We start from the raw sequence: 82,554 nt of genomic DNA, 5'->3' as shown, positions 1-82,554 counted from the left end.
GGGCGGGGGGGCGGCCCCCCCCCCCCCCCGGGGGGGGGGGGGGGCCGGCCGGGGGGGGGGGGGGGGGCCCCCCCCCCCCCCCCCGGCCGCTCCCGATCAGTCCAGGGCGGCGCGCAGCGCGCTCACCAGATCGGGATGCTCGTAGTGGAAGCCGGCCCGGCCCAGCACCCCGGGCAGCACCCGCAGACTGCGCATCGCCTCGATCGACATCTCGCCGAGCAGGATCCGCAGCGCGATCCCGGGGACCGGCATGACGGTCGGCCGGTGCAACTCCCGCCCCAGCGCCCGGGTGAACTCGGCGTTGGTCGCCGGTGCCGGACCGACGACGTTGACCGGCCCGGCGATCTCGTCGTTGGCCAGCAGGAAACTCAGCGCGGACAGGCAGTCGGCCATCGAGATCCAGGGGATCCACTGCCGGCCGTCACCGAACTTCCCGGCGATACCGAGCCGGTACGGCAGCAACTGCGGCTTGAGGAAACCTCCGGTCCGGTCCAGCGGCAGGCCGATGCGCAGTCGTACCACCCGGATCCCGGCCTGCTCGGCGGGGGCGGTCGCCGCCTCCCAGACCCGGCACAGGTCCGCCATGAAGCCGTCCCCGGCCGGCGCGTCCTCCTCGACCGGCCGGTCACCGGTGTCGCCGTACCAGCCGATCGCCGAGCCGTTCAGGAGCACCCGCGGTCGTTGGTCTGCCGGCAGCGCGGCGATCGACCGGGCCAGCGTCGCGGTGGTGTCCACCCGACTGGCCCGCAGCAGGTCCTTGAACTCGCCGTTCCACCGTCGGTCGCTGATGTTCGTACCGGCGAGGTTGATCACGGCGTCGACGTCGGAGAGTGTCGCCGGGTCCAGCTGCCCGGCGGCCGGGTCCCATCGGATCTCGTCCGGGGCACGGACCGGGCGCCGGACCAGCCGGACGATCTCGTGGCCCTCTGTCCGGAGCCGATCGGTCAACCGGGTGCCGAGGAAGCCGGACGAGCCGGCGACAGCGATACGCATGCTGGTATTTTCGCCCACCCGGGCCCGACCCGCCGTAGGCCGGGCCCGTACCCCCGGTTGTCGTCGACGGGCGCGGCCCGGGTGGGTCGAGGGGGACTGGGCCGGCGCCCCCGCGTCCGGAGCACGCCCGACCGCGCCGCAGCGGGACGCCCGGCCCCACCCGCTTCCGTACGGCGCGCGACCCCGGTCGCGCGTGGGCCGGGGAAACGCCGAGGGGCGCCCGGCCGACGGCCGGACGCCCCTCGCGGGATTGTCAGATCAGGAGAGACCGAGTTCCGCCTCGAACTGGCCCGCCTCGAGCCGCTCCTTGACCGCCGACAGGAACCGGGCGGCGTCCGCGCCGTCGATCAGCCGGTGGTCGTAGGAGAGCGCGAGGTAGACCATCGAGCGGGGCACGATCACCTCACCGAGCTGGGGGTCGGTGACCACGACCGGACGCTTCACCACCGCGCCGGTGCCGAGCATCGCCGACTGCGGCGACGGCACGATCGGGGTGTCGAAGAGCGCCCCCCGGCTGCCGGTGTTGGTCAGCGTGAAGGTGGCCCCGGCGATCTCGTCCGGGCTGATCTTGTTGGTCCGGGTCCGGTCGGCCAGGTCGGCGATCCGCCGGGCCAGGCCGGCCAGGTTCAGGTCGCCGGCGTTGTGGATGACCGGCACCATCAGGCCCCGCTCGGTGTCGACCGCGACGCCCAGGTGCTCCGCGTCCGGGTAGGTGATCGTCCCGCCGTCCAGGTCCATCCGGGCGTTGACCACCGGGTACGTCTGCAGCGCCTCGACCGCGGCCAGCGCGAAGAACGGCAGGAACGACAGCTTCACGCCGTGCCGCTGCAGGAAGCCGTCCTTGGCCCGGGCCCGCAGCTTGGCCACCTTCGTGACGTCGACCTCGACGACGGTGGTGAGCTGTGCCATCTCGTGCAGCGACTCCTGCATCCGCTTGGCGATGACCGCGCGGATCCGGGGCAGCTTCTGGGTGCTGCCGCGCAGCGGGCTCGGCTCCGCCTTCGGGGCCGCCTCGGCCGGTGCGGCCGGTGCCGCGGGCTTGGCGGCCTTGGCCGCCCGGGCCCGTTCCGCCGCCTCGAGCACGTCCTGCTTGCGGATCCGGCCACCGACACCGGTGCCGGTCAGCGTGCCGAGCTCGACACCCTGCTCGGCGGCGAGCTTGCGGACCAGTGGGGTGACGTACCCGGCACCGTTCTCGCCGCCGGCCGGGGCAGCCGCGGCCGGGGTCGGCTTGGCGGCCGGCTGAGCCGCCTGCTCGGCGCGGGCCGGCTCCGCGGCGCGCTCCGTCTCCGGCGCCGGGCTCTGGTACGACGCACCGGCCGGGGCCGGCTGGGCGGCGGCCGGCTTCGGCTGCTCCGCGGCGGGCTTCGGTTGCTCGGCGGCGGGCTTCGGCTGCTCCGGCGCCGGGGCGGGCTTCGGCTGCTCGGCCGGCTTGCCACCGGCGGCACCGATCACCGCCAGATCGCCACCGACCGGAGCGGTCTCGTCCTGCGGAACCCGGATCTCCAGCAGCGTCCCGGCGACCGGGGAGGGAATCTCGGTGTCGACCTTGTCGGTGGAGACCTCGACCAGCGGCTCGTCGACCTCGACGGTGTCGCCGACCTCCTTCAGCCAGCGGGTGACCGTGCCCTCGGTGACGCTCTCGCCGAGCGCCGGCATCTTCACGACCGTGCCCTCGCCGCCGGCCGGCGCGGTCTGCGCCTCGACGGTCTCCGGCTCGGCCGGCTGCTCCGGCTCGGGCTGTGCCGCCGGCTCGGGCTCCTCGGCGGCCTCCGGCGCGGCGGCCTCGGCCTGCGCCGGGGCGGCCTGCTCGGCCTGCCCGGCCGACTCACCGTCCCCGTCGATCACCGCGAGTTCGCTACCGACCTCGGCGGTCTCGTCCTCGCCCACCACGATCCGGGCCAGCACCCCGGCGGCCGGCGAGGGGATCTCGGTGTCGACCTTGTCGGTGGAAACCTCAAGCAGGGGCTCGTCGACCTCGACCCGCTCACCCTCCTGCTTCAACCAGCGGGTGACGGTGCCCTCGGTGACGCTCTCGCCGAGCCGGGGCATGGTGACCGATACCGGCATCTTTCAAGACTCCTTCGTGGCCTGTCGATCCTGGCCCGGTTGCCGCCGGGCGCCGCGGGAAAACTGTGGTCAGGCGTGTGCGTGCAGCGGCTTGCCGGCCAGGGCCAGGTGAGCCTCGCCGAGCGCCTCGCTCTGGGTGGGGTGGGCGTGGATGAGCTGCGCCACCTCGGCCGGGTACGCCTCCCAGTTGAAGATCAGCTGCGCCTCGCCGACCAGCTCGCCGACCCGGGCACCGACCATGTGCACGCCGACGACCGGACCGTCCTCGACCCGAACCAGTTTGACAAATCCGGCGGTCTTGAGGATCTGGCTCTTGCCGTTGCCACCGAGGTTGTAGTTGTACGTCTTGATCTTGTCCGCGCCGTACTGCTCCTTGGCCCGGGCCTCGGTGAGCCCGACGGAGGCCAGCTCCGGGTCGGAGTAGGTGACCCGGGGGATGCCGTTCTCGTCGATCACGGCCGGGTTGCGGCCGGCGATCTCCTCCACCACGAAGATGCCCTGCTGGAAGCCGCGGTGGGCGAGCTGCAGGCCGGGCACGATGTCACCGACGGCGTAGATGTTCCCCACCCCGGTGTGCAGCCGCTCGTTGGTCAGCACAAAACCGCGGTCGATCTTGACGCCCTGCTCCTCGTACCCGAGGTTGGCGGTGGTCGGGCCGCGACCGACGGCGACCAGCAGCAGCTCGGCCTCGAAGGTCTCGCCGCCCTCGATGCTCACCTTGACCCCGGAGTCGGTGTGCTCCACCTTCTCAAAACGCTTGCCGGTCTTGAACTTGATGCCGCGCTTGCGGAACGCCCGCTCCAGCGCCTTGGACGACTCCTCGTCCTCGGCGGCCACCAGCCGGGGCAGCGCCTCGATGATCGTCACGTCGACACCGAACGACTTCCAGACGCTGGCGAACTCGACGCCGATGACGCCGCCGCCGAGCACGATCGCCGACGTCGGCACCCGGTCCAGGGTGAGCGCGTGGTCGCTGCTGATCACCCGCTCGCCGTCGATCTCCAGCCCGGGCAGCGTACGCGCGTACGAGCCGGTGGCCAGGATGACGTTGCGGCCGGTGTAGCGCTGGCCGTTGACCTCGACGGTGTCCTGGGAGACCAGCTTGCCGGTGCCCTCGACGGTGGTGATCTTCGGGTTCTTGAGCAGACCCTGCAGGCCCTTGTAGAGCCGGGAGATCACGCCGTCCTTGTAGCTGTTGACCCCGGACATGTCGATGCCGACGAGTTCGGCCTTGACGCCGAACTGCTCGGACTCCCGGGTCTGGTCGGCGATCTCCGCCGCGTGCAGCAGCGCCTTCGTGGGGATGCAGCCGTTGTGCAGGCAGGTCCCGCCGAGCTTGCCCTTCTCGATCAGCGCGACCGACAGGTCCAGTTGCGCGGCGCGCAGCGCGGCAGCGTACCCGCCGCTGCCACCCCCGAGGATGACGACATCGAAGGTTCCGCCGTTCGGCTCGGTCACAGTTAACTCCCAGGTCGCGTCGCTGCTACGAGGGGGATGCCGGGCAACCGGACATACCGCCGCCTCCGGCCGAGGTCCTCGGGCCGGAGGGGCGTGGACTTTCGCCGGTCTGTCCGTGCGTACCGGTGAGCGCCCACCTCGGTCATCTTGTCACTTGTGTACGCGGGCCGCGTACCGAGGTGCCCAAGGACACGTCGTCGGGACGTACGCTTGCTCGAGTCGCCAGTTACACCACGGGGCCGACGTGGTGGGGAGGAGAGATCGGGTGGCCTGGTTTCGCCGGCGCAAGAAGGCGGTTGTCACGGCGGGGGATCGCCCGGCCAACCGCGCCGATCTTGAACATCTCGAACAGTTCGTCCGATCGAGACGGGGCGTCGAGGCGTTCATCGAGCCTCGGACGACAGTGACCGAAACCACCGTGATGCTGATCGCGCACGACGGCGAGTGGACCCGGCGCCGCATCGACGGCCCGGAGGGTGCCCGTCGGTTCGCCCACAAGATGGCGATCCCGGTCTATGACGTCCGGCTGGTCGGCTATCCGCAGCGGATGCGGGACTACAACGAACGCCGCAAGCGCATGACCAGTTGACCCCTGACGACCCACGGACGTCGCCAGCTCACCCTCGCCTCCCGGCCCGGGTGAGCCCCGGCTGTTGGTCCGACCGACCCACGACTCCCGGGCCCGGGTGAACCACAGTTGCGGCCCCGGTACCCACGGCTGGTTGCCCCCGGCGACCCACGCCGGTCGGCCCTGGAACCCACGCCAGGCGGCCCGGGTGAGCCACGGGTGGGGCCGGGTGACCCACGACGGGATCAAGCCTGACCGCCCAGAGTGGGTCACCCGGCCCCACCCCCACCGACGAGCCCGCTCCACCCACACCGACGAGCCCGCCCGCCCCCACGAACGAGCCCCGGGCCGGCGCGCCGCGAACAGCGCCGCACCGGCCCGGGTCACGCGTGGATCAGCCGTTCGCGGCGATGTCGTCGACCAGCTCCAGCAGGGTCCGCACCGGCACACCGGTGCCGCCCTTGCTCCAGTACCCGGTCGGCTCACCCGAGTGGTAGCTCGGACCCGCGATGTCGATGTGCGCCCACGGCACGTCCTCGGTGACGAACTCGCGCAGGAAGACGCCGCCCTGCAGCATGTGCCCGGCACGGTCCATCCCCGCGTTGACCTGGGAGATGTCCGCAACCTCCGACTCCATGCCCTTGCGTACGTCGTCCGGCAGCGGCATCGGCCAGGTCGGCTCCCCGGTGGCGTCGCCGGCCACCTGGACCCGCTGGCAGAACTCGGAGGTGCCCATCACGCCCGCCACCCGCTTGCCCAGCGCCACCACCTGGCCACCGGTCAGCGTCGAGGTCTCGATCAGGTAGTCGCAGCCGTCCTCGCAGGCCCGGGCCATCGCGTCACCGAGGACCATCCGGCCCTCGGCGTCGGTGTTCAGCACCTCGACCCGCTTGCCGTTGTACATGGTGACCACGTCGCCGGGCCGGTACGCGCTGCCCGACGGCATGTTCTCCGCCATCGGCAGGTACCCGGTCACCGCGACCGTCGGCTTCAGCTCGGCGATCGCGAGCAGGCTGGCGGCGACGGCCGCCGCGCCGGCCATGTCGGACTTCATCTCCCACATGCCCTGGGCCGGCTTGATCGAGACGCCGCCGGTGTCGAAGGTGATGCCCTTTCCGACCAGCGCGACCCGCTTCGTCGCCGCCCCGGCGCCGGCGGTGGCCGGGTCGTAGGTCAGCTTCACCAGCCGGGGCGGGGCCTCCGAGCCCTGGCCGACGGCGAGGATGCCGCCGTAGCCGCCGGCGGCGAGGGCCTGCTCGTCGAGGACCTCCACGCCGAGACCGGCCTCCCGGGCGGCGGCCGCGACCGAGTCGGCGAACGACGGCGGGCGCAGCTCGTTCGGCGGGGTGTTGACCCAGTCCCGGGTCCGGCTGACCGCGCGGGCCACCACCGTGGCCCGGGTGATCTCCGCCTGGGCCCGCTCGTCGGCGGCGTCCGGCACGTGCACGGCGATCGAGGAGACGACCGGGCGGCGGTTCGGCTGCGGCCGGGTCTTGTAGCCGGCGAACCGGTAGGCGCCCAGCAGCGCACCCTCGGCGGTGGCCCGGAGCGCGGCCGGGGCGTCCTCGTCGTCCGGCACCGGCAGGGTCAGCGCGACGCGCTCGGCGCCGGCGAGCGCCCGGACCGCCGACGCGGCGGCGCGACGCAGCGTCTCCGGGGCCGGCGCCGCGCCCGACGGCTCGGCCCCGAGACCGACCGCGACCACCAGCGGCGCGGTGATCGTGCCGAGGGTGGCAAGCTTGATCACCTCGCCGGGACCGCCGGTGGCACCCAGCAGTGCCAGGGTCTCGGTCAGTCGACCGTCGAACGCCGCGGCAATGCTCTCCGCGCCGCTGGCCAGCAGCAGAGTGTCGGCGAAGCCGGTCGTCCGCCCGGTCGTCGTCGCGTCCGTGGTCTGGCTGTGCAGGCCGATCACGATGGCGTCGACGGCGAGTTCGGCGGGGTCGGTGTCGACCAGGCTGAGGGTGGTGCTGGGCGATGTCACTCGGCGGCTCCGGTACGGGCACGGCCGGCCGCCTGGTGTGCGGTCGGCGAAGATGGTCTCCGGCGAAACCTACCCGCCGGAAGAATGGGCTGTCCCGCCGACGGTCCGCCGGAGGGGTCCCGCCGATGCTAACCAGGCGTCCCTGCGCAGGTAGGTTGCGACCCATGACCGACGCAACCCAGGTGTCCGGCCCGACCCCGGAACCTTCCCCCGACCAGCTCCGCCGCTCGCCGCTGCACGAGCGGCACGTCGCGCTGGGCGCCAAGTTCGCCGCCTTCGGCGGCTGGTCCATGCCCCTGGAGTACGCCGGTGGCGGGGTCCTCGCCGAGCACACCGCGGTACGTGCCGGGGTGGGTGTGTTCGACGTCTCGCATCTGGGCAAGGCCCGGGTCACCGGACCGGGGGCGACCGACTTCGTCAACGCCTGCCTCAGCAACGACCTGGGTCGGATCGGGCCCGGCCGGGCGCAGTACACGCTCTGCTGCGACGACACCACCGGCGGGGTGGTGGACGACATCATCGCCTACCTGCACGGCGACGACCACGTCTTCCTGATCCCGAACGCGGCCAACACCGCGGAGGTGGTCCGCCGGCTGCGGGCCGCCGCCCCGGCCGGGATCACTGTCACCGACGAGCACGAGGCGTACGCCGTACTGGCGGTGCAGGGGCCGCGTTCGGCGGAGGTGCTCGGCGCGCTGGGGTTGCCGACCGGGCACGGCTACATGAGCTTCGCCGCCGCCGACCTCGACGCTGCTCCGCTCGTCGTCTGCCGTACCGGGTACACCGGGGAGCACGGTTACGAACTGGTCGTTCCGGCGGAGGCGGCGGTCGGGGTCTGGGACGCGCTGCTCTCCGCGGGTGGCCCGGACGGCATCCGCGCCTGCGGGCTCGGCGCCCGGGACACCCTGCGGACCGAGATGGGCTACCCGCTGCACGGCCAGGACCTGTCACCGGAGATCACCCCGGTGCAGGCCCGGCTGGGCTGGGCGGTCGGCTGGGACAAGCCGACGTTCTGGGGGCGGGAGGCGCTGCTGGCGGAGAAGGCGGCCGGCGCCCGACGTGCCCTCTGGGGGTTGGAGGCGGAGGGCCGGGGCATCCCCCGCGCCGGGATGACGGCCCACGTCGGCGACACCGTGGTGGGCACGATCACCAGTGGGACGTTCTCGCCGACCCGCAAACTCGGCATCGCCCTGGCACTGCTCGACACGGCCGCCGGGCTGACCCAGGGCGACCAGGTGGAGGTCGACATCCGGGGCCGTCGTACGCCGATGCGGGTGGTCCGGCCGCCGTTCGTCCAGCCGTCCGTGAAGTAGCCGACCCGGCCGGGCCCGCTCAGCGCTGCGAGCGGTCGCCGGCGTCGAGTACGGCCTGGGTCCAGCCGCCCTCCACCACGCCGCTGCCGTCGAGTACCGCCCAGTCGACCACGTCGACGACGTCCACCACGACGGGCCGGCCGACCCGGACCGCCGGGTCGGCGGCCGCGTCGCTGGCGCTGGCGCCCAGGATCCGCTCCGGAGCGGCCCAGGAGGTCACCCCGGCCCAGACGTACTCCGGCCCCTCGTCGGTCGGCAGCGCGTACTTGACCAGCAGTTGCACGCCCTCGGGCAGCTTGCCGGCCAGGAACCGTTCCCGGATTCCCGGCAGGCCGTCGCGGGCGGTCGTGATCGCCTTCGCCATCGCGTCGTCCGGGCGGGCGTACCGGACGTCGGACTGCGCGGCACCGAACAGGGCGGCACAGACCGCGGCGAAGTACCGCCCGGCCGGGCCGGGGTGGCCGGCCGGGGGGAGCAGGGTCAGGAACGAGTCCGCGTCGGGGTCGGTCGCCGGGTCCAGTTCCAGGCGCAGCGCCGCCGGCCGGGTGCTGTCGTGCTGTTGCGGGTTGCCGTACGCAACCGCGATGTCGTGACCGGTGACCGAGGTGATCACCGGAAGCGGGACGAAGGCCGGCACCTCGTTGTCGGTGAGCCCGTCGGTCCAGGCCCGCAGCAGTCGGCGGGCCACCCCGGTCATCACCGCGCCCCAGGCCCGGGTGAGGTGCGTCGGCACCCCCTGTGCCTGCAGTTCCAGCAGTCCGAAGCGGCGCAGCCCCTTCGTGGTGAACCAGAGCCCGCTGTCGTCCGACGAGTACGGCACCAGCACCCAGTCGATCAGGCGTACCCGTCCCTCGCCGTCCGGCAGGGAGCGCAGCGCGGTCGCCGGATCGAGGAACTGCAGGGCGAAGACGTCCACCACGTCGGCGTCGAGCCGCTCGGCGAGCGCGGCGGCGACGGTACGGGCCGCCCACTCGTGTGCCGGCGGCCAGCCGGGTCGGTAACTCGCCTGTACGACCACCAGGTCGGTGGCGGCGGCCAGCCGGGCGAGTTGGGCATCGGTGGCACCGAAGGCGCTGAGCAGGTCCGGCGGCAGGTGCGGGAACTCGCTGATCGGCCGGGTGTCGACGCTCATCAGCGGGCTGGACAGCATCTGCCGGGCGAGGTCGTGCACCGGCCCGGAGATGCGTCCGCCGAGCCCCGCCACCACCTCGGCGGGCAGCGGGCCGGACTGACCGGAGGTCGGCACCAGGTAGGTGGCGGTCAGCGTCTCCGGAACCGGAACGGGCAGGAAATCATCCGTGATCAACATTCGTCCCCCCGCTCGACCGACCGGTGTTCGTTTTTGCGAACGCTACCCGTGTTTCGCCACCCGTGGACGCGGATCCGGTCAGCCGTTCAGCGGGTCAGCACCAGACCCAGGTAGCAGACCGTGGTGCCGACCTCGACGGCGGCGCCGAGCACGTCACCGGTGACGCCGCCGAACCGGCGTACCGCGTGGCGCACGGCCAGCAGGGCGACGGTGAGCGCGCCGACGACGGCGAGCGGCCCCTGCCACGGCCGGCCCGGCACGGCGGTGACCGCGGCCAGTGCGACGGCGGCCGTGCCGACGGCGAGTGCTCCCGGGCCGACCGTGCCGGCGACCAGCGCGCCGAGTCCGTCCGGCCGGGCCGCCGGCAGGCCACGCCGACAGGCCCAGCTCACCGCGAGTCGACCGGTCGCCGTCCCGGCCACCAGCGTCGCGACCAGCGCCGGCCACGGCCGGCCCGCCAGCGCCGCGAGGCACGCCGCCTGGATCAGGAGTACGAGGACCAGCGCGGCGACGCCGAACGGGCCGACGTCCGGCTGACGCATGATCTGCAGGGCGGCCGGCCCGGACCGGTAGGAGCCGAGCGCGTCGATCGTGTCGGCCAGCCCGTCCAGGTGCAGCCCCCGGGTGAGCAGCGCCGCCACGGCGACGGTGACCCCAGCGGCGACCAGGGGCGGGGCGAGCGCGGCGAGCCCGCCGAGCACGGCGGCGAGCAGCAGACCGAGCACGGCGCCGACCAGCGGGGCCAGCGCCATCGCGGTACCGGCGGCGGCCCGGTCCACCCGGGCGACCCGTAGCGGGGCGACGGTGAAGGTGGTCAGGGCCAGCCGACCGCCGGCGACGAACCGTCCGTCAGGCACCGCGGGTGCTGGTCGACGCCGCGTTGTCGACAGCCGTGCCGCCGTCGGCCGCGGCACTGGTGTCCGGCGCCGCCACGCTGTCCGGTTCCGTCGGGTCGTCGGCTGTCGTCGGGCCGTCCGGTACGGCGGTCGGTCCGGGTCCGGCCGGCCGGGGCTCGACGAACTCGCTGTCGTCGTCCGCCTCGACCCACTCCCGGTCCGACTCCGTCGGCTCGTCGGCCGGTGCCGCACCCGGCCCGGTGCCCTCCGGGGCGTCCGTCGGGCCGGAACCGGTCGGCTCCCCGTCCGAGGTCAGCGTCGGATGGGTCGGCAGTCCACCGGCCAGGGTCAGCCCGGAGCGCAGCAGCGGCAGCGCGGCCAGCGCGGCGGTGCCCTCACCGAGGCCGAGCCGCAGGTCGAGCAGCGGGCTCAGGTCGAGTACGTCGGCGGCGAGCCGGACGGCCGGGTGGTCGCCGTGGTCCGGCAGCAGGCACCAGTGCCGGGCCTGGCCGGCGAGATCCCGGCTGACCAGGCCGGCCGCCACGCCGACCGGCCCGTCCAGCAGCACCGGGGTACGGCGCGCGGTGGCGCCGAGCAGGATTCCGGTGGCGACCGCGATGTCGCCGCCGCCGAGTTCGGCCAGCACGTCCTTCGCGTCCCGGGGGCTGCGCCGGGTCCGCTGCAGCGCGTCCCGGACCGCCGAACACCGGGCCATCCAGGCCGGGTCGTCCACCTGCCCGCCCGGGGTGACCACCCGGCCGAGCACCGCCGCCGGTTCGGCGCCGGCGGTCGCCGCGAGCACGGCGGCCGCCGCCGCGTCCGTACCGGCGCCGCAGGCGGCCAGCACGAGCAGTTCCACACCCGCGTCCACCGCGTCCTCGGCGAGCCGCCACCCGTACCGCAGGGCCGCCTCGACGTCGTCGGTGGAGAGCGCCGGCTCCTGCTCCATCGGCCCGGACGCCGGGACCTCGACGACCTGGAGGGTGGCGCCGGCCTCGGCGGCCAGCCGGGCGAGCGGACCGGAGCCGGCCCGGGCCTGCGCCGCCCGTCGGGCGGACTCGCCGGGCACCGCGCCGGCCGAGGCGCCGCCCGCGTGGTCGCCGTGCAGCAGCAGCACCCGTACCGAGCGCCACGGCGTCGGTGTCGCGGTCCGCTGGGTGGCCGCGGCGAACTCGACGACCCGGGCCAGGTTGCCGAGTCCGGGGCCGGGCAGGTCGAGGGTGGCCAGCCGGTCGAGCGCGGCCCGGCCGGTGTGCTCGTCCGGCATCGGCAGTTCCATCCCGGGCTGGATCACCAGGCCGGTGGCGACCATCGGCAGGGCCATGGTCGGCGCGGTCCAGGCCGTCCCGGCCGCCGGGTCGGTGCCGGACCGCCGCGGTGTGTCGACGGTCGGCCGGAGGACCTCCGGCATGGCGCCGAGGACCCCGGTCCAGGCCGACGGTGTCGTACCGGCGTCGGCCGCCGAGGTCACGCCCGGCCAACCGGTGGCCTCGGCGTTGCGGTCCGCGCCGGGCTGCGCCGGTACGCTCGCCCGCTGCGGGGACGCCGCGCCCGCCGGGCCGGACTCCTTGAGCCGGGTCGGCTGTCCGGCGATCACCAGGACGACGGTGTCGCAGGCGTCCGCCACCGTCTGGTTGGTGCTGCCGAGCGCGTCGGCGAAGGCCCGGCCGAGCGGGGTGACCGGCACCATCGAGAGTCCGACCTCGGGGCTGACCAGCACCAGGCGGGCGGCGCAGTCCCGGACCGCCGCGCCGAGCTCGGCGACGGTGGCGACATCGTCCGCCGGCTGGTGCGCCGGGTCGAGCAGCACGGTCACCCATCCGCCGAGGTCGTCGACGAGCAGCGTCTCGTCCGGTGCGGCCGTTCTGATCAGCTCCAGCAGCCGGCCCGGGTCCGTGCCCGCCTCCTCGGTCGCCCAGCCCGCCGGCCGGCGCAGCCGGTGCGTCTCGATCCGGGCCGCCCACTCGGGGTCGTCGGGGCTGGCCGTCGCGGTGGCGACGTACCGGACCCGGGGCGCCTCCCGGACCAGCGATTCGGCGAATTCGGACTTGCCGGACCGGATCCCGCCCAGCACCAGGATCCTGCTCCACCCGTCTACGGACATGCCCGTACCTTAGAGCGCTCGGTTGTACATCCCGCTGTGAGGTGCGGCTCGGCGCCCCCGGACGTACGGGTCGGGGTGCTCGGCGGACCGCTCCGGCTGGTTGGTCCGGATCGGCCGACTAGGCTGGCGGAGGTTGTCGGCGCGGAAGATCGGCGAGGGGAGACGCGACATGCCGTGGAGCTGGCGGTACGAGGGCGCGGACGGTGCTCCGGTGAGCGGACCGGCCGAGGCGTTCAGCAGCCAGGCCGACGCCGAGTCCTGGATCGGACAGACCTGGCGGGAACTGGCCGCCTCGGGCGTCGCCACGGTGCTCCTGGTCGAGGACGACCGGGTGGAGTACCGGATGAGCCTGCAGCCCACGGCCGAGTGACCGGGTGATGGCCTTCGACCAGCGGGGCCGGGACCGGCTCGTGCTCGGCGTCCCGGCGGCGGCCTTCCGGCCGAGTCCGATCTTCCTGGCCCTGGTCGCGCTCTTCGTGACCAGTGGTGTGATGGCGTGGAACGAGTACGGCAACGTCCGGTTCGACGTTTTCCTCTTTGTCGTCTCCGGCTGGCTGGTGTCCCTGTGCCTGCACGAGTACGCGCACGCCATCGTGGCGTTCCGGGCCGGTGACCGGGGTGTCGCGCACCGCGGTTACCTGACCCTCAACCCGCTCAAGTACAGCCACCCGCTGCTGTCGATCATCCTGCCGGTGGTGGTCGTGCTGCTCGGCGGCATCGGTCTGCCCGGCGGGGCGGTCTGGGTCGACCGGCACGAGATTCCCGGGCGGCTCCGGCACTCGCTGGTCAGCCTCGCCGGCCCGGCGACCAACGTGATCTTCGCGCTGCTGCTGGTGGTGCCGTTCGCGATCGGCGTGGACGTCAACGCCGCGCCGGCGTTCTGGGCCGGGGTCGCGCTGCTCGCCTTCCTGCAACTGACCGCCAGCGTGCTCAACCTGCTGCCGGTGCCGGGACTGGACGGCGGCAACGTCGTCCAGCCCTGGCTGAACCCGCAGTGGCGGCGGGGCTACGACCTGATGGCGCCGTTCGGCTTCATCCTGCTCTTCGCGCTGCTCTGGAATCCCCGGGTGGGCGGCTGGTTCTTCGACGGCGTCTTCGCGGTCGGTGACCTGATCGGGCTCCCCGACTACCTCTACGTCGAGGGGCTGCGCCTGATCCGGTTCTGGCAGGGCTGACCGCCGTCCGGGCTGTCGGTGCCGTTCCGTATCCTGCCGGTCGTCCGATCGGGAGGGGGGCCACGCCGTGGCCGACGTGACCGCTGTCCAGGTGCTGCTGGAGTGCTGCGAGCCGAAAGTGTTGCCCGACGTCCTGACCCGGCGCCGCCAGGCCGCTGAGGAGGTGCTCCGGCACGCGTCGGTGCTGGGCGCGACGCTGGTGCGGGCGGTGCTCGACTCGGGGGACGACGGTCTGCGTCTGGCGCTGGCCGGCAACCGGGCTTTCCCGGCCAGCCACCCGGAGGCGGCCGCCGAACTGGCCGCCACCGCGACCGCGCCGATCGCCGCGGCGCTGCTCCGGCACGGCGACGCGAAACTGCGCGCCGAGGTGTTGGCCGTTGTCGATCCGGCTGATCCCTGGTGGCGGCGGCCGGGCGGGTTCGTCCCGACCCTCGTCGACCGGGCGAGGTACGAGTGGCAGATGATCACCGACCTGGCCGGTACGACACCGTTCGAGGAGATCGACCACGTCTTCCTCTCCCTGGACCGGGCGCGTACGGCGCGCCGGGAGCTGGAGGTGCTGGCGCACGTCTGGCGGCGGGCCGGGCGCGACGCGGTGGCCGGCTACCCCACCGCCCAGTTCGATCCGCTGGTCGCCGAGTCACTGGCCGACGCGCTGGGCGCCGAGGACGGGGTGGCCGCCCTGGAACGGGCGACACACGAGCTGGAAACGGCGGCCGGCGTGGCCCGGCTGCTGCGGGCGGTCGACCGGGGCACCGCCGAACTCGCCCCGGATCAGCTGGTGGACTGGTCGGCGGTGGTCGCCGGGGACGCGGAGCAGCCGTACGGCGCCGCGGCGGCCAAGGCCCTGGGCGAGCGTGCCGACTGCCCCGACGCGCTGCGGACCAGCTTCGTGCACCGGTTCGGGGTGGACGTCCTGAACTGGTTCCCGGGGCCGGTCGGCCTGCCCGTGATGCTGGCCTGCGCCGAGGAGCTGGCGAACGGCAACGCCGTGGTCACCGGTACCCGGCTGCTCGGCGAGAAGGTGGCGGAGGCGCTGGAGCAGGGGACGGTGACCGCCGCGCAGGTGGTGGAGCGGCTGGCGCCGGTCGGCTGCCTGCCGGGTGTCGCCGTCATGGCGGAGCCGCTCAGGACGGCGGTCGGGGAACTGGTCGGTGCCACGGTCGGCACCGACCCCGGTGCCTGGCGGGCCCTCTGGAAGCACCTGTCCAGTTGGCCGGGCAGCCTGCCGGAGCTGCTGGCGGCGGCGACCGCCACCGCCGGGGAGGTGCGCCGGTGGGCGAACGCCAGACCGGCACCCGCGCTGGACGGCAAACCGCCCGCCTGGACACGCTCCCGCCGGGCATTCCGCGACCTGCTGCTCTGCTGCCCGACCGAGACCGTCATGGCGATCCTGCCGGTGCTCGACGGGCGGGCCACCTACGACCTGCTGCACCGTGGCACGGTCGGTCCCGAGCTGGTGGCGGCCCTGATCGACACGAACAACCTGGCACACCTGCGTCTTCTCGCCGGAAACCGGGACCTTCCAGCGGACACGTTCGACGCGCTGCTGGCCTACGACGACACCGAGATCAACACCGGCCTGTACCAGAGCCCGCACGCCACCCCGGCGGTACGACGCCGGATCCTCGCCGGGCTGCGCCACGACGAAGCCTGGCCGGGCGGGACGGACCGGCTCCCGCTCGGTGACCGGCTCCGGGCGCACCTGCTGGAGCCCGCCGAGCGTCGGTTCATGCTGCCCTGGATCGAGTCGGGGCTGACCGAGCTGGCCGTGGAGCTGATGCGTCGTACCCGGGTACCCACCGGTCTGCTCCAACTGCGGATGGTGCTGGCGGTCGCCCGTCGGGAGGGCGTACCGGCCGCCCGGGCGCTGTTCGAGGTGGACCTGACCCGGCGCGCGTACCAGGGCAATCCGTGGCTGGTCGCGGTCCGAAAGGCGGCGGCCGGGGCGCTCGACGGTCCGGACGAGGCCGCGGCCGTACGGGCGGTGCAGGCCCTGGTCGACCGGGAGAGTACGCCGGACAAGTGGCTGGGCCGGTTGCGCCGGGCCGATCCGATGGCGGGTGACCTGCACATCCTCGAGGCCGAGCAGCACGTGACCGACTGGACGCTGCTGCTCGCCGAGCACCGGCGGGAGCCGTTCCCGTACGGCGTGCTGGTGTATCTCGGGAAGCTGCCGGGATGTCCGGCGGAACTGGTCGCGGAGGTGGCCGCCGGGCCGCCGTCGACCGACGGGTCCGACGGACCTGTCGTCCCGCCGACGACTCCGGACGGAAGCGTCGATTGGACCGACTGGGCGACCTGGGCGCCCCGGGCGGTCGCCGCCGGTACGGTCCCACTGGCCGACCTGGCGACGACGGCCGCGCCGGTCAGCGCGCTGCTGCGGGCCGGTGGCAAGGCCGGATGGTGGCGGACGGCGGACGATCCGCTACCCGGCCTGTGCCGGGAGGTGCTCGGCGAGAACCTCGACGGTTGGCTGCTGGCCCTGGACCTGGTCGACAACTTCCCCGGCACCCTGCCCGAGTTGTTGACCACCAGCCGGATGGCCACCGCCGTCCTGTCACCGCACTGAGCTGCCGGCCCGACCCTGCGGCGGGCCGGTGGCCGAGTGGGCTGCCGTGCCGCGTCGGGCCGGATCCGCGACGAGATCGCCCGCGCCGTCGACGACCGCGGTGGCCGAGGGGACTGCCGTGGCGGCGCCGAGCCGGTACGGGCCGGGTGTCGGCCGTCACGGTGCCGGGCCGGGGCCGGCGGGAGCCGGGGCGGCGGCCGGCAGGTTCGCCGACCGCCACCCCGGGTCGGACCGTTACGGCCGGGTGGCCGGGCTCTGGGTCTTGGCCGGGTCCCGCTCGACGATCGGGTCGATGACCTCGTCGATCGCCTTGAGCAGCTCGGCGTCGAGCTTGACCCCGGCGGCCTTCACGTTGTCGTGCACCTGCTCGGGGCGGGACGCCCCGACGATCGCCGACGAGACGTTCGGGTTCTGCAGCACCCACGCCACGGCCAGCTGGGCCATGCTCAGGCCGGCCTGCTCGGCCAGCGGCTTCAGCCGCTGCACCCGGGTCAGCACCTCGTCGTTCATGAAGCGCGAGATCATGTTGGCGCCACCGGACGAGTCGGTGGCCCGGGAACCGGCCGGCGGCTCCTGACCGGGCAGGTACTTGCCGGTCAGCACGCCCTGGGCGATCGGCGACCAGACGATCTGTCCGATGCCCAGCTCCTCGCTGGTCGGTACGACCTCGGACTCGATGACCCGCCAGAGCATCGAGTACTGCGGCTGGCTGGAGACGAGCTGGATCTTCAGCTCCCGGGCCAGCGCGTGCGCGGCCCGGATCTCGGAGGCCTTCCACTCCGAGACGCCGATGTAGTGCGCCTTGCCGGAGTGCACGACGTCGGCGAACGCCTCCATCGTCTCCTCCAGCGGCGTCTCGTAGTCGTACCGGTGCGCCTGGTAGAGGTCGACGTAGTCGGTCTGCAGCCGCTTCAGCGAGCCGTTGATCGACTCCATGATGTGCTTGCGGGACAGGCCACGGTCGTTGCGGCCCGGCCCGGTCGGCCAGTAGACCTTCGTGAAGATTTCCAGGCCCTCGCGGCGCTCGCCCTTCAGGGCCCGGCCCAGCACGGCCTCCGCCTTGGTGCCCGCGTACACGTCGGCGGTGTCGAACGTGGTGATGCCGACGTCCAGAGCCGCGCGAACGCAGGAGAGAGCGGCCTCCTCCTCGACCTGTGAGCCGTGGGTGAGCCAGTTGCCGTACGAGATCTCGCTGATGAGCAGGCCGGAACGGCCAAGGTGACGGAATTCCATACCTCGACCCTAGCCCTTTCCCCGGGAAGTGGATCAGGTCGCCCGGCCGGGGCGGCCACAGGTCACAGTACGGGCTTGGTGTCCGCCAGGAGTCTGTCGATCTCCTCGATCACGTCGGACCGGCTGGGGTGCAGTACGTCGATCAATGGCTCGCCACGCCGGTCGAGCGCGCCCCACCGGCCGGCACCGTCGCCGATCAGGAAGGCGACCGGGTGGATGACCATGGCCGGGTGGGCCGGCGGAACGATGACCTGCCCGGACTTGTCGACCACACCCTTGCGTCCGCTGGCGTCGACGATGGCCAGGCCCTCGTCGGTGAAGCCGTCGACGTACCGGCCGTCGGTCAGTGCCGTCGCGAAACCGGTGTACCGGGTCGGCAGGAAGACCTTGCCGGTGCGGTCGACCGCGCCCCAACCGCCGCGACGGACCGCGGCGACACCCCGCCGGAACGGGCGTACGTCCTCGAAGCCGGTCGGGATGACCACCTTGTTGGCCTTGTCGATCGCGATCCACCCACCGGTGCCGTCCCGGGACACCCAGGCGAGCCCGTCGGAGAAGGAGCTGACCGCCAGGTATCCGGCCGTGGCCTCGACGAGCAGCGCACCGGACTCGTCGATCAGCTCCCAGGTCGGGGTCTCCGGGCGGCGGACCCAGGCCGCCCCGTCCCGGAACGGCTGCACGTCGGCGTAACTCGGGGCGATCGCCAGCTGCCCGTCCGGGTCGGCGTACCCCCAGCGCTGCACCTTCTCGCTGAACGTGGGCACCGGTGGCTTGTGCACCTGGAGGATCTCGTCACGGTCCCGGGGGTACGGGCCCCAGCCGTTCTGGGCGACCTTGTTGAAGACCGCGTCCAGCGCCAGTTCGGTACGGGCGATCAGGTCCGGATCCTCGACCTTGCGCAGTTCCAGCGCCTTCTCGAAGTGGTTGCAGGCCTCCATGTAGCGGCCCTGGTCGTAGCAGGACCGGCCGGCGTGCTCGTGCATGGTGGCCCGGAGCCGGTCCGGCAGCTCGGGGGAGTTCGCCTCACCGAAGAGCCGGTCGGCCTCGGCGAAGTCCCCACGCCACTGGAGTACGTGCGCCAACCGGGCCTGCGCGATCGCGATTCGTCGCAACTGGCCGGTCGCCTCGGCGTGCGCCAGCGCCAGTTTGCCGTCGGCCAGCGCCTTGCCCAGGTCGCCGAGGATGCGGGAGACGACCGCCCGCAGGCTCAGCAGTCGGGCCCGGGTCCCGTTGTCCTTGGCCGGTTCGAGCTTCTCGGACAGCCGGTCCCGGATGGCCCGCAGCTCGTCCGGGTTCTCGACCAGCTCACGAAGCGTCTCGTGGTGGAACCGCCACTCGTACGAGGCGAGCACCTGTTCCGGATCGGCGGTGGCCGGTTCCGGTGTGCTCTCCTCGGGCTCCGGCTCGGCCTCCCGTCCGGCTCGCGGCCGGATGATCGGGGTGAGCATGGTGGGAGCGCTCAGCGCCGTTGCCGCGCCGGCGGCCGGACCGGCCGGAAGCACGGTGTCCGGACTGGCCTCGGCGACCGGTGAATCCGGCGGCGAGGTGTCCAGCGGCGGCCCGGAGACGGGTCCGTCGGCGGAGCCGGAGTCGGTGGCCGGAGGTGCCGGAACGGGGGTCGGGCCGGGGTCTTCGGGCGGTGGTGCCGAGCTGGCGGCGGTGCCGTCGGACGGTGCCGGAGGCGTACCGGTGGTCGCCGAGGCTGTCGTGTCGGCGGCGGCGGCGGTGGTCGGCGGCGCTGCCGTGTCGGCAGTCGGGGCAGCCGGGGCCTGCCCGGTCGTCGCCGTGTCGTCGACCGGCCCGGCAGACGCCGTCCCGCCGGCTGATTGACCGGTCGACGGGGTTTCGGACGTCAGACCTTCGCCGGCCGGCGGTGTGTCGGCGGTCGGTTCGGCGGCGGGCGGCCGGGTCCGGGCCGCCGGCTCGGCGGTCGGTTCCGGCGGTTCGCCGGCCGGGGGGTCCGCCGTACCGGCGGCATCCTCCTCGGCCAGGGCTGGCCCGGATGTCTGCCCGGTCTCCGGCAGTGGTGGCGTGGCGGGGGCGGCGTCGGCCAGCGGCCCGGGTTGGGCGTGGTCAGCGACAGGTCCGGTGGTTGGCATGAAGGGTACGGAAGTCTCACTTGGATCGGCCGCTTCGCCGGATTCCGGTCGGGGACCGGCGGATGCCGGTTCGATCGGAGGCCCGGACGAGGGTGCGGGCGAGGCGGGTTCGATGACGGGAGTGGCCGATGGTGCCACGTCCGTCGGTGGGACGGGTGTGGAGGGGACCGACGGGGCCGGTCCGGGGGACGGGACGGGGTCCGGCACCACCGGCGTGGTTCCGGACGGGGCGGGGGTCGGCGCGGGCAGGAACTCCAGCCGCAGGCCCCGGGTGGGTGGCGGCGCCGGACGCGGCACAGGCTGGTCGGTGCCGGAGGGCCGCGCCGGTGGCGGGGCCGTGGGCTCGCCCGGCGATGCCGGGGTCAGCCAGCCGGTCGGCCGTTCGCGCACCTGTTCGCCGGTACGGGCGTCGCTGCCGGCGTCCGCCGGTGGGGTCGGGCGGGTCGGCCCGGTCGGCGGCACGGCGGCGGCCGGTCGGGTGGGTTCGGCCGGGTGGGTCGGTGCCGGGCGTGGTGGTTCCGTTGGTGGGGTGGGGCGGGTCGGCCCGGTCGGCGGCACGGCGGCGGCGGGTCGGGCGGGCTCGGTCGGCCGGGCGGGTTCCGTCGGCGGTGCCGGCCGGGTGGGCTCGACCGGGCGGGGCGGTTGCCCGGCGCGGGCAGGGTCGACCGGACGGGCGTCCACCGGCCGGGACTGCTCGACCTTGCGAACGGGTTCGATCGGCCGACTCGGCTCGATCCGCCGAACCGGTTCGACCGGCCGTGGTTGTTCGGCGGCACGGGGCGGCTCGCCGGGCCGGGGTTGCCCGGTGGGCACCCCGCGCGGGCCGGCGACCGGACCGATCGCTCCGGGGGAGACCGGGTCCCGCCGACCGGTCAGGTCGTCGGGCTCCGGCGGACGGGGCACGTTCCGTTCGGCACCCGGAGCGGGGATCCGGTCCGGGCGGTTCGGTTCGGCCCGACGGCTCGGCGGCGGCGCGTCGTTCCCCGGGCGGTCGTACCCGAACGGGGCCGGCCGTCCCGGACGCTCGGGCGGCGGCGGCATCGGGCCGGAGCGGGCGGCCTGGTCCGGTGCGGTCCGTGGGTCGCGCCCGGGTGGCCGACCGGATCCCAGGTCCGGGAACCGGCGGCTGTCGCGAGGCGGCTCCTGACCGGGTACCGGGCCACGCGGTGCCGACCAGCCGGGAGTGGGCGGCGGTCCGGATCCGGGCCGCCGGCTCGGCGGTGGCGGCGGTGTGAAGTCCGAACCGGGCCGGTCCGGCCTGGTCCGTGGCGGGACCCGACCGGGAGGCGGCTCGTGGCCCGGTGAACGTGGGGCGGTGCCGCCGGGCCGAACGCCCCAGCCGTCGCCGCGGTCCGGACCGGTCGGTCCGTCGAACGCCGCCGGAGCATGGGGTACGCCTCGGTCGCCCGGCCCGGGTCGTCCCCGGCCTCCGGCCGGTCCAGGGCGGCGTTCGGCGGGCCCCGGTCGCCGGTCGGGCAGCGGCTGGGTCTCCTCCGGGGGCGGTCCGGTCAGCCACCGTCCCCGCCGCTCCGGCGGGAGCCGGTCGGGGAACTCCGGTGGCCCGGAGCGGGCCGCCCGGGGCCGCTCCTCCGCGGCCGGGTGGGGAGCACGCTCCGGCCGATTCCGTGGGTGGTCGACGCCGTCGGCGGAATCGCCACGACGCCCAGACTCGACCGGACCGGGCGCGCGGCGCTCGTCCCGGCCGATCGGCACCGGTCCGTCGGCGCGGCGGTCGACCGGTGGCCGACTCCGACCGTTGGACGGCCGATCCCAGTCCGGTGCGTCGTCCCAGCCGTCGGGGCCGTCGTGCCAACCGTCCGGAGGGTCGTACCAGCCCTCCTGGGTGTCGTGTCGCCGGGGTGCGGGAGTTACCCGGCCGTCGCCTAGCCGGCTGTCCCGCTGCGCCGGACCGTCGGGTCGGTGCGACGGGTAGGCGTCGCCCGGCTGGCCCGGCTGCCCGTTCGGCGGCGGCACGCTCGCCCGGCCGGTCGGCACCGAGGCCCGACCGCTCGGCCGGGCCGGCCGACGCCGCTGGTGCCCGATGTCGCCCGGATAGCGCTGCCCGGGGAACTGCGGACGCCACTCGGCCGTCGGTTCGACCACCCAGGACGGTTCCGCGGACTCACCCCACCGGTTCGGGTACCGCTCGCTCATGACACCACCTCGCTGCGCTCGGCGTTGTCATGAGCTATGGGGCCGAGTTGGCTGGTTCGCTCGCTGCGCTCGCTCACGACACCACCTCGCTGCGCTCGGCGTTGTCATGAGCTATGGGGCCGAGTTGGCTGGTTCGCTCGCTGCGCTCGCTCACGACACCACCTCGCTGCGCTCGGCGTTGTCATGAGCTATGGGGCCGAGTTGGCTGGTTCGCTCGCTGCGCTCGCTCACGACACCACCTCGCTGCGCTCGGCGTTGTCATGAGCTATGGGGCCGAGTTGGCTGTCGGACCCGGTCCGCAGGGCGACCACGGCGGTGTCGGGGTGGCGAGCCGCGCGCAACGCGGCCGGGGAGGCCGGCTCGCGTCGCTTACTCACGGGGTGTCACCTCGTCGAAAATTCTCGCTGGGCAGCCGGGTGCACCGGATAAAGTCACCCGGCTCGAGGCAGCGTGGTCGCGGAAGGAGGGTAACGGCGTGGGCTCAGTCACCGCCACTGTGCCACCACCCATCGGCCGAAACATCACCACATCGTTCCGGACATTTACTGCCATAACCGGATCAGGGTTCCGTCGGTACTCTACCTACCGGCAAGCTACTCTTGCCGGCGCCTTCACCAACACCGTCTTCGGCTTTCTTCGTTGTTATGTGTTGCTCGCCGTGGCGGGGGGCGCCGGCGGCGTCGCCGCGGGCTACACGCCGGCCCAGTTGGCCACGTTCGTCTGGGTCGGACAGGGTCTGCTCGCCGTGGTGCTCCTCTGGGGATGGACCGATCTGGCCGACCGGATCCGCACCGGCGACGTGGCCAGCGATCTGCTGCGCCCGGTCCACCCGGTGGTCAGCTACCTCGCCGTCGACCTGGGCCGAGCCGGATACGCGCTGCTGACCCGCTTCCTGCCGCCGGTGCTGACCGGGCTGGTCTTCTTCGACCTCGCGCTGCCGACCCGGTGGCCGACGCTGCCGCTCTTCGTGCTCTCCGTCGTACTCGCGGTGGTGATCTGCTTCGGCTGCCGGTACCTGGTCAACGCGACGGCGTACTGGCTGTACGACGTACGCGGGCCGATGATCCTGTGGACGCTCGGCTCCGGAGTACTGGCCGGCCTCTACTTTCCGCTGCGCTTCCTGCCGGACTGGGTGACGGTCCCGCTCTGGCTGGCCACCCCGTTTCCCAGCCTGCTCCAGACGCCGCTGGACGTGGTCGTCGAGCGGGACCCACAGCCGGTCCAGGCGGCCCTGGTCGTCGTGCAGTTGGCCTGGGCTGCCCTCATCCTGCTCGCCTGTCAGGTCGTGCAGCGCCGGGCCGAGCGGCGGCTGGTGGTGCAGGGTGGCTGAGCGGACCGGGGTGCTGCCGGCCTATCTGGCGCTGCTGCGCGGACAGGCCCGCTCGCAGGCGTCCTACCGGGCGTCGTTTGTCGTCGACCTCCTCGGAAACGTCGGGGCCACCGTCTTCGACGTGGTCACCGTGCTGGTGCTGTTCCGGGTCACCGGGACCCTGGGCGGGTTCGACCGGAGGGAAGCGATGGTCATGGTGGGCATCTCCGCCGCCGCCTTCGCCGCCGCCGACCTGGCCGTCGGCAACATCGAGCGGCTCCGGCAGTACGTCCGCACCGGACTACTGGACGCGGTGCTGGTCCGACCGCTCAGCGCGCTGCCGCAACTGTTGCTGATGGAACTTCCGCTGCGCAAGACACTCCGGGCGTTGTTCGGTGTCGCCGTGCTGGTCGTCGCCGTGGCGACCGCCGGGATCGACTGGACCCCGGCGCGGGCCGTCCTGGTCGTGGCCGCTCCGCTCGCCGGAGTGGTCTTCTTCGGCTCGATCTTCGTGGCCACCGCCAGCCTCGCCTTCTGGTGGATCGACTCCGGCGAGATCGGTGCGGCGTTCACCTACGGGGGAAGGGACTTCACCACGTATCCAATGACTGTCTACAGTGGCTGGTTCCGAACCGTCTTCACGTACGGGCTGGGTTTCGGTTTCGTCGCCTACTACCCGACGCTGGCGTTGCTCGGCCGCGCCGACCCGCTCGGCCTGCCGGACTGGGTGGGGTGGGCCGCGCCCGGCGTCGCGTTGCCGGCCGTGGTCGTCGCCGGTCTCTTCTGGCGGACCGGGGTACGGCACTACCGGAGCACCGGCTCATGACGGCGACCCCGCCGGACGAACCGGTGATCGAGCTGGCCGGCCTGCGCAAGGAATTCGTGGTCCGGGTCCGGGCCGGCCGGTTCCGCCGGACGAGACGGCTGGTGACCGCCGTCGACGGGATCGACCTGACCATCCGCCGGGGCGAGATGATCGGCTACATCGGGCCGAACGGCGCCGGGAAGTCCACCACGCTGAAGATGCTCACCGGGGTGCTGATGCCCTCGGCCGGCGAGGTGCGGGTCTGTGGCCTGGCGCCGGTGGCCCAGCGGACCCGGCTGGCGCTGCGGATCGGGGTGGTCTTCGGGCAGCGTTCACAGCTCTGGTGGGACCTGCCGCTACGGGACTCGTTCGACCTTCTCCGGCACGTCTACCGGGTGCCGGCCGCCGCGCACGCGGCCCGGCTGCGCCGCTGCCGGGAACTGCTCGACCTCGACGACTTCCTCGACATCCCGGTCCGGCAGCTCTCCCTCGGCCAGCGGATGCGCGGCGAGCTGACCGCGGCACTGCTGCACGGGCCGGAGGTGCTCTTCCTCGACGAGCCGACGATCGGGCTCGACGTGGTCAGCAAGCAGGCGGTCCGGGCCTTCCTCGCCGAACTCGGCCGGGCCGGTGACACCACGCTGGTGCTGACCACACACGACCTGGCCGACATCGAACGCCTCTGCCGTCGGCTGGTGGTGATCGACCACGGTCGGGTGGTGCACGACGGCTCGATCGAGGCGCTGCACGCCCGGTACGGCTCGCGTCGGCTGGTGGTGGCGGACCTGGAGGAGCCGACGTCCGTGCCGCCGACGCTGGCCGGTGCTCCGCTGCTGCGGACCGAGGCCGACGGGCGACGGCTGGTCTTCGCCTGCGAGTCGGCGACCGCCTCCGAGGTGGTGGCACGACTCGCCGGGCTGGTCGCGCTCCGGGACATCGCCATCGTGGAGCCGGACATCGAGGACGTGGTCACCCGGCTCTACCGGGAGGCGGTCGCCGATGATCCGCGGGTCGGCGCGGAGCCGGACTGAGCCCCCGGGCCACGGACGCCCGAGCCGTCGGACGACGGCGGAATCCCGGTCGGCCGGGTGCCGGGCCGGCCTGCACGCTCGGTCGGCTGGGTGCTCGGTTCACGGGTGCTCCATCACCAGGACGGCGCAGGTGTGCGGCGCGAGCGCCTCGTACCGGTGCGGCACGTCGCCGGGAAACGCGACGTAGTCGCCTGGTTCGAGGACGACGGGTTCGTCGACCGGCCCGGTACGTAACCGGCCGGCGCTCACCACCAGGTGCTCGACGCTGCCGGGGATGTGCGGCTCCGCGGTACGGACCGTGCCCGGCTCCAGTTCGATCAGGTAGATGTCCTGGCGGACCTGCGGGGCGCCGGCGGCGAGCAGGGTACCGGTGAAGTCGGCCTGCTGGGAGCGGACCTGGGGGCCTTCCCCCGCCCTGATCACCCGGACCGTCGGCGTCGCCTCGCCCACCAGCCGGCTGAACGGGACGCCCAACGCCACCCCGAGCGCCCAGACCGTCTCCACGCTCGGGTTGCCGGTTCCCGCCTCCAGTTGGGAGAGGGTCGACTTGGCGATGCCGGCCCGGCGGGCCAGCTCCCCGAGGGAGATCCCGGCCCGGTCCCGCTCCCGTCGCAGGGCGGCGGCGATGACGGCCACCGGTGAACCTTCCGGTCTGGTCGTTCGATCCATCGGCCAATCCGTTCGACTTGACGAACACTTGTCACGCGTTCATCATTCTGAACCATGCGTACGGCAGAGCGAACAGCGAGGCGGACGTTGCTGCGCGACATCGGCGCGATCGGTGTCGCCGTCGTCGCGGTGGGCGCGTCCTTCGGCGCCATCGCCCTGACCGCGGGCCTGCCGGTACCGGCGGTCGTCGCGATGTCCACCCTGGTGTACGCCGGTGGCGCCCAGTTCATGGCCGTCGGACTGGTCGTGGCCGGCAGCCCGCTGGCGGCGGTCGCCGCCGGACTGCTGCTCAACGCCCGACACCTGCCCTTCGGGCTGGCCCTCGGCGACACACTGGGCCGACGGTGGCGTGACCGGCTGCTCGGCAGTCACCTGATGACCGACGAGGTCACCGCGTTCGCCCTCGCCCAGCCCGACCCGGCCGGGCGACGCCGGGCCTTCTGGCTGGCCGGCGTCCTGCTGTTCGTCGCCTGGAACCTCGGCACCGTGGTCGGCGTACTGCTCGCCAGCCAGGTCGGCGACCCGCTACGGCTCGGCGTCGACGCCGCGTTCCCGGCCGGGCTGCTCGCCCTGCTGCTGCCGTCCCTGCGGAAACCCGAGACTCGTCGGGTGGCGCTGGTCGGGGCCGCCGTCGCGGTGCTGGCGACACCGCTGCTGCCGGCCGGTCTGCCGGTGCTGCTCGCGCTGACCGGCCTCGCCGTACTCCTGCTGCCCAGGCGACGTCGGGAGCCGGCGTGCTGATCGCGACGATCCTCGCCCTGGCCCTCGGCACGTACGCCTTCCGGCTCTCCGGGGTGGTGCTCGGGGAGCGGCTCACCCTTCCCGACCGGGCGACCCGGCTGCTGCCGGTCGCGGCCACCGCGTTGCTCGCGGCACTGGCGGCCACCGCCGCGCTGACCGAGGCCGGGGCGTTCGCCGGGTTCGCCCGGCCGGCCGGTGTGCTGGTCGGCGCCGCGCTCGCCTGGTGGCGGGCACCGTTCGCGGCGGTTGTCGTGGCGGCGGCCGCTACGACAGCCCTGCTGCGTCTGCTCGGCATCCCCTGAGGATCCGGATGGTCGGGCTGCCCCTGACCTCCCGACCGCGCGGCTGTTGCTCTTCCGTCGCCCGATCGCCGAGGGCCGCCGGTCAGCTCAGATCTTGTCGCCGAGGTTGACCCGGGGCGCGGGAGCGCGCATCCGACGGAAGGTGATCGACCGCATGATCGCGTAGAGGTAGAGCGAACCCATCCGCTGGTCGGTCTTGGGGAAACGCTGCCGGATCAGCTTCTTGATCTTCCGGGAGATCAGCACCGAGTCGATCACCAGGGCGATGGCCAGCGCGCCCCAGAGCAGGTTGGAGACGAGCCGGACCACCGGCGGCATGGTGTTCGCCGAACCGATCAGCACGATCAGGGCGCCGCCGAAGAACCAGGTGCCGACCGTACGCCGGGAGTCGACCACGTCCCGGGCCAGGCCACGCTCCGGGGCCCGGTCGCGGGGGCCGCCCTCGCGCCGGAACTCGGCCGCCGCCTCGGCCCGGATCTGCCGCCGCCGCTCCCGCTGTTCCTGCTTGCTGAGCGGTTTGGTGTCCGCTGCCGGACGCCGTCCCGCGGTGGGCCGCTTCGGGGTCTGCTTCCCCAACTCCTTCTTGCTCGGGGTGTAACCCCGGGGACGGGTGGCGGGCGTCTCGGGAGTCACCTCGGTGACGGCATCCTCGACGAGGTTGGCGGGCTTGCGGCGAAAGAGCGACGGCACGGGTTGAAGGGTAGCCAACCCCGGTCCGCCCCCGCACCTCGCGGTGCACGACCGCCTACGCGGACGGGCCCCCTCGCACCGGAGGCGGTGCCGGAGGGGGCCCGTGCGGCGGTACGTGACGAGTCTTACGGCCGCTCGACGTGCGCGCCGAGCGCGGAGAGCTTCGCCTCGAAGTCCTCGTAGCCACGGTTGATCAGGTCCACCCCGTAGACCCGGGAGGTGCCCTCGGCGGCCAGCGCGGCGATCAGGTGGCTGAAGCCGGCCCGCAGGTCCGGGATCACCAGATCGGCGGCGTGCAGCTTGGCCGGGCCGGCGATCACCGCCGAGTGCTTGAAGTTGCGCCGGCCGAACCGGCAGGGGGTGCCGCCGAGGCAGTCCCGGTAGACCTGGATGGTCGCGCCCATCTTGTTCAGCGCGTCGGTGTAGCCGAGCCGCTGCTCGTACACCGTCTCGTGCACGATCGACAGGCCCCGGGCCTGGGTCAGCGCCACCACCAGCGGCTGCTGCCAGTCGGTCATGAAACCCGGGTGTACGTCGGTCTCCAGTGCCACCGCCCGCAGCTCGCCGCCCGGGTGCCAGAACCGGATGCCGCCCTCCTGGCCGGGGCTGTCGACCCGGGGCGGCCGGGTGTCGGTGACCTCGTACGCCCCGCCGACCGAGCGGAACACGTTCAGGAAGGTCATCATGTCGGCCTGCTCGGCGCCGAGCACCTCGACCCGACCACCGGTGGCCAGCGCGGCGGCGGCCCAGCTCGCCGCCTCGATCCGGTCCGGGATCGGCCGGTGCGTGTAGCCGCTGAGTCGCGCCACGCCCTGGATCTCGATCACCCGGTCGGTGTGCACCTTGATGATCGCGCCCATCTTCTGCAGTACGCAGATCAGGTCGATGATCTCCGGCTCCACCGCCGCGTTGCGCAGTTCGGTGACCCCCTCGGCCAGCACCGCCGTCAGCAGCACCTGCTCGGTCGCGCCGACGCTCGGGTACGGCAGCTCGAACTTCGTACCGTGCAGCCCGGTCGGTGCGGTGAGGTGCATGCCCTCGGGGGTCTTGTCCACCACCGCGCCGAACTGGCGCAGTGCCTGGATGTGGAAGTCGATCGGCCGGGGACCGATGTGGCAGCCACCCAGGTCCGGGATGAACGCGTGGCCGAGCCGGTGCAGCAGCGGTCCGCAGAACAGGATCGGGATCCGGCTCGAACCGGCGTGCACGTTGATCTCGTCGGTGCTCGCGCTCTCCACGTTGGCCGGGTCGAAGACCAGCTCACCGTCTTCGGCGCCGTCGGTGACCTTGACGCCGTGCAGTTCGAGCAGGCCCCGGACCACCTCGACGTCGCGGATCCGCGGTACGTCGAAGAGTCGGCTCGGGCTGTCGCCGAGCAGGGCGGCGACCATCGCCTTGGAGACGAGATTCTTGGCGCCACGCACCCGGATCTGCCCGTTCAGGGGCGTACCTCCGTGTACGACCAGGACGTCGTCGGTCAACGCAACCTCCAGCGGGGTCAATGCTGCTCTACGTCAAGCTGCCAGCGAGGGTGGGCCATCCGGTCAACACCGCCGTCTCGCGCACGGCCGTACCCGGCGGGGCCCTGTCGCGGCATGGGTCTGTCGCGGCCCCGGCAGCATAGCGCTCGGTCACGGAAGCGGCAGCGCTCAGAGCGTACGGATGGCACGAAACGGGGACGGAGGCAGGAATCCGCACCCCAAAAGTTACTGTCAGTAGTGGATCGGTCAGGGGAGCGCGAGCATCTGGTCCAGCGCCACCCGGGCGTGGTGCGCGGTGTCCGGATCGACGGTGATCTGGTTCGGCACCCGGCCGGCGACGAGTTCCTCCAGCGCCCAGACCAGGTGGGGCAGGTCGATCCGGTTCATGGTGGAGCAGTAGCAGACGGTCCGGTCGAGGAACATGATCTGCTTGTCCGGGTGGGCGTTGGCGAGCCGGCGTACCAGGTTGAGCTCGGTGCCGATCGCCCACGCCGTACCGGCCGGCGCCGCTTCGATGGTCCTGATGATGTGTTCGGTCGAGCCGACGTGGTCGGCCGCGGTCACCACGTCGTAGCGGCATTCCGGGTGGACCAGCACGTTCACTCCGGGGACCCGCATCCGGACCTCGTCGACGCTGCTCTTCGTGAACCGTCCGTGCACCGAGCAGTGCCCGCGCCACAGGATCATTTTGGCTTCCCGCAGCTGCTGGGCGGTGAGCCCGCCACCCGGCTTGTGCGGGTCGTAGAGCACGCAGTCGTCGGCGTCGAAGCCCATCTCCAACACCGCCGTGTTCCGGCCCAGGTGCTGGTCGGGCAGGAAGAGCACCCGCTGGCCGCGCTCGAACGCCCAGCGCAGCGCCCGCTCCGCGTTCGACGAGGTGCAGACCACACCACCGTTGCGTCCGACAAAGCCCTTGATGTCGGCCGAGGAGTTCATGTACGTCACCGGCACCGTCGAGTCGGCGACGCCCAGCTCCGCCAGCGTCTCCCAGGCCGCCTCGACCTGCGGCAGCGCCGCCATGTCCGCCATCGAGCAACCGGCGGCCAGGTCGGGCAGGACCACCCGTTGCGCCTCGGTGGTGAGGATGTCCGCGCTCTCGGCCATGAAGTGCACGCCGCAGAAGACGATGTACTCGGCGTCCGGCCGGGCCGCCGCCTCGCGGGCGAGCTTGAACGAGTCGCCGGTCACATCGGCGAACTGGATCACCTCGTCGCGCTGGTAGTGATGACCGAGGACAAACACCCGCTGACCCAGCGCGGCCTTCGCCGCCGTCGCCCGGGCGACCAGGTTCGGGTCACTCGGCGGGGGAAGCTCCCCCGGACAGTCCACGCCGCGCTCGCTGGACGGGTCGGCGCCCCGGCCCAGGAGCAGCAGGGCGGTTGCGGTGCTGGACGGCTCTACCCACGTCGAAGTCACGATCTCCATGTTTCCACAGCGGGGCCCGCTTTCCGCCCGTACGGATGTGGGCTGCCACACTTGCCGACCATGCGGATCCTGATCTGTCCGGACAAGTTCGCCGGCACCCTGACCGCGCCCGAGGCGGCCGCCGCGATCGTCGACGGGTGGCGGGAGAGCGCCCCGACGGACGAGATCGAGGTCCGGCCGCTCGCCGACGGTGGACCGGGCTTCGTCGAGGTGCTCGCCGCGTCCGTACCCGGTCGCCGGGTGCCGGTGTCGACCGTCGACCCGCTCGGACGCCCGGTCGACGGGGAGATCCTGATCACCGCCGACGGCGGCACCGCGTACCTGGAGAGCGCCCAGGCCTGCGGCCTGCACCTGCTGGCCCCGGACGAGCGGGACCCGAAGCTCACCACCTCGTACGGCCTCGGCGCGCTGATCGCGACGGCCGCCGAGTGCGGCGTCCGGCGGGTGGTGATCGGGTTGGGCGGCTCGGCCGTCAACGACGGGGGAGCGGGCCTGCTGGCCGCGTTGAACGCCGTGCCGGTGGATGTCGCCGGGACAGCCCTCCCGTACGGCGGCGCCGCGCTGGCGGCCGTGGCCGGGCTGGTCGGACGGGCGCAGACCCGGGGCGTGGAACTGGTCGCCGCGACCGACGTGGACAACCCGCTGACCGGGCTGACCGGCGCCTCGAACGTGTTCGGGCCGCAGAAGGGTGCCTCCCGGGAGGACGTGCTGCTGCTCGACGCCGCGCTGGAGCGCTTCGCGGAGGTACTGGAACGGGACCTGCCCGGCTGCCCCGCCGGGCTGGCCCGGCTGCCCGGCGCCGGCGCGGCCGGTGGGCTCGGCGCGGCCGTGCTGGCGCTCGGTGGGCGGTGCGAATCCGGTATCGACCTGGTCACCCGGTTGACCGGGCTGGAGGACGCGCTCGACCGGGCCGATCTGGTGATCACCGGGGAGGGCTCGTTCGACCACCAGTCGCTGCGCGGCAAGGTGGTGGCCGGGGTGGCGGGGGCGGCCCGGGACCGGGGTCTGCCCTGCGTGGTGCTCGCCGGCCGGGTCAGCGCGGGCCGCCGGGAGTCGGCCTCGGTCGGGGTGACCGAGGCGCACAGCCTGGTAGACCACTTCGGCGGGGAGCCGCACGGCGGTGTCGAACGGGCGATGGCCCGGCCGGCGGAGGGGCTGCGGGCCATCGCCGCCCGGCTGGCCGGCCAGTGGAGCCGCTGAAGCCGCCGCGCGGGCCGTCGCCAACGGGTGGTTAGGAAGGGCCCCCTCCTATACAGAAAACGATAGGAGGGGCGCCCTTCCTTGCACCGTCAGCGGGGTTGGCGGGAGGTGGCGCCGGAGATCAGCGCGACGAGCAGCCCGAGCACGGCGACCCCGGTGACCAGACCCAGCGCCGGGTAGAAGGAGTCGGGCACCCGGCCGGGCGCCGCCTGGTCGGTGGCGAGGATCGCGGTCACCCCGGCGAGCACGATCGCCCCGCCGATCTGGAACGCGGTCTGCACCAGGCCGGAGGCCAGGCCCTGCTCGTGGTCGGCGACCCCGGCGGTGGCCTGGATGTTGAGCGACGGGAAGGCGAGGGCGAAGCCGAGGCCGACCAGCAGCATGGTGGGCAGGATCACGCCGAGGTAGCGCGGTTCGCCGTCGATCCGGAGGAAGAGCAGGTACGCGGCGAGGAAGGCGACGAAGCCGGCGGCCACCACCCGGGCGGTACCGAACCGGTTGACCAGGGCACCGACCCGTGGCCCACCGAACGCCACCACCAGCCCGCCGGGCAGGAAGGCGAGCGCCATCTCCAGCGGCGACCACTGGAGCACGATCTGGGTGTAGAGGGTGCCGATGAACTGGAACCCGATGTACGAACCGGTCACCGCCAGCGCGGCGAGGTTGGCGCCGACCAGGCTCCGCCGGGCCAGCACGCCGAGCGGGACCAGCGGGTGGGCCACCCGCCGTTCGATTGCGACGAACGCCACGAGCAGGGCCGCGACCAGGGCGAAGGCGCCGAGCGTACGGGCCGACAGCCAGCCGGCCTCCGGGGCGGAGACGACGGCGTACACCAGGAGCAGCAGGGCACCGGTCGAGGTGGCGGCACCACCGAGGTCGTAGCCGCCGGCCGGCCGCTGGTGACGTTCGGCCGGGATGAGCCGGCTGCCGGCGGCCAGTACGGCGAGCGCGATCGGGGCGGGCAGCAGGAAGGTCCAGCGCCAGCCGGCCTCGGTCAGCAGCCCGCCGAAGACCAGTCCGAGGGAGAAGCCGCTGGCCCCGCAGGCGGTGTAGAAGCTGAGCGCGCGGTTGCGGGCCGGCCCCTCGGGGAAGGTCGTGGTGATGATGGAGAGCCCGGCCGGGGCGGTGAAGGCGGCGGCCACGCCCTTGGCGAACCGGGTGGCGATGAGCAGGTTCGGATCGTCGACCAGTCCGCCGAGCAGGGACGCGACGCCGAAGACGGCGATCGCCCAGAGGAACACCCGGCGTCGACCGAGCAGGTCGGCGGTACGTCCACCGAGCAGCAGCAGGCCGCCGTACCCGAGGACGTAGCCGCTGACGATCCACTGCAGCGACGAGTTGGACAGCCCCAGGTCGGCCTGGATGGAGGGGAGGGCCACGCCGACCATCGAGACGTCGAGGCCGTCGAGGAACAGCGCGCCACAGAGCACGATCAACGCGCCCCAGAGACGGGCGGTCATCCGGGGGCCGGTCGAGGTGTCGTACGCCGGGGCGACGGCCTCGGACCGGGGCGTTGGCGGATCGGTGACGGGTGGAGCGGAAGAAGCCATGCCGGCGAACCTACGTGCATGTGCATCTAATGTGCAAGCAACTAATGCTCGTGCAGCTATTTCCTGTGCATGTGGTAAGCTGCCGAGCGTGTCCGAGGACCAGGTACTCGCCACCGCCTGGCGGGAGTTGGCAAGCTGCTACGCGGCGACCTCCTGCGCGCTCGAGCGTGGGCTGCAGGAGCGACACGGCCTGGGCATGAGCGAGTTCGAGGTCATCGACCGGCTGGCCGACGTCCCGGGACGCAAGCTCCGGATGCAGGAGCTGGCCGAGGGGGTCCACCTCAGCCAGAGCGCGCTCAGTCGGGCGGTGGCCCGGCTCGAACGTGACGGACTCGTCTGTCGGGCGCTGTGCGAGCAGGACCGGCGTGGGGTGTTCGTCACGTTGACCGAGGCGGGCCGGGAACGACACGCCGAAGCCCGGCCGACCCAGCGGGCGGTGCTGGCGGAGACTCTGCGACCGGTGGTCCTGCCCACACCCGCTTAGTTGCGCGAGGCCGGGTGACCTGCCGCGCGCACACCTACAATCAAAGAGAACCCGGATCGGGAATCATCGGCCATCCGACTAGCGTTGGCCCTTACGGATAATCATCGCACCGGCGCAGGGGAGATTTTCACGTGACAACGCCAGCGCAGACCGAGTCGACCGCGGCAACCACCCCGAGCACTATCGTCCTCACCGACGTGGCGGCGCAGAAGGTGAAGGCCCTGATCGAGCAGGAGGGCCGGGACGACCTGCGGCTGCGGGTCGCCGTGCAGCCGGGCGGCTGCTCGGGCCTGCGTTACCAGCTCTTCTTCGACGAGCGTTCGCTCGACGGTGACATCGTCAACGACTTCGGCGGTGTCGAGGTTGTCGTCGACCGGATGAGCGCGCCCTACCTGAGCGGTGCGACCATCGACTTCGCCGACCGGATCGACGCCCAGGGCTTCACCATCGACAACCCGAACGCGCAGAACTCCTGCGCGTGCGGTGACTCGTTCCACTGATCGGCGTCGCACACCGATTCACCCACGGTTCTGCCTGAGCGGGCCGTCCCGCGCGGGTGGCACGACGGAACAATTCCGTCACGCCACCCGCGTACGGACGGCCCGTTTCTCGTTTCCGTGACCCGGGCCGGTCGTTCCGGTGGATCCGGCGCGGTGACTCCGGGCGACGACCTGGTGACATGCCGGTGGCCGGTACCCGATCGATAGGGGGCGGGGAGGAGACGGACCGGTAGGCTGACCCGGCCGCGGTTCCATCTCCCGATCCTGAGGGCCGACATGAAGATCGCCGTTACCGGCTCGATCGCGACCGACCACCTGATGCATTTCCCGGGTCGGTTCGCGGATCAGTTCATCGCCGACCAGTTGCACAAGGTCTCACTCTCCTTCCTCGTCGACGAGCTGGTGCTCCGGCGGGGCGGGGTGGCCGCCAACATCGCGTTCGGCATGGCCCAGCTCGGGCTGCGTCCCGTACTGCTCGGTGCCGTCGGCGCCGACTTCGACGACTACCGCTCGTGGCTGGAGCGGCACGGCGTCGACTGTGACTCGTTGCACGTCAGCGAGGTGGCCCACACGGCACGGTTCGTCTGCACCACCGACACCGAGATGTGCCAGATCGCCTCCTTCTACGCCGGGGCGATGAGCGAGGCCCGCAACATCGAACTCGCGCCGGTCGCGAACCGGGTCGGCGGGCTCGACCTCGTCATCGTCAGCGCCAACGACCCGGCGGCCATGCTGCGGCACTCCGAGGAGTGCCGCCAGCGCGGGTACGCCTTCGCCGCCGACCCGTCCCAGCAGCTCGCCCGGATGGACGGAAGCGACGTGATCGGCCTGATCGACGGCGCGGACTACCTGCTGACCAACGACTACGAGAAGTCCCTGCTGCAGAGCAAGGCCGGCCTGACCGACGACCAGCTGCTGGAACGGGTCAAGATCCGGGTGACCACGCTCGGCAAGGACGGTGTGGAGATCGCCGGCCGCGACATCACGCCGTTCCGGGTGCCGATCGCCCGCGAACTGCACATCGCCGACCCGACCGGCGTCGGCGACGGCTTCCGGGCCGGTTTCTTCGCCGCCATCTCCTGGGGACTCAGCCTGGAGCGGGCCGCCCAGGTCGGCTCGCTGCTCGCCACCCTGGTGCTGGAGACGGTCGGCCCCCAGGAGTACGAGGTCCGTACCGACCTGTTCGTGAAGCGGCTCGCCGAGTCGTACGGGGACGAGGCCGCCGAGGACGTCCGGCCGTACCTCGGCTGACACCGTCGCCGCCGGTGCTCCGGCGAGTCGGGTGGGGTGCCGGGCCGGCCCTACCGGTCGGAGCCCGGCGCCACCGGGGAGGAGCGCCGGTCCGGCCGGGCCGGCGCCGACGCCCTGACCGTGGTGGGAGTGCTCCGGCCGGCGGCCGCCGTGCCGGTGGGGGCCCTGACCCGGCCGACGAGGGTCAGTGGGCGCGGCGTACGTCGTAGGCCGGAGAGCCGGCCACCGTCGAGGCGCCGACGAACTCCTGCCCACGCATCCGGCACCAGGCCGGAATGTCGATCGCGGCCGCCGGGTCGTCGGCGAGCACCCGGAGGACCGCACCGACCGGCAGCTCGGGCAGCCGTCGGGCCGCCGCGATCACCGGCAGCGGACAGCGCTGGCCGAGACAGTCGACGACGGCGTCGGGGGCGCTCACAGCGGAAGCCCCGCCTCAAGTTGGGCGAGCCCCTCGTCGAACAACTCGAGATAACCGGACGGGTCCTGGTCGGCGTTGAGCAGCACGGCGAGTCCGACTCCGACCAGGGCACCGACGAACGCCCGTACGGCGAGGTCGTCGGGTTGCCGACCGACCCGCCGGGCCACCGCCTCGGTGAACAGTCCCATCGCCTGCAGCAGCGAGTCCAGGTTGCGGGCCCGCAGCTCCGGCACGGACTGGGTCAGCCGGTGCCGCGCCCACTCCTCGGCGCGCTGTTCGGGAGACAGGCCCAGGTAGACCGTGCGGATGGCCGACCGGAACGCCTGGATCGGGGTCAGCTCGGCCGGGGCGGCGACGAAGGCCTCGTAGACCAGCGGGTCCAGGTCGTCCCGCAGCACCACGTCCTCCTTGCTGGGGAAGTAGCGGAAGAAGGTGCTCTGCGACACCTCGGCCGCCGCCGCGATCTGTTCCACGGTGGTGGCGGCGTACCCCTGGTCGCGGAACAGACGCAGGGCCTGGCGCCGAATCTCCGCCCTCGTCCTGGCCTTGTTGCGTTCGCGTAGCCCGGGCACTTCGGGTACTCCTGTTCAGCCGACGGTCACCTGCCCCGATTCTCCGGTCTCCGGGGCCGGCCGGCCAACCGGCGCGGCGGTGACCGGCCCGGTTCGCCGGGGGAGAAAGGCGATCGCCAGTACGGCGCCGAGCAGCCCGAGCCCACCGCACACCCAGAGCATGGCGGCCAGCGCGTCGACGAAGGCATCCCGGACGGAGTCCAGCAACGCCGGCGCGTCCAGTTGGCGGGCGACCAGTACGCCGGCCGGGGCGCTGTCCCGGGCCGCCTCCGCGGCCGGTGCCGGCAGTCCGGCCGGGTCCAGCCGGTCGCGGTATACGGCGTTGAGCACGCTACCCAGGGTCGCCACCCCGATCGTTCCGCCAACCTGGCGCAACGCCTGGATGAGTGCGGAACCGGCGCCGCTGCGCTCCACGGAGAGGGTGCCGAGGGCGATGTCCGAGGCGATGGGCAGGACGAGTCCCATCCCCAGGCCCACGGCGGTGAGCCAGCCGGCGACGAACGCGTACCCGGTGCCGGTGCCGGTCGCGGTGCCCGCGAACAGGCCGGCGGCCAGCACCAGGAACCCGATGGCGACCGGCACCCTGGCGCCGAGCCGGGGCACCAGCCGGGCGCCGAGCCGGGCGCCGAGCAGTACGCCGCCGATCAACGGGAGCAGCCGTAGGCCGGTCCCGAGGGCGTCGGCGTCAAGCACGGCCTGGAAGTACTGGGGGAGAGCGAACAGCGCGCCCAGCAGCGCGAAGGTCACCACGGTGGCCAGCACGGTCGCCTAGGTGAAGCTGGCCGAGCGGAACAGGGCGAGGTCGATCAGGGGACGGATGTCGGGGCGCCGGCCGACCCGGCGTTCCCCGACGACGAAGGCGCCGAGCAGGGCGACGCCGATGCCCACGGCGGCGACCGGGTGCCGTTGCCGACGCCCCGATCGCCGAGCTCGATGACGCCCCAGGTCAGGCAGGCCAGTCCGGCGCAGGAGACGAGGATTCCGACCAGGTCGAGCCGGAGACGTTGGCTGCTGCGCGACTCGGGCATCAACAGCAGGACCGCGATCAGGGCGATCGCGATGACCGGGATGTTGATCAGGAAGACCGATCCCCACCAGTAGTGGTCCAGCAACCAGCCGCCGACGATCGGACCGAGTGGGAGGCCGACGGCGTTCGCGGTCACCCAGAGCCCGATCGCCTGTCCCCGCTCCTGCGGAGTGAACAGCACCGGCAGCACGGACATGCACAGCGGCACCACGAAGGCGGCACCCAGGCCGAGCAGCGCGCGGGCGCCGATCAGCCACTCCGCCGAGGAGGCGTACGCGCAGGCCAGCGAGGCCACCCCGAACAGGGCCAGCGCGACGAGCAGCAGCCGCTTGCGGCCGAGCCGGTCGCCCAGCAGGCCGGCCGGGAGCAGCATCGCGGCGAAGACCAGGTTGTACGAGTTCGCGACCCACTGCAGGTCGCTGGTGCTGGCTGGCAGCGCCGTGGCCAGGCTGGTAGGGCCACGTTGAGGACGGTGATGTCCAGGCCGATCACCAGTCCGCTGGCGGAGAGCGCGCCGAGCGCCCACCACTTCCGGGTACCCGTCTCCGTCATGACAGCGCCAATCTATTCGGCAGCGACTCCCTTTATGAGAGTAGATGCCAACTGAAAGCGACTGTCAAGTTTTTTGGGCTCCGGTCAGAGGCCGACCACCCCGGCCTGGGTACGCAGCTCGGCGACGATCCCCGGCAACTCGGTGAGGAAGCGCTCCACCTCGGCCACGGTGCTCTCCCGGTGCAACGAGATCCGGACGTTGCCGTGGGAGAGCACGCCCATCGCCTCCAGCACGTGGGACGGACGCAGGGTGGAGGAGGTGCAGGACGAGCCGGAGGAGACCGCGAAACCCCGCCGGTCCAGCGCGTGCAGCAGTGCCTCGCCGTCGACGTACAGGCAGGAGAAGGTGACCAGGTGGGGCAGCCGGTCGACGGGATCACCGACCACCTCCACGTCGGGCACGGTCTCCGCAACGGTGGCCCGGATTCGGTCCACCAGCGGGGCGAGTCGGGCCGCCTCGTCGGCCGCCTCGGCGTGCACCGCCCGCAGCGCGGCCGCCGCCGCCACGATCGCCGGCAGGTTCGGCACCCCCGGGGTACGACCCGACTCCCGGTCGTCCGCCGGATACGGCGACTCCCACCGGCTGCCCTTGCGCACCACCAGGAGACCGACGCCGGGCGGCCCGCCCCACTTGTGTGCGCTGGCCGACAGCACCGACCAGCCCTCGGCGACCGGTACCCGGCCGACCGACTGCGCGGCGTCGACGTAGAGCGGCACCCCGGCCGTGCCGCAGGCCCGGGCCGCCTCGGTCACCGGCTGTGTGGTGCCCACCTCGTGACTGGCGCTGATCAGCGCGGCCAGCGCCACGCCGGGCGCGCTGACCGCGCTCGACCAGGCGTCGAGATCGAGCCGGCCGGACCGGTCCACCGGTACCGGCCGCGCCGAGCCGCCCGCGCCGACGTGCCGCTCCGCCGCGTGCAGCACCGCGGAGTGTTCGATCGCCGAGTGCACCAGCGTTGCGCCGACCCGCCGACGTCCGGCCAGACCTCCCAGCACGGCGGCATGCGCGGCGGCCGTACCGCTCGGGGTGAAGGAGAGCTCGTCGGGGCGTACCCGGAGGACTTCGGCGGTGGCCGCCCGCGCCGCGTCGAGCAGTTGACGGGCCCGGCGGGCCTGCGTGTAGAGCTTCGCCGGATCCGCCCAGCCGTCCTCCAGCGCCGCGAGCATCGCCTGGCGGGCTACGGGGTGTAACGGTGCGGCGGCGGCCGCGTCGAAGTACGCCGGAGGCACGTTCACCAGGGAACGGTAACCCGGGTGTGGACCGGGCAAGATCCCCCGGGGGAGTGGGGACGCGGACCCCAAGGCCGTCCAGCCGACTCAGGTCGAGTAATCTGCGACCGTCGGTGACGCCTTTGCCGCCGGTGTCGACAAAGCGGACAGCGTGCGGCGCGCTAGGGAGGCAGGACCAGGTGGTCGCAAGGGGTTCGGAGGTACCGCCGTCGGTCGTACGGCAGAGCAGTTCCCGGGATTCCCGGGGACGGGGCCAGCGTCGCTCGCTCGGCCGGCTGGCCGGGCTCGGAGCCGGCGGTGCCGCACTGCTCGTCCTGCTGACCGGCTGTGACGTCGGACAGACGTTCGACGGGTTCGGCTGGCCCCAGGGCGGCATCAGCCCGGAGTCCCACCGGATGTACGACCTGTGGATCGGCTCCGTCATCGCCGCGCTCGCGGTCGGCGTCTTCGTCTGGGGCCTGATCTTCTGGTGCGTGATCCGCTACCGGAAGCGGGGCGAGGCGCTGCCGGTGCAGACCCGGTTCAACATGCCGATGGAGTTCCTCTACACCATCGCGCCGATCCTGGTCGTCTCGGTGCTCTTCTACTACACCGCGATCGTCCAGACCGGGGTCAACAAGGTCACGGACAACCCCGACGTCACCGTCGAGGTGGTCGGCTTCAAGTGGAACTGGCAGTTCAACTACCGGGACCGGCCGGGCGTGGACGCGACCACGATCGCCTCGACGCTGGGCACCACCGAGGTGATCCCGATCCTGGTCCTGCCGACCGGGCGGAGCATCCGGATCGAGGAGACCAGCAGGGACGTCATCCACTCGTTCTGGGTCCCGGAGCTGCTGTTCAAGCGTGACGTCTTCCCGGGCAACGTCCGCAACGTGTTCCAGGTCAGCAGCCTGGACCAGGAGGGCGCCTTCGTCGGCCGCTGCGCCGAGCTGTGCGGCACGTACCACTCGATGATGAACTTCGAGCTGCGGGTGGTGTCGCCGGACGAGTACGACCGGTTCATCGCCGCGAAGCAGGGTGGTCAGTCGACCCAGGACGCCCTGGCCTCGATCGGCGAGGCTCCGCTGGCGACGACGACCAGGCCGTTCGACACCCGGCGCGACGTCAACAACTTCGGTAACGCGAGCGCCGCGGGCGCGGGAAGCTGAGGACGGCGGAGATGAAGTCTGAGTGGCGCCTCTTCGGCATCGTTTCGTTCTTCCTGGCGATCGTCGCCGTCATCTACGGGCTCTGGACGCACGGCGCGGACGGTCGGGTCGAGTGGATCGGGCTCGTCGCGCTGATCCTGTCCTTCCTGCTCACCGCGATGTGCGGCGGCTTCTTCTGGTTCGTCTCGCGCCGGATCGACCCGCGTCCGGAGGACCGGCCGGACGGCGAGATCGCCGACGGCGCCGGTGAGGTCGGCTTCTTCAGCCCGGGCAGCTACTGGCCGTTCGGCATCGCCCTGGCGGCCAGCGTGGCCGGGCTGGGCCTGGTGTTCTGGCAGTGGTGGCTGATCGCCGCAGGCCTGGTCGCGGTGGTCTTCGCCGCCTGCGGTCTGCTCTTCGAGTACTACAGCGGCACCCGGCGTACCGCCGAGCACTGACGACGGGCAGCGCACCTGCCGAAGGCCCGCCACCCCGAACGGGTGGCGGGCCTTCGACTTTGCGCGTCGACTCAGCCGGCCAGGGGAGCGGTGTCGAACACCCGGTCCAGCTGGTGCCGTAGCAGCCGTTGCGCGGCCTCCGCGTCGCGTAGGCCGGCCATCACGCTGTCGGCCAGTCCGGTCGCCAGGGCCAGCAGGTTGGCGGCCTCCGCGGCGACGTCCAGGGCCGCGGCGACCTCGCCGGTACGTCGTGTCCGGTCGAGCCCGCCCGGTGAGATGGTGTCGGGGAGTCGGCAACAGATCGGACGGTTCACCAGCGAACAGGCCCGAGAGAGGTTCCTGCGGGCGTACGACGTCGCGATGCGGGGGTGGCCGCAGCCTCGGCAGGAGAGGGACGTGGAGAGCACCACCCACGTCCACCAGCACGGTTCGACGCCCGGCATGCCGATCGTGCTCCTGCACGGCGCGGACCGGCTGGCCTCGGTGACGCTGCTGGACCCCCGGAGGACTGGAGAAGGTGCCGGCCCGGTTCTACCTGAACATCCTGCTCGGCGCGTTCGCGACGCTGGCCCCGCGCCGGGCCCGCCCCCGCCTGTCCAGGCTGCTGGCCAACCACGCCCTGGTCGAGTCGCCCGAACAGTTGGCGCCCGTGATGCTCGCCGCGCGTACCTGGCGTACCTGGCGTACCAGGCGACCGGCGGCCCGCCGGTTCGACGACCACGAACTCCGGTCGGTTCGGGTGCCGATCCAGCTGCTGCTCGGTGCCCGCAGCTCGCTGCTGCGGCCCGAGCGGGCGGTGGCCCGGGCCCGGGACCTGATCACCGGGATCCGCGCCGAGATCGTGCCTGGCGCCGGCCACGGACTCCCGATGGAGGAGCCGGATCTGGTGAACCGGCGCATCCTCGACTTCGTCGGCGGTGTCGACGGGCTGCGAACGGCCGGGCACGGGTGTTAAAAAGGGCCCCTTCCTACGCAGAATGCGATAAGAAGGGGCCCTTCCTCACAGCTCAGTGCTTGCCGCTGCCGATCTCCTGCTGCTCGGGGCGGGGCTCGACCGGCGGGTGGCCGGGCGAGACCGGCGCCTCGGCCGGCTTCTCGATCGGGTAGAAGAAGCCCCTGATGGCCGGCCCCAGCGCGCCGAGCCGGTTCATCTTCTTCGGCACCACCCAGCCGACGTACTCCAGCTCGGTGTGGCCGTGCTCGTCGACCGGGCCGAGGGGCTGGTGCACCTCGACGAACTGCCCGTTCGGCAGCCGGCGGATGATGCCGGTCTCGACACCGTGCGCCAGCACCTCCCGGTCGTGCTGCTGCAGGCCGAGGCAGATCCGGTAGGTGATGTAGTACGCCAGCGGCGGCAGGATGATCAGACCGATCCGGCCCGCCCAGGTCATCGCGTTCAGGCTGATGAAGAACTTGTCCGCGATCACGTCGTTGGCGCCGGAGAGCGTCAGCACCACCCAGAACGTCACGGCCATCGCGCCGAGGGCGGTCCGGCCGGGGACGTCACGCGGGCGCTGCAGCAGGTTGTGGATCCGCCGGTCCTTGTTGATCCGTGCCTCGATGAACGGGTAGAGCAGCGGAAGCACGGTCAGGATGCCGGGCAGCACCACGGTCGGCCAGAACAGCGGCGGGATGACGTACCCGTTGCCGATCGGGATGTTGATCTCCCAGGGCGGCATCAGTCGGGTCGAGCCGTCCAGGAACATGACGTACCAGTCGGGCTGGCTGGCGGCGGAGACCACGCCGGCCTCGTACGGTCCGAAGAGCCAGATCGGGTTGATCTGGACCAGACCGCCGAGCAGCGCGATCACGCCGAAGACGATCATGAAGAAGCCACCCTGCTTGATCGCGTAGCGCGGGAACATCCGCTCGCCGACCACGTTGGTGTTGGTCCGGCCGGGGCCGGGCCACTGGGTGTGCTTCTGCTTGAAGACCAGTCCGAGGTGCGCGCTGATCAGGGCGACGAGCAGGCCCGGGATCAGCAGCACGTGGGCGATGAAGAACCGGCTGATGATGATCTCGCCGGGGAACTCGCCGCCGAAGATCGACGAGGTCAGCCAGGAACCCACCACCGGGATGGAGAGCATGATCGCCGAGGCGATCCGCAGACCGGTGCCGGAGAGCCCGTCGTCCGGGAGCGAGTAGCCGGTGAAGCCGGCCAGGAAGCCGACCCAGAACAGCAGGTAGCCGATCATCCAGTTCAGCTCACGCGGCTTGCGGAACGCGCCGGTGAAGAAGATCCGGAGCATGTGCACCACGATCGCCGCCATGAACAGCAGCGCCGCCCAGTGGTGCATCTGCCGCATGATCAGGCCGCCCCGGACGTCGAACGAGATGTCCAGGGAGGTGGCGTACGCGGCGGACATGTGGGTGCCCTGCAGCGGCCGGTAGCTGCCGTCGTAGGTGACCTCGCGCAGCGACGGCTCGAAGAACAGGGTCAGGTAGACACCGGTCAGCAGCAGCACGATGAACGAGAAGAGCGCGATCTCACCGAGCAGGAACGACCAGTGGTCCGGAAAGACCTTGTTGAGCAGCGAACGCAGCGGGGTGTTCACCTGGAGCCGGTCGTCGACCTCGCGGGCCGCCTTGCCCGGCACCGCCGCTATGTCGAACCTTCGCCGCTTCACGGCCGCTCCCAGAAGTCGGGCCCGACGGTCTCGGTGAAGTCGGACTTCGCCGCGAAGAAGCCACCCTCAACGGTCAGCGGCAGCTGAGGGAGTCGCCGGCTCGCGGGTCCGAAGACCGGACGGGCGTTGTCGGTGATGAGGAACTGCGACTGGTGGCAGGGGCAGAGCAGCCGGTTGGTCTGCTGCTCGTAGAGGCTGGCCGGGCAACCCGCGTGCGTACAGATCTTGGAGTACGCGATGTAGTTGCCCCACATGTAGTCGTCGTGGCCGGCCCGCCGGTTCGCCGTCCGGGCCTCCTCGGCGTCGGCCGGACGGAGGTGGATCAGCAGCACGGGGGAGTCCGCGTGCTTGTTGGTCGCACCGTCCGGGATGCCGGGGAACACCGTGATCTGACCACCGGGGCTGACGTCCTCGGGACGTACCGGGGTGCCGTCGTGGTGGGTCAGCTTGACCAGCTCGGTGTGTCCGCCGTCGACGATCGGCTTCCAGCCCGTGGTGAACATCTGGTTGTGCTTGTGCGGCTGCTGGATCAGACCGCCGACGAGCGGCGCGGCGGCGACCGCGCCCACCGGGGCCAGGCCGGCGAGCAGCGAGATGCCCAGCAGGGGGCGACGCCGTACGCCGAGCTCGTCGACCATGTAGAGCAGCGTGTTACCGGTGAGGGCGCGTTCCTCGTCCGAGGCCGGCTCGACGTGCCGGTCCTGGATCGAGACCTCCTTGGGGAGCAGCTTCTTGCCCCAGATCAGGATGCCGAATCCGACGGCGAGCAGGGCCAGACCGAGGGTCAGGCCGAGGATCGGGGTGTAGAACTTGGTCATCCCGGTGCCGTGCTCGTACTTCCACGGCCACCAGATGTACGCCACCACGAAGGCCGTCGCGAAGAGGCCGACCAGCAGGAAGAGCCCGACGACGAGCCGGGTCAGCCGGCGTTCCGCCTTGGTGCCCGGTACCGGGAACTGGGACTCGTAGTGGACGATCTCGATGTCGTCCCGCCGGGCGCCTTCCCGGACGAAGTCGAACCGGGACAGCTGCGGGTCGTTCGGGTCGAACGGCTCGTTGGTGGTCCCGTGGGTGTGTTCGTCGGTACGCGTGCTCATGACTTACCCGCAATCCACAGCGAGGCGAAGACCAGCGCCACGATGCCGACCAGGAAGATCGCCACACCCTCGGTGGAGGGGCCGAGGCGACCCAGGTTCAGGCCGCCCGGGTCGCGGTCCTTGGCCAGCGTCTCCTGGACGTACGCGATGATGTCGGCCTTCTGGTCCGGACGCAGCTGGTTGTCGCCGAAGACCGGCATGTTCTGCGGTCCGGTGAGCATCGCGGCGTAGATCTGCCGGTCGTTCGCCGGTCGCAGGTTCGGTGCGAACTTGCCGGAGCTGAGAGCACCACCGCCGCCGCCGAAGCTGTGGCAGGAGGAGCAGTTGAGCCGGAACAGCCGGCCGCCCTCGGCGACGTCGGCACCCTGGTGCAGGTTCTCGCCCTCGGGCAGCTGCGGCCCGCCGCCCAGCTCCTGCACGTACTGCGCGAGCTGCCTGATCTCGTCGTCGTTGAAGACCGGGGGCTTCCGCTCGGCCTGGGCCTCCTGGCGCGGCAGCGGCATCCGCCCGGTGCCGACCTGGAACTCCACCGAGGCGGAGCCGACGCCGATCAGGCTCGGACCGCGACCCTCGATGCCCTGCGCGTTGCGGCCGTGGCAGGTCACACAGCTGGTGTCGAAGAGCGCCTTGCCCTCCTGGGCGGCGGTGGTCAGCTGCGGGGTGTCCTGCGCCTGCAGGCCCGGCGCGAAGACGGTGTAGGCGCCGCCGGCCAGGGTCAGTGCGGCCAGTAGCCGGACTGCGGCGCCCAGCCGCCGGCGGGCCTTGCTACGCGGGCTGGACCGCGCACGGCGCAGCCGCGAGAGCAGCCCGCGGGAGCGGGCGCCGCCGGGGGTGTCAGAAGTCATGGCCTGTGTCCTTAACGGTTTTCTCGACCTTGTCTCAGGGACGGAGCATCGTGGCGGAACGTGACAGCACCAAGATCACTGGAGCCAGTAGATCATGCCGTACAGCGCGATCCAGACCACATCGACGAAGTGCCAGTAGTAGGACACGACGATCGCCGAGGTGGCCTGCGCGGGAGTGAACCGGCCCATGGTGGTCCGGATCATGAAGATGATGAAGGCGATGAGCCCGCCGGTCACGTGCAACGCGTGGAATCCGGTGGTCAGGTAGAACGTCGACCCGTACCCGTCGGCGTTGATCTTCACCCCGTGGTGTACCAGCTCGCGGTACTCGTTGAGCTGGCCGAGCACGAAGACCAGGCCCATCACGAAGGTGACGGTGAACCAGCGGCGTAGCGCGTGCACGTCACCCCGCTCCGCGGCGAACACGCCGAGCTGGCAGGTGACCGAGGAGAGCACCAGGATCACCGTGAAGGTCGTCGCGTACGGGATGTTGAGCGCTTCGGTGTGCTTCTCCCACAACTCCGGCGCCGCCGCGCGGATGGAGAAGTACATCGCGAACAACGCCGCGAAGAACATGAGTTCGCTCGAGAGCCACACGATCGTCCCGACGCTGACCATGTTCGGTCGGGTCAGCGAGTGGATCCGGCTCTTGTCAATGGCTGAGGCCGCAGTCACGCGGTCATTATTGCCCCTGATCGGCATCGGCGATCGTCGGGGTGGCCTAACTCCCTCGTCGGACGGGGTGACGCGCCTCGCCCGGTTCGTCTGGCCTAGCCTGAAAATCGTGCTGCACGTCGATCCCGGCCCCGCGACCGCCGTACCCGTCGCCCTCCCGACTCCGGACGTCCTCGCCGGTGGGAGCGCCGAAACGGCCCCCTTCACCGTCTCCTCGATCTTCACCGAGAGCACGCTGAACAGCTGGCTCGCCGTCGGCCTGGTGCTCGCCGCCGCCCTGTACCTCTACGGGGTGCACCGGCTGCGGATTCGCGGCGACCACTGGCCGGTCTCGCGTACCGTGCTGTTCCTCGGACCCGGCCTCGGTGGCATCGCGGCGGTCACCCTGAGCGGGCTCGGGGCGTACGACACCACCCTGCTGTCGGTGCACATGGTCCAGCACATGGTGCTCTCCATGGTCGCGCCGATCTTCCTGGCCCTCGGCGCGCCGATCACCCTGGCCCTGCGGACGCTCACCGGCGCGCCCCGGCGGCGGCTGCTCGCCGTACTGCACAGCCGGGTGGCGAAGGTGCTGTCGTTCCCGCTCCTCGCGTACGCGCTCTTCGTGGTCAACCCGTTCGTGCTGTATTTCACCGGCCTCTACCGGGTGACGTTGGAACACCCGCTGGCGCACGAGTGGGTGCACGCGCACTTCATCCTCACCGGCTGCCTGTTCTTCTGGCCGCTGGTCGGGTCGGACCCGCTGCCCGGCCGGTGGCCGTACCCGGCCCGGGCCCTGCTGATGGTGCTCTCGGTGCCGTTCCACACCGTGCTCGGGCTCACCGTCATGCAGAGCACCACCCTGTTCGGCGGCGACTGGTACCCCTCGCTGGCGCTCGGCTGGGCCGACCCGTTCGCCGACCAGAAGGTCGCCGGCGGCATCCTCTGGGCCGGTGGGGAGTTCGTCAGCGTCACCATGATCGCCGTACTGGTGGTGCAGTGGATCCGGCAGTCCGAGCGGGAGGCCCGGCGGATCGACCGCGAGCTGGACCGGCAGGAGGCCCGGGATGAGGCCCGGGAGGAGGCTCGGGAGCGGGCGGCGCAGACCCCTGCCGTACCGGGCGTCGACGCCCCGGCCGGAACTCCGGCCGCACCGGTGGTCGACGGCCCGGCCGGCCTTCCCGGCTGACCGCCGACCGCGCCGCGCGTCCCGGGATTCGGGCGCCGTCCACCCCCCGGGCCGGGCGGCCCGGTCGGCCGTCGGGCGAGACCGGTACGATCGGCGGGCAGCTACGAGGTGGGAGCCTGGCAACCGATGAGCGATCGTCTATACACCGTCCTGCTCTACAGCGACGACCCGGAGGTCCGGGACCGGATGCGGCTCGCCGTGGGCACCCGACCGGCCGCCGATCTGACCGTCGAGTTCGTTGACGCGGACAGCTACGAGAAGTGCATCCGGCTGGTCGACGAGTACGAGATCGACCTGCTGCTGCTCGACGGCGAGGCGACGCCGGCCGGTGGCCTCGGCATCGCCCGGCAGATCAAGGACGACCGGGACGACGCGCCGCCGACCTGCGTGGTGATCGCCCGCGCGGCGGACCGCTGGCTCGCCGCCTACGCACAGGTCGACGCCACCCTGGTGCACCCGCTCGACCCGGTGACCACCGGCCAGACCGTTGCCGGGCTGCTGCGGGCCCGCGCCGACGGGGCAGCCTCGCGCTCCTGAGCGACCGCCGCTTCCGACGCCGGCCACCGGCTCCGGACGACGGCGTCCGCCCACCCGCCACACCGCGACACTCGCTCACCACCCGCTCCGCTCGGGAGGCCCGCATGGGGGAACGGACCTGGCCCAACCTTCTCGCCGCGCTGCTGCGCGGTGAGGAACTCTCCGCCGCCGACACCGCGTGGGCGATGGGTGAGATCATGGCGGGGTCGGCGACCCCGGTGCAGATCGCCGGGTTCGCCACCGCGCTGCGTGCCAAGGGGGAGACCCCGGCGGAGCTGGCCGGCCTGGTCGAGGCCATGCTGACCCGGGCCACCCTGGTGGACCTGCCGGAGGCGCTGCGGTCCGGTGCGGTGGACGTGGTCGGCACCGGCGGGGACCGGGCCCACACGGTCAACATCTCCACCATGACCGCGATGGTGGTGGCCGGGGCCGGGGTACCGGTGGTCAAGCACGGCAACCGGGCCGCGTCCTCGTCCTGCGGCGCGGCCGACCTGCTGGAATACCTCGGCGTACCGCTCGACCTGGGGCCGGCCGGGGTGGCCCGGTGCGTGACCGAGGTGGGGATCGGGTTCTGTTTCGCCGCCCGGTTCCACCCCGGCATGCGGCACACCGCGGTACCCCGGCGGGAGATGGGCGTGCCGACGGTCTTCAACTTCCTCGGCCCGCTGACCAACCCGGCCCGCCCGGGCTCCGGCGCGGTGGGTTGCTTCGACCCGCGGATGGCGACCGTGGTCGCCGAGGTTTTCGCCCGGCGGGGCGACTCGGTCCTGGTGATGCGGGGCGAGGACGGGCTCGACGAGTTCAGTACCGCCGCGCCGACCCGGTTGTGGATCGCGGCGCAGGGCCGGGTCGTGGAGACCGTGGTCGACGCGGTCGACCTCGGCCTGCCCCGGTCGGCCCCCGGTGACCTGCGCGGCGGCGACGCGTCCTTCAACGCCGACGTGACCCGCCGGCTGCTCGCCGGCGAGCCCGGCCCGGTCCGGGACGCGGTACTGGTCAACACGGCGGCGGCCCTGGTGGCGCGGGGCGGTTTCGAGGGTGAGCTGCTGCCGGCGCTGCGGGTCGGGTTGGACCGCGCGGCGGAGTCGATCGATTCCGGTGCCGCCGCCCGCACCCTGGACCAGTGGATCGAGGTCGCCAAGATGGCGAAGGCGGCGGAGTGACCGGCTGGTCGTATTCCCCGGACAGCGGCGACTGAACCTGCCACCGGTCGCGGATCCGGGTTTTCCCCGGAAACGGGCGGCGGGCCCGGTCGGCCGGAAAGCGGTGACGGACGGTCCGGGGTGGCAGCCGGCGGGACCGGGGGAGACACACCGGTCAGGCCAGCGTTTCCGGCCCTGACCTGCCCCGACGGTACGGGATCATGCCGGGCTCGATCCGTCCGCGTGTCCGTCGGACAACCGGGTACCCCTGAGGTTCAACGACGGAGGGGGGAACGACCATGTTGGTCACCAAACGCTTAGGCGTGCTCGTCTCGATGGTGTTGCTCGGCCTGGTGCCGGCCGGAGCCGCGTACAGTGCCGCCGCAGAACAGACGGCGACGCCGTCCGCGACGCCGTCCAGCGCGTTGTCCGCACAGGACAAACAGTTCCTGGCGTCGATCCATCAGGTGAACCTCGCGGAGATCGCCACCGGGAACCTGGCCCAGCAGAAGGGGACCAACCAGGAGGTGAAGACGCTCGGGGCGCGGTTCGTGACCGACCACACCCAGCTGGACCAGAAGGTGCAGAGCGTCGCCTCGGCGGGAAAGTTGACGCTGCCGAACAAGGTGACCAGCGAGCAGCAGGCGGTGGTGAACCAGTTGCAGAACGTCAGCGGGGCGGATTTTGACGCGCAGTGGGTCACCGCCCAGTTGACCGCGCACAGCCAGGCCATGCAGCTGGTGCAGGCCGAGCTGACGCAGGGTTCCGACCCGGCGGCCAAGCAGGTGGCGCAGCAGGCGGCGCCGGTGTTGCAGGCGCACCACAACGCGCTGGTGTCCCTGGCCCAGAGCCTGGGCGTGCCGGTCCCGGGTGGCGTCACCGTACCGCCGAGCCCGGGGGTGAGCTCCGGTACGCCGTCGCGGGGCGGTACGCCGGTCACGCCGGGTCCGACGATCAGCTGACCGGATCCGCTTCTCCGCTGCCCCGCTGTCCGGGACGCGTGGTGACGGGTCCACCGGCCATCCGGCCGGTGGACCCGTCGCGCTGTCTCGTCCGGCGGTGAACGCGGCCGACCGGCACGCCACCCTCCGCCGGGCTACCGACGGTCGGGCAGCTCCGCGGCGAACGTGGCGATCCGGGCTGCGATCGGGGCGGAGGCCCGGACCCAGGTGAAGTGGTTGAGCGGGCCGTCCGCCTCCGCCGCCACGTACCGCTCGCGTCGCACCGGCGCGGCGGTCAGCTTGGCGCAGAGTTCGTCGAGGGATTCGTGCGGCGTCAACGGATCACCCTCGACACTGATCGCCAGTACCGGGGTACGTACGGTCCGGACGGCCGCCTCGGCGTCGACTCCGTCGAGTCGGGGGAACCGTCCGGTCCGGACGGTGTACGCCCAGTCCCGGATCACGCCCCGGGCCTGCCGTCCGCCGAAACCCCAACCGGGCCAGCTACCGAGCACGCCGGCGACACCATTGATCAACTGTGCGCCGGACAGCACCAGGAGGCTCCGGTGCCCCGGGTAGCGACGCCAGTACGGCACACCGGCCGCGACCAGGGCCAGCCCGTCGACCTGGTCGCCGCCGGTGAGGGCGAGGTGCAGCAGTGCCGCCTGGCCACCCAGCGAGTGACCGAGCAGCAGCCGGGTGCGCCCGTCCAGCCGTGACTTCAGACGCTCCAGCACGGCGCCGACGTCGTCGACCAGTTCGGGATAGCCGTAGCGGGAGGCGCGGCTCGCCGCCGGGGTGCTCTCGCCGGTGCCGCGCAGGTCGGTCACGACCACCGCGAGTCCGGCGGCGCGCAACGCGGCGACAAACGGCGTGTAGTAGCTGGCGCGGACTCCCATCGCCGGCCAGAGCAGCACGACCGGGGCGTCCGGGCGACCGGCGGGCTCCGGGTGGACCCGGACCGCGAGTTGGGCTCCGCCGCGATCGATGATGATCTGTTCGGAGTCGGGCCGCGAGGTCATCCGAGGATCGTACCGGGCGAGGTTACCGGCGGGTAGCCCTGCTTCGGGGGCTGCTCCCCGATCCGCCGGGTAGCTCCGCTCCTGGGTGCCGCTCCGGGATCCGCCGGGTCAGTCCGCGTCCGGCAGACCGATCGCGAACGCCTCCTCCAGATCGTGCTGGGAGTAGGCCCGGAAGGCGATGTGCGACTCGGTGTTGAGCACGCCGGGAACCTTCGAGATGCGCCCCGCGATCACCTCGGCGATCTGGTCGAACTCGCGTACCCGGACCACGGCGATCAGGTCGACGTGACCGGCGACCGAGTAGACCTCGCTGACGCCGGGCAGGGCGGCGAGCGTCTCGGCCACCTCGGGGATCGAATCGGTGGCGCAGTCGATCAGGACGATCGCGGTGATCACCGGTGGAACTCCTCTCGTCGACGTGCCGGCCGGCTCCACGTCCGTCCGTACCGGGAAGTGGGATCCGTGGTCGGCGTCGCGTTACGGGTGCCCGCCCATGCTAAGGGTTCGCCCGGGCGGGACCGGGCGAAGGTGCGCCGGGCGGCGTCGGGGGGACCCCGGCCGGCACCGTCAGGTCGGTGCCGACCCGTACCGCCTCGTGCAGCCGCTCACCGGCGCGCACCACCCCGCCCGGCCAGACCACGCAGCGGTCGACCGTACCGTGCACGGTCGCGCCGGCTCCGATCACCGCGCGGTGCGGCGACGCGGTCACCGTCGCGCTGGGGTCGACCAGGCTGCCGCCACCGGCCGCGTGCAGGTTCGCGGCCAGGTAGTCGGCGGGCGTGCCGGTGTCGAGGTAGGTGCCGACGAACTCGACCACCTCCAGTTCGCCGGCCGCCTCCGCGGGCCGCCAGACGGTCCGGACCAGTTCGGCCGGGTCGGTCGGCAGGTCCACGACCCGGGACCACGGCAACAGCGAGAACCCGGCGAACCGGTGGTTGCCGAAGTCCCCCGGGCGGGCCGGACCGGCGACCGGCTGGCCCAGCAGGCGTACCGTCCGGCCGTCCCAACCGTCCAGCAGGGCGGCGATGTCCGGGCCGGGCGGGGCGTCCGGCGCGGCGAGGTAGGCGTCGGCGTTTCCGACCAGTACGCCCCGACCGTCGATCCAGTCCCGCAGCCGCGCCACCCCGCCGGAGGTGCCGAGCGGGTCGCCCGGCTCGACCGAGAGCCACGCCCGGTCGCGGACGTGCCGGACGACCTGGTCGCCGAGGTAGCAGGCGTTGACCGCGACGGTGTCCGGGCCGGCGAAGCCGAGCCCCGCGACCCGGAGCAGGGCCCGGTCGAGCAGCGGCACGTTCCCCACCGGACAGAGGGCTTTCGGGAGGTGCTCGGTGAGCGGGCGCAGCCGGCGGCCCTCGCCGGCCGCCAGGACGACGGCGCAGAGGCTGTCCCGGCCGGTCCCGGGGGGCGTCGTCGACCGGGTACCGGCCGGCATCGATCCGCCGGCCGGTGTCGGGGCGCGTCGGTGGCTCACGTCGGTGGACGTGCCTCGGCCGACGGATCGGTGTCGACGAGCGGACCGATCCCGTAGTGGGCGAGCAGCCGGGCGGTCGCCACGGTCAGTCGGGGCAGGTCGTCGAGGCGGTGCCAGGCGGCTTCGTACACCTCGGCGCCGTCGACCACCAGTTGGGTGGTGGAGGCCGGGACGCGGGCCTCGAAGACCATGTCCACCCAGCCCTTGGCGTGTACGACGGCGTTCGGCACCGCCGGCTGGAGCTGCTCCGGTGCCAGCTCGATGCCGCTCTCCTCGTGCAGTTCCCGGGCCGCGCCGACGATCGGGGCCTCCCGGCGTTGCAGCAGCCCGGCCGGCAGCGACCAGCCCTTTCCGGGTGGCTGACGGAGCAGCAGCAGTCGGCCGGGATCCGCTGCCTCGGCGTCCCTGACCAGGGTGACCGCGCCGACGATGTACTTCGGCACGGCCAGCCGGACCAGCCGACGACGTACCCCGATGGGGAGGCGGTAGAAGACCTTGTAGCCGATGGCACGCGTCGGCGAGCGGCGGGTGATCACGAATCCAGGCTAGAGGTCGTACCCGGACCATGGGTGACCCGGGGCACAGCGGATCTCACTCCTGATGGTCGACCATGGCGATGAGCTGCTCGACCACGGTGTCCGGTTCGATGGTCCGGTCGACCACGGCGACCAGCAGGGTTTCCAGGTCGGGATAACCCTGCTGCTCGGCGAGCTGGCGCAACGGCAGGTCGCTGGCGAGTCCACGGTTGTGTTTGCGCAGGGTGAGCCCGATGGTGGCCCGACCCAGTCGGACCTTGTCCGAGATGGAGATCCCCGGTTCCTGGTGATCGGCGAACCAGCGGTTGATCTGCATCTGGGCGTGCGGGGACTTGACGAAGCCGAGCCACTCCCGGCGTGGGCCGGGTGGGGCGACCGCGAGGTCGAGTTCGCTCTGCGCGTCGGTCTCGGTGAAGATCTCCACCACGTCGCCCTCCTCCAGTTCCGAGGAGAGCGGGGCCAGCCGTCCGTTGATCTTGGCGGCGAGACAGTGGTCGCCCCGGTCCGGGCCGAGTTCGTACGCCAGGTCCACCGGCGTGGAACCGGACGGCAGCACGATCTGCCGGCCCTCGGCGAAGACCTGGATCTGGGTCTCGGCGAGGTCGCAGCGCAGCGACTGGAGGAACTGCGCCGGGTCGGCGGTCTCCCGTTCCCAGTTGAGCACCCGCTGCAGCCAGTCGAGCTGCTCCGCGCTGTTGGCGCCGTCGACCCCGGGACGGGGATAGCGGAAGTCGGCGGCGATGCCGTACTCGGCGGACCGGTGCATCGTGCTGGTCCGGATCAGCACCTCGACGACACGCTCGCCCGGACCGATGACCGTGGTGTGCAGGGAGCGGTAGAGGTTGTTCTTCGGGGCGGCGATGTAGTCCTTGAACCGCCCGGCGACAGGTCGCCAGAGCCCGTGGATCGAGCCGAGGGCGGCGTAGCAGTCGGTGTCCGGGCCGTCGACCACGATCACGATCCGGGGCAGGTCGAACGGGGTCGTCTGGTCCCGGGCGACGGTGTCCTTCCAGATCGAGTAGTAGTGCCGGGGACGGGGCTGCACCGTCGCCACGATCTTGTCCCGGCGGAGCACCACCCGGGTCTGGTTGACCACGTCGTCGAGGTAGGCCGCCCAGTGTGGCCGGTTCTTGACGTGCTCGTCGATCAGCTCGTACGCCTCGGGTTCGAGGTGTTGCAGCACCACGTCGTCCAGGTCGCGCTTGAGCGCCTGGATGCCGAGCCGGTCGCAGAGCGGGACCAGCACCTCCTGGGTCGCCCCCGCGATCCGGGCCCGGGAGGCCGGCGAGCGGACCCCGAGGGTACGCATGTTGTGCAGCCGGTCGGCGAGCTTGATGATCAGAACCCGGACGTCCTTGCCGGCCGCGATGATCATCTTTCGGATCGTCTCGGCCTCGGCGGCCTTGCCGTAGAACGCCTTGTCGAACTTGGTCACCCCGTCGACCAGGTGGGCCACCTCGGGCCCGAAGTCCCCGGTCAGCGCCTGCAAGGTGTAGCGGGTGTCCTCGACCGTGTCGTGCAGCAGCGCGGCGACCAGGGTGACGGTGTCCATGCCCAGCTCGGCACAGATCTGCGCGACCGCCAACGGGTGGGTGATGTACGGCTCACCGCTCTTGCGGAACTGCCCCCGGTGCATGCTCTCGGCAATGGCGTAACCGCGGCGCAGCACCCCGACGTCGGCGTTCGGGTGGACGGCGCGGTGGGCCCGGGCCAGCCGGGTGACCGGATCATCCTCAGCGGACGGCCAGGAGAGGAACGAACGCAGGCGTTTGCTCAACGTGATCTCGGTCGCGCGGGCGCCTCCGAGGGCGGCGCCGTGTGGGGCGTCGAGGTCCACGCAGAGCCACCTCCTCGCTCACCGCCCGCCTTCCGGTGATCGCTCCCGGTGACCGCTTTGCGAAGCGGCCGTGGAAGCAAACCCCGAAATCGGGCAGGACTGCACTTCTCTAACAGCCTAAGGGAGCGAAGGTCGTCCGATCGGTCACTTGCTCATGTGCGTTTGGTCGGGAGTTGGGCGGACGACGCCGCCTCGGCCCGGGCGAGCAGGTCACGGAACCTCTCCGCGCCTCTGGCCGGAGAGGACCAACCGGTGGAGGTGTCGACCAACCGCGTGTCGGGTCGTTCCAACCAGGACAGGATCCGTTCCGACTCCTCGGCCGAGGCGTTCGGGACCGGTCCGTGCCCCGGCAGCACCGTCTCGGCGGTGGCCCGGACCAGGTCGAGGACCGGCCGGGGCGGTACGCCGGGCGCGGCGGTGGCGGCGCCGGCGAGCCTGCCGTGCCGGACCACGGCGATCTCCCAGCCGCCGTCGGTGGTCCGCCGGGCGGCGGCCAGCTCGGCGATCCGGGTCAGCCCGACCAGGCGCTGCATCCGCACCGTGGCCCGCAGCACCGCGACCAGCCGACCCCGGACCACCGCCGCCTCCTCGTACCGGTGGTCCCCGCTCAGCGCCTCGATCCGGCCGAGCAGCGCGTCGACCAGCACCTGTGGATCGTCCACCATGGCGGTCCGGACCGGTGTGACCGCGCGTTGTTCGTAGTCGGTGACCGAGATCCGGTGCTCGCAGGGGGCCGGGCAGCGGCCCAACTCGGCCAGGGCACAGGCCGGCGTGGTGTTCCGGACCGAGAGCCGGTGTGTGCACTGTCGCAGCGGCACCGCGTCGTGCACCGCGGCGGCGGCGAGTTCCGCCGCCCGGCGGGAGTTGAACGGGCCCAGGTACGCCTCGTCGTCCGGCCCGAGGTTGCGGACCACCGACAACCGTGGGTACGGCTCCACGGTCAGCTTCAACCACAGCACCCGCTCCGGAAACTTCGACCGGCGGTTGTACGGCGGTGCGTGCGCCCCGATCAGCCGCAGCTCGCGTACCTCGGCCTCCAGCGGATGGGCGCACTCGATCGCCTCCACCCGCTCTGCGGCGGCCAGCATCTCCGAGATCCGGGCCCGTTTCTCGGCGGCGGTGAAGTAGCTGCGGACCCGGGTGGCGATGTCGCCGGAGGTGCCCACGTAGAGCGGCCGGTCGTCGGCGGCCCGGAAGATGTAGACCCCGGGCACCCGGGGCAGCCCGTCCGCCAGGTGCCGTTTGCGTCGCTGGGTCGGGGTGACCGCGCGGGCGAACTCGATCGCGTCACCCAGCGTCTCCACCCGGTGTCCGCCGAGCCGGGCGATCAACCCGTGCAGCACGTCCACCGTCGCCTTGGCGTCGTCCAGCGCCCGGTGGTTCGGCTGGTTCGGGGTACGGAAGTAGGCGGCCAGGGTGCCGAGCTTGCGGTTGGGCACCTCGTCCCGGGTGAGCACCCGGCGGGCCAGCGCGGCGGTGTCCAGCACCCGGGGGTTGGGCCAGACGTACCCGTGCCGGGCGCAGGCCGCCTTGAGGAACCCGACGTCGTACGGCGCGTTGTGGGCGACCAGTACGGCGCCACGGAGGAACTCGAGGAGGCTCGGGAGCACCTGTTCGATCGGCGGGGCGGGCGCCAGCATCGCCTGGGTGATCCCGGTCAGCACGGTGATGAACGGCGGGACGGGTTCCCCCGGGTTGACCAGGGTCGCCAGTACGCCGAGCTGCTCGCCGCCCCGGACCTTCACCGCGCCGATCTCGGTGATGCCGCCGCCGTCCGGGGCGCCTCCGGTCGTCTCCAGGTCCAGCACCACGAATGTGGTGTCGTGCAGTGACAGGGCGTCACCGGGCCGGTCGCCCGTGGACGGGTCGCCGTCCGACAGGCCGTCCAGCGTGCCCTGCACGTATCGGGGTTGCACCACGGCGGGCAGGTTAAGCGGCACGTACGACACTCCGGCCACCCGGGCCCCGGCTGTCACAGCGGCAAACGTGAAGAGATCATCTGAGGTGAAGGGCGGTGGGTGGGGAGTCGGTGGGAGACTGGCGGCATGCCTCGCGCCGAATCGTTCGACGACCGCCTCCCCGACGGGGCGGCGGAGTCCACGCGCGCCGAGGCGGGTGACCGGGAGTCGGAGCCCGGCACGCTCCGACCGGAGGAGGAGCCCGGCCTCCCGGCCCGGACCGGCCCGGACCTGACCGTGGCCGCCCCCGAGGCGGGGTCGGACGCGACCGGCGAGTTCTTGGAACCGGACTCGGACGCGACCGGCGAGTTCTTGGAACCGGACTCGGACGTGGTCGGCGAGGTCCCGGAGCTGGGCCGCGACCTGGCTGAACCCACGGAGTCCGCCGACGCGATGGAACCGGGCGACGCCATGGAACCGGGCGATGCCGTGGAAGCGGGCGACGCGGTGGGGCCGGGCGAGGCGGCGGAGCCGGAACCCACCCTGCCGGAACCGGTCCGGCAACGGATCATCAGCGTGGCGGCGGCGGTGCTGCCCACGCTGCCCGGCGACGAACTGCCGGCCCCGCTCCGCCGGGTCGCCAAGTTCGCGCCGAACCGGCGGGCCCGGCTGGGCGGGGCGCCGATCGCCACCCAGCTGGCCGGCGATCCGCTGTTCCGGCAGCGCGTGGCCAGCCGGGTGCTCGCCGACGCCGGTGCCCTGGGCGCGGCGGTCGTCTCGGGCGCCAGCCCGGCCGCCGCCGACCCGGTGGAGGTCGCGGCACTCGCCTACCTGGCCCGGCCGACCGGCTGGCGCGCCCTGGTCGAGGACGCCGGAGCGGCGGTCCGGGCCGAGGTGGACAGCGCGGCCGTGGCCGAGCTGGTCCGGGAGGCCGAACAGCGGGCCGCCCGTGCCGAACACGACCGGGCGGTGGCCAAGGTCGAGGCGGACAAACTCCGGGACGAGGTCGCCCGGCTCCGCGAGGAACTCGGTCAACTGCGGGAAGAGGTCCGGGTGCTGGGCCGGTCGCTGCGGGAGACCCAGGCGAGGGAACGTCGGGCCAGCGAGTTGCTGGCCACCGAGAAGGGTCGGGCCAGCCGGGCCGCCGCCGACCACGAGGCGGAACTGCGTCGGACGCGGGCCCGGCTGGCCGAGGCCGAGGCGGCCGCCGGAGCGGTCCGGCAGACCGCCAAGGAGGCACGGTCGGTCGACGACGCCCGGCTCTGGCTGCTGCTGGAGACGATCGGACGGGCCGCCGTGGGGCTGCGTCGGGAACTGGCCCTCGACCCCGCCGACCGGCTTCCGGCCGACTACGTCGCCGAGGCCTTCGCCGACAATCCGACGGCGGCTGACTCGGCCCGCGGACTGGGCACCGACGACCCGGCCCGGCTCGACCAGCTGCTGGCGCTGCCCCGGGCGCACCTGATCGTGGACGGCTACAACGTCACCAAGCGCGGGTTCGGCGAGATGTCACTGGAGCAGCAGCGCAAACGGCTGATCACCGGGCTGGGCGGGATCGCGGCGCAGACCGGCGACGAGGTCACCGTCGTCTTCGACGGTGCCGAGCGGATGCACGGACTGCCGCCCGCGCCGCGCGGTGTACGGGTGCTCTTCTCCCGCAAGGGGGAGACCGCAGACGACCTGATCCGCCGGCTGGTCCGGGCCGAGCCCCCGGGGCGCCCGATCGTGGTGGTCTCGTCCGACCGTGAGGTCGCCGACGGGGTACGACGGCACGGCGCGTACCCGCTCGGGGCGGACTCCCTGCTCCGCCGCCTCGCCCGGGCCTGAGGGTGCAAGGAAGGGCCCCTTCTTATCGCTTTTGGTAGAGGAAGGGCCCCTTCTTAACCACCTGGGCTGGTTCTTGTCGTACCCCTGTCCTAGCGTCGATGTAACCGATGGTGGCCGGCCTGCGACAAGAACAGTGGGCGGCCGGATCACCCGCTGAGGAGGGGACCGATGCTCATCGACTGCGACAACTGCCCCCGGCCGGGTGCGCCCTGCTCCGACTGCCTGGTGAGCGCCCTGCTGGACCGGCCGCCCGACCAGGGCAACCTCACCGCCGAGGAGCAGTACGCGATCGAGGTCTTCGCCCGGGCCGGGTTTGACGTGGAGGTGCTGGAGGTTCCGCCGCCCCCGCCACTGCGCCTCGCCGCCAACCGTCGGCGACGTCGGCGGGTCGCCTAGCCCACTCAGCCGGGAGCCGCGAACCCCGCACCCGGCGGGGCGCTAATGTCCTTCGCGAGCGTCGGCGCGACGTAGGATGGCCGCGCGCTGAGGGCGGACGGAAGGGCTGAGGCGATGACCGAGCGGCAACGGGGCGTCGCCGTCCGTCCGGAGTCGTCCGGGCATCTCACCCGGATCCGCCGATGACACCGCGCACCTGGGCGGCCGTGACGCTCGCCGGCCTTGTCGTCCTGCTCGTGGCCGTGACTCTGGCGCTGGTGCCGTGGCACCGTCCACCCGCACCCCGATCGGACCAACTGGCCGCCCTGGACGATCTGCGTCCGGCGGAGGTGACCCGGGGTCGCGCCTTCCACGCCGAACTCCGTCCGGGGACGTACGGCGGGATGCTGGTCGGGCTGCTCGTGGCGGTCCTGCTCGGTCTGACCCCGCTCGGCGCGAAGCTCGTCTCCCTGGTCGGGCGTCCGTTCGGCGACAACTGGATCGCCCAGGCGGTGCTCGGCGGGCTGGCCGTGGTGCTGGTGGCGGACCTGCTGACACTGCCGTTCGCCGCCTGGCGGCACGCGGTCGTGGCCCGGTACGGCCTCTCCACCCAGGGCTGGGGCGGCTGGACTGTCGACCTGCTCAAGTCGTACGCGGTCAGCGCGGTGATCGGCGCGGTGGCCCTGCTCGGCTTCTACGCGGTGACCCGGTTCGCCCCCCGGTGGTGGTGGGCGGTCGGCGCGGTCGGCGCCGCGGGCCTGGTGACGCTGCTCTCCTTCGTACTGCCGGTGCTGGTGGAGCCGATCTTCAACCGGTTCACCCCGATGGAGCCGGGGGCGCTGCGCACCGAGCTGATGGCGCTCGCCGAGACCGACGGCGTACCGGTGAAGGACGTGCTGGTCGCCGACGCCTCGCGGCGTACCCGGGCGGTCAACGCGTACGTCTCCGGGTTCGGTCCGACCCGGCGGATCGTCGTCTACGACACCCTGTTGCGCGAGGCGCCGCCGGAGGAGGTGGCCAGCGTGGTCGCGCACGAGTTGGGGCACGCGAAGGACCGGGACGTGCTGACCGGCACCCTGACCGGCGCGCTCGGCGCCGCCGCCGCGGTGGTGGCGCTCTACCTGCTCGGCTCGTCGGGGGCACTGCTGCGAGCGGCCGGGGTCGGCTCGGTCGCCGAACCGACCGCGTTTCCGCTGCTGGTCGCGCTGGTGACGCTGGCCGGTGTGCTGGCCGCGCCGGCCCAGGCATGGGTCTCCCGACAGGTCGAGGCCCGGGCCGACCGGCACGCGATGGTGTTGACCGGTGACCCGGCCGCCTTCGAGGCGATGCAGCGCCGGTTGTCCAGCGTCAACCTGGCCGACCCCGATCCACCCCGCTGGGTGTACCTCTACTCGGCGAGCCACCCGTCCACAGTGGAGCGCATGGCCGCGGCCCGCGCGTACGCCCGAGGAGCCGGCGGTTGACCAGGACCCTGCTCGTCACCAACGACTTCCCCCCGCGACCCGGCGGGATCCAGTCCTTCGTGCACGGCCTCGCGGTCCGGCAGCCGCCCGGCTCGGTGGTGGTCTACGCCTCGACCTGGCGGGGGGCCGACAAGTTCGACGCCGACCAGCCGTTCGAGGTGGTCCGCGAGCCGACCGGCGTGCTGCTGCCGACCCCGCACGTCGCCCGCCGGGCCGCCGAGTTGGCCCGGAGCTACGACTGCGACACCGTCTGGTTCGGCGCCGCCGCGCCGCTCGGGCTGCTCGCCACCGGGCTGCGCCGCCGCGCCGGGATACGACGGGCGGTGGCCCAGACCCACGGGCACGAGGTCGGCTGGGCGGCACTGCCGGGTGCGCGGTCCGCGTTGCGCCGCATCGGTGACGGCGTCGACGTCACCACCTACCTCGGCGAGTACACCCGGGTACGGCTGGCCCGGGTGCTGGACGGCCGCACCGAACTGCGTCGGCTCGCCCCCGGGGTGGACGTCGACGTCTACCGCCTGGACGTCGACGGGGCCGAGGTCCGCGCCCGGCACCGGCTGTCCGACCGGCCGGTCGTGGTCTGCGTCTCCCGGCTGGTGCCGCGCAAGGGACAGGACGCGCTGATCCGTGCGCTGCCCGAGATCCGGCGTCGGGTGCCGGGAGCGGCCCTGCTGGTGGTCGGCGGCGGCCCGTACCGGGGCGCGTTGGAGAAGCTCGCCCGACGGGTCGGGGTCGCCGACGACGTGGTCTTCACCGGCAGCGTGCCGACCGCCGAACTGCCCGCGCACTACGCGGCCGGTGACGTCTACGCCATGCCGTGCCGGACCCGCAACCGGGGCCTGGACGTCGAAGGACTGGGGATCGTCTACCTGGAGGCGTCCGCGACCGGCTTGCCCGTGGTCGCCGGCGACTCCGGCGGCGCGCCGGACGCGGTTCGCGAGGGTGAGACCGGGTACGTCGTCAACGGCCGGGACGGCCGCCAGCTCGCCGACCGGGTGGCGACCCTGCTCGCCGACCCGGAACTGGCCCGGCGGATGGGCGCGGCCGGACGGGCCTGGGTGGAACGGGAATGGCGCTGGGAGAAGCAGGCGCAGCGGATGACCGAGCTGCTCGCCGGCTGAGTGGACCTCTCCGGTACCGGGACGGCCCTCGGGCGGGCGTTGGAGGGCGGTCGCGGCACGGTCGGGTGTGACGTGTCACCCACCGGAGGTGGGCTTGCCCACCGGCGCGGCGCCGAACCATGGATATCGATGATCGGGCGTGGCACTCTGTCCTGGTGCGGGATGCGGCGTTCACAGGATCGCTCGCGGTGGTGACCACGCTGTTGGTCGCCACCGGGCTCGGACTGTGGCATCGCCGACGGGACGGCGTGCTCCGACCCGTGACACCCGCACCCACCTTCCCCGGTACCGCCGGAATCCCAGCCGGTACCGCCGGCACCGATTCCGGTACGACCGGCAGCGAGTCGGGTACCGCCGGTGTTCCGTCCGGCGGGCCTGCCGGAGGGACGTCGGACCAGCGAGGGGACGTCTCCGACACCCCGGACGATCCCGACCTACGTGCCACGCTCACCGCGCTCGGCGTACGGCTGGGCACCCCCGCCACGCTGCTCCAGTTCTCGTCGGCGTTCTGCGCCCCGTGCCGTACCACCCGCCGGGTGCTCACCGACGTGGTGGCACTGCTCGACGGCGTACGTCATGTCGAGGTCGACGCGGAGAGCGAGCTGGCCGCCGTCCGGACGCTCGGGATCTGGCGCACCCCGACCGTGTTGGTGATCGACTCCGAGGGGCGGGTGGTCCGGCGTGCCGCCGGAGTGCCGAGCAAGGCCCAGGTGATCGCCACCGTCGCGCCGCTGCTCGACAACACCGCACCATGACCACCTCGCCAGGCGGCGGCACGCACGGCCCGCCATGACCGCTCCCCGGCGGCGCGGCACGCTTACCGCTCGTGCGCCGGAACAGCTCCGAAGCAGCACCATGACTCGTCACACGCCGACGTCCGCGTCGACAGTTCCACGCTCACCCGATCCGACCGAGCCCGTCCTCCTGCCCCCGAGGTGCACATGTTGCTCGATCCCCGTGCCCCGCGTTTCGCCGCGGCGCTCACCGCGCTTGTCATGGTCGTTGTCCTGCTCACCGGCTCCGGCTGGTTGGCCCTGGCCCAGGCGGCCGTGTTCGGCGTGGCCGCCGTGGACCCACGCTGGAACCCGTACGCCCTGATCTTCAGGTTTCTGGTCGCGCCCCGACTGGCCCGCCCCACGGAACTGGAGCCGGCGGCGCCGGTCCGGTTCTCCCAGGTGGTCGGGCTGTTGTTCCTGCTGGTCGGCGCCGCCGGTTACCTGGCCGGCGCCCAGGTACTCGGCCTGGTCATGAGCTGCCTGGCCCTGGCGGCGGCCTTCCTCAACGCGGCCTTCGGGCTCTGCCTGGGCTGCGAGACCTACCTGGCGTTCCGGCGACTGACCGGTCGCCCGGTGCCGGCCCGGGTCGCCAACCCGGCGCCCTGAGCCGACAACTGTCAGGCCCGCGCCCTCTGCGCACCGACGGTCGTGGCCACTTTCGCGACCAGGCGGGGGCCGGTGTGACCTCGCAGGCCGGTCACCGCCGGGCGGGAGCCGGCCGGCGATGGCCCGTGCCCCGGCCACGGGGGCTGTCGGCGGTGTGACCCGCCAACAGCCCCGTTGTCGGGCGGGTCAGAACTTGGGCGCGTCCGGCGCTTCGAGCAGACCGAGCCGGAGCGCGGTCATCAGCGCCTGGGCCCGGTTCGCGGCGCCGAGCTTCTCGTAGAGCTTCGAGATGTGCGTCTTGGCCGTCGACTCGCTGACGAACAGCTGCTTCGCGATGCCGGCGACACTCATGCCGTCGGCGAGCAGGCGCAGCACCTGCCCCTCCCGGGGGGACAACTGCGGGCCGGACGGGGCCAACCGGCGCTTCATCGCCTCGGCGAGGTCGGCGGCGGTGAAGGCGCTCGGTGAGGAGGCGGCGTGCCGGGCGGCGGCCACCACCTCGTCGGCGGGGGCGGTCTTCGGTACGAAGGCGCTCGCGCCGGCTTCGAGGGCGCCGAAAAGCTGGTCGTCGCCCGCGTACATGGTCAGCACCACGATGCCCATGGTGGCGCTGGACTTGCGGAGTGCGCGGGTGGCTTCGAGCCCGCTGCCGTCGGGAAGGCGGAGGTCCATGATCACGACGTCGGGCTGTAGCGCGCCGGCCTGTCGGACCCCCTCCGCGGCGGTGGCGGCCTCGCCGACGACCTCGAACTGCCGGTCCCGCTCAAACGCGTGCCGCAGTCCCTTGCGGATCAGGTCATGATCGTCGACGAGCAGGACCTTGGTCCGAGTGGTCGGCATGGGGCTGGTGGTCATGCTCGGGTTACTCCCCTTCTGATGCGGTGACGCTATCGCGCACGCTATCGCGCCGGGGCGAGGTTCCGAGCACCACTGCCACCGTCGTGCCGCTGGGGTGTCGCGGACTGATCTCTAGCCGGCCCCGGATACGTTCCGCCCTCTCCGCCATGATCGCAAGACCGTACCTGCCATCAGGGCGCTGGTCAGCGATGCCCTGACCATCATCCGACACTTCAATCTGGGCGAATGGGGGATCCACGGCACAGCTCACCCAGAGATTCGCGGCCCCGGCGTGCTTGCGGGCGTTCGTGATCGCCTCCTGGGCGATCCGGAGCAACTCCGCCTCGGTGGCGGCCGGCAGCCGGGCCGTCGACTCGTCGAGCGTGTAGTGCACCCGCAGCCCGGCGGAGGCGCCGACGGTACGGGCGTACTCGGCGATGGCGGCGGCGAGCCCACCGTGCCGGTCCACCTCGCTACGCAGCTCGAACAGGCTGAGTCGCAGCTCGGTGATGACCCGGGTCACCTCGGCCCGCAGCGCCCGCAACTCCTCGGCGGTCTCCTGCGCCCCGTCCGGCAGGGTGGCCATCGCGTTGTCGATGCCGTACCCGACCATCACCAGTTCCTGGGCGACGCCGTCGTGGATCTCCCGGGCCAGCCGCTGCCGCTCCTCGTTGGTGGCCAGCGAGCGGACCTCGTCGAAGAGCAGCGCCGCCTCCAGCCGCAGCGCCGCCGGCCCGGTCAACGCGGTCACCTGGGCCACCGCCGGGGACGGGTACGCGTTGGCGACGTCCGCCTCCAGGGTCACCAGGCCGACCGTGCGTACCCCGGCGACCAGCGGTACGACCAGCGAGGACACCTCGCCACCCCGGTGTGACCGGGCCTGCGAGCGGTTGGCGGTCTGCGGTTGCTGGCTCGCCCAGGCGTCGGCGATCGCCGAGTCCGCGTCCAGCGTCGTCTCCCAGTCGACCCGGTCCACGCCGACCTGGGCGAGGACCACCAGCCGGCCCCCGCCGCTGGCGGAGAGAACGGCTGCCCGGTCCGCCCGGACCACGCCGCGCAGCTCCTCCAGCAGGTGCTCCGAGATGCCGCCCGGATCGAGGGTCGCCCCGGGCAGCTGTCGGGCGACGCTGCGCAGCTGGGTCAGCAACCGGGTCGCCTCGGCGTACGGCTGCGGCCGGGTCTCGCCACGGGCCTGCAGGATGCGTTGCAGCGTGCCCGCCGCGGAGAGCCCGAGTCCGGCGAGGATCAACCACTGGGCCGCCGCCGCGAGGTAGCCGGGCTGGCCGATCTGCCGACCGCCGTCCCCGGTGGCCAACGCCCCGCCGACCGCGAGGGTGGCCGCGGCCACCACGGCCAGCGCGACGCCCTCCCGGGACCGACGCTGCAGCGCGGCGGCGGTGAGCGGCACCGCGAGGTAGGGCAGGATCGCCGAGGCGCCCAGTCCGGGCATCGGGCCGTTGATGGTCGCGGAGGCGGCGACCTGGGCGGCGGCCAGTCCGACGAGCACCACCTCGGCGAACCTGCCGAGCGGCGCGAGTACGCGGTGCTTGGGGGCGATCACCGCGGGGATGCCGGCGAACGCGAGCAGGGCGACCCAGCGGAGCTGTCCCGGATCCCGGGTGGCGATCAGCGTGAGGACCGCGACGAGGGCGAGCATGACGAGGCGCGCCGCCGTCGCGAGCGGGTGCGGGTGTGGTGGACCGGAGGTCGAGGCGGGCACCTGACGGATCGTAGTCAGTCGCCGTATATCTCGGCGATGTCCGCCGAGTAGGTTTTCGCGACGATGTTCCGCTTGACCTTGAGCGACGGGGTGAGTTCGCCGCTCGCCTCGGTGAAGTCCCGGGGCAGGATCCGGAACTGCTTGACCGCTTCGGCCCGACTGACCGCCCGGTTGGCCTCATCCACCGCCTTCTGGATCTCGGCACGCAGTTCCGGGTCGTTCCGCAGTTGTTCGACCGGACTGTCCTCCGGCCGGCCCTGTTCCCGCAGCCAGGCCGGCAGCGCCTCCTCGTCGAGCGTGACCAGCGCGGCGACGAACGGGCGCCGGTCGCCGACCACCATGCACTGGCTGACCAGCCGGTGGGCCCGGATCCGGTCCTCCAGTACGGCGGGCGCGACGTTCTTGCCACTCGCCGTGACGATGATCTCCTTCTTCCGGCCGGTGATGGTCAGATATCCGTCATCGTCGAGTTCGCCGAGGTCGCCGCTGTGGAACCAGCCGTCCGTGGTGAGCACCTCGGCGGTGGCCTTCGGGTTGTTCCAGTAGCCCTGGAAGACCACGTCGCCCTTGATCAGGATCTCGTTGTCGTCGGCGATCCGGATGGTCACCCCGGGCAGCGGTCGGCCCACCGTGCCGATCCGGGTGGCGCTGGGGAGGTTCACCGCGACCGCCGGTGAGGTCTCGGTGAGGCCGTACCCCTCGTAGACCCGGACCCCGACGCCGCGGAAGAAGTGGCCGAGCCGGGCGCCGAGCGGAGCCCCGCCGGAGACCGCGTTCTCGCAGCGGCCGCCGAGCGCGGCCCGGAGCTTGCGGTAGACCAGCCGGTCGAACACCCGGTGCCGCAGCCGCAGCCCCAGGCCCGGCCCGGAGGAGCTGTCCAGAGCCTCGCTGTACGCGATCGCCACCCGTTCGGCGGCGGCGAAGACCTTGCCCTTGCCCTCGTCGTTCGCCTTCTGCACGGCCCCGGTGTAGACCTTCTCGAAGACCCGGGGCACCGAGAGCACAAAACTGGGCTTGATTTCCTTCAGGTCGTTGACCAGGTTCCTGGTGTCGGGGGCGTGGGCCAGGGTGGCCCGGGCCCGGACCGTGCCGATCTGGATCAGCCGGGCGAACGAGTGGGCCAGGGGCAGGAACAGCAGCGTCGACGCCCCCTCGTTGAAGAGGTTGGGCAGCACCGGGATCGCGTTGCAGATGTCGGAGAGCAGGTTCCGGTGGGTCAGGGCGCAGCCCTTGGGACGTCCGGTGGTGCCGCTGGTGTAGATGATCGTGGCGAGGTCGCCGGCCCGGACCGCCCGGCGGCGCAGGTCCACCTCGGTCGGATCGATCCGCTCGCCGAGCGTGACCAGGTCGGCGATGCCGTCGACGTCGATCTGCCAGACCTGCTCCAGCCTCGGCAACTGGTCGCGGACCCCGGACAGGGTCAGCGCGTGCGCGTTCGTCTCCACCACGCAGGCGACCGCGCCCGAGTCGGCCAGGATCCAGGCCACCTGCTCGGCACTGGACGTGTCGTAGATCGGCACCGTCACCCCGCCGGCCGCCCAGATGGCGTAGTCGATCAGGGTCCACTCGTACCGGGTCCGGCTCATCAGCCCGACCCGGGAACCCGGGGTGATGCCGGCCGCGATCAGGCCGCGGGTCAGCGCGAGGACCTCGTCGCGGAACTGGCGGCAGGTGACCTCGGTCCAACCGCCGTCCGAGCCGTCCGACTCCGTGGCGCGTCGGACGAACTGCACACTGTTCGGCATCTCCTCCGCGTTGTCCCAGACCGGGTCGGTGAGGTTGGCCGCGTCGCCGATCGTGACAGCCGGCGGGACCGAAAACTCGCGCACCTGCACTCCCTCGTGCTCGTGTCGACCCGGTCCGCCGACGGCCGACCGGTCCGGTTACCTCCGCAACCTACCTGGCTGCCGGATCCGTCCGCCTCGCCAGGCCGAGCCGCAGCCGGTCGGCGGTCGGCCCGAGGGGTCGGCAGGGAGTGGCTGGCCGGGGGAGCGGACGGGGCGCGCCTGGCCGGGGTTCGGGCGGGACCGGGGGCGGGGAGTGGTTGGCCTGAGGCTCGGTCGGGGCGTGGCTGGCCGGGGGAGCGGACGGCGTGTGGCTGGACCGGTGAAACGGGGGTGAGGTGGTCGGCCCGGCTCATGCCGGTGCCAGGTAGCCTGCCGGGCATGGCGGATTCCTCCACCCAGTCGATCGTCATCGCCGCTCCGCCGGCCCGGGTGACCTCGGTGATCTGTGACTTCGCGCGTTATCCCGAGTGGGCCGAGGCCGTGAAGCGGGCCGAGGTGGTGGAGGAGTACGAGGACGGTTACCCCGCCCAGGTCCAGTTCGTGATCGACGCCGGGGTGATGACCGACGAGTACACCCTGGTGTACGAGTACGCCGAGGACATCTCGCGGATCGAGTGGCACCTGCTGCAACCCTCCCGGATGCAGCGGGTGCAGAACGGGTCGTACGACATCGCGGACAATCGCGACGGCACCTCGTCCGTCACCTACACGCTTGAGGTCGAGTTGTCGGTGGGCATGCTGGGAATGTTCCGGCGGAAAGCCGAGAAGATGATCATGGATGCGGCGTTGACGCAGCTCAAGCGGCGGGTGGAAACCTTGGACACGGCGTCTTGACCCACCGTCCAGCGCCCCCTCCGGCGTAAGGAGCCGATCATGAGAACAGGCGGTGCGTCCGGCGGTACGCCCGAACCGGGTTCCGCGCGGGAGGAGGCCGAACGTCTGGTCGCCGCCGCACTCGCGATGGCCCAGACGGCGGCGTCCGGGATGCGGTACCGGGCCGGGGCGCGTGACCTGGTCGGAACGGTCGGCCAGGTGATCTCCGACGTCCTGGACCAGGTGGCGCCCCCTTCGACCGGCACTCCGGCCGAGCCGCCCTCGACCGGTACTCCGGCGGGGCAGTCCTCGACCGGTACTCCGGCCGGGCACCCCCCGACCGAACCGGCGGGGCCGCCGCCGACCAGCGGTGTGGCCGGGCAGCCGACGGGATCGGCCGGTGAGGCGCCCCACCCGGGCGACGACCCGGTCCGGGAGACGGCGGGGCCGGCCGGTGACGGAGCGACCCGGCACGGTTTCGCCACCGGTGGACCGGAATGCTGTGTCTGTCCGGTCTGTCGGGTGGTCACCGTGCTCCGCGATCCGAGTCCGGAACTGGTCGAACGACTGGCCACCGGGGCCGGAGACCTCGCCGCCGGGGTGGCCAGCCTGCTACGGGCGTTCTCCGCAGTGGCCAACTCGGCCGGTCCGCGTACCACCGCCGACGACAGCCGGTCGGCCGACAGCGACGTCCGCGACGGGTGGTCGGCCGCTGGCGACGCCGGGGCGTACGGTGCCGCCGCCGGCGAGGGTCCGACGGCCGGGCCGGTCGGTGCCGGAGCGGAGGCCGGCCGCGCCGAGCGGGGCGGGGCCGACCGACCGGCCCCGGCCGACGCCGAGGATCAGGCACCGGGTACCGAACCGGACAGTCGACCGTCGGCGCCACGTGTTGTTCGTGACGTCCCGGGTGGGTCGGCGCAACGTCACGCCGACTCGGTGTGGCGGGAGGCCACCCGGACGGGGCATGATTCGGGGCCGGCAGTCGAGTCGGATGTCTGGGCGGCGGCGACCCGGGCCGCGAGTGCACCACCCGCGACCGGGGAATTCTCCGACCCGGGCGGGCGACCGGCGGCTCCCGGAGCCGAACCGGTGGACCAGGTCGGGCCGGCAGGGCCGGTCGGCCGGCGCCCGTCGGTGCCAGCCTCCCGGGCGCCCGAGGGGCCGGTGGACGCCCGACCGGCGGAGCCGGGGACGTCGGACAGCGGCGCCTGACGCCGGGCCGCCCGTCGGGCGGCCGGAGCGGGCCGTCGGTGCCGACGGACCGCGGGTACGGCGGCAGTGGCGGGAAACGACCGCGTGGAGCGGTACGGCAGAGGGGAGCGGCAGCGGTGACGCTGACCATCGGAGTCGACGTCGGGGGTACGAAGGTGGCCGCCGGCGTCGTCGACGTGGCGGGCGAGGTTCGGGCGCGGGTGCGCCGCGACACCCCCGCCGACGACGTTGCCAAGACCCGGGACGTCATCGTCGAGGTGGTCTCCGAGTTGGCGGCCGAGCACGAGGTGTCGGCGGTGGGCATCGGGGCGGCCGGCTGGATCGACGCGGCCCGCTCCACGGTGCTCTTCGCGCCCAACATCGCCTGGCGCAACGAGCCGCTGCGCGACTACGTCAGCGCCGCCGTGGGGCTGCCGGTGATCGTCGAGAACGACGCCAACGTGGCGGCCTGGGGCGAGTTCCGGTACGGCGCCGGACGGGACGCCGACAATTCGATGGTGCTCTTCACCATCGGTACCGGCGTCGGCGGTGGCATCGTGCTCGGCGGTGAGCTGCTGCGCGGCGCGCACGGCATCGCGGCCGAGCTCGGTCACATGCTCTCGGTCCCGGACGGCCACCTCTGCGGATGCGGCCGGCTCGGCTGCATCGAGCAGTACGCCAGCGGCAACGCCCTGGTCCGGTTCGCCCGGGCGGGCGCCCGGCAGGAACCCACCCGGGCCGGCATCCTGCTCGAACTGGCCGGCGGTGACGTCGAGGCGGTGACCGGCCCGATGGTGACGGCGGCGGCCCGGTCCGGCGATCCGGTCTCCTGTGCCGCGTTCGCCCAGATCGGCCGTTGGCTCGGTATCGGCCTGGCCGACATGGCGCAGATCCTCGACCCGGAGGTGCTGGTCGTCGGGGGCGGCGTGGTGGAGGCGGGTGAACTGCTGATGGGCCCGACCCGACGGGCCTTCACCGAGGCGCTCGCGGCGCGGGCCACGATTCCGGTGGCGGAGATCCGGCCGGCCGAAATGGGTAACACCGCCGGCCTGATCGGTGCCGCCGACCTGGCCCGACGGCGTTAGGAAGTCGGAGCGAGGGAGAAGACCCGTGGCACTGAGCCGGTCCGCCGACGCTGACGGCAGCGTGGGTGCGGCTGTCCCCGCCGACGAGAACGCGGTCGGGGCGGCCGGTGGGCGGGGAGTACGCCTGCGGGTGCTCTCGTACAACGTGCACGGCCAGCGTGACGACCTGGACGCGTTGGCGGCGGCGGTGCGCGGCGCCGCGCCGGACGTGGTGATCGTCCAGGAGGGACCCCGGCGGTTCCGGTGGCGGCACAAGTGTGCGGCCCTGGCCGACCGGTTCGGCCTGGTGGTCGCGGCCGGTGGTCTGCCGGCGCTGGGCAACCTGCTGCTGACCAGTCTCCGGATCCGGGTCCACCACACCTGGTACCGGCAGTATCCGTTGACACCGGGCCGGCATCTGCGCGGTGCCGTCTTCGCCGACTGCGCGATCGGGGCGACCCGGTTCACGGTCGCCGGCTCGCACTTCTCCACCGACCCGACGGAGCGCCCCGGCCAGGCGATGCTCTTCAAGGAGGAGCTGGTGGCGGCCCGGCATCCGGTGGTGGTCGGGGCGGACCTGAACGAGAACTCCGGCGGCGCCGCGTGGCGTACCGTCGCGGACGGTCTCACCGACGCCGGGCTCGCGGCCGGCGGCGCGGACCGGTTCACCTTCTCCTGCGCGCAACCCCGGGACCGGATCGACGGTCTCTTCGTGGACCCCCGGATCGAGCTGCTCGGCTACGACGTGCTGGACACCGTGCAGACCCGCCGGGCCAGTGACCACTTCCCGATCCTGGCCGACCTGCTGCTGCCGGCCTGATCGGCCGCTGCGGCGAGAAACCGGCGCGCGGCGGGCTGGACAAAGGGTGACGGAAGCCGGGAGGATTCCCCCCGCACGTCGGCACTCGTGCCGGACAAAAGGAGATCTCTCGGTGTCCACCCTCAGTGAGCAGGAGAGCCACGAGCCGGTCGCGACCCTGTGGCGGGACGGGCGCCCGGTCTACGACCGGGGCGGCACGGTCTGCGTGATCGGCGCCGGAGCCAGCGGGCTCACCGCCATCAAGAACCTCAAGGAGTACGGCTTCGGCGTCGACTGCTACGAGCGGGAGACCGGTGTCGGCGGTGCCTGGAACTGGCGGCACGACCGCAGTCCGGTCTACGCCAGCACGCACGTCATCTCGTCCCGGCCGTTGACCGAGTTCCCCGACTTCCCGATGCCGGACAGCTGGCCGGACTACCCGCACCACAGCCAGTTGCTGTCCTATCTGGAGCGGTACGCCGACCACTTCGACCTGCGCCCGCACATCTGGTTCGGCACCGAGGTGGTCCGCGTCGAACCGGCCGAGGGCGACCGGTGGGACGTCACCACCCGCAGCACCGGCGGCTACGGTGCCGAGCGCACCTCCCGGTACGCCGCCGTCGTGGTGGCCAACGGTCACAACTGGGCGCCGAAGATGCCGGCGTACGAGGGCCTGGACGAGTTCCGAGGCCAGGTGGTCCACGCCTCGGCGTACAAGGACGCCACCCAGTTGCGCGGCAAGCGGGTGCTGGTTGTCGGCGCCGGCAACACCGGCTGTGACATCGCGGTGGAGGCGGGTCAGCAGGCCGCCCGGTGCTGGCACTCGACCCGCCGCGGCTACTGGTACGTCCCGAAGTACTCCCTCGGGCGTCCCGCCGACCAGGTCAACCACGCGACGGCGGCGCTGCGGCTGCCGCTGTGGCTGCGGCAGTGGCTGTTCCACCGCACGTTGAAACTGACCGTGGGGGACCTGACCCGGTTCGGCCTGCCCCGCCCCGACCACAAGGTCTTCGAGACCCACCCGCTGGTGAACAGTCAGCTGGTGCACTACATCGGGCACGGTGCGATCACGCCGGTGCCGGAGGTGGCCCGGTTCCACCGTGCCGGGGTGACGCTGACCGACGGGCAGGAGATCGAGCCCGATCTGGTGGTGCTGGCGACCGGCTACCTCCCGCAGTTCGAGTTCCTCGCCCCGGAGATCCTCGGGACCGACGCGTCCGGGCGGCCCTCGTTGCACCTCAACGCCTTCGCGCGCTGGCATCCGACGTTGGCCGTCGCCGGCCTGTTGCAGCCGGACTCGGGCCTGTTCACCCTGGTGCACTGGCAGTCGGTGGTGATCGCCCGATGGCTGCGCCTGCGCGAGACCGCGCCGGACCGGGCCCGGGCCTTCGCCGCCGAGGTCGCCACCGGCAGCAACGAGCGGTGGCACTCCGCCCGGGTCAAGGAGAGCACCCGACACTGGTTCGAGGTCGGCCACATCGAGTATCTGCGCGCGTTGCAGCGCACGTTGGGCGAGCTGGAGGTGGCAGCGTGACCGCGCGGAGCGGACGGATGCGGCTCATCCGCACCCCGGAGTGGACCCGCCCGGTGCCGGCGGTACGTCGGGAGGTGCTCTCCGCCAGCCCGGAGGCGGACGAGGGCAAGCCGCCGCTGCTGTTCGTACCGGGGTTCGGGCACGGCGCCTGGGTCTTCGCGGAGAACTGGCTCGAACACGCCGCGTCGCGGGCCTTCCCGGCGTACGCGGTCAGCCCGCGCGGGCACGGCGGCAGCGGGCCGGCCCCGAAGGCGACGCTGCGGGCGTACGCCCATGACGTGGTCCAGGTGGCGGCGAGCCTGCCCCGACGGGCGGTGCTGGTGGGGCACGGCGCCGGCGCGCTCGTGACGGCGTACGCGTTGGCCCGTTACCCGGCCCGGGCCGGGGTGCTGGTCGCACCGGTCTTTGGCGGCTGGTCCACCCTCGGCGCGGCGGTGCGCCGCAATCCGGGCGGTACCCTGCCGGCGGTCTTCGGCGGCCCGCTGCGGCTGAACCGTCGCCAGTTGTTCAGCCGGGAGGTCCCGGACGCGACGGCCCGCGGCTACACGCAACGGCTCGGTCGGGCGTCGTCCCGGGCGCAGTGGCAGTTGCTCGCCCACCCGGAGCCGGAGCCGCCCGTCGGCGCCCCGCCGATCCTGGTGCTGGGCAGCCCGGACGACCGGGTGGTACCAGCCGGGGAGCTGACCCGCACCGCCCGCCGCTACGGGGCCGCGCCGCTGCTCTTCCCCGGGATGGGGCACGACCTGATGCTCGACGCCCGGTGGCGGGAGCCGATCGACGCGATCCTGGACTGGCTCGACAAGGACCTCGTCGGATAGCCGTCGGAGCGACCCGGCCGGGCCCGGCTCTCCTGCCCAGGCTGAACAGGCGGTCAGCAAAGGGCCCCTTCCGGGTCACCGGCTTCCGTCCGGCGACCCGGGAGGGGCCCTTCCCCGTCACGTGGTCAGCTGGGTGACCAGGGAGCCGCTCTGGTCCAGGGCGGTGAGGTAGGAGCGCGCCCAGGCCCGGATGTCGTACACCCGCAGATGGTCCCGCATCGCCCGCATCCGCTCGGTCAGGTCGGCGTCGCTGGCCTGCAGGGCCTGGATGAGGATCGACTTGAGCCCTTCCAGATCGTGCGGGTTGACCAGGAACGCCTGGCCGAACTCCGCCGCGGTGCCGGCGAACTCGCTGAGCAGCAGGGCGCCGCCGTCGTCCACCCGGGCCGCCACGTACTCCTTGGCGACCAGGTTCATGCCGTCCCGCAGCGGGGTCACCGCCATGATGTCGGCGGCCCGGTAGAGGGCGGCGAGTTCGGCCCGGTCGAACGGCTGGGTCAGGTAGTGGATCGCCGGCTCGCCGACCCTGCCGAACTCGCCGTTGATCCGTCCGACCTCACGTTCCACCCGTTCGCGCAGGACCTGGTACTGCTCGACCCGTTCCCGGCTCGGCACCGCCACCTGGACCATCACGGTGTCCCGGACCTTGACGTGCCCGGTGACGAGCAGCTCGCTGTAGGCCTTGAGCCGTTGCTCGATCCCCTTGGTGTAGTCCATCCGGTCCACGCTGAGGATCACCTGCTGCGGGTCGCCGAGGTCGTGCCGGATCTGGGCGGCCCGCCGGACCACGTCGGGGCGTCCGGCCAGCGCCTCCATCTCCGACATGTCGATGGAGACCGGGAAGGCGCCGATCCGGACCACCCGGTCCTCGACCGCGATCCGTCGGTCGGTGGCGGGCAGGCCGAGCACCTTGGTGGCGAGCTGTGCGAAGTTGTGCGTCGCCTGCGGACGCTGGAAGCCGACCAGGTCGGCGCCGAGCATGCCGAGCAGCAGTTCGGCGCGGCGGGGCAGTTGCATGAACAGTTCGGGCGGCGGGAACGGCACGTGCATGAAGAAGCCGATCCGCAGGTCGGGGCGGAGCGTACGGAGCAGTCGGGGGACGAGCTGCAGGTGGTAGTCCTGGACCCAGACCACCGCCCCGGGCTCGGCCGCCTCGGCCGCCGCCTCCGCGAACCGCCGGTTGACCCGCTGGTACGCCTCCCACCAGCGACGGTGGTAGACCGGCTGCTCCACCGCGTCGTGGTAGAGCGGCCAGAGGGTCGAGTTGGCGAAGCCCTCGTAGTGGTCACGGACGTCGTCCTGGGCCAGGGGCACGGTGTGCATCCGTACCCCGTCGATGTCGGCCAGGCTGGGTGCCGGACCGGTGCCGCCGGCCCAGCCGACCCAGGTGGCCGGGGTGTGTTGGAGGAGGGAGTGAAGGGCGCTGACCAGGCCGCCGGGGCTGCGACGCCATTCGCAGGCACCATCCGGCGCCACGCTGTCGTCGACCGGCAGCCGGTTGGCCACCACCACCAGGGAACTCTGTCGCATTCGGGCACCTCGTTCCGGGCGAGGCGACCACCGCGAATGACGAGCGATCGGGTAGTCGTGAGGGGAAGGTGACGTACAGCAGTATTCCTACTGATGCGAAATTACGCGATGGTTACGCGTGAGCACCACAGGGCGATGAATCTCGCGATCTGGGCGGTACGGGTCAGAACGCCGGAACGATTTCCGAGCCCCGGCCGACTCAGACCACCGCCCCGTCGTCCGGATCGTCGTCATCGTCGTCGCCTGGCCGGAGTCGCCAGATCAGCGTCACGAAGCCGGTGAGGATCCCGGCGAAGCCGAACAGGGTGGTCAGTCCCCGGTCGAGCGGGAGCATTTCCGGAAAGAGGAAGAGCGCGAAGCCGGCGGCGATGGCCAGCACCCCGATGACGGCGTACTTGGACGGCCGGGGCAGCGGGGGCGGTGGTGGTGGGACGTACCGCTCCTCGGCGTCGTCGGACAGGTCCGCGCCGAAGGTGTCGAGGCCGTCGAGCAGTGACGGCTCGTCGCGCCCGACCGAGATGCCGGAGATGTCGGTGGCGGACGGGAGCCGTCGGCCGCCCGGGCCGGCCGGCACCGGCGCGTCCGGGCCCGGGCGCGTCGACGTCGCCACCCCGCCCGGCTCGGTCGCCCCGTGCTCGGCGACGTCCTCCACCGCCGGCCAGGAGCGGGCGTCAGCGGCGACCTCGGTGTGGTAGCCGGCGACGATCCGGGCCCACTCGGCCTCCACGTCCGGGTCGGCACCGGGCGGCACCTGCTGGTTCGGCGGCTGGCCCGGCGACTCGTCGTCGGTCAACTGGGTCAGGTAGTCCCGGGCGGTCGCCAGGTGGCTCCGGTCGACGTACAGCCGGTCGACGGGCCGGGGCGGCATCGTTGTGGTACGGGTCACCGGGTTGAGGTCGGCGGACGGCTGTAGGTAGGCGGCGATCCCCCCGGCGGCGAGCACGTCGAGCAGGTGTTCGCCGAGACGCGGGTCCACGTCGCCGGCGACCGCGTACTCCGTCGCCTCCAGGCCGTTGTCCCGTCGTCCCCGACGGGCCCCTCCCGCTGTCACTCCGACACCCTCCCTACCGGCTCGTGACACCCGACGGCGCTCCTGCCGCCCGCTGCCCCACATGCCGTGCAATGAATCGTGACACGGCGGGGACTGGTTCCGGGAGTGCGTTGTGGCGTGCCGTACCGCTTCGTAGGCTCATGACCGACAGTTCCCGCCACGGCCGTCGGCCGGGCGCGACCGCGTCACCGGCGTGTGTGCCGGGCGGTCGCCGGGCAGGTGGGGACCTGCGGAACGCTCGGGAAGGACACCGGTGCTGTACGGGCTGATGAAGTACGTCATCCTCGGGCCCTGGCTGAGGCTGATCTTCCGGCCGCAGGTGGAGGGCAGGGAGAACGTACCCGACACGGGGCCGGCGATCCTGGCCAGCAACCACCTGTCGTTCTCCGACTCGATCTTCATGCCGCTGATGGTCAAGCGAAAAGTGACCTTCGTGGCGAAGGCCGAATACTTCACCGGCCGGGGGCTGAAGGGCGCCCTGGTGCGGATGTTCTTCGTCGGCACCGGCACCATCCCGGTGGACCGTTCCGGTGGCCAGGCCGCCCAGGCGGCGCTGGACACCCAGCTCTCGGTGCTGCGGGCGGGCAACCTGGCCGGGATCTACCCGGAGGGGACCCGGTCCCCGGACGGTCGGCTGTACCGGGGCAAGACCGGGGTGGCGCGGCTGGCCCTGGAGAGCGGGGCGCCGGTCATCCCGGTGGTGATGCTCAACGCCGACGAGATCCAGCCACCGGGCAAGCTGATCCCGAAGATCAAGCGGGTGAAGATCCGGTTCGGGCGTCCCCTCGACTTCTCCCGCTACGCCGGGATGGCCGGCGACCGGTTCGTGGAGCGGGCCATCACCGACGAGATCATGTACGAGCTGATGGAGCTCTCCGGACGCGAGTACGTCGACACCTACGCGCAGAAGGTCAAGAACCAGCAGCTGGCGACGGCGGCGAGCGGGCCGACCGCCGATCCGACGTCCGGATCGATCGCCGCCTGACGGTCCGGCGCGGTGCCGGGAGCCGGCGGCCCGGTCAGGAGGCGAGCATCGGCGTGCTGCCGGGAGCCGGCGGGCCCTGACCGATCCGGAGCAGGCCGGGCGCCCCGTTCCGCAGCGCGAAGGCGCGTACCTCGGTCAACGCCATCTCGGCCTCGGAACGGCGGTCCGCCAGCCGCAGTTCGGCGGCGGCGAGCGCCAGGGCGAGCATCCGGTCGGTGACGTCCGGGATCCCGGCGTAGATCTCCGCCGCCGCGGCGTACAGCTGCCCGGCCCGCTCGTGCTCGCCGTCCGAGCTGGCCAGCGCCGCCGTGACGGTACGCAGCGCCGCCTCCACCCACGGCGTGTGGTGGGTGACCCGGTCGAGCATGCCCCGGACCCGTACCGCCGCCTCCCGACCGGCCAGTGCGGCGGCGTACGCGGCGGCGGGCATCCACTCGCCACTGGCCAGGGCGGGCACCGCCGACCACGAACCGGCGAGTTCGTCGATCAGGCCGGCGGCCTCCGCTCGGCGCCCCTGCAGGGCCCGGCAGAGCGCGCCGAGCCCGAGCACGGTCCAGTGCAGCCGGTGGAAGCCGCTGCGCCGGGCGGTGGTCAACGCGTCCGTGACGTCGTCGTCGGTGGCCTCGCCGGGTACCGGCTCGTCGCGGAGCACCCGCAGGTAGGCCCGTACCCCACGGACCTGCATGTCCCAGCGACCGGCGGGAGTGTCGACGAACGCGTCGGCGACGGTCAGCAGCTTGCCGAACTCGCCCTCGCAGTACGCCCGCATCGCCTCGCCGGAACCGCCGGTGGCCAGCGCCTCGCCCCGGGTGAGGGCGGGACACGCGGCGACGAGTTCCCCGGACCGGATCCAGTCGCCCTCCTCCCGGACCGCGTACGCGAGGTTCTGCACCGCCCGGGGCCAGGCGAGGAGCTGGTGGGTCTGGCAGAGCTGGTGGATCTCGTACAACTCGGTCAGGCCGGCGGGGTCCCCGGCCTGGTAGCGGGCGGTCGCGACGGTGATCCGGGCGTTGGCCTGGGTCTCCACCAGCCCGAGCCGTTCGGCGATGTCGGCCGCGGCACCCGCCGCGGCGATCGCCGGATCCCGTTCGTAGTTGAGCATGTGCAGCCGGCCCAGCTCGGCGTAGGCGTCCGCCTTCTGCGCGGTGTCCGGCAGCGCGTCGAAGAGCTCGACGGCACGGTCCAGACAGGACAGTGCGCCGGCCCGGTCGGCGCGCAGCCAGGCGGCCTGCCCGAGCAGGGTCCAGGCCCGGGCCGCGTCGCCGTTCTCGCCGTACGCGAAGAGCCGCTCCGCCAGGGTGTGCAGCTGGTCGGTGCCACCACCGGCGAGGAAGCTGTTGCCGTCCCGGAAGTACGAGATCTCGGTGCTGAGCAGCTCCAGCCGCAGCCGGCCGACCGGGTCGGTGTCGTCGGCCAGTCCGAGTGCCCGGGCCGCGTGGTTGGCCGCCGCGTCCAGCGCGTGCAGCGCGTACGCCCGGCGCGCCGCCCGGTGCAGCGCGTCCCGGGCCGCCGGGGCGTACCGGCCGGTCGCCACACCGAGGGTGTGGGCGATCTCGTGCGCCGCCCAGCGGTGGTGCGCCAGCACCTCGGCCAGGTCGGTGTCCCGCCCCCGGGACATGCTGTCCAACCACTCGGCGGTGCGTTCGTGCCGCGCCACCCGCTCGGTACGGGGAAGCCGCTGGTAGCACACGTCCCGGACCAGCACGTGCCGGAACCGGAACTCGGCCTGGGCGGCCATCGTGGACGACGGCTGTTCGTGCACGAAGTCCCGCTGCTCCAGCCGGCGCAGCGCCCGTTCGACCGCCTCGACCGGCTGCCCCAGCGCGGCCGAGACCGCACCCGGCCAGAACTGCATGCCGACCACCGAGGCGGCCAGCAGCACCGCCCGGTCCGGACCGTCCAGCAGGTCCACCCGGTTGGCGATGACCGCGTGCACGCTCTCCGGCATCGGCATGTCGTGCCGCTTCTCCAGCGACCAGCCCCGACCGGACTGGCGCAGCGCGCCCTGCTCCATCAGCATCCGGACGTACTCGTGGGCGTAGAGCGGGTTGCCGTCCGCGACCTCGACCAGCGGACTGAGCATGTCGGTCGAGAACGCCGCCTGGCCGAAGATGTGGCCGTAGAGCGAGGCGATGGCGGCGTCCCGCAGCGGCGGCAGGGTGATGGTCAGCGAGCCGGTGATCGTCCCCGCCCAGCTCGGCTCCCGCTTGACCAACTCCGGCCGGGCGGTGCAGAGCAGCAGCAGCGGCACGTTCTGGGCGTACGCGCCGAGCAGTTCCACGAAGTTGAGCATTGCCTCGTCCGCCCAGTGCAGGTCCTCGAAGACCAGCACCGTCGGCTGCCGGGCGGCGAGCGCGACCAGGAAACGGCGCCAGGCCGACTCGGACTCCTCCGCCGGCAGGGTCGGGCCGGGCAGCCCGACCACCGGGCGGAGCGCGTCCACCAGCCGGTCCGCCTCGCCGGGACCGACCAGTTCGGCCAGCGTCGCCTCCAGCCGCCGGGCCGCGACCGAGGCCGGATCGGTGTCCAGGATGCCCGCCTCGGCCTTGACGATGTCGGCCAGCGCGGCGAAGGTGACGTTCTCGCCGAACGGCGGGCACCGACCCACCCGCCAGGTCAGCGGCTGGTCGGTCAGCCGCTCGGTGTGCCGGAACAGTTCCCGGACCAGGCGGCTCTTGCCGATCCCGGCGTGCCCGAGCACCGTGACGAGTTGGGGCAGTCGATCCCGGATGGACCGGTGCAGGGCGTTGACCAGCAGACCCAGCTCGTGTTCGCGGTCGATCAGCGGGGTGGTGTCGGGCTCGCGGTCGGGCGGCTGCCGGAGTACGGCGGCGAGCGCCAGCCAGACCTCGGTCGGCGTCGACCGGCCGCGCAGGGTCACCGGTTCCCGCGCGTCGTACCGGATCGCGTCCCGGGTCAAGGCGTACGTCGTGCCGCAGACCAGCACCCCGCCGGGCGGCGCCACCGACTGCATCCGGGACGCGGTGTTGACCACGTCCCCGGCCACGATCGCCTGACCGCCGTCCCGGGCGGCGGCCACGTCCACCAGCGCCTCACCGGTGGCCACCCCGACCCGGAAACGCAGGTGGTCGGCGCCGGTCGGGGTGAGGCGGGTCAGCACCCGCTGCAACTCCAGACCGGCGCGTACGCAGCGCAGCGCGTCCGTCTCGGTCGCCACCGGTGCGCCGAACAACGCCATCACCGCGTCACCGATGTACTTCTCCACCACCCCGCCGTAGTGGCCGATGACCCGACGGGCGGCGGAGAAGAACGAGGTCTGCATCTTCCGGACCAGCTCCGGGTCGGCGCGTTCGACGTACGGAGTGAAGTCGATCAGGTCGACGAAGAGCACGCTGACCCGGCGCCGGTCCTCCTGCCCGACACTGGCCCGACGGGTCGACTGGCCGGGGCGAGGGGTACCGCAGGCGGTACAGAACGCCGCGTCCGGGGCGAGCGGACGGTTGCACTGGGCACACGCCGGGGCGAGTTCGGTTCCACAGCCGCCGCAGTAACGGTCACCGGCTGCGGCGGTCCGGCCGCATGTCGTACACGGAGCGGAGATGCCGTCCTCCTACAGCCTCGAAGTGGCGTGTGCACTGCCGGGCGGCGCCCCTCGTCGGGGCGGGTCGGTCGGCGACCGTGGCGACCGTCGCCGGCCGGGATCGCGGAGGTCGGGTCGGCGCGGGCCGACCCGGCGAATCACCACGCCGAGTATCACCGCCCGACCCCCGTGTCGGGAACCGGGCTGTTGGCTAGCGGACAGTCCAACTGCTGGAGATCCACGATACAGTCATTGGCGCCGACCGATCGGTGAATATCAGGGAGAGATGGGCAATGGTATACGTTCGACTGGAAAAGGAATGGACCGACGGCGACGGTGTCGGCCACTCCTCGGGGGACATGATCGACGTGGACGCCGCCACCCTGGCGAAGCTCCAGGCCGCGGGCATCGTCGGAGGCGAGAGCGCCGACCAGGGCTCGACGGGCGGTGGCAAGGAGGGGACGGACTGGCTGGGTCCGACCTGATCCCGGAGGGGAACGCGCCGGAGGGCGTTGCGGAACTGTGCTGAGCGGGCGTGTCAGGAACGGTCTACCCGTTCCCGGCACGCCCTCTCGCGTACGTCCGAGGTGGAATCGCGGTGGCGGCGTCCGGTACGGGAGCCGCCGGTGGTCTCAGCGTTCGGCCATGCCGGCGCGTCGGCGCAGCGCCGCCACGTCGGTGACCACGATCCGGCGCCCCTCGGTACGCAACCAGCCCCGGCTGGCGAACGAGCCGATCGCCTGGTTGACGCTCTGCCGTGAGCCGCCGGCCATCTCGGCCAGCTGGCTCTGGTTGAGCTCGATCGTGATCATGGGAGCCTGGCTCTCGCCGGCCAGCCGGACCAGTGTCTTGGCCACCCGACCCGGCAGGTCGAGAAAGACGTGGTCGGCGTTCTGCTCGGTCAGCCGGCGGATCAGCCCGCCGAGCGACCGCATCACCGCGTCCAGGATGCGCGGGTTCGAGTGCACCAGTTCCATGAAGGCGCCCCGGGACAGCGCCAGGGCGGTGCAGTCCTCGATGGCCTCCGCGGACGCCGAGCGGGTGGAGGCGTCCAGCAGGGACACCTCGCCCAGGACGTCCGGGGGACGGATGACGTTGAGTACCGCCCGTTCGCCGGTCGGCGCGGTGCGGAACACCGCCACCGCCCCACGACGGAGCACGATCAGCGACTCGCCCGGGTCGTTCTCGACGAACAGCAGTTGGCCCTTGCGATAGGTGCGGGGGACTGCCGCGGCGATCACCCGCTGGCGCACCTCGGGCTCAAGGCCGGCGAACATGTCGACGCCGGTGAGGGCGTCGCCCGGCTCAGGCAGGCGAACCTCCAAGGCTCAACCCCTCCCCGGTGAATAACCCAGTATTGCTCTCGGACGACCCGCAACCGACCGAAGTAGCAAGGTGAAACTGATACCGGTAGGAGTCCGGCAGCGGTACACATCAGATCATGACGGCCCTGTCGCTTGCTGTACACCCCTCAAATCACTTCTGTGACAGTTCTGTCGCTGACCGGCCCGCATTCTGAGGGCGGATCCGCCGTTGGACGGGGCCGGACGGGGGCGTGGCGGGTCCAGGGGGGCCGGGAGCCGTGGCCGGCCGGATGGTGTCAGTTCCACCGGCCGGTCATGGCGTGGGGAGGCGGGCCCGGGGGTACGGGCCGCCCGCCCGTCCACGGCGGGTCGACCCGTCCCGCCTCGCGGCGTTTCACCCCGCCCCGCCCGGCGGCGTTTCACCCGCCCCGCCCGGCGGCCGGCGGGGCGGATGGGCGAGGATGGCGGGGATGGTCTACCGCTATTTCTACGACTGCGAGTTCATCGAGGACGGCCGCCTGGTCGACCTGGTGTCGATCGGTGTCGTCGACGAGTACGGTCGCGAGTTCTACGCGGTCTCCACCGAGTTCGACGACTCCCGGGCGGTGCCGTGGGTGCGTCGCCACGTACTGGACAAGTTGCCGTCCCCGGCGGACCGGGCCTGGCGTTCCCGGGCCCGGATCCGGGACGATCTCCACGAGTTCCTGGTCGAGCCGATCCGGGGCCGGCCGAACGAGCAGCTCGAACTCTGGGCCTGGTACGCGGCGTACGACCACGTGGCGCTGGCCCAGCTCTGGGGGGCGATGCCGGCGTTGCCCCGGGAGATTCCGCGGTTCACCAAGGAGCTCCGGCAGCGCTGGGAGGACCGGGGTCGGCCGCCGCTGCCCGACGCGGCCGCGGGCCGGCACGACGCCCTGGTCGAC

The 82,554-nt window shown here is 72.6% G+C and carries 74 protein-coding genes and 1 pseudogene (1 of these 75 only partly in view); 37 read left to right on the top strand and 38 right to left on the bottom strand.

The genetic code is table 11. From position 1 onward, the window contains the following. Nucleotides 1-96: 96 nt before the first annotated feature. From V1633_RS27110 to lpdA, 3 genes are all read right to left on the bottom strand, one after another. Nucleotides 97-993 carry a TIGR01777 family oxidoreductase gene (locus V1633_RS27110; protein ID WP_331215607.1) on the bottom strand — a complete coding sequence of 299 codons (897 nt, stop codon included), beginning with the start codon at nucleotides 991-993 and terminating at the stop codon, nucleotides 97-99. Between the two features lie 258 nt (nucleotides 994-1,251). Further along, nucleotides 1,252-3,063, bottom strand: coding sequence for a 2-oxoglutarate dehydrogenase, E2 component, dihydrolipoamide succinyltransferase (sucB, locus tag V1633_RS27105; protein ID WP_331215608.1), 1,812 nt, complete (start codon nucleotides 3,061-3,063; stop codon nucleotides 1,252-1,254). A 69-nt stretch (nucleotides 3,064-3,132) separates the two neighbouring features. Beyond that, on the bottom strand, nucleotides 3,133-4,521 hold the full coding sequence (lpdA, locus tag V1633_RS27100; RefSeq protein ID WP_331215609.1) for a dihydrolipoyl dehydrogenase: 1,389 nt from the start codon (nucleotides 4,519-4,521) through the stop codon (nucleotides 3,133-3,135). A gap of 265 nt (nucleotides 4,522-4,786) precedes the next feature. On the opposite strand from lpdA, the gene V1633_RS27095 reads away from it, so the two are divergent. Beyond that, nucleotides 4,787-5,110 carry a hypothetical protein gene (locus V1633_RS27095; protein WP_331215610.1) on the top strand — a complete coding sequence of 108 codons (324 nt, stop codon included), beginning with the start codon at nucleotides 4,787-4,789 and terminating at the stop codon, nucleotides 5,108-5,110. A gap of 373 nt (nucleotides 5,111-5,483) precedes the next feature. Here the strand turns inward: V1633_RS27095 and V1633_RS27090 are convergent, their stop codons facing one another. Further along, nucleotides 5,484-7,073: a leucyl aminopeptidase gene (locus V1633_RS27090; protein WP_331215611.1), complete on the bottom strand. Its 1,590-nt coding sequence runs from the start codon at nucleotides 7,071-7,073 to the stop codon at nucleotides 5,484-5,486. A 164-nt stretch (nucleotides 7,074-7,237) separates the two neighbouring features. Between V1633_RS27090 and gcvT the strand changes: the two genes are divergently transcribed. Continuing rightward, nucleotides 7,238-8,386, top strand: a complete 1,149-nt coding sequence (gene gcvT, locus V1633_RS27085) for a glycine cleavage system aminomethyltransferase GcvT (protein ID WP_331215612.1) — start codon at nucleotides 7,238-7,240, stop codon at nucleotides 8,384-8,386. A 19-nt stretch (nucleotides 8,387-8,405) separates the two neighbouring features. Here gcvT and V1633_RS27080 read toward each other — a convergent pair whose 3' ends face one another. The 3 genes and pseudogenes from V1633_RS27080 to V1633_RS27070 all read right to left on the bottom strand — a co-directional run. Next, entirely contained in the window at nucleotides 8,406-9,695 is a 1,290-nt protein-coding gene (locus V1633_RS27080; RefSeq protein WP_331215613.1) for a DUF2314 domain-containing protein, read from the bottom strand. Between the two features lie 86 nt (nucleotides 9,696-9,781). Then, nucleotides 9,782-10,552: an adenosylcobinamide-GDP ribazoletransferase gene (locus V1633_RS27075; protein WP_331215614.1), complete on the bottom strand. Its 771-nt coding sequence runs from the start codon at nucleotides 10,550-10,552 to the stop codon at nucleotides 9,782-9,784. Nucleotides 10,553-10,649: 97 nt separating this feature from the next. Further along, nucleotides 10,650-12,635 (bottom strand): annotated as a pseudogene (locus tag V1633_RS27070) (bifunctional adenosylcobinamide kinase/adenosylcobinamide-phosphate guanylyltransferase); the annotation flags it as partial. 169 nt (nucleotides 12,636-12,804) lie between these two features. Here V1633_RS27070 and V1633_RS27065 point away from each other — a divergent pair. The 3 genes from V1633_RS27065 to V1633_RS27055 all read left to right on the top strand — a co-directional run bounded on the left by V1633_RS27065 (nucleotide 12,805) and on the right by V1633_RS27055 (nucleotide 16,382). Beyond that, nucleotides 12,805-13,005, top strand: coding sequence for a hypothetical protein (locus V1633_RS27065; protein WP_331215903.1), 201 nt, complete (start codon nucleotides 12,805-12,807; stop codon nucleotides 13,003-13,005). 7 nt (nucleotides 13,006-13,012) lie between these two features. Beyond that, a complete protein-coding gene (locus V1633_RS27060; RefSeq protein WP_331215615.1) occupies nucleotides 13,013-13,810 on the top strand; it encodes a site-2 protease family protein in 798 nt (265 codons plus the stop codon). A 76-nt stretch (nucleotides 13,811-13,886) separates the two neighbouring features. Continuing rightward, the gene (locus V1633_RS27055; RefSeq protein ID WP_331215616.1) at nucleotides 13,887-16,382 is read left to right on the top strand and encodes a hypothetical protein; all 2,496 of its coding nucleotides are present in this window, start codon (nucleotides 13,887-13,889) and stop codon (nucleotides 16,380-16,382) included. Nucleotides 16,383-16,616: 234 nt separating this feature from the next. Here the strand turns inward: V1633_RS27055 and V1633_RS27050 are convergent, their stop codons facing one another. Both V1633_RS27050 and V1633_RS27045 read right to left on the bottom strand, forming a co-directional pair. Beyond that, nucleotides 16,617-17,615, bottom strand: coding sequence for an aldo/keto reductase family protein (locus tag V1633_RS27050; RefSeq protein WP_331215617.1), 999 nt, complete (start codon nucleotides 17,613-17,615; stop codon nucleotides 16,617-16,619). A 62-nt stretch (nucleotides 17,616-17,677) separates the two neighbouring features. After that, entirely contained in the window at nucleotides 17,678-19,714 is a 2,037-nt protein-coding gene (locus V1633_RS27045) for a WG repeat-containing protein (protein WP_331215618.1), read from the bottom strand. Nucleotides 19,715-20,781: 1,067 nt separating this feature from the next. On the opposite strand from V1633_RS27045, the gene V1633_RS27040 reads away from it, so the two are divergent. Further along, complete coding sequence (locus tag V1633_RS27040; protein WP_331215619.1) at nucleotides 20,782-20,949, top strand: hypothetical protein; 168 nt, start codon at nucleotides 20,782-20,784, stop codon at nucleotides 20,947-20,949. A gap of 1,146 nt (nucleotides 20,950-22,095) precedes the next feature. On the opposite strand, the gene V1633_RS27035 is transcribed toward V1633_RS27040, so the two are convergent. Then, on the bottom strand, nucleotides 22,096-22,245 hold the full coding sequence (locus V1633_RS27035) for a hypothetical protein (RefSeq protein WP_331215620.1): 150 nt from the start codon (nucleotides 22,243-22,245) through the stop codon (nucleotides 22,096-22,098). A gap of 98 nt (nucleotides 22,246-22,343) precedes the next feature. Here V1633_RS27035 and V1633_RS27030 point away from each other — a divergent pair, with 98 nt between their 5' ends. Genes V1633_RS27030 through V1633_RS27020 form a run of 3 tightly spaced genes read left to right on the top strand, consistent with a single transcriptional unit; the run spans nucleotide 22,344 to nucleotide 25,013 of the window. Further along, nucleotides 22,344-23,198, top strand: a complete 855-nt coding sequence (locus V1633_RS27030) for an ABC transporter permease (protein ID WP_331215621.1) — start codon at nucleotides 22,344-22,346, stop codon at nucleotides 23,196-23,198. Next, nucleotides 23,191-24,003, top strand: a complete 813-nt coding sequence (locus tag V1633_RS27025; RefSeq protein ID WP_331215622.1) for an ABC transporter permease — start codon at nucleotides 23,191-23,193, stop codon at nucleotides 24,001-24,003. Before V1633_RS27030 ends, V1633_RS27025 begins: the two co-directional genes overlap by 8 nt. Further along, a complete protein-coding gene (locus V1633_RS27020; RefSeq protein ID WP_331215623.1) occupies nucleotides 24,000-25,013 on the top strand; it encodes an ABC transporter ATP-binding protein in 1,014 nt (337 codons plus the stop codon). Before V1633_RS27025 ends, V1633_RS27020 begins: the two co-directional genes overlap by 4 nt. Nucleotides 25,014-25,112: 99 nt before the next feature. Here the strand turns inward: V1633_RS27020 and V1633_RS27015 are convergent, their stop codons facing one another. Further along, a complete protein-coding gene (locus V1633_RS27015; protein WP_331215626.1) occupies nucleotides 25,113-25,682 on the bottom strand; it encodes a helix-turn-helix domain-containing protein in 570 nt (189 codons plus the stop codon). A gap of 54 nt (nucleotides 25,683-25,736) precedes the next feature. On the opposite strand from V1633_RS27015, the gene V1633_RS27010 reads away from it, so the two are divergent. Both V1633_RS27010 and V1633_RS27005 read left to right on the top strand, forming a co-directional pair. Further along, nucleotides 25,737-26,423: an AzlC family ABC transporter permease gene (locus tag V1633_RS27010; RefSeq protein ID WP_331215627.1), complete on the top strand. Its 687-nt coding sequence runs from the start codon at nucleotides 25,737-25,739 to the stop codon at nucleotides 26,421-26,423. Next, complete coding sequence (locus V1633_RS27005; protein WP_331215628.1) at nucleotides 26,417-26,725, top strand: AzlD domain-containing protein; 309 nt, start codon at nucleotides 26,417-26,419, stop codon at nucleotides 26,723-26,725. Before V1633_RS27010 ends, V1633_RS27005 begins: the two co-directional genes overlap by 7 nt. Nucleotides 26,726-26,812: 87 nt before the next feature. Here the strand turns inward: V1633_RS27005 and V1633_RS27000 are convergent, their stop codons facing one another. The 3 genes from V1633_RS27000 to nadA form a co-directional block, all read right to left on the bottom strand. Then, entirely contained in the window at nucleotides 26,813-27,415 is a 603-nt protein-coding gene (locus V1633_RS27000) for a DUF3043 domain-containing protein (protein ID WP_331215629.1), read from the bottom strand. A 125-nt stretch (nucleotides 27,416-27,540) separates the two neighbouring features. Then, nucleotides 27,541-28,896 carry a UDP-N-acetylglucosamine 1-carboxyvinyltransferase gene (gene murA / locus V1633_RS26995; RefSeq protein ID WP_331215630.1) on the bottom strand — a complete coding sequence of 452 codons (1,356 nt, stop codon included), beginning with the start codon at nucleotides 28,894-28,896 and terminating at the stop codon, nucleotides 27,541-27,543. Between the two features lie 246 nt (nucleotides 28,897-29,142). Then, on the bottom strand, nucleotides 29,143-30,312 hold the full coding sequence (nadA, locus tag V1633_RS26990) for a quinolinate synthase NadA (protein WP_331215631.1): 1,170 nt from the start codon (nucleotides 30,310-30,312) through the stop codon (nucleotides 29,143-29,145). A gap of 69 nt (nucleotides 30,313-30,381) precedes the next feature. Here nadA and V1633_RS26985 point away from each other — a divergent pair, with 69 nt between their 5' ends. Beyond that, nucleotides 30,382-31,521, top strand: coding sequence for a glycerate kinase family protein (locus V1633_RS26985; RefSeq protein WP_331215632.1), 1,140 nt, complete (start codon nucleotides 30,382-30,384; stop codon nucleotides 31,519-31,521). 89 nt (nucleotides 31,522-31,610) lie between these two features. On the opposite strand, the gene V1633_RS26980 is transcribed toward V1633_RS26985, so the two are convergent. Beyond that, nucleotides 31,611-33,071, bottom strand: a complete 1,461-nt coding sequence (locus tag V1633_RS26980) for an MFS transporter (RefSeq protein WP_331215633.1) — start codon at nucleotides 33,069-33,071, stop codon at nucleotides 31,611-31,613. Nucleotides 33,072-33,159: 88 nt separating this feature from the next. Between V1633_RS26980 and V1633_RS26975 the strand changes: the two genes are divergently transcribed. The 3 genes from V1633_RS26975 (at nucleotide 33,160) to V1633_RS26965 (ending at nucleotide 35,306) form a co-directional block, all read left to right on the top strand. Beyond that, nucleotides 33,160-33,555 carry a MarR family winged helix-turn-helix transcriptional regulator gene (locus tag V1633_RS26975; RefSeq protein WP_331215634.1) on the top strand — a complete coding sequence of 132 codons (396 nt, stop codon included), beginning with the start codon at nucleotides 33,160-33,162 and terminating at the stop codon, nucleotides 33,553-33,555. A 131-nt stretch (nucleotides 33,556-33,686) separates the two neighbouring features. Beyond that, complete coding sequence (gene erpA, locus V1633_RS26970; protein WP_331215635.1) at nucleotides 33,687-34,055, top strand: iron-sulfur cluster insertion protein ErpA; 369 nt, start codon at nucleotides 33,687-33,689, stop codon at nucleotides 34,053-34,055. A gap of 276 nt (nucleotides 34,056-34,331) precedes the next feature. Next, nucleotides 34,332-35,306, top strand: coding sequence for a carbohydrate kinase family protein (locus tag V1633_RS26965; RefSeq protein WP_331215636.1), 975 nt, complete (start codon nucleotides 34,332-34,334; stop codon nucleotides 35,304-35,306). Between the two features lie 184 nt (nucleotides 35,307-35,490). Here the strand turns inward: V1633_RS26965 and V1633_RS26960 are convergent, their stop codons facing one another. The 5 genes from V1633_RS26960 to V1633_RS26940 form a co-directional block, all read right to left on the bottom strand. Further along, nucleotides 35,491-35,724 (bottom strand): sulfurtransferase TusA family protein, encoded by a 234-nt coding sequence (locus V1633_RS26960; RefSeq protein ID WP_331215637.1) that lies wholly within the window; start codon nucleotides 35,722-35,724, stop codon nucleotides 35,491-35,493. Next, nucleotides 35,721-36,296: an acyl-CoA-like ligand-binding transcription factor gene (locus V1633_RS26955; protein WP_331215638.1), complete on the bottom strand. Its 576-nt coding sequence runs from the start codon at nucleotides 36,294-36,296 to the stop codon at nucleotides 35,721-35,723. The genes V1633_RS26960 and V1633_RS26955 overlap by 4 nt, the downstream gene beginning before the upstream one ends. Nucleotides 36,297-36,311: 15 nt before the next feature. Then, nucleotides 36,312-37,058, bottom strand: coding sequence for an MFS transporter (locus tag V1633_RS26950; protein WP_331215639.1), 747 nt, complete (start codon nucleotides 37,056-37,058; stop codon nucleotides 36,312-36,314). A gap of 44 nt (nucleotides 37,059-37,102) precedes the next feature. Continuing rightward, the gene (locus tag V1633_RS26945) at nucleotides 37,103-37,849 is read right to left on the bottom strand and encodes an MFS transporter (RefSeq protein ID WP_331217110.1); all 747 of its coding nucleotides are present in this window, start codon (nucleotides 37,847-37,849) and stop codon (nucleotides 37,103-37,105) included. A gap of 110 nt (nucleotides 37,850-37,959) precedes the next feature. Next, nucleotides 37,960-39,111, bottom strand: a complete 1,152-nt coding sequence (locus V1633_RS26940) for a cysteine desulfurase family protein (protein WP_331215641.1) — start codon at nucleotides 39,109-39,111, stop codon at nucleotides 37,960-37,962. 173 nt (nucleotides 39,112-39,284) lie between these two features. On the opposite strand from V1633_RS26940, the gene ctaC reads away from it, so the two are divergent. Then, nucleotides 39,285-40,256 (top strand): aa3-type cytochrome oxidase subunit II, encoded by a 972-nt coding sequence (gene ctaC, locus V1633_RS26935; RefSeq protein WP_331215642.1) that lies wholly within the window; start codon nucleotides 39,285-39,287, stop codon nucleotides 40,254-40,256. Between the two features lie 11 nt (nucleotides 40,257-40,267). Next, complete coding sequence (locus V1633_RS26930) at nucleotides 40,268-40,693, top strand: cytochrome c oxidase subunit 4 (protein ID WP_331215643.1); 426 nt, start codon at nucleotides 40,268-40,270, stop codon at nucleotides 40,691-40,693. 71 nt (nucleotides 40,694-40,764) lie between these two features. Here V1633_RS26930 and V1633_RS26925 read toward each other — a convergent pair whose 3' ends face one another. Then, nucleotides 40,765-41,136 (bottom strand): hypothetical protein, encoded by a 372-nt coding sequence (locus tag V1633_RS26925; protein ID WP_331215644.1) that lies wholly within the window; start codon nucleotides 41,134-41,136, stop codon nucleotides 40,765-40,767. A 74-nt stretch (nucleotides 41,137-41,210) separates the two neighbouring features. Between V1633_RS26925 and V1633_RS26920 the strand changes: the two genes are divergently transcribed. Continuing rightward, entirely contained in the window at nucleotides 41,211-41,648 is a 438-nt protein-coding gene (locus tag V1633_RS26920) for an alpha/beta fold hydrolase (protein WP_331215645.1), read from the top strand. 52 nt (nucleotides 41,649-41,700) lie between these two features. Here V1633_RS26920 and qcrB read toward each other — a convergent pair whose 3' ends face one another. From qcrB to ctaE, 4 genes are all read right to left on the bottom strand, one after another. Continuing rightward, nucleotides 41,701-43,320, bottom strand: a complete 1,620-nt coding sequence (gene qcrB, locus V1633_RS26915) for a cytochrome bc1 complex cytochrome b subunit (protein WP_331215646.1) — start codon at nucleotides 43,318-43,320, stop codon at nucleotides 41,701-41,703. Beyond that, on the bottom strand, nucleotides 43,317-44,417 hold the full coding sequence (qcrA, locus tag V1633_RS26910) for a cytochrome bc1 complex Rieske iron-sulfur subunit (protein ID WP_331215647.1): 1,101 nt from the start codon (nucleotides 44,415-44,417) through the stop codon (nucleotides 43,317-43,319). The genes qcrB and qcrA overlap by 4 nt, the downstream gene beginning before the upstream one ends. Beyond that, nucleotides 44,414-45,262 carry a cytochrome bc1 complex diheme cytochrome c subunit gene (gene qcrC / locus V1633_RS26905; RefSeq protein WP_331215648.1) on the bottom strand — a complete coding sequence of 283 codons (849 nt, stop codon included), beginning with the start codon at nucleotides 45,260-45,262 and terminating at the stop codon, nucleotides 44,414-44,416. The genes qcrA and qcrC overlap by 4 nt, the downstream gene beginning before the upstream one ends. A gap of 75 nt (nucleotides 45,263-45,337) precedes the next feature. Continuing rightward, entirely contained in the window at nucleotides 45,338-45,937 is a 600-nt protein-coding gene (gene ctaE, locus V1633_RS26900) for an aa3-type cytochrome oxidase subunit III (protein ID WP_331215649.1), read from the bottom strand. A 109-nt stretch (nucleotides 45,938-46,046) separates the two neighbouring features. On the opposite strand from ctaE, the gene V1633_RS26895 reads away from it, so the two are divergent. From V1633_RS26895 to V1633_RS26880, 4 genes are all read left to right on the top strand, one after another. Continuing rightward, the gene (locus V1633_RS26895) at nucleotides 46,047-47,105 is read left to right on the top strand and encodes a cytochrome c oxidase assembly protein (RefSeq protein ID WP_407952052.1); all 1,059 of its coding nucleotides are present in this window, start codon (nucleotides 46,047-46,049) and stop codon (nucleotides 47,103-47,105) included. A gap of 126 nt (nucleotides 47,106-47,231) precedes the next feature. Next, nucleotides 47,232-47,642 (top strand): response regulator, encoded by a 411-nt coding sequence (locus V1633_RS26890; RefSeq protein WP_331215650.1) that lies wholly within the window; start codon nucleotides 47,232-47,234, stop codon nucleotides 47,640-47,642. A 104-nt stretch (nucleotides 47,643-47,746) separates the two neighbouring features. Further along, nucleotides 47,747-48,805: an anthranilate phosphoribosyltransferase gene (gene trpD / locus V1633_RS26885; protein ID WP_331215651.1), complete on the top strand. Its 1,059-nt coding sequence runs from the start codon at nucleotides 47,747-47,749 to the stop codon at nucleotides 48,803-48,805. A 278-nt stretch (nucleotides 48,806-49,083) separates the two neighbouring features. Then, nucleotides 49,084-49,746, top strand: a complete 663-nt coding sequence (locus V1633_RS26880) for a DUF4142 domain-containing protein (RefSeq protein WP_331215652.1) — start codon at nucleotides 49,084-49,086, stop codon at nucleotides 49,744-49,746. A gap of 134 nt (nucleotides 49,747-49,880) precedes the next feature. On the opposite strand, the gene V1633_RS26875 is transcribed toward V1633_RS26880, so the two are convergent. From V1633_RS26875 to V1633_RS26850, 6 genes are all read right to left on the bottom strand, one after another. Continuing rightward, nucleotides 49,881-50,747 (bottom strand): alpha/beta hydrolase family protein, encoded by an 867-nt coding sequence (locus tag V1633_RS26875; protein WP_331215653.1) that lies wholly within the window; start codon nucleotides 50,745-50,747, stop codon nucleotides 49,881-49,883. 108 nt (nucleotides 50,748-50,855) lie between these two features. Continuing rightward, nucleotides 50,856-51,143 (bottom strand): Lrp/AsnC family transcriptional regulator, encoded by a 288-nt coding sequence (locus V1633_RS26870; protein ID WP_331215654.1) that lies wholly within the window; start codon nucleotides 51,141-51,143, stop codon nucleotides 50,856-50,858. A gap of 100 nt (nucleotides 51,144-51,243) precedes the next feature. Next, complete coding sequence (locus V1633_RS26865; RefSeq protein ID WP_331215655.1) at nucleotides 51,244-52,179, bottom strand: nucleotidyltransferase family protein; 936 nt, start codon at nucleotides 52,177-52,179, stop codon at nucleotides 51,244-51,246. 35 nt (nucleotides 52,180-52,214) lie between these two features. Further along, nucleotides 52,215-52,751 (bottom strand): NUDIX hydrolase, encoded by a 537-nt coding sequence (locus V1633_RS26860; RefSeq protein WP_331215905.1) that lies wholly within the window; start codon nucleotides 52,749-52,751, stop codon nucleotides 52,215-52,217. A 58-nt stretch (nucleotides 52,752-52,809) separates the two neighbouring features. Continuing rightward, entirely contained in the window at nucleotides 52,810-54,591 is a 1,782-nt protein-coding gene (locus V1633_RS26855; RefSeq protein ID WP_331215656.1) for a RelA/SpoT family protein, read from the bottom strand. A gap of 152 nt (nucleotides 54,592-54,743) precedes the next feature. Further along, complete coding sequence (locus V1633_RS26850; RefSeq protein WP_331215657.1) at nucleotides 54,744-56,510, bottom strand: DEDD exonuclease domain-containing protein; 1,767 nt, start codon at nucleotides 56,508-56,510, stop codon at nucleotides 54,744-54,746. 126 nt (nucleotides 56,511-56,636) lie between these two features. Here V1633_RS26850 and V1633_RS26845 point away from each other — a divergent pair, with 126 nt between their 5' ends. The 6 genes from V1633_RS26845 (at nucleotide 56,637) to V1633_RS26820 (ending at nucleotide 62,657) form a co-directional block, all read left to right on the top strand. Then, a complete protein-coding gene (locus V1633_RS26845) occupies nucleotides 56,637-58,316 on the top strand; it encodes an NYN domain-containing protein (RefSeq protein WP_407952053.1) in 1,680 nt (559 codons plus the stop codon). A gap of 168 nt (nucleotides 58,317-58,484) precedes the next feature. Beyond that, nucleotides 58,485-58,712, top strand: a complete 228-nt coding sequence (locus V1633_RS26840; protein ID WP_331215658.1) for a hypothetical protein — start codon at nucleotides 58,485-58,487, stop codon at nucleotides 58,710-58,712. Between the two features lie 182 nt (nucleotides 58,713-58,894). Continuing rightward, on the top strand, nucleotides 58,895-60,154 hold the full coding sequence (locus tag V1633_RS26835) for a M48 family metallopeptidase (RefSeq protein ID WP_331215659.1): 1,260 nt from the start codon (nucleotides 58,895-58,897) through the stop codon (nucleotides 60,152-60,154). Beyond that, nucleotides 60,151-61,275 (top strand): glycosyltransferase family 4 protein, encoded by a 1,125-nt coding sequence (locus V1633_RS26830; RefSeq protein WP_331215660.1) that lies wholly within the window; start codon nucleotides 60,151-60,153, stop codon nucleotides 61,273-61,275. Before V1633_RS26835 ends, V1633_RS26830 begins: the two co-directional genes overlap by 4 nt. A 191-nt stretch (nucleotides 61,276-61,466) precedes the next feature. Beyond that, the gene (locus V1633_RS26825; RefSeq protein ID WP_331215661.1) at nucleotides 61,467-62,030 is read left to right on the top strand and encodes a TlpA family protein disulfide reductase; all 564 of its coding nucleotides are present in this window, start codon (nucleotides 61,467-61,469) and stop codon (nucleotides 62,028-62,030) included. Between the two features lie 186 nt (nucleotides 62,031-62,216). Beyond that, entirely contained in the window at nucleotides 62,217-62,657 is a 441-nt protein-coding gene (locus tag V1633_RS26820) for a DUF4395 domain-containing protein (protein WP_331215662.1), read from the top strand. Between the two features lie 186 nt (nucleotides 62,658-62,843). Here V1633_RS26820 and V1633_RS26815 read toward each other — a convergent pair whose 3' ends face one another. The 3 genes from V1633_RS26815 to V1633_RS26805 are packed head-to-tail and all read right to left on the bottom strand — an operon-like array spanning nucleotide 62,844 to nucleotide 67,043. After that, complete coding sequence (locus V1633_RS26815) at nucleotides 62,844-63,512, bottom strand: response regulator transcription factor (RefSeq protein ID WP_091557164.1); 669 nt, start codon at nucleotides 63,510-63,512, stop codon at nucleotides 62,844-62,846. Nucleotides 63,513-63,519: 7 nt separating this feature from the next. Further along, a complete protein-coding gene (locus V1633_RS26810; RefSeq protein WP_331215663.1) occupies nucleotides 63,520-65,214 on the bottom strand; it encodes a sensor histidine kinase in 1,695 nt (564 codons plus the stop codon). A gap of 14 nt (nucleotides 65,215-65,228) precedes the next feature. Next, entirely contained in the window at nucleotides 65,229-67,043 is a 1,815-nt protein-coding gene (locus V1633_RS26805; protein WP_331215664.1) for an AMP-dependent synthetase/ligase, read from the bottom strand. 336 nt (nucleotides 67,044-67,379) lie between these two features. On the opposite strand from V1633_RS26805, the gene V1633_RS26800 reads away from it, so the two are divergent. From V1633_RS26800 to V1633_RS26775, 6 genes are all read left to right on the top strand, one after another. Next, a complete protein-coding gene (locus V1633_RS26800) occupies nucleotides 67,380-67,835 on the top strand; it encodes an SRPBCC family protein (protein WP_331215665.1) in 456 nt (151 codons plus the stop codon). A gap of 39 nt (nucleotides 67,836-67,874) precedes the next feature. Beyond that, complete coding sequence (locus V1633_RS26795) at nucleotides 67,875-69,026, top strand: hypothetical protein (RefSeq protein ID WP_331215666.1); 1,152 nt, start codon at nucleotides 67,875-67,877, stop codon at nucleotides 69,024-69,026. 116 nt (nucleotides 69,027-69,142) lie between these two features. Further along, on the top strand, nucleotides 69,143-70,090 hold the full coding sequence (locus tag V1633_RS26790; protein WP_331215667.1) for an ROK family glucokinase: 948 nt from the start codon (nucleotides 69,143-69,145) through the stop codon (nucleotides 70,088-70,090). 124 nt (nucleotides 70,091-70,214) lie between these two features. Continuing rightward, nucleotides 70,215-70,889, top strand: coding sequence for an endonuclease/exonuclease/phosphatase family protein (locus tag V1633_RS26785; RefSeq protein ID WP_407952062.1), 675 nt, complete (start codon nucleotides 70,215-70,217; stop codon nucleotides 70,887-70,889). A gap of 112 nt (nucleotides 70,890-71,001) precedes the next feature. Then, entirely contained in the window at nucleotides 71,002-72,402 is a 1,401-nt protein-coding gene (locus tag V1633_RS26780) for a flavin-containing monooxygenase (protein ID WP_331215668.1), read from the top strand. 17 nt (nucleotides 72,403-72,419) lie between these two features. After that, a complete protein-coding gene (locus tag V1633_RS26775; protein ID WP_331215908.1) occupies nucleotides 72,420-73,220 on the top strand; it encodes an alpha/beta hydrolase in 801 nt (266 codons plus the stop codon). 117 nt (nucleotides 73,221-73,337) lie between these two features. On the opposite strand, the gene V1633_RS26770 is transcribed toward V1633_RS26775, so the two are convergent. Together V1633_RS26770 and V1633_RS26765 are read right to left on the bottom strand one after the other, a co-directional pair. Continuing rightward, a complete protein-coding gene (locus V1633_RS26770; protein WP_331215669.1) occupies nucleotides 73,338-74,750 on the bottom strand; it encodes an alpha,alpha-trehalose-phosphate synthase (UDP-forming) in 1,413 nt (470 codons plus the stop codon). Between the two features lie 199 nt (nucleotides 74,751-74,949). Then, a complete protein-coding gene (locus V1633_RS26765; protein ID WP_331215670.1) occupies nucleotides 74,950-75,801 on the bottom strand; it encodes a DUF308 domain-containing protein in 852 nt (283 codons plus the stop codon). A gap of 253 nt (nucleotides 75,802-76,054) precedes the next feature. Here V1633_RS26765 and V1633_RS26760 point away from each other — a divergent pair, with 253 nt between their 5' ends. After that, complete coding sequence (locus V1633_RS26760; protein WP_331215671.1) at nucleotides 76,055-76,786, top strand: lysophospholipid acyltransferase family protein; 732 nt, start codon at nucleotides 76,055-76,057, stop codon at nucleotides 76,784-76,786. Nucleotides 76,787-76,820: 34 nt separating this feature from the next. On the opposite strand, the gene V1633_RS26755 is transcribed toward V1633_RS26760, so the two are convergent. Continuing rightward, on the bottom strand, nucleotides 76,821-80,348 hold the full coding sequence (locus V1633_RS26755; RefSeq protein WP_331215909.1) for an adenylate/guanylate cyclase domain-containing protein: 3,528 nt from the start codon (nucleotides 80,346-80,348) through the stop codon (nucleotides 76,821-76,823). A gap of 272 nt (nucleotides 80,349-80,620) precedes the next feature. Here V1633_RS26755 and V1633_RS26750 point away from each other — a divergent pair, with 272 nt between their 5' ends. Next, nucleotides 80,621-80,812: a hypothetical protein gene (locus tag V1633_RS26750; RefSeq protein WP_331215672.1), complete on the top strand. Its 192-nt coding sequence runs from the start codon at nucleotides 80,621-80,623 to the stop codon at nucleotides 80,810-80,812. A gap of 147 nt (nucleotides 80,813-80,959) precedes the next feature. Here the strand turns inward: V1633_RS26750 and V1633_RS26745 are convergent, their stop codons facing one another. Continuing rightward, the gene (locus tag V1633_RS26745) at nucleotides 80,960-81,652 is read right to left on the bottom strand and encodes a Crp/Fnr family transcriptional regulator (RefSeq protein WP_101367233.1); all 693 of its coding nucleotides are present in this window, start codon (nucleotides 81,650-81,652) and stop codon (nucleotides 80,960-80,962) included. 449 nt (nucleotides 81,653-82,101) lie between these two features. On the opposite strand from V1633_RS26745, the gene V1633_RS26740 reads away from it, so the two are divergent. Then, nucleotides 82,102-82,554, top strand: the 5' portion of a protein-coding gene (locus V1633_RS26740; protein ID WP_331215673.1) for a polyadenylate-specific 3'-exoribonuclease AS. The gene runs 42 nt beyond the window's last position; the window shows 453 of its 495 coding nt (coding positions 1-453); its start codon is at nucleotides 82,102-82,104; the stop codon falls past the right edge of the window.

Source organism: Plantactinospora sonchi (assembly GCF_036422035.1).
GTDB classification, from domain to species: domain Bacteria; phylum Actinomycetota; class Actinomycetes; order Mycobacteriales; family Micromonosporaceae; genus Plantactinospora; species Plantactinospora sonchi.
Note: the sequence above shows the minus strand (reverse complement) of the source record. Positions and strands in the feature narration are given on the sequence as shown.

Bases quoted from the DNA above. Each gene is read 5' to 3' on its own strand.
- V1633_RS26880 (WP_331215652.1), top strand. From the start codon at position 49,084: ATGTTGGTCACCAAACGCTTAGGCGTGCTCGTCTCGATGGTGTTGCTC.
- V1633_RS27060 (WP_331215615.1), top strand. From the start codon at position 13,013: ATGGCCTTCGACCAGCGGGGCCGGGACCGGCTCGTGCTCGGCGTCCCG.
- V1633_RS27065 (WP_331215903.1), top strand. From the start codon at position 12,805: ATGCCGTGGAGCTGGCGGTACGAGGGCGCGGACGGTGCTCCGGTGAGC.
- V1633_RS26865 (WP_331215655.1), bottom strand. From the start codon at position 52,179: ATGCCGGCCGGTACCCGGTCGACGACGCCCCCCGGGACCGGCCGGGAC.
- V1633_RS26800 (WP_331215665.1), top strand. From the start codon at position 67,380: ATGGCGGATTCCTCCACCCAGTCGATCGTCATCGCCGCTCCGCCGGCC.
- V1633_RS26835 (WP_331215659.1), top strand. From the start codon at position 58,895: ATGACACCGCGCACCTGGGCGGCCGTGACGCTCGCCGGCCTTGTCGTC.
- sucB (WP_331215608.1), bottom strand. From the start codon at position 3,063: ATGCCGGTATCGGTCACCATGCCCCGGCTCGGCGAGAGCGTCACCGAG.
- V1633_RS26820 (WP_331215662.1), top strand. From the start codon at position 62,217: ATGTTGCTCGATCCCCGTGCCCCGCGTTTCGCCGCGGCGCTCACCGCG.
- V1633_RS26965 (WP_331215636.1), top strand. From the start codon at position 34,332: ATGAAGATCGCCGTTACCGGCTCGATCGCGACCGACCACCTGATGCAT.
- V1633_RS26925 (WP_331215644.1), bottom strand. From the start codon at position 41,136: ATGCCGGGCGTCGAACCGTGCTGGTGGACGTGGGTGGTGCTCTCCACG.
- V1633_RS26815 (WP_091557164.1), bottom strand. From the start codon at position 63,512: ATGACCACCAGCCCCATGCCGACCACTCGGACCAAGGTCCTGCTCGTC.
- V1633_RS27080 (WP_331215613.1), bottom strand. From the start codon at position 9,695: ATGTTGATCACGGATGATTTCCTGCCCGTTCCGGTTCCGGAGACGCTG.
- V1633_RS26930 (WP_331215643.1), top strand. From the start codon at position 40,268: ATGAAGTCTGAGTGGCGCCTCTTCGGCATCGTTTCGTTCTTCCTGGCG.
- V1633_RS26795 (WP_331215666.1), top strand. From the start codon at position 67,875: ATGAGAACAGGCGGTGCGTCCGGCGGTACGCCCGAACCGGGTTCCGCG.
- V1633_RS27015 (WP_331215626.1), bottom strand. From the start codon at position 25,682: ATGGATCGAACGACCAGACCGGAAGGTTCACCGGTGGCCGTCATCGCC.
- V1633_RS26840 (WP_331215658.1), top strand. From the start codon at position 58,485: ATGCTCATCGACTGCGACAACTGCCCCCGGCCGGGTGCGCCCTGCTCC.
- V1633_RS27045 (WP_331215618.1), bottom strand. From the start codon at position 19,714: ATGCCAACCACCGGACCTGTCGCTGACCACGCCCAACCCGGGCCGCTG.
- qcrA (WP_331215647.1), bottom strand. From the start codon at position 44,417: ATGAGCACGCGTACCGACGAACACACCCACGGGACCACCAACGAGCCG.
- gcvT (WP_331215612.1), top strand. From the start codon at position 7,238: ATGACCGACGCAACCCAGGTGTCCGGCCCGACCCCGGAACCTTCCCCC.
- V1633_RS27010 (WP_331215627.1), top strand. From the start codon at position 25,737: ATGCGTACGGCAGAGCGAACAGCGAGGCGGACGTTGCTGCGCGACATC.
- V1633_RS27020 (WP_331215623.1), top strand. From the start codon at position 24,000: ATGACGGCGACCCCGCCGGACGAACCGGTGATCGAGCTGGCCGGCCTG.
- V1633_RS26775 (WP_331215908.1), top strand. From the start codon at position 72,420: ATGCGGCTCATCCGCACCCCGGAGTGGACCCGCCCGGTGCCGGCGGTA.
- V1633_RS26845 (WP_407952053.1), top strand. From the start codon at position 56,637: ATGCCTCGCGCCGAATCGTTCGACGACCGCCTCCCCGACGGGGCGGCG.
- V1633_RS27110 (WP_331215607.1), bottom strand. From the start codon at position 993: ATGCGTATCGCTGTCGCCGGCTCGTCCGGCTTCCTCGGCACCCGGTTG.
- V1633_RS26980 (WP_331215633.1), bottom strand. From the start codon at position 33,071: ATGGCTTCTTCCGCTCCACCCGTCACCGATCCGCCAACGCCCCGGTCC.
- V1633_RS26875 (WP_331215653.1), bottom strand. From the start codon at position 50,747: ATGACCTCGCGGCCCGACTCCGAACAGATCATCATCGATCGCGGCGGA.
- V1633_RS26890 (WP_331215650.1), top strand. From the start codon at position 47,232: ATGAGCGATCGTCTATACACCGTCCTGCTCTACAGCGACGACCCGGAG.
- trpD (WP_331215651.1), top strand. From the start codon at position 47,747: ATGGGGGAACGGACCTGGCCCAACCTTCTCGCCGCGCTGCTGCGCGGT.
- V1633_RS26750 (WP_331215672.1), top strand. From the start codon at position 80,621: ATGGTATACGTTCGACTGGAAAAGGAATGGACCGACGGCGACGGTGTC.
- V1633_RS26770 (WP_331215669.1), bottom strand. From the start codon at position 74,750: ATGCGACAGAGTTCCCTGGTGGTGGTGGCCAACCGGCTGCCGGTCGAC.
- V1633_RS26985 (WP_331215632.1), top strand. From the start codon at position 30,382: ATGCGGATCCTGATCTGTCCGGACAAGTTCGCCGGCACCCTGACCGCG.
- qcrC (WP_331215648.1), bottom strand. From the start codon at position 45,262: ATGACTTCTGACACCCCCGGCGGCGCCCGCTCCCGCGGGCTGCTCTCG.
- V1633_RS27050 (WP_331215617.1), bottom strand. From the start codon at position 17,615: ATGGAATTCCGTCACCTTGGCCGTTCCGGCCTGCTCATCAGCGAGATC.